Below are 110,396 nucleotides of genomic sequence, written 5' to 3'. Positions count from 1 at the left end.
CCGGGCGGGCCTGGTGGGTGCTCGTCCCACCGGTCCCGTCTCTTTTCGACCGTCCCATATGACCCGTACATCTCTCGATGCTGACATGTACTGGCAAGCGGTGTTGACACCTCTCCACAGAAAGCCGCCCACAACCGTGGTATTTGTCCTGGTTTGTACGGATTTGGTGAGGGAGAAAAGCCGCCCACACCCCCACCCCGCCGGCCCCACCCCCGGACCGAAACCCGCCACCGACCGTACCGACCCGCCCCCTCAGCGCAACAGCACCAAAGGCGCCCGGCGGCCCAGCACCGGCCTCAGCGCGGCAGCAGCGTCAGCGCGGCAGCAGAGCGTCCCGCAGCCGCCCCGCCACCCACCCCGTGTACGCCTCCCGCGCCCAGCCGCACCGCGTCACCAGCGCGTCGTAGTGAGCCGGATCGTTGAAGAACCACACCACGTCGACCGCCCGGTCGCCCTCGACCGCGAGCGGCCCCAGCGCGAGCAGCCGCTCGACCACCATGCCCGCCCCCGACCGCCGGTTGCCCACCATGGACTCCCACAGCTCGGCCACCTCCGCGGCGGCGTCCGCCGCCCGCCGCACCGTCTCGAACACCCCCGAGGCCCGCCCGCCGACCAGCGCGACCACCTCGGCGTAGGCGTCGAGCACCGCCCGCTGCGTGCCCGCCTCCAGCACGGGCCGAAACCACGGCCGCTCCGCCACCGCAACCGGCTCGTCGTCACCGGCCAGCGCCTCGTCCACCACCTGACGCAGCAACGCCGGCTTGGAACCGAACGCGGCGAAGACGGTGGGACGCGCCACACCCGCGGCGGCGGCCACGTCGGCCAGCGAGGTCGCGACATATCCCCGGGTGGCGAACAGCTCACGGGCCGCCGCGACCACCATCTGCCGCGTGCGGCGGGCGCTCTCCTCGCGCAGCGGGGACTGGTAGCGCCGTCTGGCCGGGACGGGGTTGACACCGCTCATGCTTCGGAGATACTAGCAGCATGTTGAACATACCTATGTCTATCGAATAGAAGGCGTTATGGCCATGTTCGTGCTCGCCACCCTCACCGCCGCCGCCCTGCTGCCCCTGACCCCGTCCACCGCCCCGTCCACCGCCTGGGGACCCCACCACGCACCCGGCGGCAAGGCCACCGCCACCGGCCGCCTGTCCGCCGGAGTCCTCGACACCCGCACCACCCCGCCCGTCGCCACCATCCGCGTCACCGGAACCCTGCGCGACCGCACCCGAGGACCTTCCTGCGCCCTGGCGGTCTTCCGCATCACCCACCTCGCCGGCGACGGATCGCTCCCCTTCACCCACAAGACCATCCGCACCTGCTCCTCCCGCACCGCCCACCGCTTCACCTTCACCCGCGCACGCGTGTTCCTCGTCGAGCTGAAGGTCTGCGCCGAAACCGGCCGCACCCCCTCCGACACCTGCCTGTACGCCGGCACCTGGAAATCCCTGTACGCCTCCTCCTGACCCCCGCACCCGAAGACCGGCCATGAGACACACCCCCCGACCCGCACACCCGGGGGAGCGGCGGCCCTTCCCCCGCCACCGCACGCGGTCGCCGAAACCACACCCCCCACAGACGATCAGCGGAGGGAAGGGCCGGGCGCCACCGGGACGCCCGGCCGCCCACTCACCCCGGCGGCACCTGCCCGTTCTTGGCCACCGGCACACCGAGCCGCACCGCACCCGTCAGCGTGGCCCGCTCCAGCGGCAGCGAACCCAGCACCGGGTTCAGATGCCGCAGGCTCAACGTCACCGGCGCGATCGCCGGAGCCAGCACGTCGAACATCTCCAGATCCACCCAGCGCACCACCCGCAGCACCTCCGGCGGGATCACGTCACCGCCCTTGTGCATCGGCACGCACAACTGCCGGGCCTCAAGCACCCGCACCGTCGCCGGGGGAATCTGCCCCGTCAGCACCGGGTTCAGCTGCCTGAGGTTCAGCGCCCGGTTCATCGGCGCGTTCGGCGTGATCCCGTAGCACAGCAGGTCGATGTGCCGCACCAGCCGCAGCACCTCCGGCGGCGGCGCCACCCCGTTCTTTGCCACCGGCACGCACAACTGCTGCGCCCGGCCCAGCACGACCTCGGTGCGCGGCAGGTCCTGCAGCACCGGATTGAGATGGCTGAGCACCAGCGCCTTGCCCGTCGCCGGGGTGACGACCCGGTAGCAGGCCAGGTCGACGAACCTGACGAAGTCCAGGACCTCCGGCGGCGGGATCACGTTGTTCTTGGCGACCGGCACGCACAACTGCTCGCGCACGCCCAGCGTGACCTGCTCGGGCGGCAGATCGTTGAGCACCGGGTTGAGGTGCCGCAGCGCCAGGCCCACGGCCGGCGGCTGGTACGGGTCGGTCTTGAAGCACTCAAGATCGAGGTACGACACGAAATCCTTCGGCGTGGGCGGCGCCATCGCCGCGGCGGGCGGCGCGACGACAAACGCCACGACGACAATTCCCAGAGCCATGGACAACACGCGCCGGATCAGCATCCGGGCGCGCCGGCGTCCGCGGACGGGTCGGTCCACCATTCCTCCATCGGTCGTGGATTCTTGCTGGTCACCCCTCACTTTCTGCGTGCCCGGCAGGCTTGGCAAGATTAGTGGCCGCTTTTCGCTATTTCTCGACGGACGCCGGACTATACATGCCGCCCATAACCGCCGGGGGAGTTGTCGCGGTATTTTTCGCGCATTCCTGTCGAACAATTCGGGCGGTGCGGTATTCCGGCGGGGGAGCGGGTCCGTCCCGCCGGCGCCCGCCTGCGTCGCCCCGGCGGCCGGGACTTGGGAACGAGCGCGGACCCCGGGGTCGGAGCCGCGCCGGGCGTCGTGTTTTCGCTGGGCGCGGCGATCGTCGTAGGCCGGGCGTTTTCGGGGGTCGGCGGCGGCCGGGTGTTCCGCGTTCAGAACAGGCTGATGCGATACCGGACAGAATCCACCTTCTGTCCGGTATCGCATGGTTCGTGATGGTCAGAGGCGGTTGACGAAGCGGGTGGCGGCTCGGTGGCTCATGCCGGTCTCGCCGCGCACGAGGAAGACGGCCTCCTGGAGTTGGCCCATCGCCTTGAGCTCACGGGCCTGGTCGACCAGGTCGTTGCTGGGGGCGGGGCGGTTGCGGGGGCGCTGGGTGAGGCGGACGGCCAGGACGATCAGAAAGATGATCGCGGCGGTCACGACGGCGGTGAGCGCGATGAGGCCCGGGGTGGAGATCGCCAGGCTGTGCATGCATTGATCGTAGCCTCGCCTTGACCCGAATGTCAGAGGGCGTTGACGGCTCGGCGTGTTTCGGGATGTGTTCCCGGCGGTCCGGTGGTGCGCCGGTGACTTTGCGGGGTCGGTGCGCGTGGGGTGACGAGAATCACGCTGTGGGTGATCGGCGGTGACGGGGTGCCGGGACGCCGGGTGCGGGCGGCCGGCGGCCGGGCGTTCGCCCTAGCCGGAGCCACTTTCCGTGATTGCTCGATAATGAACATTATGTCAAGTAAGTCTGATGGTGACCGTCCGTGAGCATGACGGTTCGCTTGACCTTCAGTTGATTCGCTGTCCCCCGGCTCGGCCGCGGTTTAGTGTGGGAATCTGCTATCCGCGCCGCGAGAGGAGCAGCACGTGGGGACTCAGTCGGTCTTGTGCTCGGTGTGCCAGGGGGTTCTGCCCGCCACGGGCCGTGAGTCGTACACGGCGGTGCGCGGGCGGCTGATCGTGACCAACGGTTACTGCGCCGGCGGGTGCGCCGAGCGGCTCGCCGAGGCCGAACGTGAGCGTGAGGCGGCACGGCAGGCGGCTGCGGCTCAGCGGCTGCCTCAGGTGCCGCAGGCTCCGGCGCCGGTGCGGATGGCTCCCGTCCGCCTCTGACCGGCGCGATGGGTGCTGGCCGCTCCCCCATGACCGGGCGCGCTCAGAGGTGGCCCTGCGCCGTGTGCCAGTAGTCGCGGGTGCGTACGGCGAGGCCGTCGGCGTCAAAGCGGACGAACACGCAGCCGGCCAGCGTGAGGGGTGTCCCGCTGTCGCCGAAGGCGTGCACCCGGAACTCGATCGCGGCCTGGTCGCCGTCCACGAGCGGCGGCGCGAAGGTGACCTGCTGGACGGTCCCCCCTCGAAGGACCAGCGGATGTAGTCGGCGGTGACTCCTCCGCTCCCTGAAGGGAGCGGCTTCTCGCTAAGCCGCTTCCGCAGCGTCGCGAAGGGCAAGCCCTGCCCTCAGGATGTTGGTCGCCGCGTTCACGTCGGCGTGCCCGGTGTGCCCGCACGCCGTACAGGCGAACGCGGCCTGGGTGAGACGGTTCTCCTTCGCGCAGTGCCCGCAGCGCGAGCACGTGCGGGAGGTGTTGCGGGGATCGACTGCGATCAGCTCTCGACCGGCGCTTTCAGCCTTGTGCGCGAGGATCGTCAGGAACACCCCCCAACCCGCGTCAAGAATCGAACGGTTGAGCCCGGACTTGGCGGCGACGTTACGGCCGGGGGCGTCGATCGTGCCGGACGCCGAACGGGTCATGTGGATGATCCGCAGGTCCTCGTGCACGATCACGTCATAGCCGCCGACCAGCGCCAAGGCGGCCTTGTGCGCGCCGTCCACCCGCTGCCGCCGCACCTTGGCGTGCAACGCCGCCACCCGGGCCACCGCCTTACGGCGACGCCTGGACCCACGCTTCTTGCGGGCGAGATCGCGCTGGGCCGACGCCAGACGGCCGGCGCAGGCGGCCAGGTGCCGCCGGTTGTCGATATGGTGACCGTCGCTGGTCGTGACCAGCGAGGCGACACCCAGGTCGATCCCCGCGACCACACCCGTGGCGGGCAGCGGCCGCGCGGGCACCTCGTCACACGACAGCACCACGAACCAGCGCGAGCCCTCGCGCTTCACGGCGATCGTCTTCACGCGGCCCTTGACCCGGCGGTGCTGATGCACCCGCACATGGCCGATGCCGAGCAGGTAAACCCGTGTCACCGGTTCATGTGGCTGGGAGTCCCAGGTCGCGCCGTTCTTGGTTGCGGGCCACTCGACCGTGTCGAACCAGCCCCGGCCCTTGAACCGCGGGTAGCCGGGCTTCGCCCCCTTCTTGATCCGGCGGAAGAACGCGGCGAACGCCTTGTCCAGACGGCGAAGAGTCTGCTGCTGCGAGCCCGCCGACCAGCGGCCCTGCCCATCCAGATCGTCGGCGCGGATGTGCTTCAACTCAGCCGACTGATCTCCGTACCGGACCGTGACACCGGCCTTGGCGTAGGCGGTGCGCCGGTGCTCCAGAGCGGCGTTGTACAGCTGCCGGTGATCCTCCAGGCAAGCGGCGAGCGCGGCCGCCTGGCGAGCCGTGGGGCGCAGCAGGAACCGGAACGACCGGCGCACACCCATCTCCCACGCTCGGTAACGGCACGACCACGGTATCGGCAGGCACCGACAAAACCCGGAAAGGACGTCTGCGATGCGCAGACCTCGCAGGTCAGAGCACGCTCGGACCTTGGCGGCCCTCCCGCTCCCGATTCCCCCGACGACTGAAGCCACATCATTATGGTGGCCTCCCCTCCCCCGCCGGCTGCCGGCGCGAACGGCCTGCCGATCGGGTGGGGGCTTGCGGGCCCAGGCCCCGGGGGCCGGTGGTCAGGGGGTGGGTGGGTAGGGGTGGGTGGCGGTGACGGCGTCGATCGGGATGGGGCCGTAGACGTGCGGGAAGCCGTCTTCGAGGCGTACGTCGAGGGTGGTGGGGTCGATCTCGAGGACGAGCAGGGGCTGGGTGAGGTGGCTGTAGTAGGCGGCGTGGACGGCGCGTAGCTGGTCGTGGTCGCGGCTGCAGTGGATGAAGCCCTCTTGTTCGAGGGTGCGGCCGAGCGTGGAGACGCGGTAGTGGCCGCTGGTGCGGGCGGCGGTCCAGTCGGTGGCCAGGGCGAGGTGCAGGATGGTCATGGTGTCCACTCGGTTTCGAGCATGGCGTAGATGACCTCGTCGGTCCATTCGCCTTTGACGTGTTCGTTGTGGACGAGGTGGGCTTCGCGGCGCATGCCGAGTTTTTCCAGGACGCGGGCGGAGGCGGTGTTGCGGCCGTCGATGCGGCCGACGATGCGGTGCAGGCCGAGTCCGTCGAAGCCGAGGTGCAGCAGGGCGCGGCCGGTTTCGGTGGCGTAGCCGTGGCCGTGGTGGTCGGGGTGCAGGACGTAGCCGATCTCGCCTTGGCGGTGTTGTTTGCTGGTCCACATGAGCAGGCCGTTGCCGATGACCTGGCCGTTGTGGCGCAGGGTGATGGCGAGGTCGAGGGCGTCGCCTTCGTCGTGCAGGGCGGTGCAGGTCGTCTTCTTGTGCAGGAAGGTGCGTACGGCGTCGAGGTCGCGGGGTTCCCAGTAGAGGTAGCGGGCGACGTCGGGGCGTGACTCGTAGGCGTGGACGGCGGGCAGGTCGGCTGGGGTGAGGGGGCGCAGCAGCAGCCGGTCGGTGTGGATCGGGTAGTCGGGTTTCAGCACGGGGGCAGTGTAGGGATGCGGTCAGCGGGTGGTCGAGATGTTTTCGAGGGCGAGTCGGAGCAGGGTGCGGGCTTGGTCGGCGGGGCGGCGTTCGACGACGAGTTCGAGCCACAGGGCGGACAGGGTGATGTGGAGCAGGCGGAGGTGGGGGTCGGTGGTGGGCAGGTGGAGGGTTTCGGCGAGGAGGGTGAGGCAGCCGTCGCTCCAGTGGCGGGCGATGCGGCGCAGGGCGGGGTCGCGGCCGGCGTGTACGTAGAGTTCCCAGAGGCTGAGCTGGCGGGCGGGGTCGGCGGTGGTGATGAGGTCGGGCAGGCTGGTCAGGCCGTGGGTGGTGGTCCAGGTGCGCAGGGTGGCCAGTTCGGTGTCGACGAGTTGGGCGAAGGCTTCGGCGAGGAGTTGGTCGCGTGAGGTGAAGTAGTAGGTGGTGGCGGCCAGGGGCAGGCGGGCGCGGGTGGCGACGGCGCGGTGGGTGAGGGCGACGAAGCCGCCTTCGGTGAGGATGTCGACGGCGGTGGCCAGGAGGGTGGCGCGGCGCCGGCGGCCGCGTTCCTGGGTGGGCCGCGGTGGTTGGGGTGGCTGCGGTGGTTGGGGTGGCCGGGGTGGTTGGTGGGTGGTCAATGGGTGCCTTGGAGGTTGAGGACGACGACGCCGCCGATGATGAGGAGGATGCCGCCGATTTTGAGGGGGGTGAGGGTTTCGCCCATGAAGGCGGCGCCGATGAGGGCGATGGCGGCGGTGCCGGCTCCGGCCCAGACGGCGTAGGCGGTGCCCATGTCGAGGTGGAGTTTGAGTGCTTGGGCGAGGAGGGCGAAGGAGGTGATGTAGCCGGCGGCGACGGTGGCGGTCCAGCCGAGGTGGGTGAGGCCGTTACTGAGTTTGAGTGCGGTGGTGGCGAGGACTTCGGCGGTGATGGCGAGGGCGAGTAGGAGCCAGGCCATGGGTGGCCTCCTTCGAAGTGGTACGTGCGTACCAGTTTATGGGGGTGGTGGGGGTTGGGGGGAAGCGCTTGAAAGGGAGTCGAATGCGTGTTCCACTGGGTGGTGTGGGTTGGGACGCGCTTTCGCTTGTGGACGCATCCGATGATCGTCGGCTGATCGAGCGGCGGGCGGTGTGGCGCGAAGGCTTCTACGAGACGCAGGCCCGTACGGTGATCGAGCGGGTGCCGCGGGCGGCGGGGATCGCGCAGCGGTGGGCCGTCTCCCCCTATCGGGGTTGTGCTCATGCCTGTCGTGGCTGCGGGGCTCGTGCCGGGCACGCGAAGCTGGGGCTGGATCCGGGTCGTGATTTCGACACGCGGGTGGTGGTGAAGCCCAACGTGGTGGAGCGGCTGCGGGCGGAGTTGGGGCGCTGGGCGGGTGAGCCGCTGGCGGTGGGGGTGACGGGTGACTGCTACCAGGCGGCCGAGGAGGTCTACCGGTTGATGCCGGGGGTCGTCGGGGCGCTGGGTGAGGCGGGGGTGCCGTTCACCGTCTACACCAGGAGTCCGCTGGTGTTGCGGGACGCGGCGGCGCTGGCGGAGGCGGGGGCGCAGGTGGCGGTGTCGATCGCGTTCGTGGACGAGCGGATCCGGCGGGCGGTGGAGCCGGGTGCGGTGGGTGCGCAGGCGCGGCTGGAGCTGGTGTCGGCGCTGGTGGAGGCTGGGGTGGCGTGCCGGGTGCTGATGTCGCCGGTGCTGCCGTTGCTCACTGACGCGGCCGACCAGCTCGCGGCGACGGTGCGGCGGATCGCGGCGACGGGTGCCGCGGGGGTGGAGCCGGTGGTGCTGCGGTTGCCGGCGGCGACGCGGTCCTGGTATCTGGCGTGGCTGGGTGAGGCGCATCCGCAGCTGGTGGGCCGGTATGAGGAGCTGTACGACGGGGTGGGGTTGCCGTCGGCTGATTACGAGGCGCGCATCACGGGGCAGATCGAGCAGTTGTGCCGGCTGTACGGGTTGCGGTGCGGGGCGCCGGAGCCGGTGGTGGTGGCGGGGCGGCCGCGTTTCCCGCAGCTTTCGCTGGTCTGATCGGGGCCGGCCGGGCCGCAAGGTGCGGTGGTTTTCGTGTTGCCGCAGGTGGGAAGGCCCGGTGCTGTGCGGGGGCGCGCTGTGGGAGGGGCGGGGGCATGGGGTTCGAGGAGTTGAAGAAGCGGCAGAGCGCGGTGTGGGGCGCGGGTCCGTACGAGCGGCTGCCGGAGCATTACCGGCCGTTGCTCGACCATGTGGCGCGGGTGGCGGCGGTGCGTGCCGGGGAGCGGGTGCTGGACGTGGGCACGGGCACGGGTGCGTTGGCGGTGCGGTTGGCGCGGGCGGGTGCCGAGGTGACGGGGGTGGATCTGGCTCCGGCGCTGGTGGAGACGGCGCGGCGGCTGGCGGGTGCGGAGGGGTTGCCGGTCCGGTACGAGGTGGGTGACGCGGAGGCGTTGCCGTACGGGGATGCGGCGTTCGACGTGGTGGTGTCGAGTGTCGGGTCGATCTTCGCGCCGGATCATGGGGCGGTGGCGCGTGAGCTGGCGCGGGTGTGCCGTCCCGGTGGGCGGCTGGTGTTGGGTCATTGGAGTGCGGAGCGGGGGGTGGTGGACATGTTCGGGGTGATGGCGCCGTTCATGCCGGCGCCGCCTCCGGGTGCGGAGTCTCCGTTTCGGTGGGGTGATCGGGCGTACGTGGAGGAGCTGCTCGGGGAGGCGTTCGCGTTGCGGTTCGAGGAGGGGGACGCGCCGCAGGTGTCGGGGTCGGGTGAGGAGGTGTGGGAGCTGTTCTCCACGGTGTACGGGCCGACGCGGGTGCTGGCGGAGTCGTTGGGGCCGGAGCGGCGGGAGGAGTTGCGGCGGGCGTTCGTGGTTTTCTTCGAGGGTTTTCGAGGGGCGGGTGGGGTGCGGCAGCCTCGTCCGTATCTGGTGGTGGCCGGGTCGAGGCGGGCGGGTGTGGTGGCCTAGCCTGGGCGGGTGATGATCCGTCAGGGTGGTGTGGGTGATGTGGGTGCTGTGCTGTCGATGTTCGACGGTGCGGTGGAGTTTCTGGTGAGTCGTGGGCGTGAGGGGCAGTGGGGCAGCCGGCCGTTCACGGGTGACGCGCGGCGGACCGAGCAGGTGCGGGGGTGGGCCGAGGGCGGCGGGATGCGCGTCGCGGAGGTCGAGGGTGAGCCGGCGGGGTGTGTGGTGGTGGGGCCGGCGCACGCGTATGTGACGCCGGCGGTGGAGCCTGAGCTGTATGTGCAGGCGTTGGTGATCGACCGGCGGTTCGCGGGGCGTGGGGTGGGGCGGGCGCTGCTGGACTGGGCGGCCGGTGAGGCGGTGCGGCGCGGGGTGGGGTTGTTGCGGGTGGACTGCTATGCCGGTGGTGATGGCCGGCTGGTGGGTTACTACGAGCAGTGCGGGTTCACGCGGGTGGCGCCGTTCTCGGTCGGTGAGTGGCCGGGGATGGTGTTGGAGCGGCGCCTTTAGGGGGGTTCGTCCTGGCGGGCTCAGGGCCGCGAGGGCGGGGCGTTCGGAGGGGCCGGGTCAGGGCTCCTTGATGGCGCTGCCCTTCTTCCACTGGGTGAAGGACATCTGCCAGTAGCCCCAGCCGTTGTTCCATTCGAGGGCGCGGTCGGTGCCGGTGATGTCGACGATGTCGCCGCGCTGCATGGTGTCGTGGAACCATTTGGCCTGGTCGGGGCGGGCGTTGATGCAGCCGTGGCTGACGTTGCGGACGCCTTGGGCCCAGACGTTGTCCTTGGCGTGGACGTATTCGCCGGAGTTGGAGATGCGTACGGCGTGGTCGATCATCACGTCGTAGTAGCCGGGGTCGCCTTTCTTGCGGCCTGGGGAGATCATGCGGACGGGGTTGGCGCGCTCCATGGTGAGGTGGACGCCGGAGGTGGTGGTGTATTCGCGGGTGGTGGCCATGCCGGCGCTGATGCGCATGGTCTTGACGCGTTTGCCGTCGCGGTAGACCCACATCATCTTCTTGTTGACGTCGACCTTGCTGATGACCTTGGCGCCGATGGTGAGGGTGGTGTCGTAGTCCTCGACGCCGTAGGTGTCCTGGCCGGCTTTGACGCCGTCGAGGTCGGCGGTGAGGGTGACTTTCTGGTGGGCGGGCCAGTATTTGGCGGTGCGGTAGATGACGACGGTGTCGTTGATCCAGCGCCAGGCGCCTGGGACGGGCTTTTCGGCTTCGACGTGGAGGGCGCGTTCGACGGAGGCCTTGTCGGTGACGGGCTGGTTGAAGGTGACGATGAGGGGGGCGCCGACGCCGATCTTCTCGCCCTTGCGGTTGGGGGTGACGTCGGCGACCTTGAGTTCGCGTTCGGGCTTGAGGGTGGTGAACTGGCCGGCGGTGGTGGTGGTGCCGGAGGTGGCGGTGACCTTGTAGGCGGTGGCCGGTTCGAGGTTGCCCTTGCTGGTCCAGCGGGTCTTGTCGGCGTTGTAGGTGCCGGTGACCTTGTCGTCGCCGCCTTCGACGGTGACGTCGTCGAGGGTTCCGCCGGCTGCGGTGACGACGATCTTCTTGTCGGGGGTGACTTTCTTGCTGCCTTCGGCGGGGGTGATGGTGATGGTGGGCGCCTGGGGGGTGGCGGAGGTGGTGGCGTCGGGCGCGGCGGGGTCGGCGGTGACGGTGTTGCCGCCTGAGCATGCGGCCGTCAGGGCGGCTGCGGTCAGCAGCGCGATGCCGGCTGTGGGCTTGCTCCAGCGTGGCGCGATGTTCAAGACGGTCCTCTCCCCCAGGGCAGCAAAGTGCTCCCCAAAAACCTTAATGCTCGTACATGTATGACGCGGAACGATATGGGAGAGTTCGGTCACGTTTCCATCACTTGTTGCGGTCAGTCGCAGGTCAAGCGAGGTCAAGGGGTGGTAAAGGGGGCCTGGTGGACGGCCGGTGGGCGGGCTGGTGGGCGGCCGGTCAGCGGGTGGTGAGGCGGTGGGTGAGGCCGGTGTGCCGGCGGCCGGCGCCTTTGGTGCGGATGGCCTGGGCGAGCGCGCGGCGGGAGCCGACGATGACGACGAGGCGCTTGGCGCGGGTGATGGCGGTGTAGAGGAGGTTGCGCTGGAGCATCATCCAGGCGCTGGTGGCCAGGGGGATGACGACGGCGGGGTATTCGCTGCCCTGGGAGCGGTGGATGGAGACGGCGTAGGCGTGGGCGAGTTCGTCGAGTTCGTCGAAGGCGTAGTCGACGTGTTCGTCCTCGTCGGTCAGGACGGTGAGCTTGTGCTCGTCGGGGCGGATGTCGGCGACGATGCCGACGGTGCCGTTGAAGACGCCGGCGGCGCCCTTGTCGTAGTTGTTGCGTAGCTGGGTGACCTTGTCGCCGACGCGGAAGACGCGGCCGCCGTAGCGGCGTTCGGGCATGTTGTCGCGGGCGGGGGTGAGGGCTTCCTGCAGGGCGGTGTTGAGGGCGGCGGCGCCGGCGGCGCCGCGGTGCATGGGGGCCAGGACCTGGATGTCGCGGCGGGCGTCGAGGCCGAACTTGCGGGGGATGCGGCGGGCGACGACGTCGACGGTGAGGCGGGCGATGTCGTCGGGTTCGTCGCAGGGGAAAAGGAAGAAGTCCTTCATGCCTTCCAGGACGGGGTGGCGGCCGGTGTTGACGCGGTGGGCGTTGACGACGACGCCGGATTCCTGGGCCTGGCGGAAGATCTGGGTGAGGCGGACGCGGGGGATGTCGTCGGCGGCGAGCAGGTCTTTGAGGACCTCGCCGGCGCCGACGGACGGGAGTTGGTCGACGTCGCCGACGAAGAGCAGGTGGGCGCCGGGTGCGACGGCTTTGACGAGTTTGTTGGCCAGGAGCAGGTCGAGCATGGAGGCTTCGTCGACGACGACGAGGTCGGCGTCGAGGGGGTTGTCGCGGTCGAAGGTGGCCTCGCCGCCCGGGCGTAGCTGCAGCAGGCGGTGGACGGTGGTGGCTTCGTGGCCGGTGAGTTCGGCCAGGCGTTTGGCGGCGCGGCCGGTGGGTGCGGCGAGGATGACGCGGGCACGTTTGGCGCGGGCGAGGGTGACGATGGAGCGGACGGTGAAGCTTTTGCCGCAGCCGGGGCCGCCGGTGAGGACGGCGACCTTGTGGGTGAGGGCGAGGCGGACGGCTTGGCGTTGTTCGGGGGCGAGGTCGGCGCCGGTCCGCTCGCGCAGCCAGGTTTCGGCGCGTTCCCAGTCGACGTCGGTGAAGGTCTTGAGCCGGTCGTGGCCGCCTCGCAGCAGGGTGAGCAGGCCGCCGGCGAGGGACTGTTCGGCGCGGTGGAAGGGCGGCAGGTAGACGGCGGGGACGAGGTTGTCGCCGGCGGGGATGTCCTCGCGGATGACGCCTTCGTCGGCGGTGAGGTCGTCGAGGCAGGTGGTGATGAGGTCGGCGGGCACGTCGAGGATCTTGACGGCGTCGGCGACGAGGTTGGGGGCGGGCAGGTAGCAGTGGCCGTCGTCGGCGGCCTGGGACAGGGTGTAGCGCAGGCCGGCTTTGACGCGTTCGGGGCTGTCGTGCGGGATGCCGACGGCCTGGGCGATGGTGTCGGCGGTCTTGAAGCCGATCCCCCACACGTCGTCGGCGAGTTTGTAGGGGGTGGTGCGGACGACGGTGATGGAGGCTTCGCCGTACTGCTTGAAGATGCGTACGGCGATGGAGGTGGACACGCCGACGCCCTGCAGGAAGATCATCACCTCTTTGATGATTTTCTGTTCGTCCCAGGCGGCGGCGATCATCTTGGTGCGTTTGGGGCCGAGTCCGGGCACCTCGACGAGCCGTTCGGGGGTCTGCTCGATGACGTCGAGGGTGTCGGTGCCGAAGTGGTCGACGATGCGTTCGGCCATCTTGGGGCCGATGCCCTTGATGAGGCCGGAGCCGAGGTAGCGGCGGATGCCCTGCACGGTGGCGGGCAGCACGGTGGTGTAGGACCACACCTCGAACTGGCGGCCGTAGCGGGGGTGGGAGGTCCAGCGTCCGGTCAGCCGCAGGGACTCCCCCACCTGGGCGCCGAGCAGCGGGCCGACGACGGTGAGCAGGTCGCTTCCGGAGCGTTCGGTCGCCACGCGGGCAATCGTGTAGCCGGTCTCCTCGTTGGCGTAGGTGATGCGCTCAAGTACGGCATCCAGCGCCACGCCGGGGGGATGGTCCGCGCCAGCCTTCACCGCAACCTCTCCGTCCGCCTTTCCCGGGCCAGAGTAGAGCACGGGCCGGGGACTGTGGCGCGGGAGACGATCACCGCCGGTCGGCGGCGGGGTGGCCGCTAGGCTGGGCGGCCATGGACACAGGGTGGGTGGGCGCGGAGACGGGGCGGGCGCTGCTGCGCCGGCTGGCGGTCGACCAGGCGCAGGGGCGGGTTCCGTCGATCGTGGCCGCGGTCGTGCGTGACGGGCGGGTCGCCTGGTTCGGGGCGCGGGGCCGGGTCGAGGGTGAGCCGCCGACCCTGCGTACCCAGTACCGGCTGGGGTCGATCACCAAGTCGCTGGTGGCGACGGTGGTGATGCGGCTGCGGGACGAGGGCCGGCTGGAGCTGTCCGACCCGGTCGGCAGGCATCTGCCGGAGGCGGCTGGTGGGATGGGTGAGGTGAGCGTGGCCCAGTTGCTGTCGCACACCGGCGGGCTGACCGCGGAGCCGCCGACCGGCTGGTGGGAGCGCACGCCCGGCATCGCGGTGCCGGAGCTGATGGCGCGGCTGGACGGTGGTCATGTCAAGCATCGGCCGGGCCGCCGCTACCACTACAGCAATGTGGGGTTCGCGCTGCTGGGTGAGCTGGTGGCGCGGTTGCGGGGGGTGCCGTGGTTGCGGGCGGTGCGGGAGGAGGTGCTGGAGCCGCTCGGGATGCGGTCGACGACCGAGCGGCCGCGCGCGCCGCATGCCCGCGGTTACGCCGTGCATCCGTACGCCGATGTGCTGCTGGCGGAGCCGGAGCACGACGCGGCGGCGATGGCGCCGGCCGGGCAGTTGTGGTCGAGTGCGGCGGATCTGGCGCGGTGGGCGGCGTTCTGCGGGGGTGAGACGGGGGGTGTGCTGGCGCCGGAGACGGTCGCGGAGATGCGGGAGCCGGCGACGGTGGACGACGGTGACGCCTGGACCGGCGGGTACGGGCTGGGGCTGCAGGTGATGCGGCACGCGGGTCGGCGGCTGGCCGGGCACACCGGGTCGATGCCGGGGTTCTTGGCGACGGTGTGGGCCGATCCGGACGACGGGGTGGGGGTGCTGTATCTGGCCAATGCCACGTCGGGGGTGAGCCGGTCGCTGCTGGTGGACCTGCTGGACATTCTGGAGCGGTACGAGCCGCGGTTGCCGCGGGAGTGGGCGCCGTCGGCGGTCGATCCGCGGCTGCTGGCGTTGACGGGGTTGTGGCATTGGGGGCCGACCCCGTACCTGTTGCGGGTGTTGCCGGGTGGGTGGTTGTCGCTGGCGCCGGTGGGCGGGGGTGGCCGGGCGTCGAGGTTCGTGCCGCGTGCGGACGGGACGTGGGTGGGGCTCGACGGGTATTACGCGGGTGAGACGCTGCGGCCGGCGGGTGATCATCTGGATGTCAACACGTTCGTTTTCACGCGGGCTCCGTACGACGCGGACGCGCCCGTGCCGGGGGGTGTGGCGGGCTGGCGGACGGGGGACGTGGGTTGAGCGTCGCGAGGTGAGGGGCGGGGCTGCTGGGTCGCGTGTCATGACAGGTCGGCCGCCAGGCGGGCGGCGGGGCCGTCGGGCAGGGTGGCGTGCAGGAGTTCGACCCGGTGGACGAGCCGGGGGTGCGACAGGGGCACGCCGCGGCCGACGGAGGCGGGCAGCAGGGTCAGGCCGTGTCCGGCGGCGACGAGGTTGAGGACGGTGTGGACGTCGTCGCCGGTGTAGTCGAGGGCGACGGGGAAACCGTCGCCGGCCAGGTGGCGCAGCCGTCGCACGGGGCACAGCGTGGTCTGCAGCCAGCGGGCGTCGACGAGGTCGGCCAGTCGCAGGCCGGGCCGGCCGGCCAGCGGGTGGTCGGGGGGCAGGGCGACGACGAGGTCCTCCTGGCAGAGGCCGGTGGTGGTGAGGGGGGCGGCGTCGTGCGGCGGCAGCGGGTCGTTGGGGGCGGCGATGCCGTCGGCCAGGCCGATCGTGGCCTCCCCCACGGCGACCTGCCGCATGACCTCGTCGCGGGCGCAGGTGCGGATCGTGATCTGCAGGCGGGGTTGGGCGGCGCGGGCGCGGGCCAGCCGGTGGGCGAGGCGGGGGTTGAGCGCCAGGGGTGTGGCGGCGAGGGTGAGCCGGTGGGCGGGCATGGCGGCGGTGCGCAGCACGTCGGCGCGTGCGGCGCGCAGGCGTAGCAGCAGGGGTTCGGCGTGGTCGAGCAGGCGGGCGCCGGCTTCGGTGGGGGTGACCGGGCGGCGGTGCAGCAGGGGCAGGCCGAGGTCGCTTTCCAGGGCGGCGATCTGCTGGGAGACGGCTGACTGGGTGTAGCCGAGTCGCTGGGCCGCGGTGGAGAAGGAGCCGGTGCGGGCGACGGTGACGAAGGTGCGCAGCAGGTGAGGGTCCATCAGTGATGCTTATAGCAGGTGCAGGATTCATCGTTGGCGCTGCGGTGGGGGTGGGGGTGACGATGGGGGCATGAGAATCGCTCTGGTCGCTGACCGCTCCCCCGGTGTCCGCTCGCATGTCCGTGTTCCGCTGCTGGTGGAGGCGTTGCGGGAGCGTGAGGGTGTCGCGTTGGACGCGTACTGGATCCCCACGGCCGACGCCGCGGGCGACGCGGGTGGGTTGGAGCGGTTCGACGGGATCTGGATGTTGCCGGGCAGCCCGTACCGCAGTGAGGAGGGGGCGGTGGCGGCGGCGCGTACGGCGCGGGAGCACGGCATCCCGTTCCTGGGGACGTGTGGCGGGTTCCAGCACATGTTGCTGGAGTTCGCGCGGCACGTGTGCGGTCTGGAGGTGGCGCACGCGGAGAACGAGCCGGGGGCGCGGGAGTTCCTTTTGACGCCGCTCGCGTGCTCGCTGGCCGGGCATGAGGAGGTGGTGCGGTTGTCGGCGGGTTCGCTGATCGAGCGGATCATGGGGGTGCGGTCGAGTGTGGAGGCCTACAACTGTTCCTACGGGCTGAACCCGGGTTACCGGCGGCTGCTGGAGGAGCGCGGCCTGGTGTTCTCCGGGCACGCCGACGACGGGGCGGTGCGGGTGGCGGAGCTGCCGTCGCATCCGTTCTTCCTGGCCACGTTGTTCCAGCCGGAGTTGTCCGGTGACGGCAGGCGGGCGCATCCGGTGATCGCGGCGTTCGCCGCGGCGGTGGCGGCGCGTGCCGGGTCAGGGGGCGGGCGGGTCGCCGGGTGGCAGGGCCGTGGTGCACCGTGCGGCGACGTGTCGTAGCTGGTCGAGGAGCTCGGGTGGGCCGTCGACGGTGAAGTCGAGGCCGAGCGCGGCCAGGTAGACGGCCAGCAGCAGCGGTGTGCTCGCGCCGATGTGCAGCAGGCAGGTGGCGGGGGTGAGGGGTTCGGCGCGGGCGACCGGGGGGATGCGTCCGGCGACGACGTCGGCGGGCGCCTGCACCGTGGCGGTGGTGCGGCACGGTCCCAGGACCGAGGCGACGCCTTTGGTGACGTAGGAGATGACGTCGCCGTCGGGCAGCGGCCGGGGGGTGAACGGGGGTCCGGGAGGGGTGCGGGGGGTGAGCCGGTCCACGCGGAAGCTGCGCCAGCCGTCGCGGTCGACGTCCCAGGCGACGAGGTACCAGCGGCGTCCGGTGCAGACCAGGCGGTGCGGTTCGGTGTCGCGGACGGTGGTGGTGCCGTTGTGGTCGCGGTAGGTGAAGCGCAGGCGCCGCCGCTCGCGGCAGGCGCCGGCCAGGGTGGCCAGCACGTCGGCCTCGACGGCGGGTCCGCCGCCGGGTGCCGGCACCGTGTAGGCGGCCAGCGCCGCGAGGCGGGGTCGTAGCCGGGCGGGCAGGAGCTGGTGGAGTTTGGTCAGGGCGCGCAGGGAGGTTTCCTCGACGCCCGCCGCGGCGCTGTCGGTCAGGGTGCCGGTGCCGGTGGCGATGGTGCGCAGGGCGACGGCGACCGCGACTGCCTCGTCGTCGTCGAGGAGCAGGGGCGGCAGGCGGGCGCCGGGGCCGAGCCGGTAGCCGCCCGCGGTGCCGGTGGTGGCGGTGACGGGGTAGCCGAGGTCGCGCAGCCGTTCGATGTCGGTGCGGATGGTGCGGGTGCTGACGGCCAGGCGTCGGGCGAGTTCCGGGCCGGGCCAGTCGGTGCGTGATTGCAGCAGTGACAGCAGGCGCAGCAGCCGGGTCGCGGGGTCGCGTGTGGTTCGTGCGCTCATGGATGCATCTTCGCGCGCGTTGCGGAAGTTGGCTTTCCGCAACGGGTGTCAGGGTGAGCGGCGTACCGGACGGCCTCGACGGAAAGTCGATCGGAAAGTCGATGGCGAAGTCGATGGGAAGGAGCTGCGGCGATGGGCATGGCGGTTGTGGTGACGGGTGGTTCGCGTGGGATCGGGCGGGCGGTGGTGGAGCGGCTGGTGCGCGACGGGGCGTGCGTGGTGTTCAGCTATGCGGCCGATGAGCGGGCGGCGCGGGAGGTGGCCGCCGGTTGCGGGGGCCGGGCGACGGCCGTGCGGGCGGACGCGGCGGAGCTGGAGCAGGTGGAGCGGTTGTTCGAGGTGGCCGAGGAGGTGTTCGCCGCGGCTGGGGCGGGGCCGTTGTCGGCGTTGGTGAACAACGCCGGGGTCATCGCGCACGCGCCGGTGGAGGAGGTGACGCCGCAGGTGTACGACCGGGTGATGGCGGTCAACGCGCGGGGCGCCTATTTCACGTTGCGGGCGGCGGCGCGGCGGATGGCCGATGGGGGGCGGATCGTGAACGTCTCGACCACGGGCACGGCCTGGCCGAGCCCGGGTGAGTCGGTGTACGCGGCGAGCAAGGCGGCGCTGGAGCAGGTGACCCGGGTGGCGTCGCGGGAGCTGGGCCGGCGGGGCATCACCGTCAACTGCGTCTCCCCCGGCGCGACCGACACCGATCTGCTGCGGGCCGGTGCGCCGGCGGAGGTGCTGGAGACGGTGGCCCACATGACGGCGCTGGGCCGGGTGGGGACGCCGGCTGACATCGCGGCGGTGGTGGCGTTGCTGCTGGGGCCGGATGCCGGCTGGTTGACGGGGGTGAATGTGCGGGCCGACGGGGGTCTGGTCTGAGGGCCGCTGTGGCGGGGACGAGGGCCGTCGCGGCCGGTGCGTGGGGTGTCAGCGGCCGCGGGTCGGGTGGGGGGCCGGTTCGCGGCATGGCGGGGCGTCATGGCGTGCAGGACGGTGTGCTGGATGGTGCGGCGTGCCGGTGCGGCGTGCCGGTTTCGGTGGTCGCGGCGGCGTGGCAGGCGCCGAGACCGTCGGCGCGGGCGACGATCCGGCCGCGTTCGATGCGGACGGCGGCCTCGGTGCCGTCGCTGACGGCGGGCACCCCGGCGGCCGCCGCCAGTTCGCCGTGCGGGTCGTGCACCACTTGCAGGGGTGGCCAGGAGGCGGTGGGGATGGCCTGGCGCAGGCAGCGGCGCAGGTCCGCGAGGGCCAGCCGGGCCAGCGGCGTCAGTTCGGCCGGTGTGCCGGTGACCAGCACGGCCGTCACGTGGGTGCCGGGCGGCGCCGCGCGGACGGCCTCCTCGGCGGCGGCGAGCCGGTGCAGTCCCACGACGGCCACGACTCCGTCTCCGGTGAGCAGGGCGGGCTCGTCGCGCAGCGTGTCCTGGGCGGCTGGGGGCGCCCATGCCTGGTCGGCGGGTAGTGCGGGGGTGAACGCGGTGGGCGGGTGCCAGGCGTCGTCCAGGTCGAGGTCGGCGAGGCGGCCGCAGGCGGTGACGACGTCGAACGGTTCGGTGAAGCCCGGTGCGGCGGCGGCCAGCCGGCTGGCGCCGTGCAGCAGGGTGAGGGCCGTCTGCGCGAGTCGCACCTTGCGGGCGCCTGCGGGGCCGGTCCGCGGCGGGCGTTCCAGGGTGAGTCCGAGCAGGAGCGCGTTGAGCCGGACGAGCTGGGCGAAGGGTCGCCGGGTCAGCTCGTCGGCGATGATGACGGGCATCAGGTCTCTGCCCAGCCGGGCTTCGCCGTGGCGGTCGTCGGTGGCCAGGGGCAGCCGGGTGACCCAGGCGCGGGCGAACGCGGCGAGCGTCTCACGCGTCTCGCGGCCGGGCTCCCCCGACGCGCCGCCGGTCCCGGCGTAGGCGTTGTCGTAGGTGTCGTCGGACGTGCCGTCGAATGGGCCGTAGGGCGGACCGTCGGGTGGGGCAGGCTGGTCGGCTTCGGCGAGGTCGGCCAGGACGGTGAAGTAGAGCGCGCGCTTGCCGGGGAAGTTGGAGTAGACGGCGCCGCGGGTCAGCTCGGCACGTTCGGCGATGCCGTCGATGCGGGCCGCGTCGTAACCGTGCTCGGCGAACTCCTCGCGGGCGGCGGCCAGCACTTTGGCCCTGGTGCGTTCCTGCAGCTCCGCCCTGGTGAGCCGGGCCATCGTCCTCCCTCTGTGGCGTTTGCGGCGCCTGAAGATCCAGGATACCGTCACAATCCAGATGGTGGCATCATCTGGCCGGGGTCGTCCGAGGAGGACGGCCGGGGCCGTACCGACCGGTGAGGGGACGCATCCGAGTGGCACGGACAGGCGGCGGCAGCGATCTGCTGAGGTGCAGGTTCTGCGGCAAGGACCAGCAGCAGGTGCGCAAGCTCATCGCGGGACCGGGCCGGATCTGCATCTGCGACGAGTGCGTCGAGCTATGCAACGAGCTGATCGCCGAGGAGTTCGCCGCCGCCCGGCCCGCCCCGCGCCGGGTGCCGGTGCCGCGCGAGATCCACGCCTTCCTCGACCAGTACGTCATCGGCCAGGACGGTGCCAAGAAGGCGCTGGCGGTCGCGGTCCACAACCACTACAAGCGCATCGCGGTGCCGCGCGAGGCCGACGCGGTCGAGCTGGGCAAGTCCAACATCCTGCTGGTCGGCCCGACCGGCTCCGGCAAGACCTACCTGGCGCGGACGCTGGCGCGGCTGCTGGACGTGCCGTTCGCGATCGCCGACGCCACCGCCCTGACCGAGGCGGGCTATGTCGGCGAGGACGTCGAGAACATCCTGCTCAAGCTCGTCCAGGCCGCCGACGGTGACATCGCCAAGGCCGAGACCGGGATCGTCTACATCGACGAGATCGACAAGATCGCTCGCAGGGGTGACAATCCGTCGGTCACCCGTGACGTCTCCGGCGAGGGCGTCCAGCAGGCGCTGTTGAAGATCGTCGAAGGCACGGTGGCGAGCGTGCCCTCGCAGGGTGGACGCAGACACCCGCAGCAGGACTTCCTGCGGATCGACACCACCGGCGTGCTGTTCATCGTCGGCGGCGCGTTCGACGGTCTGGACCGGGTCGTCGAGCAGCGCACCGCCCGCCGTGGCGCCGGGTTCGGCGCGACGCCGCAGGCCCCGAGGGAGGACCTCATGGCCGAGGTCATGCCCGCCGACCTGCTGGCGTACGGGCTGATCCCGGAGCTTGTCGGCCGCCTGCCGATCGTGACGGCGCTGCAGCCGCCGGACCGCGCGGCGCTGGTGCGCATCCTCACCGAGCCGCGCGACGCCCTGATCCGGCAGTACCAGCGGCTGCTGGAGCTCGACGGGGTCGAGCTGGAGTTCGCCGAGGACGCCGTCGGCGCGATCGCCGACCAGGCGCTGCTGCGTCGCACCGGTGCCCGCGCCGCCCGCGCGATTTTGGAGGAGGTGCTGCTCGACGTCATGTACGAGGTGCCTAGCCGGGACGACGTGGCCCGTGTCGTGATCACGCGGGGCACCGTGCTCGACAAGGTCAATCCCACCCTCGTGCCGCGCGGTCTGCCGGGTGGCGAGCCGCGTCCCCGGGAGAAGTCCGCGTGAGCCTCGCTCCGGGCCTGGTGTGCTGAGCGCCGGGGATCAGCCGGTGGGCCGGCGTGGGGGGAGGCGGGCGGTCAGTTCGTAGCCGCCCTGCGGCAGCGGTCCCGCCTGGATGTGGCCGCCGGCCCTGGCCAGGCGTTCGGCCAGGCCGCGCAGCCCGCTGCCGCCGTTGACGGGGTCGGCCGGTTCCGTCCCCTGCGATGCCCGCATGGGGGTGTCCGCCTGGTTGGCCGGTGGCGGGTGCGCGGCGGCCGGGCGGCCGTCGTCGCGGATGCGGATCGTGTCCGCGCCCACCTCGATCTCGACCCGGGTGGCGCCGCTGTGGCGGATCACGTTCGTGACGCCCTCGCGCACCACCCAGCCCAGCAGCGCCTCCTGCTCCCCCACCGGCGCCGGGCCGCTGTGGTGGACGGTGGCCTCGATGCCCGCGGCGGCCAGCGCGTCGCGGGCGCGGGCCAGTTCGCCCAGCAGGCCGGCGCGGCGGTAGCCGGTGACCGCCTCGCGCACCTCCGTCAGCGCCTGCCGGCCCACCGCCTCGATGTCGCCGGCCTGGCGTTCGGCCTGGGCGGGGTCGCGCCGGGCCAGCCGTCGTACCGCCTCGGCCTTGACGACGATCACCGAGAGGGTGTGGCCCAGCAGGTCGTGCAGGTCGCGGGCGAAGCGCAGCCGTTCCTCGGCGACGGCCGCCTCGGCCAGCCGGCGGCGGGTCTCGCGCAGCTCGCCGATCACGGCGTACAGGTGCAGCAGTGTCGCGACGACCAGGCCGGTGCTGAACGTCCCCCACGAGAAGGCCATGACCGGCTCGACGGAGGCGCCCTGCGCCCACACCGTGGCGGCCGTCAGCACGGTCAGCGCCGCCAGGACGACCCGCACGGCCCTGCCGTACAGGGCGATCCCGCAGGCCACCCCCACCAGCGGGAACAGGTAGCGCCAGCTCGCGCCGTACCGGGCCGCCATGAGTGTCACCACGGCGGCCAGCGCCGCGAGCGCGATCCAGGCGGGGCGCGGCCTGCCGCGGAAGGTCAGCACCACCACGCCGGCGTACAGCGCGCAGGCGGCGGCCAGCGCGGTCCACGACAGCCAGGCGGGTCGCAGCGTGCCGTCCGCGGTCTCGGCCACGACCCCGACGCCGAGCAGGGCGAAGGGCAGGAACCCGGCGGGGCCCGGCGGCCGGGGCGGCTTGCCGTCGAGCGGTGTCAGATGGGCGGGCAGCACGTCACCACGTTAGGCCCGCGAGGTCGGTTGCGCGCCGGGGGGACGAGCTCACTCCCCGCTCCGTGAGAAGATCACCCTCATGACCGGTCTCCCAGGCGCAGTGACGAGCGACCCCAGGGTCAAGGTCAGCGGCATCGGGCGGATCGCCGGGCTGCGGCCTCGCCGCCGGCCGGGCGACGGCGGCGAGGTGAGCGGTGCCGACGTCGACCTGGTCGACGCGCTCGACCCGCTCGGCCGTGACACGGTGGCTTCGTGGCTGCGCGACACCTCCTCCCCCGCCATGCGGCAGGTGCGCCTGCGGGTGCTGGCGTCGTTCCTGCGCTGGTTACGTGCCGCCGAGCCGGGCCTCGGCCTGCTGGCCGTCACGGGGGCGGAGGTGGGGCGTTACTGTACGGCCGCGTTGGCCGGCGGGCCGTCCGGTGGTGCGCGGGTGGCCGGTAGGCCGCTGGCGAGTGCCACGGTGGCCAGGCGGCGGGCCGTCCTGGACGCGTTCTACGCCTACGCCTGGCGGTGCGGCGCGTTGCGGGCCGGCTGTGAGGCGGGCGGGGCGGGGGGCGGCGCCGGCTCCCCCGCCAATTCCCCCGCCGGCTCCCCCGCCGGTTCCTGTGGCGGGAGCGCGGCCGGGGCTCTCACCCGCGAGGAGCGGCGGCTGTTACGGCGCGGCGTCGCCCGGCTGGCCGCGGACGGCCGTACGGCGGAGGCGGCGGCGGTCGCCCTGCTGGACGCGACGGGCGCGGCCGTGGACGCGCTGGCCGGGCTGACCCCGCAGGACCTGTGCTCGGTCGCCGACGGCGCCGGCGGTGACAACGCCGTCGTCGTGCTGCGGACCGGCCGGGACGACATCGCCGCCTTCCCTGTGCCGGCGCCGGCGCGGCCGCTGCTGCGGACGCTGTGCGCGGGCCGGGCCGCCACGGAAGTGATGCTGCGTCGCGACGACGGCGAGCCCGTGGACCTGGCGTGGGTCGGTGCCGCGCTCGTGCGGGCCGCGCTGGCGGGTGGCATGCCTGAGGAGCGGGCGAGCCTGCTGCACCCGCGGATGCTGCGGGCGGCCAGGGTGGGCGACGGTGGCAGGGTGGGCGACGGTGGGCCGCGTGCGTGACGGCTCGGGTGAGGCGGGCGGGCCGAGGTGAGGAGCAGGCCCAGGTGAGGAGCAGGCCCAGGTGAGGAGCAGGCCCAGGTGAGGAGCAGGCCCAGGTGAGGAGCAGGCCGAGCGGGGCGGTGGTGTGGCTGTGGCCGGGCCGCGCCCTGTACGCCGGACCGTCCCTGCGGCTGGGGCCGCATTCGGGGGCGGTGGCGTGCCTGGCCGTGGGCGTGGACGCGGCCTTCACCGTTGACGCGCCGGCCGGTGGCCGGCTGCGGGCGCGCACGGTGCTCGTCGCCCCCCGGGTGCGCCACCAGCTCACGGCGTCCGGCGAGCGCATGGTGTTCCTGTATCTCGACGCCGGCTCGGCGGACGATCGGGGGTGCCGCGCCCGCTTCACGGCCGGTGCCGGTGCCGGCGGGGAGCGGTTCCTGGCCGGGCACCGGCACGAGGACGACCTGGTCGCGGCGGGGGCGGAGCTGTCCTCGCGCACGGCGGTCCCGCAGGTTGCCGCCTGGGTCTCCAAGGCCACCGGCCGCGCCGGGACGGGGTACGGCGACCCGCGCGTCACGGCCGCGACCCGGCGGCTCCTGGACGCCGACCGGCCGTTGCCCGCCGCGCTGGTGGGAGCGGAGCTGGGATTGTCGGAGTCTCGTTTCCTGCGGCTGTTCAGGGACGGCACCGGCACGTCGTATCGGCGCTTCAGGCTGTGGGCGCAGATGCATCGGGCCGCGCGGGCGCTGGCGGACGGCCACACCCTCACGCGGGCGGCGGCCGACGGCTTCTTCGCCAGCCCGTCCCATCTGAGCACGGCGTTTCGCGCCATGTTCGGTCTCACGCCGAGCGCTCTGCTGTCTCAGGATCTGACGATCCGGTGCCTGGACCCGTCACCTGAGGACGTCACCTGAGGACGGCCAGCAGCGCGCCCGCTGCGGCGACCTCCACGCAGAAGTAGCACCAGACGGGGTAGAACGCCGCCGGCCGTTCGACCGCCCGCCCCACCAGCCGCCCGCAGGCCATGCCCAGCAGGGACACGGCGACGGTGACCAGCACCCCCGTGCGCAGCCCGCCCGCGTCGGCCAGCGCCACCAGCAACAGGCCGCCGACGGCCACGCCGAAGCCGCCGTACACCGCCCGTATCTCGCTGCGCGCCTCGGCGGAGTCGGCGGCCATCCGGAACGGCCTGATCAGCGCGGCGGGCGCGACCAGTCCGAACACGCCCATGGCGAGAAAGAAGCCCGCCACCACGACGATCACCACACCCTGCACGACATCCTGCACGACGACACCTCCGCATTCGACGCCCCGATCATCGGGGCAGTCCAGCCTGCTCCCGACACCCCAGGCGGCGCTTCCACGAACCTGCCGCCACCGGCCGAGCGCGCCGGTGCCGGTGCCGGTGCAGGTGCCGGACAGGGCCCGCTCGGCCGTGGCGGCCCTCGCGCTAGGCGGCGAGGCGGGCGAGGCGGCGCAGCGACAGGCGGGCCAGCGCGCCGGCGACGGGGCGGGCCAGCGGCCAAAGAGCCCGCCCGAGCGGCCCGAACGGCAGGTCCAGCCGTTCGGCCCAGACGATGCGGGTGCCGCCCTGGCAGGGTTCGACGCGGAAGGCGCCCTCGCCGCGCACGACCCGGCCGGTGTGGCGGACGCGCACCAGCCGGGGCGGCTCCCACCGGGTGATCGTCATGGTGTCCAGGAAGCCGAACGGCCCGATCCCGGTGAACGCCTCGACCTGGTGGGGGCCGGTGCTGCGGGCGCTGGTCAGGACCATCCACTCCCGGTGTCGTGGCCAGTCGGTGAGCAGGGTGAAGACCCGCTCCGGCGGCGCGGCCACCTGTACGGCGGCTCCCATGTAGGCGTGGCTCACCCGTCGATCACCCTGACCTCGTGGACGGCGGACCGGCCCGGCTCGGCGAAGGCGAGCAGGGCGAGCGCCTCGGCGTGGACCTCCTCCTTCTGCCCGGCCGTCAGCGGTGCGAACGCCTCGACGGTCACCACGTGCTTGTCGCGCCGCCACACGCCGTGGACGAAGCCGTCGACGAGCACGGTGCCGAGGACCTGGCCGTTGACGGTGATGACGCGGCGGCGGTGCTCGTCGGAGATGACGCGGGTGCGGTCGGCGTGGCTGAGCAGCAGGTTGTCGAACGGCGCCACCAGCCGTACGGGGGCCGGCTCGTCGGCGTCGGGCCGGGGGGCCTCGGGCAGGTCGAGCAGTTCTCTGCCGTTGTCGTCGCGCAGGCGTACCAGCCGTGGGCGCAGCGGTTCGACGATCTCGCGCAGCCCTGTCAGCCCGGACCAGGCCTGCAGGTCGGCCACGGTGGCCGGCCCGAACGCGGCCAGGTAGCGCAGCACCATCCGTTGCGGGGAGGGGTCGGGGTGCGGTTCGCGGCCGAGCCACGTCTCGATGGTCGCATAGGCGGTCTGCCCGGCCTTGCCCCACACGGCCCGTGGCGGGACCTGCACCAGCGGCACGAGGCAGCGCATCAGATGGGCCGCGACGTGGGCGCCGACGTCGGGGAAGCGCTCGGCCAGCGCGGCGCCCAACTTGGCGGCGGTGAGCGGGCCGGCCTGTTCCAGCGCCTCGCGGCCGGCCTTGACGATCTCCTCGGGGCCGGTCTGCCGCAGGCGCGGTCCGTGCGTGGCAGCGACGAGCTTGGTGAGCAGCGGCTGCAGCAGGGGCCGCAGCGTCAGGCCGTCGTCGGCGCTGACCAGGTGGACGGTGCCGCGCATGAGCACGAGCCGGACCACGTCGCGCTCCACCAGCAGCCGGGCGAGTTCGTCGGGCCGGAACCCTTGCAGGCGTGACCACAGCCCGAAGTACGGCGGGAACGGCGCCTGCGCCTGCAGTCCCACGAGGTGCTCCACGGCCTGCAGAGCGGGCATGGCGTGCCGTCGCAGCAGCAGTTGGCGGGCGAGCGTGGCGCGGTTGAGTTCCCGGCGGCTGATCACGCCCACACCCTAGTGGACGGCCGTGCCGCCGCCCCACGGCCCGTTGGTGCGTTGTGGCGGAAGATCAGGGTAGTTCACAATGGCCCGATGGACATTGTTTCCTCGTTGCCCGCTTTCGTGGTGGCCGTCGTGTTGATCTCCGCCTCGCCGGGCCCGGCGATGGCGTTGATCCTGCGCCGGGCCGCGTTGCGCGGTCTGTCCGGCGCGGTGCCCACGGTGTTGGGGCTGGAGGCGGGCCTTTATGTGTGGGCGTTGTTCGCCGCCGCGGGGTTGGCGGCGCTGGTGGCCGCTTCCGAGGTGGCCTTCCTGGTGCTGCGTGTCGTCGGGGCGGGTTTCCTGCTCTACCTGGGGGTGCAGGCGTGGCGGTCGGCCCGGCGCGGCGCGCGGGAGGTGCAGGCCGTGGCGGAGCTCGCCCCGGAGTCGGCGCGTGGGTGGTGGAAGGCGTTCGGTGAGGGGGTGGTGGTGATGCTGGCCAACCCGAAGGCCGCCGCCTTCATGATCGCGTTCTATCCGCAGTTCGTCCCGGCCGACCGGCCGTTGTTCGCCACCACGGCGCTGCTGGCCCTGGTGCAGGTTGGCATCGAGATCGTGCTGTATCTGGCGCTCGCGGCCGCGGTGGGGCGGGCCGGGGCGTGGTTTCGCCGGCCGACGGTCCGGCGCCGGCTGGACGCGGTCAGCGGCACCGTGCTCATCGCCCTCGGCCTGCGCGTGGCCGTCGAGAGCCGCTGAGCCGGCCGGGAGCTGCTGAGCCGGCCGGGAGCTGCTGAGCCGGCGTGTGCGCCGGCCCGGGAGCCGCGGACGGCCCGGGCCGGGCGCCCGGGTCGGGGGCCCGGGTCGGGGGCCCGGGTCGGGGGCCCGGGTCGGGGGCCGCCGGGGGGCCGGCTCTCAGGACTGCAGGTAGCGCAGGACGGCCAGCACGCGGCGGCTGTATCCGGCCGTGTGCGACAGCTCCAGCTTGTCGAACAGCGCGTTGACGTGTTTTTCCACGGCGCTCTGGGACACGTGCAGTTCCTGCGCGATCGAGGCGTTGGTCAGGCCCTGCGCCATGCGCTCCAGCACCTGCCGCTCGCGCGGCGTCAGCCGGGCGAGCGGGTCGGCGTGCGAGGTGCGGGCGAGGAGCTGGCGGACGACTTCGGGGTCGAACGCCGCTCCCCCGGCGCCCACCCGGTCGAGGGCGTCCAGGAAGTCGCCCACCTGCGCCACCCGGTCCTTGAGCAGGTAGCCGACTCCTTCCACGTCGCCGCTCATCAGCTCGGTGGCGTACTTCTTCTCCACGTACTGCGACAGCACCAGCACCCGCACGGCGGGCCAGCGGCGTCTGACCTCCAGCGCGGCGCGCAGCCCCTCGTCGGTGTGGGTGGGCGGCATCCGCACGTCCACCACCACGATGTCGGGGACGTTCGCGGCCACGGCCGTCAGCAGGGCGGCGGCGTCGCTCACGGCGGCGGGCACCTCGTGGCCCTCCTCCAGCAGCAGCCGTACCAGGCCCTCGCGCAGCAGCGTCGAGTCCTCGGCCAGGATCACCCGCACGGCAGCTCCGCCACGATCGTCGTCGGCCCGCCGGTCGGGCTGTCCACCTTGAACCTGCCGTCCAGCGCGGCCACCCGGCGCGCCAGCCCCGACAGGCCGCCGCCGGCGGGGTCCGCGCCGCCGGAGCCGTCGTCGCGTACTGTCACGACGACCATGGTGCCGCACCGGCGCACGTCGACCGTGATCAGGGTGGCGCCGGAGTGTTTGGCGGCGTTGGTCACCGCCTCGCACACCACGAAGTACGCGGCGGTCTCCACCGGCATCGGCGGCCGTTCGGGCAGGTCGCAGGTGACCCGCACCGGCACGGAGGAGCGTTCGGCCACGCCGGACAGGGCCTCGCCCAGCCCGAGGGTGTCCAGGCCGCTCGGGTAGACGCGCCAGGCGACCTCCCGTAGTTCGCTCAGTGCGCGCTGGGCCTCCTGGTGGGCCTGGTCGAGCAGTTCGGGGCGGCCTCGCCGTGAACGGCCGATGAGCATGGACAGGGCGACCAGGCGTTGCTGGAGGCCGTCGTGCAGGTCGCGTTCGATCCGGCGGCGCTCGGAGTCGATCGCCGCGACGATCCCGGCCCGGCTCTCGGCCAGCTCGGCGATGCGGCGGTGCAGCGCCTCGGTGGGGTCGGGTGCCAGCAGCCGGCGCGCCAGCCGCCGCTCCAGGGCGTACACGCCGGCCAGGCCCGACAGGTCCAGGAAGAGCAGGACGACGCCGACGACGGCGGTGGACAGGGCCAGCGGCAGGGAGCTTCGCATGCCGTCGTAGGGCTGCCCGTTCGCCCAGGCGAGGGCGAGGTCGATGCCGATGTAGGCGCCGTAGCCGAGCAGCGCGAGGATGAGCCCGCCGAGCACGCCGGCGGGCAGCCGGGCGGCGAGGTAGCGCAGCGCCCGCCCGCCGTCCGGCTGCTCGTCCGGCCCGGCGTCCGGCTGGTCGTCGTGCGCCGGGCCGAGGGTCAGGCGCAGCGCGGCCGGGTCGAGGCGGAGCCGGCGGGCCTCCAGCCTCGCCAGCCGTGTGGCGCCCGCCGAGACGTTCGGGTTGCCGAGGAACGGCAGTGCCAGGAGCAGGAAAGCCGCCTCCAGCAGGGCGGTGAGCGTGCCGAGTGTCACCGCCGCGACGATCCGGGCGCCGTCAGCGACGTGAGGCATGCCGTCCCTTGCGCCGCTCGGCCAGCCGTACGCCGATGAAGACGACGACCGCCAGCGCCACGAGGCCGAGCACCACCTTGGAGCCGATGCCGACGTAGCCCTCGACCAGCTCCCACTGCTCGCCCAGCGCGTAGCCGGCCAGGACGAAGGCGGTGTTCCAGATCGCGCTGCCCGCCGTGGTCAGGGCGAGGAAGGTGAGCAGGGGCATGCGTTCCACGCCGGCCGGGACGGAGATGAGGCTGCGGAAGATGGGGATCATCCGTCCGAAGAACACGGTCATGCGGCCGTGCTTGAGGAACCATGCTTCCGTCTTTTCGATGTCGGACGGCTTGACCAGCGGCATCTTGGCGGCGATGGCCAGCACCCGGTCCCGGCCGAGCAGCGCGCCGACCCAGTAGAGGGCGAGCGCGCCCAGCACGGAGCCCAGCGTGGTGAACACCAGTACGTCGACCAGTCCCATGTCGCCCCTGCTGGCGGTGAAGCCGGCGAGCGGCAGCACCACTTCGCTGGGCAACGGCGGGAAGAGGTTCTCCAGGGCGATCGCGATGCCCGCGCCGGGCGCCCCGAGGCGCTCCATGAGCCAAACCATCCATTCAGTCATGCGACAAGGCTAGGGGCGATCGGGGGTGCGGGTAATGCGGAAGGCAACCAGGTGTTGTTGGGGTAAACCGCACTGCCTATGTACCGTACACTGTACGGTCGTGAGCTCCTCAACGGAACTGGTACGACAGGCGGTCGTCTTCGAGCCCTCGGACCCGCCCCGAGCGGGCCAGATGGCCTTTCTCGACCTCGACGGCGACGCCCCGTCCGGTGAGATCCCGTCCGGCGACGCCAGGGCGGGCGACGCCACGGTTTGCGTGGTGCGGCCGCTCGGCGGCGGGCTGCGCGTCCACCGGGTGGGGGCCACCCGCGTGCCCGTCGGCGAGGCCGTGGCGAGCCTGGTGCGGGCTCGCCGCGACGAGCAGGCGCACCCGGCGGCCCGCTTCTGGGGAGCGGTGGCGCTGGTGGCGCTGCAGCTCGTCACCCGGGGCCGCGTCGTGCCCGGCGTGACGGCGCAGGGGAACGACTCCTGGCGGGCGGGCCCGTTCGACGCCGCCGACCTGCTGCGCATCAGGGAGCTGGCCGAGGCGATGCCGGCGACCGCGCGGGCCGTTCCGCTGGACGGCGCGCAGGCGGACGGGCCGCTGCTGGCCGACGCCGAGGGGCTGGTGCGGGCGTTCCTCGACGCGGTGGCCGACGCGATGCCGCGCTCGCCCGGCGCGGTGCGTGCCACCGGCACGACCGCGTTCGCGGCCGTCCGCCCCGTCAAGGTGCCGCACCTGCGGGGCTGGGCCGACGAGGTGGCCGCCGGTCTGGACTCGGGGGTGCGGCTGTCGCTGCGGCTGGAGGCCGACGACCCGGCCGAGGCGGAGTTCCGGGCGGTCGTGCAGGTGCACAGCCTGGCCGATCCGTCGCTCGTGGCCGACGCCGCGGAGCTGTGGGACGGCGGCGACCACGGGTTCGGGCCGCGGGCGCGGATCGACGCCACCATGGCCGTGCGGCGGGCGGCCCGCGCCTGGCCGGCGCTGGAGCGGCTGCTCGACAGCGAGGTGCCCGACGAGCTGACGCTGTCCGACGGCGAGGTGGAGCAGCTCCTGGCCGGCGGCGCCGAGCGGCTGGCCGCCGCCGGGGTGGAGGTGCACTGGCCGCGGTCGATGGTGCGCGGCCTGAGTGCCCGCGCGGTCGTCGGGGAGCGGGACGCCGCGCCGTCCGACCTGCCGTCCTTCTTCGGCGGCCACCACCTGACGAGCTTCGACTGGCAGCTCGCCCTCGGCGGCGAGCGGCTGACCGCCGCGGAGATGGACCGGCTGGCCGAGGCGCACCGCCCGGTCGTGCGGCTGCGCGACCAGTGGGTGCTCGTCGACCCCGAGCTGGCGCGCCGGGCGCGCCGGCGCGACCTGACGCCGCTGACCGGGCTGCAGGCGCTCGGCGCCGCGCTCACCGGCGCCGTGGAGGTCGACGGCGAGCAGGTGCCGGTGGAGCCGAGCGCCTGGCTGGCCGAGCTGCGTGAGCGGCTCACCGAGCCGGAGGACGTCCCGGCGCCCGCGGAGCTGGCCGCGACGCTGCGCGACTACCAGTTGCAGGGGCTGCGCTGGCTGGCCAGGATGACCTCGCTCGGGCTGGGCGCCTGCCTGGCCGACGACATGGGCCTGGGTAAGACGATCACGCTGATCGCGCTGCACCTGCACCGGCGCGGGGCGGGCGGCGGGCCGACCCTGGTGGTGTGCCCGGCGTCGCTGCTGGGCAACTGGGAGCGGGAGATCACCCGGTTCGCGCCCGGCGTCGCGGTGCGCCGCTACCACGGCAGCGCGCGCGCCCTCGCCGAGGAGGGGTTCGTGCTGACGACGTACGGCACCATGCGGCTGGACGCGGCCCGGCTGGCGGAGCACACGTGGGGTCTGGTGGTGGCCGACGAGGCCCAGCACGTCAAGAACCCCACCTCCGGCACCGCCAAGGCGCTGCGGGAGATCCCGGCGGCCGCCCGCGTCGCGCTGACCGGCACCCCGGTCGAGAACAACCTGTCGGAGCTGTGGGCCGTCCTCGACTGGACCACGCCGGGGCTGCTCGGCTCGCTGGGCAGGTTCCGGACACGGTGGGCCAAACCGGTTGAGTCGGGTGATGGTGAGGCGGCCGAGCGGCTGGCCCGGCTGGTGGGGCCGTTCCTGCTGCGCCGCCGCAAGTCCGATCCGGGCATCGCGCCCGAGCTGCCGCCGAAGACCGAGACCGACCGGCCGGTGCCGCTCACCGCCGAGCAGGCGGGCCTGTACGAGGCCGCGGTCCGCGAGATCATGGCGCAGATCGAGGGTGCGCGCGGGATGGCCAGGCGGGGTCTGGTGGTCAAGCTGCTGACCGGGCTCAAGCAGATCTGCAACCATCCGGCGCAGTACCTGCACGAGGCGCAGCCGCGGCTGACCGGCCGTTCGGGCAAGCTGGAGCTGCTGGACGAGCTGGTCGACACGATCGTCGCCGAGGACGGCGCGGTGCTGGTCTTCACCCAGTACGTCGCCATGGCGCGGCTGCTGGAGCGGCACCTGACCGGCCGGGGCGTGGCCACGCAGTTGCTGCACGGCGGCACGCCGGTGGCCCGCCGGGAGGAGATGGTGCGGCGTTTCCAGGACGGCGGCGCCCCGGTGTTCCTGCTGTCGCTGAAGGCGGCCGGCACGGGGCTCAACCTCACCCGGGCCGACCACGTGATCCACTACGACCGCTGGTGGAACCCGGCGGTCGAGGACCAGGCGACCGACCGTGCCTACCGCATCGGGCAGACCAGGCCGGTGCAGGTGCACCGGCTGATCGCCGAGGGCACCATCGAGGACCGTATCGCCGGGATGCTGGCCGCCAAGCGGTCCCTGGCCGAGTCCGTGCTGGCCGCCGGCGAGGCGGCCCTGACCGAACTGACCGACGCCGAGCTGGCCGCCCTGGTGGAGCTGCGATGAGATCCGACGTGAGTGCCGCGCGGGGGTTTCCCGCCTTCTCCCGGCAGGGGGCCGGTGCCCGGTTCGCGACCTCCTGGTGGGGGCGGGCCTGGATCAAGGCCATGGAGGACACCTCCCTGGACCATGGGCTGTTGAAGAAGGGTCGTGCCTACGCCAAGACGGGCCAGGTGGGCCCGATCACGGTCAGTCCGGGCCGGCTCGCCGCCGTCACCGAGGAGCCCGGCTACGACGCCGAGTACCACACGGTGGTCCGGGTCGAGCAGCTCGGCGAGGCCGAGTGGGAACGCTTCCTCGACCAGGTGGCCGCCAAGGCGGGGCACATCGCCGCGCTGCTGGACGGCGAGATGCCGCACGACCTGGTGGAGGCGGCAGAGCAGGCGGGCGTGCCGTTGCTGCCGACGGTCGGCGATCTGGAGCCGGACTGTTCCTGTCCCGACTGGGGCCATCCGTGCAAGCACGCGGCCGCCTTGTGCTACCAGGCGTCGTGGCTGCTCGACGGCGATCCGTTCGTGCTGCTGCTGTTGCGTGGGCGCGGCCGGCAGGAGCTGGTCGAGGCGTTGCAGAGCCGCTCGGTGCCGGATCCGGTGCGGGCCACGGTGCGGGCCACGGTGCGGGCCACGGCGGCGGGCGTGCCCGCCGCCGTGGCGTTCGCGCTGGGCGTGCCGCCGCTGCCGGACCCGCCGCCGGTGGAGGTGGCCTTCACCCCGCTGGAGCTCGATCCGGCGCCGGGCGTGGGGGTGGCGGCGCTGCGGGTGCTGGCCGCCTCGGCGGCCTCGCGGGCGCGTGAGCTGCTGGTGTCGGGCCGGCAGGCCGAGCTGACCGAGTTCCAGGACCGCGTCCGGCTGGCCGCCGAGCACGATCTGGATGTGGGGCTGGAGGCGGCGGTACGGGCCTGGCGGTACGGCGGCGTGAGCGGGCTGGAGGTGCTGGAGTCGCCCTGGACCCCGCCCGGGCAGGAGCTGGCCCGCTCGCGGGCGCTGCTGGAGGCGGGCTGGGAGGGCGAGGCTCCTCCGGCGGTGCAGGCGTGGCGCAACCGTTGGACGGTGGGCGAGCTCCAGCTCCGTTACGGCAGGGACGGCCGCTGGTACCCGTTCGAGCTGCGTGACGGGCAGTGGTGGCCGGCGGGGCCGCCCGAGCGTGATCCGTCGGTGCTGCTGGTGTGAGGTTGCGCGGCCCGCCACTCCGGTGATTACATGATTACATGATCGATGAACCGGGGCCCACACTGTACGAGTGGGCGGGCGGCGCGCAGGCGCTGGAGCGGCTGACCGAGGTGTTCTACGCCCAGGTGGTCAAGGACGAGCTGATCGGGCCGCTGTTCGCGCACATGGACCCGGGGCATCCCCGCTACGTCGCCATGTGGCTGGGCGAGGTGTTCGGCGGCCCCGACCGCTACACCAAGGAGCGCGGCGGCTACCCGCACATGCTGCGCCAGCATCTCGGCAGGGGCATCACCGAGCCGCAACGGCGCCGGTGGGTGAGCCTGCTCATGGACGCCGCCGACGAGGCGGGGCTGCCCGACGACCCGGAGTTCCGGGCCGCGTTCGCCGGCTACATCGAGTGGGGCACCCGGCTCGCGGTGCACAACTCGGGGCCCGGCGCCACCCCGGTGACCGACGCGCCGGTGCCGCGCTGGGGATGGGGCGTCGCCCCGCCGTACCAGCCCTGACGGCCGCCGCGGCGGCCGTCAGGGGATGCGCCTTGTTCCCGGCGGGGCCGCCGGCCCTGCCGCACGGGGTGCTTTTGCCCCGCCAGGACCGGCTCCGATAGGGTGGCCGTCCCAGGTGGACACGACTGAGGAGGTGAGCCCCATTACCGCCATGTCAGGCCGGGTGCTCTCCCCTCGTGGTCGTGCCGTCGCCACGGCGTAGGTGACCGGGAGAGCGCCCCTGGGCACCCGAAAGGCGCTCCATGCCATCCCCGCTGTCGTCCCCGACGCCGCCGCACTCCCTCGACCCCGCCCCCATCGTGACGCGACTGCGCGCCGCCGGCTGCGTGTTCGCCGAGGACGAGGCGCGGCTGCTCCTGTCCACCGCCCACGACGCCGGCGACCTCGACGCCATGGTCGAACGACGCGTCGCCGGCCTGCCGCTCGAACACGTCCTCGGCTGGGCCGAGTTCCGCGGCATGCGCATCGCCGTGGACACGGGCGTCTTCGTGCCGCGCCGCCGCAGCGAGTTCCTCGCCGACCAGGCCACCGCTCTCGCCCGATCCGCTCTCGCCCGGACCGCCCGCGGGCCCGGCGCGGGTGACGGCGGGCCCGTCGTCGTGGTGGACCTGTGCTGCGGCTCCGGCGCGCTGGCCGCGGCACTGGCCGCGGCACTGGCACCCACGCCGCCCCCCGGACCGGCTTCAGGACCGCTTCCGGCGCCGGCAACAGGACTGGCTACAAGACCGGTTTCAAGGTCGATTTCAGGGCCGGTTTCAAGGACGGGCTCGAGGCCGGATCGGGTCGCCGGTCCATTCGAGCTGCACGCCGTCGACATCGACCCGGCCGCGGTGCGCTGCGCCCGCCGCAACCTCGCCGCCGCCGGCGGCCACGTCCACGAGGGCGACCTGTACCAGCCGCTGCCCACGAACCTGCTGGGCCGCGTCGACGTCCTGATCGCCAGCCCGCCGTACGTGCCCACCGAGGCGATCGCCCTGCTGCCGCCGGAGGCCCGCGAACACGAGCCGCTGGTGGCGCTCGACGGGGGCGCCGACGGGCTCGACATCGTCCGCCGAGTCGTCGAGCAGGCACCCCGCTGGCTCGCCCCGGGCGGTCACCTGCTGGTCGAGACCGGCGAACAGCAGGCGCGGCCGGCCGCCGAGGCGATGGCCCGCGCCGGACTCACTCCTCGGATCGCCACCTACCGCACCCTGCACGCCACCGCCGTCATCGGCACCCGCCCCACCCCACCCGACGCCCCACCCGAATGTCCGTCCGAGTTTCCGGCCGGCTGACGTTCGGGTGCCGTCGGGGTCGGCTATGTCGAGGCGGCGCGCAGCGTCGCGGCAACGGCCGCCGCGTGGTCGGGGTCGGCCATGACCTGACCGCCGTGGACCAGGGGGAAGTGGGTGTTGTAGGCGGCCGTCCTGGCGTCGGGTGACAGGGCGTGGCGTACTGATCTCCCCGCCTGCCAGCGCGGCCGGACTGCCTCCCGCTCCGCTTCGCCCGGGCGGTGATGCCACCTGCAGCTCGGGCATGCCGGCATGCCGGTCGCGGTATCGATGAAGAAGATGGAGCGGCTGACGTCCTGGGAGCGGTGCGGATCCGCAGACGGGCCGGCCATCCACTCGCCGGTGGCCCCGTCGATCGGATGGCCGGTCAGCTCCGCCTCGTAGCCGCGGATGAGTTCAGCGAGCGGGGAGTCGTGCCCGACCGGCCTTGTCTCGCCCCGCTCGGCCGAAGCCAGTGCGGCGGCGAGCACCGGGTGGTCGGCCACGCCGGCCAGCTCACACTGGCGTCGGGCTTCGGCGACCGCGGCCCGCCGCTGAAGGTCAGGGGAGGCATGGTCGATGGCCTCGGCGAGCTCCCGGTCGAAGGCCCGCAGGGCGTGCCGGGCGAGCGGGTCACCTTCCGGGGGATCGTCGGGAACCGCGTCGGTGATGACCCCGCCCAGCAGCGGCCCGTCCAGCAGCGCGGGGGTGAAAAGCACTCCGGAGATACGACTGGCCAGCGCGAGGGCCGCAGGAACGGAGCCGGACAGGTACTGGAACTCCTCATCCGGTTCGGGTTCCAGGCCTAGCTCGCGCATGTCCTCAATCAGCGCGTCGGGGTGGCTGCCCCAGCGCTCCTGGGGCGTCTGCGGGCGAAAAGCCGTCCGAATCCGGCCGTCTGCAGCGTGTGCGAAGTCATGCGAAGCCGCGTAGTTGTGGCGCATGACGGAGACGGCCTCACCGCCGTCGCGGGTCAGCTCGCGCAGGGTCTCGGGCCGGGTCCCCTCCCAGCCGCTGTACTCGAAGGCGATCGTCCAGTCGCCGGCCCGGGTCACCAGCACCATGTCGCAGCAGCCGTCGGTCTCCTCGATGCGCTCCATGACCTCCTCGTCGTCCACCGGATGGATGTTGTCGTCGGACACGCCGAACCGCCGGAGCGTCTCGCGCTCGTCCAGGCCGCGGACGAGGGTGACGGTGTAGATCTCCTCCGGCCAGTCGCCCTCCCACGCGTAGTCCCCGGGCATGATCTTGCGCATCAGTAGCCCCAGTTCTTCCCATTCATGATCACGGGTGAGTATGGCAGGCGGATCCGACATCCCCGACGGCAGAAAGGATCGGCTCGTCGCGCCTCCGGCCCAGCAGGATGCAACTGCACTGACGGCCGGCTGCAGCGGGACAGGCGGCGATTACATGCAGGTGGTGGCCGGTGAAAGGTGGGTGAGCTTCCCCGGGTTGACGATGCCGTAGACGTGACGCGCCCTGTTGGTGACGGCGTCCAGGTCCAATACCAGCACCGCGAGCAGCTCATCCTCAGCCGTCAGCAGCGCGGTGGGCTGGCTGCCGGGGAGCCAGCGGGCGCACAGGTGGCCATAGCGGGGGCCGAGCTTCGCGAGTAGGCGTGCCACCTTGGCCGCCCCACTCACTGGGCGTAGGGCGGCCCGCACCGCGCCGCCGCCGTCGGTCCATAGGGTGACGTCGGGGGCAAGGACATCCATCAGGTCGCCGAGGTGGCCGCCGAGCGTGGCGGCAAGAAAGCGCTCGGCGGCCCGGCGCGCAAGGTCGGGGTCTGCGGGGAAGCGCGGCCGCCGCGCCTGGACGTGCTCGCGGGCGCGGTGGATCAGCTGGCGGGCCGCTGCGGGGGATCGCTCCAGGACGCGGGCGATCTCGGCGTGCTCGTAGCCGAATCCCTCGCGGAGCACGAAGGCCGCCCGTTCCAGAGGAGAGAGGGTTTCCAGCACCACCAGCAGGCCGAAGGTCAGTTCTTCTGCCCGGGAGGCAGCCTCGGCGGGGTCGGCTGCGGTGAGCAGGGGCTCGGGTAGCCAGGGCCCTACGTAGTCCTCCCGGGCCGCGCGCAGGCGGCGCGAGCGTGCCAGCGCTTGCCGTACGGCGATGCGCACCAGGTACGCCTTGGGATGCTCGATCTGGTCGGTCTCCACGGAGGCCCAGGCCAGCCAGGATTCCTGCACCACGTCCTCGGCGTCGTGCACGCTGCCGAGGATTTCGTAGGCGAGCGTGAACAGCAGGTTCCTGTGCTGGTTGAAGGTGGTGTCCGCAGCGGCCATCTGTCTCCTTGAATGCCATGTCCTGCCCATGTAAGGCGATCCGCGGCCCAGATGTGACATGTGCCCTGGATCACATGGCGTCCATGTCACGCCTCCAGGCGCGTCACGCCTCTCATGAGCAGCGAGGAAAGGAACCATGACAGATGTCCAAGGATGGACTGGTCAAGGCCGTGGTGGTGCTGGCGGCGTTGACCATGCTGAGCACCGGATGCTGGGCCCGGCTGGATCCAGCAAGCTTCGCCCGTTTCGCCAACTGGCCCAATCACGTGCACTTCCTGCACGACGCCGGCGTGTTCCAGATCGGGATCGGGTTGATGATGCTGTGCGCCCTGCGCTGGCGCGACGTCCTGGCCGTGGTCTTGGCCGGTTTCGTGTTCACCAACACCTTCCACGCCGTCAACCACGCTCTCGACCTGCCGCTGGGCGGCAACGCCTCCGACCCTTGGACGTTGCTGGCGGTCTCCGCAGTGGCGCTGGCGGCCTGGATCGTACGGATTCAGCAGCTGCGCGGCCGGGCGGAGGCAGGGTCATGAGGGTCCTGCTGGCCGGCGCGACCGGCGCACTCGGCTCCGTCCTGATCCCTATGCTGCTGGCCGAGGGACATCACGTGCTCGGCCTGACCAGGTCCGCCGCCGGCGCGGCCCGGCTGGCCGCACTGGGCGTACAGCCAGTGCAAGCCGACATCATGAACGTCGACAAGTTGCTGGCCGCCCTGGAGGGCCGGCGAGCCGACGCGGTGATCCACCAGGCGACCGCCATCACCGGTGTGCCGTTCCTGCACCGACACCTGTACGCCACCGACGCGCTGCGCGAGCGCGGCACCGCCCACCTGCTGCGCGCCGCGGCCGAACTCGGTGCCCGCCGCTTCCTCACCCAATCGTTCTTCCTCGGGTACGGCTACCGCGACCACGGCGAGCAGTTGCTGGACGAGGACCACCCCTTCGCCGTCCGCACCGGCCATCGAGGCTTCGACCGGCACATGATCTCCCTGCGCAGCAACGAGGACCAGGCCCTCGCCACCCCGGGCATCGACGGAGTCGCCCTGCGTTATGGCATGTTCTACGGTCCGGAGCCCGCCACCCGGCGGCTGATCCACCTCGCCCGGCGACGCCGGCTGCCCGCCCCGAGCCCCAGCGGTGCCGTCTCGCTCATCCACCTCCACGACGCCGCCTCGGCCACCGTCGCCGCACTGCACCGGGGGCGCCCCGGCCAGCCGTACAACATCGTGGATGACCAGCCGGTCACCTTCGAGGCCTACTTCCGCGCCGTCGCACAAGCCGCGGGGGCGCCTCCTCCCCGGCGGGTGCCCAGCCGCCTCCTCGCCGCGCTGCCGTACCTGCGCGCCCTGATGGTCACCACCCGCATCCGCCTGTCCAACCGGCGCGCCACCGACGAGCTGGGCTGGACGCCCCGTTACCCCTCCTGCCGCGACGGACTGGCCGCGCTGGCCGCAAGGACGGCCAGTGACCACTGAGCCCAGCAGAGGTGGACCCGTTCAAACTCCAGGCCGCCCAGCAGGACCACGTGGGAGTCCACAGACGGGACGGCCGAACGGACGAACCGGATCGGCCGCGCAGCGGCTCATGGCGGCAGAACCGCGACATGACCAGAGCTCGGAAGTCTGGTGGCCCAAGGGCGATCCTTCTCCCCCGTACGGGGGAAGGAAGCGCAGGCGTTCCACACCGTGGGGGGATCCCGCCCGGTCGACGCCCCGCAAGACTCGAGCCCATCAAGATCGGCACACCAGGGGAGGCGGGTTCAGGTGACACAAGGTTCTGGTGAGTTTCCCGCCGAGATGGGTGTGCCCGCGCGATGGAGCGCGGTGCGCAAACTCGCGGGCTATGCCGCGGCACTCAGCATGTCGCTCTACCTGGCGGTCAAACTCATCTGGGTCACCGCGGCGCTGCTCGGACATGGTCCGGACAACTACGGCACCACCGACTGGGTGCTGCTGAACGTCGTTACCGTGGTGATGGCGATGACCGGAATCGCGCTGGGGCTGGCGCTGGCCCAGCGATGGGGCCGTCGGCTGCCGGCCATGCCGGTGATCTTCTTTTCCTGGGTGGGTGCGGGCTTCCTGGTCCCGATGCTTCCCTACTCGGTGATCAAAGGTCTCCTCGGCGCACTCGGGGTCGATCTGGGTGGCGGTGCGGACTCCGCCTCGGCTCCGCGAGGGGAGACGGTCTTCCTCACCATCGGCTTCGCCGGCATGGCCGTGGGGCTGGCCGTGGCCTTGCCGATCTATCTGAGGGAGAGATGGCCGAGGGCCTTCCTCGGCCGCGTCGGGGACGGCCCTGCCCGCTCATGGACCCTGGTCACGATGGCGATGGTGGTGGCCTCCGGGCTGGGACTGGCCTGGTTCTACTGGGCGCTGGGCGGGACGCTGGGCCTCGACCCGGCGCATCGCGACCACGGGGATCTCAACGGGCGACTTCTGAACGCGAGTTCGGGACTGTGGGTCCTGCTCGGAGCCTGGAGCATCTGGGCGCTCACGCGCTGCCGGCTGCCCGGCTTCGGCGGTGGATCCCGATGACGCTGGCCTTCGGGGCTTCAGGCTCGCTGTTCGCGTGGAGCGGTTGGAAGCTGCCGCTGGTGATCCTGCGGCCCGGAGGTTTCGTGACCGCCGAATACACGATGGTCGCAGTCCTTCAGCACGCCTTGGGCATCACCGTGGGCCTGATCTTCATGGCCGCCGTCCTGCGTGTCGCCCGGAGGGAAGACACAGCGCCGGTGAGGAGTACCGCAGGTCTCGGATAACACCCTGCCCAGGACGGGGAGTCGGCGTGCCGGCCATCGAGATCGAACTCCTCCAATCCGCCACTGAGTGACCGATCACCACGCCACCGAGCCGCACGCTCAGGACAGGCCAGGGCCCGCGCGCCCCGCGGGCCCTTCGGCATCCGGGGGTCTTGGCATCACTGACCGGCGGGAAGTACAGGTCCAAGTGGTCGTTGCTCCCCCGGCAACGCTCGTTCAGGGCTTATGACAAGTTTCTTATCAGCACCCATGAAGGGGGCTTGGAGCGTGGCTCATCTGGGGCTTACCGGCACGCTGGACTGGTCGCGATGCGCAATCGACTCGGTCAGCGTGCGCGCCATGAAAGGCGGGGAGCTGACAGATCCGAATTCTGTCGATTGCGGCAAGAAGGGATCGAAGATCCATCTCATCACCGATCGGATAGGAGTGCCGGTTTCTGTCGCGATCAGCGCCGCCAACACCCACGACAGCCTGGCGTTGAAGCCGCTGGTCCGGTAGATCCCGCCGATCCGTTCCCGCTGCGGGCCACGATGGCGGTGACCTGGCAAGCTCGACGGGGACAAGGATCCTGCGGCTACGTCCCCGAAGCGATCGACAACCCACCTCCTCCAACTGACGACGCAGCGACGCTCACCGCTGTGTGCAGGGACTCCGGACATCGGTGCAGACGACTTCGGAAACTGGCACCGACCCCGACCAGCCGCCCGGTCTCGGGAGCCCGGTCGAAGGGCCGCGTTATGGGTAAGATCGTCCGGATGCCGAGCTTCCCGCCCCCCGCCTTACCCCGGCGCCCGCGGCCGGACACCCCTGCGGACGCCTCACCTGACACCCCCGCCGACGCCCGGGCGTCCGGCTCCCGGGCGTCCGGCTCCCGGGAAACGGAAGCCCGGGGATCTGGTGCCCGGCTCGGCTGGCTGGACGCGCTGCGCGGCATCGGGGCGCTCGCCGTGGTCGCCGAACACCTGCCGTGGGTGCTCCCCCCGCTGCGGCCCTACTGGTTCAGCCTCGGCTTCTACGGCGTGATGGTGTTCTTCCTGGTCAGCGGCTACATCGTTCCCGCGTCGCTGGAACGGCGGGGCGAACTGCGCGGCTTCTGGATCAGCCGGGTGTTCCGGCTCTACCCTCTCTACCTGGTCGTGGCCGCGCTGGTCGTCGCCCTGGCGTGGTGGGTGCCGCTGCGGGAGGAGGTGCCGCGCGACGGCTCCTCGGTCGCGGCGCATCTGACGATGCTGCTCGACGTGGTAGGGGTGGGCGGCGTCGCCGACACCATGTGGACACTGTCCTACGAGATGGTGTTCTACCTGCTGGTGACGGCGCTGTTCACGGCGGGGCTGCACCGGCGCAGCGGGGCGGTGGCCGTGCTGTTCGGCGTGGCGTCCGTGGTGGCGGCAGTGGTGCCGGGGGTGGTGCCGGTGCCCGGGCCGTGGCTGGCTTACGGGTCGGCCGTGGTGTTCGCCGCCGGGCTGGCCGCGGTCGTCTCGGGCCGGGCGCGTACGGTGGCCGCGTACGCGCTGGGGCTGATGGCGGCGGCGCTGCCGGTGCTGGGCGGCCGGATCCCCTGGCTGGGCCTGACGATCCTGGCGGTGATGTTCGCCGGCACGGCCGTCCAGCGGTGGGAACGCGGCACGGGCCCGCTCTGGCCGGTGGCGCTCACCGGTGCGCTGGTGGCGCTGGCTCCGGTGTGGGCGGCACCCGTCGGGTGGTGGGCCGAGCCCGGCGTGTGGGCCACCACGGTGGGCGCGGCGGCTGCGACGTTCGCGGTGGCGCGGGCGTTGCGCGGGCGGCGGGTCCCGAAGGCGCTGGCCTGGCTCGGGTTGATCAGCTACTCGCTCTACCTGGTGCACCATCCGCTGTTCGGCTACCTGCACGAGGCGGTGGGCGACCTCGGCGACCGGCCGTACGCGGTGCGGCTCGCCGTCGCGGTGACCGCCGTTGCCGCCGCCGTACTGGTGAGCGCGGCGACGTACCGGTGGGTGGAACGGCCGGCACGGGCGCTCGGCCGCCGCCTGGCCACCCCGCCGGGTGGCGCGCGGACCGGGAAACCGCCTGGGTGAAGCGCGGCCGAGCGTGACTCCTCCGCTCCCTGAAGGGAGCGGCTTCTCGCTAAGCCGCTTGCGCGGCCTGGCGAAGGGCAAGCCCTGCCCTCAGGATGTTGGTCGCCGCGTTCACGTCGGCGTGCGCGGTGTGCCCGCACGCCGTACAGGCGAACGCGGCCTGGGTGAGACGGTTGTCCTTCGCCACGTGCCCGCAGCGCGAGCACGTGCGGGAGGTGTTGCGGGGATCGACTGCGATCAACTCTCGACCGGCGCTTTCAGCCTTGTGCGCGAGGATCGTCAGGAACACCCCCCAACCCGCGTCCAGGATGCTTCGGTTGAGCCCGGCCTTGGCGGCGACGTTACGGCCGGGCGCGTCGATCGTGCCGGACGCCGAGCGCGTCATGTGGGTGATCCGCAGGTCCTCGTGCACGATCACGTCATAGCCGCGGACCAGCGCCAAGGCGGCCTTGTGCGCGCCGTCGATCCGCTGGCGGCGGACCTTGGCGTGCAGCGCCGCCACCCGGGCCACGGCCTTACGGCGGCGCTTGGACCCGCGCTTGTGGCGGGCGAGAGCTCGCTGGGCCGATGCCAGACGGCCGGCGCAGGCGGCCAGGTGCCGCTGATTGTCGATGTGATGGCCGTCGCTGGTCGTGACCAGCGAGGCGAGGCCCAGGTCGATCCCGGCGACCACGCCCGTGGCGGGCAGCGGCTGCGCGGGCACGTCGTCGCACGACAGCACCACGTACCAGCGGCGCCCTTCACGCTTGACGCTGATCGTCTTCACCCGGCCCTTCACGGCCCGGTGCCGGTGCACCCGGACGTGGCCGACGCCCTGAAGGCGCACGAACGTGGCGGCCGGATGCTCGGGTTGGGAGTCCCACCGGCAGCCGTCGCCGTCCTTCGGCCATTCCACCGTGTCGAACCAGCCCCGCCCCTTGAAACGCGGGAACCCCGGCGCGCGCCCGGCTTTGACCCGGTCGAAGAACGCCCGGAACGCCCTGTCCAGCCGGCGCAGCGTGGCCTGCTGGGAGGAGAACGACCACCGGCCCTGACCATCTGGATCGTCGGCGCGGATGTGCTTCAACTCCGCCGACTGGTCTCCGTAGCGGACACTCACCCCGGCCTTGGCGTAGGCGGTGCGCCGGTGCTCCAGAGCGGCGTTGTACAGGATTCGGTGATCCTCCAGGCAAGCGGCGAGCGCGGCGGCCTGCCTGCTCGTGGGGCGCAGCAGGAACTTGAACGACCTGCGCACACCCACCTCCCACGCTCGGTAACGACGCGACCACGGTACCGGCAGGCACCGACAAAACCCGGAAGGAGACCCGTGACGCGCAGACCCGGCAGGTCACGGCACGCTCGGGCCTTGACGGCCCTCCCGCTCCCGATTCCCCCGACGGCTAAAGCAGCCGGTCCCCTCGGGAGGCTCTGATGGCGTCGCCGAGCAGCGTGATGGTCGTGGCCGGCCAGGGCCGGATCGGCTCGGCGCTGCGGATCGGCAGCAGGGACACCGTCTCCGGGTCGGTCATGTCGATCAGGCGGAGCAGGTCGGGATGCCAGTCGCCGATCATCCGGGTGACCAGTGCGCGGATCCGGGCGCCCGGCAGGGAGGCCGCGTCGTCGGGGAAGTGGCGGGTCTCGGTGCCGAACGCCCACAGGATGTAGCTGCTGGTGTTGTCGTGCATCGCGCCGTCCAGCTTGCTGGCTCCGATGTGGGCAGGACGACCGGTTTGCCGAAGTCGTGCGGCGCGCAGAACATGGAGTGGCCCCTGGCCGGGACGACGTTGGTCAGGCCCTCGTACAGGTGGGCCGGGATCAGCCGCTTCGTTGCGTCGGTGAGGGGGAACTTGCCGGCGACGCGGGTGATGCCGGTGTCGATCCGTCTGGCCTGGGGGAGGTACTGCCGGCGCACCCGCGAACCGCTGCCGTCGGCGGCGACCAGGACGTCGGCCGTGGTGGTGGACCCGTCGGCGAAGTGCAGGGTGATCCGGCCGTCCGCCGTGCGCTCGTAGCGCTCGAACGTCCTGCCGAAGCGCACCGCCTCGCCCAGGCCGGTGAGCATGATCTGGCGGAGCGTGATCCGGCTGACGGAATGGTGGTCGCGCCAGTGGCGTCCCGTTCCCTGGCCTGCAGTTTGATCAACGGCTTGAGTTGCTCGGTCACGAACGCGAAGTCGAGCCCGCCTCTGCCGGTGGTGGCCAGGAAGGCGTCCCACAGCTCGGGTGTCAGGCAGTCGCGCAGGGACTGGGCGCCGAGCGGGTTGATGTGCAGGCGGTAGCCCTGCAGGCGGTTGGTCGCCGTGCGGTCACGTTCGTGCACGGTGACGTTGACGCCGGCTTTGCGCAGGCCCTGGGCCAGGCAGAGCCCGCCGACGCCGGCACCGATGATCGCTACCTGGAAGGTCATGACTCCCCGTCTCCGGCTGTCACCCGGTGCGGGTGACGGCCTCGACCCCGTGGGCAGGTCCGTGCCGAACGTAACCCGGCGCGGCGTCCCGGGCAACGGCGATGCGGGCGGCCGGAGGGCCGCCCTGCGCCGCCGGGGCGGTGGGGGCGGTGGGGGCGGTGGGGGTCGGGGGCGGCGGCGAGGTCACGTCTGCTGCGGGTCTGCGGGGACGTAGAACGCGATCGTGTTCGCGGCCATGGTCGCGGCCTGCTCGGGCGGCGCACCGGCCGTCTCGTGGGCGACGCGCCACGCCTCGCCGCTGGCGGTCATGAAGCGGCGCGCCTCCTCGCTCCGCTCCCAGGCGCGGGGGTCGCCGACGGGATCGCCGGTCAGGTACAGGCCGAGGCCGAGCACGGTGAGGTCCCAGCCGACGCCGACGGCGCCCGGCCCGTACTGAGACCAGAACTCCGGCGGCACCTCGGCGGTGTGCCGCAGCCGGAAGTCGGTGGACTCGTCCGTGCCGGGGGTCAGCCGCACCTCGACCTCCGACCTGCCGGGGCTGTCGCCCATCACCCAGGTGAGGCGGAGCAGGCGGGGCGGCTCGCAGTGCAGGATCTCGCCGCCCGCGTTGCCTTCGAGCTGGTAGTGGCCGCCCGGGCGCAGGTCACCGGTGATCGGCAGGAACCAGCGGCTGATCCGTTCGGGGTCGGTGCAGGCGTCCCACACGTCCTCCACGGCCGCGTCGTAGGTGCGGGTGATGGTGACCGTCTTGGTGGTGCCGTCGTCGCCGACCTGCCGGCCTGCCCGTTTGATGGCGTCGATGACATCGATCATGGGTGCTCGTTTCTCTCGGGTGATCCGGCGGGCGGTGACGCCGCGCGGCGCTTCCGTCTGCCGCGGGCCAGTTCGGTGGCCAGCGCGTCCAGGCGTTGTTCCCAGAACCCGCGGAAGTGGTCGAGCCAGGCGTCGATCTCGCGCAGCGGGGTGGGGTCCACGACGTACAGCCGGCGGGTCCCCTCTGCCCGGACGGTGGCGAAGCCGTTGTCGCGCAGCACTTTCAGGTGCTGGGACACCGCGGGCTGGGAGATGCCGAATTCGCTGCGGATGACGGCGGTCACCTCGCCGGAGCTGAGCTCGCCGTCGGCCAGCAGCTCCAGGATCCGGCGTCGTACCGGGTCGCCCAGGACGTCGAACGCGTGCACGGCCACCAGTGTTTCATTTCTCACTTATATAAGTCAACGTGGATTTTTTGTGCCGGAGCCGCCGGGCCGCGCAGGCGGCGCCCGCCGCGGCCGTGACGCCGCCCGCCAGCGCGGGCACCCAGTCGCCGAGCCGGACGTACGGCGTGGCCTCCCGCGACAGCGGCACCTCGGCCACGAACACGCCCCGCAGGTCGTGCGGCATCCAGGCCAGCCGCCTGCCGCGCGCGTCGAATGCCGCCGAGGTGCCGTCGAGCTCGACCAGTACCGCCGGGCGGCCCGACTCGACCGCCCGCAGCGCCTCGAAGCTCGCCTGCTGGGCGTGCGCCCAGCTGCCGTGGAAGGTGGTCAGCGAGCCTTGCACGATCGTGACGTCCACGTCCAGCCGGGCCAGTTCGCGCCGCAGGTCGGGGAAGGTCGACTCGTAGGAGATGAGCGGTCCGACGCGGCGGCCGGCCACCTCGAACACGGCGGGCCCGCCGCCGGTGACCCGGTCGCGTTCGGCTGCCTCGGTGGCGCCGGCGATCCAGCCGAGCAGCGGCCGCAACGGGATGTACTCGCCGAACGGGGCCAGTCGCCGCTTGACGTAGACGCCGGCCACGCCGCGCGGCGTGTAGTGGCAGGCCGTCTTCGCGATCCGGCCGGCCGGGTCGGCGGCGTCCACGTTGACCAGCAGGTCGCTGCCCGCCTCGGCGGCGGCGGCGCGCAGCCTGCGGTCCGCGTCCGGTCGCCGGGCCGGGTCGAGCCCGACGCTGCTCTGGCCCCAGACGATGACGTCGTGGTCGCGTCCGGCCAGTTCGCGGGTCAGCCGCAGGTGCTCGGCGAGGCGTCGTTCGGGGCCGGGGACGATGCCCGGTTGAACGCCGGCCACCCGCATGGCGCCTGTCACGGCCGGCTCGGGCCGCAGCAGCCCGTACCCGGCGGTGAGGGCCACCAGGACCAGCGCCGCTCCCCCGCCGGCCAGCCGGGTGCGCCGCGCGGCGCCGGGCAGGACGGCGGCGGCCAGCCCGGTGTTGACGGCGACCAGGACGAGACTCAGCAGCCACACCCCGCCGAGCGCGGCCAGTTGCACGGCGGTGGGGGCCCGCCACTGGGTGGCGCCGAGCAGTCCCCACGCTCCGCCCAGGTGCTGCCAGGAGCGCAGCGCCTCGGTCACCACCCACGCCGAGGGCAGCACGACCAGCGCCATCAGCACGCGCGCGGGCGTGGCGTGGCGCAGCAGCCCGTGGGCGGCCAGCCCGAACGGCACCCACACCCAGCCGACCACCACGACCGCCAGCGGCGCGAAGACCCCCAGGAAGGGCAGCACCCAGTGGTGCAGCGTGGTGAAGAAGCCGGCGCAGGCGCACCAGCTCAGCCAGGCCGCCTGCCGGTAGGAGCCCGCCCGCGCCAGCAGCACGAGCAGCGGGGCGAGGCCCGCCCAGGCCCACCACCAGGCGCCGGCCACCGGGAAGGCCGACGCCAGGCCGGCTCCGATCGCCGCGGCGAGCAGACGCGTGCGCCACACGGGTCTCCGCTACCCCGCCGGGCGGCGGCCAAGCCGGGGGTCGGTGCTCAGCCGAGCCGGGCCCGCAGGCCGTCGAGGAGGCGCTGCAGGCCGTAGTCGAAGTCCTCGTCGCGGCGCCGGACGTGGTCCCGCGCCGGGTCCTTGACCGCGGTGGCGTAGAAGGCGCGCAGGTGGGGGTGGTCGCGCACGGCCTGCTCGGCGGCCGGCATCAGGGTCCGCAGCAGCTCGCCCTCGTCCTGGCCGCTCTGGGCGACCAGGTTGAGCCAGGCGGCCTCGCTGGTGGCCATGCCCATGACGTACGCGACGAGCGTCTTCATGGCCCGGTCGGCCTCGGTGACGTCGAAACCGGCCGCGCCGAGGACGCCCAGCAGCCGGTCGGACATCCGCATCATGTGGGGACCGAGGTAGGCCAGCCCGACCTGGCCCACCACGGAGGCGAACCACGGGTGGCGCAGCACCATGGCGCGCAGGCTGCCGGCCGTCGCGGCCAGCGCGTCCCGCCAGCCGTCCGGGCCGGCCGCCTCGGGCACCTCCAGCTCGCCGAACACCTCGTCCACGGCCAGCTCGATCAGCTCGTCCTTGCTGGCCACGTGCCGGTAGAGGGAGGTGGCTCCGGCGCCCAGGCGGGTGCCCAGGCTGCGCATGCTGAGCGCGTCGATGCCCTCGGCGTCGAGCAGGCCGACGGCCTCGGTGACGATGCGTTCGCGGCTCAGGGCGGGCTGCTCGCGTCCTTTGCGCGGACGCACCCAGACGGACGGGACGGCGGGCTGCTTGTCCGGCATGGCTTCTCCTTCGGTACGCGTAGCACGTTCACCGTAGCGCACACTGTACGCATTTGGGAACGGCCGTAAGATGGCATGGCGGACGCGGGGACCGGCGGCCGGCGCGGGCCGGGACGGGCGCGGCGCGCCTCAGCCCGCCGCCTGCCTGACCAGCGCGCCGATCCGCGCCTCCACCTCGGGCGTCACCTCGGTCAGGGCGAAGGCGACCGGCCACATCACACCTTCGTCCAGGCTCGCCTGGTCGCTGAAGCCGAGCGTCGCGTGGCGGGTCTTGAACTTCTCCGCGGGCTGGAAGTGGCAGACGATCTTTCCGTCCCGCGCGTAGGCGGGCATCCCGTACCAGAGCCTGGGCGCGAGAGCGGGCGCGGCGGCGGTGATGACGGCGTGGACGCGCTCGGCCATGACACGGTCCGAGTCCCGCATCTCGGAGATCTTCGCGAGCACGTCCCGCGCCGCTTCCGCCGCCTTGTCCGCCTGTGCGGAGCGGCGCGCCGCCTTCCGCAGTTCTTTGGCGTGGTCCTTCATCGCGGCCCGCTCCTCGGCCGTGAATCCCTCGTACGTGCTGCCGTCGGTGGTGCTCATGGTGCGTCTCTCCCTTGTGGATTCTGGTTCGGTTCGGTTCGGAACGGCGGCAGCCGCGCGTCAGGCGGACGCGGCCTCCCAGACGAAGCCGTCGAGGTCGGTGAACGGCCGGGCGTCGCCGCCGATCACGAGGCGGTGCGAGCCGGTGCCCTCCTGGGCGACGCCGGTGTCCTTGGCCAGGGCGCGGCGCGGGTAGAGCGCCAGCGTGACGGCCGACGACGGGGTGTCGAACTCGACGTACTTGCCGCCGAAGCTCTTGGCCACGGCCAGGCCGTGCTCGACGTAGAACCGCTTGCTCGCCTTGACGTCCGCCACGCCGAGCAGGAGTGCGACCTGGTCGATGAGCCGGGCGGCGGGGGCGGTGTCCTTCTTCTTCGACGTCGCGATCTTGCAGATGGTCCCGTCCGGGGCGCGTACGACGCCGCCGTAGCCCCAGAACCCCTTCGTGGCCGGCTTCAGCGTCGTGGCGCCGGCGTCGACGGCGGCGCCGATGAGGGCGTCGACGTTGCCCGGCTGCGCGGCCACGAGGGACAGCGCGAACCCGCGAAAGCCCGTCGTCGGCGCGTCCGAGGCGCGTACGTTCAGGTAGGGGCCCAGGCCGAAGGCTGTGTAGAAGGCGTCGGCGGCGGCGGTGTCGGGCACTTCGAGGGTGACGGATGCGAGGCGGGTCATGGCAGGTCCTTGATGGTGTCGGGGGTTCGTGGTCGGGTCGGCGGCAGTCGCGCCGCGCGGGGGTGCGGGTTCGGTGCTCACCGGTCCTGCAGGAGCCCGAGGACGTTGCCGTCGGGGTCGAGGACGGTGGCCACCCGGCGGCCGCCACCGACCTCGTGGGCGGCCTCCTTGACGGTGGCCCCGGCGGCGGTCAGCGCGGTCAGCTTCGCCTCGAGGTCGGGCACGTGCCAGTACGCCACGGGCGAGGTCATGCCCTGCGGTCCGCCGCCCGGCACCAGTCCGATGTGCTGGCCCCCGGCCTCGAACCCGACGTAGTACGGCGAGTCGGTCTGCGGCGGGACGCCGAGCAGGGCCGCGTACACCGCCTTGGCCTTCGCCAGGTCGGACACGGGGTGGAGCACGGTCCTGATCGCCGGGGTGTCGGGGCCGGTCATGGTCGCTCCTTGGGGTCGTGGGCCGCGTCGGCCCGCCGTCTGCGTAGTCACAGCTTTCCGTCCGGGCCGGGTCGCCCACATCCGTGCTGACCACGGAACCGGCCACGGATCGACGGCACGGACGGCCGTGCAGGACCCGGGCCGGTGTGAAGCTGCCGGTCAGGTCTTGAGCGCGCCGAGAGCGGGTGGCGCCAGGACCACGGCGATCTGGTTGACGCCCATGGCCGAGCCGAGGACGAATCCTGTCCTGCCTGGTGGCGCGCCCCGCACAGCTGCGATCGCTCCAGGAGGCCAGACAGACACGGCCGGCAACGCCCGCTCCTGGACCGCTACCAGAACCAGGGCCGCCGAAGCCGCCTCAACAGCCGTCACCTCGTGGAGATACAGCACCGTCGGGACACCTACGCCGCCGTGCACCGAGACCAGGCTCATCCCGGACAGGACGATTGCAGGGCGGATGCCCATCGCTCCGATGCCCTGCACGAAGAACCCCGCCTCCCGGGCCGCACGGCAGGTGCAGTGGGACGGGCACCCGTAAGAGGGGGTCAGCAGAGGATGATTGTGACGGCCTGTCGGCTGATCGAGGAGTTCACGGCGAACGCAAGAACACCACGATGTTCGCCCTCGGCCCGGTCAGGCGCCGCCAGCCGAGCCGTTCATATAGCCTGATCGCGTCAGCCGCTTGCGGGGCGGTCAGCAGCCAGCAGGAGTCGGTGCGGCCGCACAAGAGGTCGAGGATTCGTCCCGCGAGGCCCTGTCCGCGCGCGTGTGGGCTCACCGCCAGTTCGTCCACCTCCAGCGCTCCGACCAGCCGCGTTTCCACCGCGTCACCGAGTTCGGCACGGACGAGGTCGTAGGCGCGACCCGTGGGGAAGGGCTTTGGGTGCGCCATGCCGTACCGAAACCAGCGGGTTCGCGGATGTCGCTGGCCAGTACCGCCGCGAACCCGGGGCGTTGGGCGTCCGCGGTCAGGCGTTCGGCGAAGGCGTCGGCGGCGCGCTCGTCCTCGTGCCATGGCGGGCCGCCGAACGCGGCCCGGTAAATCTTCACCAGGTGAGGGGTGCGGGCCAGGATCTCCTGACCGGTGAGACGTTCGAGGTTCACGCGGGCGCCCGCGCCTTTCCGATGCTCGGGGTGCATGTCAGTGTTCCTTGATCGGACGGATGGTGCTGCGCAGGCGGGTGATGGGCACGAGCATGAGCAGGCCGATCGCGCCCAGAACGCCGAAGGCGAGAGTGAAGTCGCCGGTGGCGTCGCGCAGCGCGCCCACCAGAAGGGGGGCCAGGGCGGCGCAGCCGTAGCCGACGAAGAACGCCATCGCGCTGATCCGCCCCGCCTCGCCGGGGTCGCGGCCGGCCAGCACGGGCAGGGTCAGTACGAGCGTGAACAGCCCGCCGTGCCCCACGCCTAGCGCCGCGATCCACACCCACGTAGCGGTGCCCGGCGCGTACGCCAGCCCCAGGAAGCCGGCAGCGGTCAGCGTCATCGTGAGCGCCAGTCCCGCCCACGTGCCGCGGCGTTCTCCCAGCAGCGCCGGTACGGCCAGCATCGCCACGACCTGGATGGAGATCATCACGGTCAGCATCACCCCGGCGGTCGCCGCGTCGCGACCGGCGTCATCGTGCAACAGCGGCGTCACCCAGGCCAGTTCGCAGTAGTACAGGGCGGAGTTGACGGCCGACAGCATGGTGATGTGCCAGGCAACGCCGCTGCGCCAGGGCATCTGCTCGGTCGCGGGCCCGGTGGGGGCCGTGACGTCGTCCAGGTTCAGGGAGCCCTTGGCGGCAGACCACAGCGCGATGCCCGCCAGTGCGAGCACCGCCCAGGACGCCAGTGCTCCCGGCCAGGAGCCGAGGGCGTCGGCCAACGGCGCGCTCACTCCGGCCGCCACCGCGCCGCCCAGGCCGAGTCCGGCGGTGTAGAGGCCGGTGACGAGCCCGGCGCGGGCGGCGAAGCGCGTCTTGACCACGGCGGGCAGCAGGGTTTGGGCGATGGCGATCCCTGCTCCGACAGTTGCCGCGCTGCTCAGTTGGAGCCAGGTGGACTCGCCGAGCAGGCGCGCCGTCGTAGCCAGGGCGATGATCACGAGCCCGGCGAGCACGCCGGACTGCAGGCCGTACCGGCGGCCCGCGTACGCGGCCAGCGGCGCGCACGCTCCCATGGCCAGCGTCGGGATGGCGGTCAGCAGCGACACGCCGGTCGCCGACAGATCCAGGTCGGCGCGGATGTGGTCGACAAGCGGCGAGACAGCCGCGATGGCCGGCCGCAGGTTCGTCGCCGCGACGAATAATGCCAGAGCGGCGATCCCCAGGGAGGTGCGGCTGGATTGCAGTGCTGTGCGCGTCATGGGCACTCCAACGATTTATCTCGGATATTTTCTATCCGAGTTCATATCACAACTCGGACACCTCTTGTCCGGGATGGGTAGGGTTGGGGCATGAAGATGTCGAGCGGGGTGGAGTGGGCGTTGCACAGCTGCGTCACGCTCAGCCAGAGCCACGAACCGGTGCCGGCGGCACGACTGGCGGAACTGCACGGCACCCCGCCGGCGTACACGGCCAAGCACCTGCAGGCACTGTCGCGGGCCGGAATCGTCCACTCCACCATGGGCCAGGTCGGCGGCTACACCCTCACCAGGCCCGCCTCGGAGATCAGCGCTCTGGAGGTGGTGCAGGCAATCGACGGAGACGAGCCCGCCTATCGATGCGCCGAGATACGGCAGCGCGGACCTCTCGGCATCCCCGCCGAACGGTGCTCACGGCCATGCGCGATCGCCCGAGCCATGACCGCCGCCCAAGACGCCTGGTCACGCGCACTCGCCCAGCTCTCCATCGCCGACCTGGCCGCCGACATCGACGCCGACAGCAACGGCACCGCCATGCCCGACATCCGCCGCTGGCTGACCACGGCAAGGGTGCGGTGAAGGTGCGCCAACCGTGACGCGGTCCGTCGGCACCGTGCAGGCCGAGCGGCCGGTTGACGCGCCGAATCGGCACGGTGGTCACCGCTGATGGGCACACGGAAAGATGCGTCAAAATGGGACAATGCTGGCAGGAGTGGAGATCTCACCTCGTGAAGCCGAGGTGCTGGAACTGGTCGGGGCCCATCTCAGCAACGCCGAGATCGCGGCCCAACTGTGCATCTCGGTGCGTACCGTGGAAAGTCACGTCTCCTCGCTGCTGCGCAAGCTGGAGCTGCCGGATCGGCGGGCGCTCGCCCGGCGGGCGCCCGAGCCGGCCGGCGCCGGTCCGTCCCACCCGGCACCGGTCCTGCCGACCTCGTTGACGTCGTTCGTCGGCCGGGTGAGCGAGCGGGCCGAGCTGACCGAGATGATCAAGACGCACCGCCAGGTGACCGCGATGGGGCCCGGCGGGGTGGGCAAGACCCGGCTCGCGCTGGCGGCGGCGGCGGAAGCGGCCGCCGCGTACGCCGACGGGGTGTGGTTCGTCGACCTCGTCCCGGTCACCGACGCGGGTGTGGTCGCGACCGCGGTCGCCGGGGCGCTCGGCCTCGGTGAGCAGCCCGGCCGCGACATGACCGAGTCCGTGCTCGCCGCGCTGGCCGACCGTCAGGCGCTGGTGGTGCTGGACAACTGCGAGCAGGTGGTGGACGGGGTGGCGCTGTTCGTCGAACGGCTGCTGGCGAGGTGCCCTCGCGTGACGGTGCTGGCGACCAGCAGGGCCAGGCTGATGGTGCCGTTCGAACGGGTGTACCCGGTCCCGCCGCTGTCGTTGGCCGTCGACGGCGAGTCGGACGCGATCGCGCTGTTCATGGAGCGGGCGGCGGCGGTCGGCCGGCCACTGGATTCCGCGCTGCGCGACCAGATCGCCGCCATCTGCGAGCGGCTGGACGGGATGGCCCTGGCGATCGAGCTGGCCGCCGCCCGGTGTCCCACGCTCGGGCTGGACGGCATCACCGCCGCCCTGTCCCACCCGCTGCGGATGCTCACCGGCGGCTCCCGCGCCGATGAACGGCACCGCTCGGTGCGGGGGGTGCTGGACTGGAGCCACGCTCTGCTGGAACCGGCCGACCAGGCGCTGCTGAGCCGGGTGTCGGTGTTCGTGGCGCCGTTCACCACCGCCGCGGCGGCGGAGGTGGCCGGCGGCGAGGAAGGCGTGGTCGCCGACGGCCTGGCCCGGCTGGCCGAACAGAGCCTGCTGGTGGTGACGGCGTCGCCGGGCAGGACCGAGTACCGGGCCCTGGAGACCATCCGCCAGTACGGCATGGAGCGGCTGTCGCAGTCCGGCGAGCTGATCGGCACCCGATCCCGCCACGTTCGCTGGTGCCTGGCCGAGGCCGCCGGGCTGGCGGTGGCGCGGGCGGACTGGCGGGCCCGGTTCGACGCGGTGGCCGACGACCTGCGCGCCGCCCTCGCGTGGGCGGCCGACCGGCCCGAGCAGCGCGGGCACGCCTACGATCTGGCCCGGCACCTGGCGGAGCTCACCTTCACCCGCAACCTGATCGGCGAGTCCCAGGGGCGCTATGAGCAGGCCGCGGCGCTCGCCGACGACGCCGGCGCCGGCGCGTCGATGCTCCGGCACGCCGCGGCCGTGGCGGGCTGCCGGATGCACGGCGACGACATGTACCGCCTGCACCGCGCGGCCGCGGACGCCGCCCGCCGGTCCGGCGACACCAGCGGCGCCGCCCGTGACCTGGCGAGCGCCGCCGCCGACGCCTACCGGTTCTCCGGCAGGTTCGTCCGGGAGCTGCCGCGGCAGGAGGCGGTCGCGCTCATCACCGAGGCGCGGGAGCTGGCCGGCGACGATCCCGCCGCCCAGGCCGCGGTGGCGCTTGCCGAGGCCGCGCGGGCGCTCGCCGAGATGGGCGCCGCCCAGGGCCGGGACCACCACGCGGTCCCGGCGACGATCACACGCGCCGAACGAGCGGTCGAACTCGCTCGGCGCACGGGTGACCCGCTCGCCGAGTCCGCGGCGCTCGACACGCTCACCTGCGCCCGGAGCTGGGCCGGTGACACGTTCGCCGCCGCCGACACGGCCCGGCGCCGGGTCATGCTGCTGTCGTCGGCGCCGGCGACCCCGGCCGCCACCCACGAGGTGATCGAGGCGCTCGGCGAGGCCACCGAGGCCTGCATCGGCACCGGCGACCTGTCGGGGGCTCGCCGCTGGGCCCGGCAGCTCGCGGATCATCCCCTGCTGGCGGAAGTCGGCCACCGCGCCACAGGCTGGCTCCTGGTGGCCGGGGCGTTGACGGGCGACGTCGCCGAACTGCTCACCGACAGCGTCCGCTTCCTGGACGCCTGGCAGCGCGCCGGCGGCCCCGCCAGGTCCGTCCTCGGCCCGCCGGCGGCCGCGGTGGCGGCCGTCCATGGCATGCGCGACGACCAGGATTCCCGGCGTGCCTGGAGCACGGTGCTGGACCGGCTCGACCCCTCACCGGGCAGGACCCACGGCTACGGGGCGGTCTTCGACGCGCTGCTCCTGCTCCATCGTGGGCAGGCGCCCGAGGCGCGGGAGCGGCTGGCGGCCGAGCCCGGCGAGGTGTGGAAGTGGGTCACCTGGATCTGGCTCCACTGGTATGTGGCGCTGCGCGCCGAGGCCGCCGTCCTCGCCGGAGGCCCCGACGCCCGCGACCGGCTGGCCGAGGCCCGGACCATCGTGGCCGGCAACCCCGTCGCCGGCGCCGTCGTGGACCGGGCCGAAGCGCTCCTCGACGGCGACCGGGAGGCGCTGCTCGCCACGGCGGAGGCGTTCGACGCCGCCGGCTGCCGCTACCAGTCAGCGCGGACCATGGTGCTCGCCGGGGGCGAGGCCGGCCAGCGCGGCGCGGCCGCGCTCGCCGGCCTCGGCCTCGCCCCGACGCCCCCGCCCCGATAGTTCCCGCCCCGATAGTTCCTGCCCCGACGGCGCCCGTCCGGGAGAGGGTAGGGCGAAGATCAGCGCCGCGTCGCGCGTCCGGGCGGTCATGCGTCACAGCAACGCGACGAGGTCGTCCCAGCGGGAGACGAGCAGTCCGAGGACGGCGCCGAACACGCCGACGACCACGCCGAGAACCGGGTCGAGGGAGCCACCGGCCAGTGATCCCGCCAGCCCGAGCAGCGCGGCGCCGACGAGCAGGACGTTGCGGACGATGTGCGACGCGCCGATCGGCGTCCGGGAGGCGCCGAAGCAGCGGCAGGCGACGGCGTCGCCCCTGCGGACGACCATGGTGACGGCGATGGTGAGGCAGCCGAGCAGCCCGGCGGCGAGCACGAACGACGCCGACCCCGCCCAGCGGAGCGGAATCGCGGCCAGCACGACGACGCCGCCCTCGGCGGCCGCCGTCGCCGTGGCCGCCACCGGCGCCCTCGCATCGCCGACCACCGCCATCGCCCGGACCGACGCCACGAACTCGCCCCAGGCCCGACGGCCGGAGATCTTGCTCGCCAGTGCGAGGGTGAACATCGTGATCAGCAGCAGCCTGCCTGCCACGTCGACGTACTGCATGATCGCAACCTAGCCAGCGGGAGCGGATCCGGCAAAGCCGGGGCAGCTTCGCCGGCCATCGGCCTGCCGCGCTCCGCGGGGTTCGTTACGCTCGAAGATCCATAACAGGAGGGGATCGTCGTGCTCATCCGGTTGCTCGGGCCGGTCGAGGTGGAGCGTCCGGGCCTGACCCGGCCCGTGCAGCCGCCGCAGGTGGCGCTCGCGCTCGCCGCGCTCGCCTGGGAGGCCGGCCGGGTGGTGTCCGTCGAGACGCTCCTGTCCCGGATCTGGGGCGAGGAGGTGCCGGCCGGCGCGCGGCGCACCCTGTACACGATCGTCACGCGCATCCGCCGCGACGTGCTGGCGGGTGACGGCGCCGTCGTCCGCCGGCCCGGCGGCTACCTGCTCGACGTGGACGAGTCCGCGGTGGACGTGACGCGGTTCAGGAGCCTGGCCGGCCGGGCAACGGCGGAGCCGGACCCGGCCGCGCTGCTGGACGACGCTCTGGCGTTGTGGCGCGGCGACGCGCTGACCGGGCTGCCCGGCGCGTGGGCCGAGCGTGCCCGCCACCGGCTGCGCGACGAACGCAAGGAGACCGTGCTGCGGTGGGCGCGGACGATGACCGGCCGTGACGCCGCGGCCGTGGTGGCGGTGCTGTCGCCGCTGGCCGACGAGCACCCGCTCGACGAACTCCTGGCGGCCGCGCTGGCCGAGGCGCTGCACGCCTCGGGGCGGACCGCTGAGGCGCTGGCCCACTTCGCACGGGTACGCCGGACGCTCGCCGACGAGCTGGGGGTGGAGCCGGGCGCGGCGTTGCGGCGCGTCCACCGGAGCCTGCTGCGGTCCGGCGACGCGCCCGAGACCGGTCACGTGGTCCCGGCCCAGTTGCCGGTCGGGCTGAGCGGCTTCGTCGGCCGGGCGGCGGAGCTGCGGCAGCTCACCGCGAGCGTGGCCGTCGAACGGCCGGTGACCGCGGCGGTCTGCGCGATCTCGGGACCGCCCGGGGTGGGCAAGTCGTCACTCGCCCTGCGCTGGGCTCACCTCAATCGCGACCGCTTCCCCGACGGGCAGCTCTACGCCGATCTCGGCACGGTCGATCCGGCCGACGCCGCCATGGTCCTGCCCCGGTTCCTCGGGGCGCTCGGGGTCCCCGAAGCCCGGGTGCCGTCGGACGTCGAGGCCCGGATCGGCCTCTACCGCAGCATGCTGGCCTCCCGGCGAGTGCTCGTGGTGCTCGACGACGCCCACGGCGCCGACCAGGTACGACCGCTGCTGGCCACCGCGCCGGGGTGCCTGACGCTCATCACCAGCCGTTCGGAGCTGTCCGGTCTCGCGGTCACGGCGGGCGCCGCATTGGTACGTCTGGACGTCCTGCCGGAGGAGGACGCCCACCGCCTCCTGGCGGCGCGGCTGGGGCCGGAGCGGCCGGCGGCGGAGCCCGAAGCCGCCGCGCTGATCGTCCGCCGGTGCGGCCGGCTGCCGCTGGCCCTGGCGATCGTCGCGGCCCAGCTGGCGCGGCGCACGGACCTGCCGTTGGCGGAGGTCGCCGCCGATCTCGCGCGCGGCGGCGCGGATCTGGAACCGTTCGCCCACAGCGACCCGGCGATCGACCTGCGCGCGGTGTTCGGGCGCTCCTGCCGCGACCTGCCCGAGCTCGCGCTGCGGCTCTTCCGGCGTCTCGGGCACCACCCGGAGCCGCGCCTGCCGCTCGCGGCGGCGGCGAGCCTGGCCGCCCTGCCGGTGGAACGCACCCGGGAGCTCGCCGCGCACCTCGAACGCGCCAACCTGGTCGACCTCCGCGCGCGCGGGCGCCTGCATCTGCATGACCTGCTGCACGCGTACGCCTCGGAGCAGGGTCGCGCCGCCGACGGCGGCGCGGCGCGGCGGGCGGCGTCACGGCGGCTGCTCGACTACTACCTGCACACGGCCCGCGCCGCGAGCGAGGTCTGCTACCCGCACCGCGAGAAGCTGAGCCTGCACGCGCCGGCGCGGGGCGCCGCGGTGGAGCGGTTCGCCGGGCAGGCTGAGGCGCTGCGCTGGTTCGCCGAGGAGTCGGCGGCGCTGCCGGCGTTGCTGGCGGAGGCGACCGCGGCCGGGCTGGACCGGCACGTGTGGCAGCTGGCGTGGGCGTTCTCGGAGTTCATGCAGCGCCGCGGCCCGTGGGAGCAGATCCTGCGCGTCCAGCCGGTGGCGTTGGAGGCGGCCCGGCGGCTCGGTGACCCGCTGGCGGAGGCCCGCTGCCACAACTGCATCGCGCGCGCGCATGTCAGGCTCGGCCGGGACCTGGAGGCGGTCGAGCACTTCCAGCGGGCGATCGAGCTGCACCGCCACCTCGACGAGCCGTTCCTGCACGCGCACCTCCACCTCGGCCTGTCGATCCCGCTGCACCGGCTGCGGCCCGGCGAGGTGCTGGACCACATGCTGCGCGCGCGGGAGCTGTTCCGGCAGGCCGGCGACGTCATCGGCGAGGCGCGGGCGCTGAACAACGCGGGCTGGCTGCGCGCCCAGCACGGCGAGTACGACCAGGCGCTGGCCGACTGCCGCCGCGCCCAGCGCATCCTGGCCGAGCACGGGTACGCGCAGGGCGAGGGACACGCCTGGGACAGCATCGGCTGCGTGCTGGAGGCCAGAGGCGACGTGGCGCAGGCGGCGGCCTGCTACGAGCGGGCGGTGGAGCTGCTGCGCGGCTGCGACGACCTGCATCCGGCCGCCGAGACGCTGGTGCGGCTCGGCGAGATGCACGACAGAGCGGGTGACATCGGGGCCGCGCTCGGCGCCTGGAGACGGGCGGCCGAGTGTTACGAGGCCCTCGGCGACGCCCAGGCCGACAAGGTCCGCGCCCGCATCACGGCCTACGACCAGCACACGTGACCAGCACACGTGACCAGCACACGTGACCAGCACACGTGACCAGCACAGGCAGGCCGTTCAGAAATCGTTGAGAAATCGCTCAGCCCCCGCGTGCAGGCTGCCACGAGCGGCGGGGACGGCGGCGCGGAGCCGCCGTCCCGCCGCTCCGGCGGGCGAGGGCCCGCCGGTATCGCTCACATGGAGGTTCGATGCGCGTCATCTCCCGAATGGCTGACCGGGTGCTCGAAATGATCGCCCCGCACACGGTGGCGCGGGCCGCCGACTGCGGCTACCAGTGCTGCAGCTTCCCGGCGTTCACCGCGAAGTACTGCTGCTACTACCCGAGCGGCCGCGTCTCCTGCGGCTCGTGCCAGCGGAACGTCTACTGCTCGTAATCGCTCGCACGCAGCGACGATGACCGGTGCCCGGCGGTGCTCGGCCACCCTGCCCTGCCCGGCCGGGCACACGCATGTGACTTTTCGACACGGAGGTGTCTTGTGTCCATCCTGATCGCCATCGCGGTCCTTGTCGGCATCCTGTGTCTGGCGTGCCTGCTGCTGACCCTCGCCGTGGTGCGGCGGCTGCGCGAGCACACGAAGCTGATCGACGCGCTGTACGAGGCCGTCGACCTGGGCGGGCTGGGCGGAGCCGCTTCGGGAGGAGTGCCCGTCGGCGAGCTCGTCGGCGACTTCGCCGCGACCACGGTGGACGGCGGCCGCGTGCGCCGCGACGTGCTGCCGGAGGGGACGGTCGTGGCGTTCCTGTCGCCCGACTGCGCGGGCTGTCACGAGCAGCTTCCCGAGCTGGCCTCCTGGGCGGCGGGCCAGGACCGCTCACGGGTGCTGGCGGTGGTGGACGGCCGCTCGGGTGACCCCGCGCCGCTGGTCTCGACGCTGTCGCCCGTCGCGCAGGTGATCGTGGAGGACGCGCCCGCGCAGGTCGCCGACGCGTTCAAGATCCAGTCGTTCCCGACGTTCTGCCAGGTGGGCGCGGGCGGCAGAGTGCTCGCGACGGTCCGCCGCGTCTCTCGGCTGCCGGCCGGGTCCGCGGCGTGAACGGCCGCCGGCCGGGGACGGCGCCGACGTCCCGGGAGCTGGCGGGATGCGCGGCACGCGCCGCCGGGATGGTGTGGCGGTCGGCGCCGCTGCACGTCCTCGGGTACCTGGCGGTCACCCTCGTGGGCGCCGCCGCCCCGGTCGCGGTGGCGTGGCTGACGAAGACCGTGCTGGACAGCCTGGCCGGCCGCCGGGCCGGCGAGCTGCTCGGCCTCGCGGTGGCGATCGCCGTGGTGACCACGGCCGCCGCGGCGGCGACGCAGGCCGCGCAGTACCTGCGGGCCGAGGTGGACCGCCGCACGGCGGTGCGGGCCAAGGACGAGCTGTTCGCGGCGGTGACCCGCTTCACGGGGCTGGCCCCGTTCGAGAGTCCGGCGTTCCTCGACCGGATGCGCCTCGCCCAGCAGAGCGCCACCAACCCGGGCCGGCTGGTCGACACCGCGACGTCCGCGGCGCGCAGCGCGGTGACCGTCGCCGGTTTCGTCGGATCGCTGCTGCTGATCAGTCCCGCGTTCACCGGCCTGGTCCTGCTGTCGGCCGTGCCGGCGTTGCTCATCGAGCTGCGGCTGTCGCGGCAGCGGGTCGCGATGCTGTGGCGGATCGGGCCCGCCGAGCGCCGGGAGATGTTCTACGCGCACCTGATGTCGACCGCGGACGCCGCCAAGGAGATCCGCCTGTTCGACCTCGGCGGTTTCCTGCGGCTGCGCATGCTGGCGGAGCTGCGTACCGCCAACGCCGCGCGCCGGACGATGGACCGGCGGGAGTTCGCCGTGCAGGCGGGCCTGTCGGGCGCGTCGGTGGCCGTGGCGGGCGCGGGACTGGTGTGGACGATCGTCGCGGCCGGGCGGGGGCAGCTCAGCGTGGGCGACGTGTCGATGTTCGTGGCGGCTGTGGCCGGGGTGCAGGCCGCGCTCAGCGTCGTGGTCTCGGCGGGCGTGATGGCCTACGAACAGTTGCTGACCTTCCACCACCACGTCGCGATCGTCACCGCGGGCCCCGACCTGCCGCTTCCCCGCCGCCCTGAACCGCTCCCGCCGCTGCGGCGCGGCATCGAACTGCGCGACGTGTGGTTCCGCTACAGCGACGACCACCCGTGGGTGCTGCGCGGCGTCGACCTGTTCATCCCGCACGGCAGTACGGTCGCGCTCGTCGGCCGCAACGGCGGCGGCAAGAGCACGCTGGTGAAGCTGCTGTGCCGGTTCTACGACCCGACGCGCGGATCGATCCTGTGGGACGGCGTGGACATCCGCGACGTGGCGCCGGAGACGCTGCGCGCCCGGATCGGCGTGGCCTTCCAGGACTTCGTGGCCTACGAGCTGTCGGCGGCCGAGAACATCGCGGTGGGTGACCTGGCCGTCGCCGGGGACCAGGCGCGGGTCGAGCGAGCGGCCCGGGACGCCGGCGTCCACGACACCGTCGCGGCCCTGCCGCACGGCTATCGCACGCTATTGAGCCGCGAGTTCGCTCCGGACCAGGACGGTGAGGGGGCGGAGGGGGTGCCGCTGTCCGGAGGGCAGTGGCAGCGGGTGGCGCTCGCCAGGGCGTTCCTGCGCCGTGACCGGGACCTGATGATCCTCGACGAGCCCAGCGCCGGCCTCGACCCCGAGGCCGAGTACGAGGTGCACAGTCAGCTCGCGACGCTGCGGGCCGGGCGCACCAGCGTGGTGATCTCCCATCGCCTCGGCGCGGTGCGCGACGCCGACCGGATCGTGGTCCTGGCCGACGGCATCGTCGCCGAGCAGGGCACGCATGCCGCGCTGCTGGCCGGCGGCGGCACGTACGCGCGGTTGTTCGCCCGGCAGGCCGCCGGCTACCGCGACGAGATCCCCTCGGCGGGGGTGTCGCGGTGATCGGCGTCGTCGCGGCGATCGCCGGCGCCGTGTGCCTGCTGGCAGCCGTCCGGGTGCGCCGGCGGTACGTGGTGGTGACCGTGGACGGCGAGAGCATGCTGCCGACGTTCCGGCCGGGCGAGCGGCTGGTCGTCCGGCGGACGCCACCGCCCGAGCTGCGTGCCGGGCTGGTCGTGGTGTTCGCCGGGTCGGACCCTCCCCCGCCGGCCGGTCACCCGGGCACGCGCTGGATCATCAAGAGGGTCGCGGCGGTACCGGGTGACCCGGTACCGCGGGACACCGTGCCCGCGCTGCGGGACGAGCCGGGGGCCCGGGTTCCGCCCGGCCGGCTGGTCGTGCTGGGGGACAACCCGGACCGCTCGTACGACTCCCGCCACTGCGGCTATGTGACGACGGACGGTCTGCTCGGCGTGGTGCGGCGCAAGGTGGAGCAGCGCCCGGGCCGCGGCGGGCGGTGAGGGCGCCGGCGTCCTGCCCGCAGGAGCCGTCAGGAGGCCGCATCCGATGTGGGGGCCACCCGCTCGAGGTTGGTCCAGCCCGTCCAGCCTCGCCGCCGCAGCAGCTCGATCAGCCGGCGCGCCGACGGCACGGTGTCGAACGCCAGCGTGTCCATCAACGCGGCGAGCGGCGAGGCGAGGTCGACGTCGCCGACGTAGTCCTCGCCCCGCTCGTCGGCCATCCGCGTGAGGTAGGTGGCCAGCTTGTCGGCCAGCTCGACCAGCCGCGGGTCGTCGTCGGCGCGGTCGAGAGCCCGGCTCAGGGTGAGGTAGAAGTCGATGAGCTGCGGGTCGTCGAGCTGCTCCCGCTTGCGTGCCATCCACTCCGGGACGCGTGCGGGTGCGTGCGCGGCCAGCGGGATCCAGCCGTCGCGCTCGGCCTGGACGATCCGCTCGTCGACCCCGAGCGCCCGCAGCCGGTCGAGATACGCGACGACCTGTGAGGGCAGCGCCAGGCTGTCGCCGGAGGTGAGCCGGGCGATCGCCTCGCGGTGCCGCTGCCGTTCGCGGATTTCCGCCCGCAGCCGCCTGTCGATGTCCGCGATCGCCGCGGCGAACTCCTCCTCCCCCGCCCGCAGCAGCTCCCGCACGCGGGCCAGCGGAACCCCGGCCTCGGCGAGGGTCCGGATCCTGATCAGCTCGACCACGGCGCCGCCGTCGTACCTGCGGTAGCCGGAGTGGTCCCGCTCGGGCTCGGGCAGCAGCCCCTTGGCGTGGTAGTGCCGCACCGCGCGCACCGTCACTCCGGCGTACGACGCCAGCTCGCCGATGGTCAGCATTACTCCAGTCTCCAGGTGTCGCTCAGGAGGTCGCCTGGCCGGCCGGGCCTTGCGCACCTCGGATGATCCGCGCGATTTCGGGGGCGTGGGTGAAGACGAGCTGGTGGTCGGCGTCGAGCCAGGTGGCGGCGATGTGCGGCTGCTCGCGGACGAGCCGCTCGACGCCGGCCCGCCAGATCTGGTTGAACCGCGGCGCGGGGCCTTCGGCGCTGTCGCCGGCCATCGAGGTCGACATGATCATGCTGATGGGCCGGTCGATCTTCTTGTAGCGGTCGAGGATCTCGGACCGGACACCCTCGATCTGGAGGTTGAGGTCGAGGATCTCCTGGGCGGTGAGCAGCACCTGACGTGCGGTGCCCCGTTCGGCTTCCTGCTGTGTCGCCAGATCCTCCCACATGGCGCGGAAGGCCGGCAGGACGGCATCGGTGATGAACGGTTCGGGCACCGGGTTCGCCCCGTCGATGAGCACCAGCTCGGCGATCGTGCCGGGATGCTCGGCGGCGTAGTGCACGGCCAGGTCGGCGCCCAGCGAGTAGCCCACCAGCACGGGCGCCGCTGACAGGCCGAGGCCTCGCAGCTCCGCCAGCACGGCGGCGAGATCGCTGAGGAAGTCCTGGAAGGCGTACCGGCCGGCGGCCGAGGCCAGGCCATGGCCCCGCAGGTCGAAGGTCACGACGTCGTGGTCGCGCCGCAGCAGCTCGGTCAGCTCGCGCAGGTGGGCCTGCGTCGCGTTCAGGCCGGGGCACAGGACCAGCGGTCGTCCCCGGCCGCCTCGGGTCACCGGGATCGTGACGCCGTCGTGGTGGATCGTGAAGTGCCGCATCGTCGTGTCGCCTGCCCCGGCCCGCTGTCCGTCATCGTCGTGCTCTCCGTACGTCGTGCGCGTTTGCGTGGTCATGCCACCATGCTGGGAGCTTGACCGTGCGTCAGGGTCAAGCCGAACAGCTCGACGCCGACGCGACCTTGTGCGGAAGGGCAGCCGTAGACGATCATGGTCTCTCATGACGAAGAAGATCCTTTCCAGCGTCGCCGGTGTCGTTCTCGGGGCCGCCGCCATCGTGGGCAGCACCGCCTCCCCCGCCGCCGCGGTGGGCAGCTGCTCCAAGACCTCCAGTTCCAGCCACTCGGTCAGCGTCAGGTGCACCAGCGGACATGAGACCTACTTCCGGGTCTACGGCTACTTCTGCTCCACCTCATCCTGCTCGTACCGGCCGGGCAGCCTGGTCCCCCTGGGCCACACGAGCAAGGCGACCAGCAGCGCCTACTACAGCGGCAAGTGGTACGTGAAGGGCTGCTACGTGACCAGCGGCTGCTGAGCTCACGGACGAGCCGGCACTGACGAGCCGGCACTGACGAGCCGGCACTGACGAGGCCGCCCCGCCCCGCCCCACCGGGACGGGGTGGGGCGGGCCGGGGGCTTGGGTGGCCCTCATCGCGGCAGAACGGCGACCGGTTCGGCGGAGAGCGTGACCTCTACCGTGATGTGCGGATTTTCCGGTTGCGGGAGCTGAAGCCCACGCGTGAACTCCTCCGCATCGTCCGGCATCACCTTCGGCTGAAGTGTGACCTTGACGTGGCCGGTCTCCTCGTCGGAGTGCGTCATCATCGTGGCCACCTCAGGACGGGACCGGAGCCGGGAGACGACCGCGTTCTGGGTCCGCCGGAGCTCCGCGGCCGAGAATCCCTTGCCGCCGATCAGGGTTACCTCCATGGGCAGGGTCCTGGCCAGTTCGATCGCGCGAGGCGGGATGGGCCCCTTGAAGCCGACACGGAGCCCCGGCTGGTGGTCGACGTATCTGACGCCGGCGATCTCGTCGGGGAACTCGGCACGAAGCTTGTCGATCACCCGGCTGTTGGACGACTGTGAGCCGAAGCGGTCGATGGCCTCCTCGTAGGAGATGCCCTCTGACCTGGCGACGGTCCCGAGGTCGACCAGTTCGGCGTAGGGAATGCCGTCGATCGTCACGTCCGGGTCGGTCACCGCAGGGTCGTGACCCTCGAAGTTCGTCGGCTTGGGCGACGACGTAGCAGCCACCCTGGTCGCGTACCGCTTGACGACCTCCTCCAGAGGGCGGCCCGACGACGCCGCCTCTCGCTTGAGCCGCTCCAGGGTGGGCCGATGCGCCTGGGGCTGATCCGCCCTCCGCAACACGATCGTCTCGGCCCCGGCCACAGGCGATATCGAACCAGGACCAGCCTGGCCGCAGGCGCACAACGACGCGAGCACCGCGATGACGGTCAACCGCGATCTCTTCATATCTGATGGACGCGCCACCGGCCCGGAGGGTTCATCCAGGCACCCCACCCGGTGGGGGCGGTCAGGACGCGCCTCCACCGCGCCCTTGGGCGAGATCGTCCCGCTCAGGGGAGGGCGCCGGCGGGGGCCCGGAGGAGCGCATCGGGCGTGCCATCACCCCGGTGGTGGGGCCGGGTCGATGACCACCCGATCGCGCCGGGTGGCCAGGGCCGGCGCCGCGGCGACGAGGTAGGGCCAGCCGACCAGCCCCAGGACGGTGGAGCAGTCGTGCGGTGCGGAGGTCACGAGCTGGGCGACCGGCTCGAAGAGCGCGGGGACGAGCAGCACGACCGCGAGGACCGACCCCGTCACGCGGCCCCCGAGCACCGCGCCGATCGCGGCCATGCTGATTGGGATGCCCGCGTCCGTGGCCCTGGACAGGTAATCGGCGGCCTCCGCCCAGGGGCCTGCGAGCTGCGCCGAGCAGCCGGGGAGGCTGCCGGAGCGGGTGGAGATGAGCACGGCCGACGTGGTCCCGGCGAACGGGATGAGCACGACGCCCGTCCAGCAGAGCGCCCGCAGCCGGGGCAGGGCCGCCTGCCGCTCCCCGCGGGCCGACAGAAGGGCGACGACCACGACCGCCTGGCACAGGAGCGGCATCCAGGGGGCGAGCTGCGGGCCGCAGGGGCTCGGGTGGGGGATCACGAGCGTGGACGCGTTGATCGCCAGCGACACCGCCGCGGTGATCGCGCCGAGCACCGGGAACCGTCGTGGCGCCCAGACGGCGAGCAACGCCAGCACGGCCGGCAGCGCGGGGACGGTCCACAGGGCAGCGTCCCAGATCGCCGCGCGCAGCGGGGCCGGCTCGGGCCAGGCGGCCGGAGCCCAGCCGCAGGAGACGCCGGAGTGCAGAGAGAGCAGGACGCTCGGCGCGGCGGCGGCCAGGATGGCGAGGAGGCGGAACATCGGCTACGACCGATCGAGCAGACGAGTCCGGGAGGACACCGCCAGCACCGCCGCGAGCAGGTACGGCCCGTCGACCAGCTCCAGGGCGCTGGAGCAGTTGTGCGGGGCGTCGGACAGCAGCCAGGCGGCGGGCTCGAAGAGTGCGGGCACCAGCAGCACCAGGCCGCAGAGCGGTGCGGCCCGATACGCGAAGAGCACGGCGCCGATCGCGGCGGCCGCGACCCAGCAGTAGAGGCCGTGGGCGGTGTCGAGGTGGTAGAAGGCCAGCGCCCACGTCCCCTTCGTGTCCGCGTAACAGCCGACGTCGCTGCTGGGGGTGTTCCTGGCCAGGGTCTGGACGAGCGCGAGCAGCACGACCGCGCTCCAGATGACCGCCCGTGGCCATGGCGCCCGCCGCTCCGGGCGGGTCCGTAGGAACGCGACGACGGCGACCGCCTGGCAGGCCAGCACAGCGCCGAACTGCGGGCCGAAACCACCGGTTCCGAAGACGGCTAGGGACGCCACGGTGAGCGCCAGCGCCACGGCCGCAGCGGTCGCGCCGGCCCTGGGCAGCCACCGCGGCACCCAGAGCGCCAGGAACGCCAGCAGGACCGGTAGGTAGGCGGTGGCGTAGCCGTGGGCCGTCCCGATCGCGAGCCGTAGTGGGTCCGGCTGTGGCCGCTCGTAGCCGAACCCGCCGTAGCTGTGGATCATCAGGAGGGATAGGAAGGTCGGCGCGGTGGCCGCCAGGATGGCCAGGTGACGGGTCATCGGCAGCCTCTCGCGCGAGGTCGATCAGAAGTTGATCAGCGGAGAGCGTACCGGATCGTGACGACAGGATGATCTCGACGTGCACGGCCGGAAGTGGCGAGGTGGGTGCGCGACGACCAGGGGTCGAGGCTGCGGGCGACGTCAGTGGCTGCCGGACAGTTCGCCGGACAGGTTGCCGTGCATGCGGGCGCTGGGCTGGTTGAGGCCGATGATGCGCACGGTTTTCCCGCGGGCGGCGTACTTGGCTTCGACGGCGTCCAGGGCGGCGACGGAGGAGGCGTCCCAGATGTGGGCGTCGGTCAGGTCGATGACCACGTCGTCGGGGTCGTCGGCGTAGTTGAACTGGGAGACCAGGTCGTTGCTGGAGGCGAAGAAGAGTTCGCCGGTGACGGCGTAGACGACCTGGCCGCCCTCGGGATCGAGGCAGGCGGTCACGTTGGCCAGATGTGCCACCCGGCGGGCGAAGATGACCAGGCCGGTCAGCGAGCCGACGACCACGCCGATGGCGAGGTTGTGGGTGGCGACCACGACGGCGACCGTGACGACCATGACGCCGATCTCACCGGCGGGCATGCGCCTGAGCGTGGCCGGGGCGATGGAGTGCCAGTCGAAGGTGCCGAAGGAGACCAGGATCATGACGGCGACCAGGGCGGCCATCGGGATCTGGGAGACCATCGGGCCGAAGACGATGCACAGCACCATGAGCATGACGCCGGCGGTGAAGGTGGACAGCCGGGTGCGGGCGCCGTTCTTGACGTTGATCATGGTTTGGCCGATCATGGCGCAGCCGCCCATGCCGCCGAAGAAGCCGGTGACGATGTTGGCGATGCCCTGGCCGATGGACTCGCGGGTCTTGGAGGAGCGGGTGTCGGTGATGTCGTCCACCAGCTTGGCCGTCATCAGCGACTCCATGAGCCCGACGAGGGCGAAACCGAGCGCGTACGGGGCGATGAGGGTGAGGGTGCCGAGTGTGAAGGGCACGTCGGGCAGGCCGGGGACGGGCAGCGCGGAGGGCAGCGTACCGCGGTCGCCGACGGTGGGCACGGCCAGGTGGGCGCCGATGGTCAGCGCGGTGAGCGCGGCGATGGAGATCAGCGGGGCCGGGACCACCTTGGTCAGCCGGGGCAGGAACACCATCAGCGCGAGCGCGACGGCGACCAGCGGGTAGACGATCCACGGCACGTCGACCAGCTCGGGCACCTGGGCCATGAAGATGAGGATGGCCAGGGCGTTGACGAAGCCGACCATGACGCTGCGCGGCACGAAGCGCATCAGCTTGGCCACGCCGAGCGCGCCGAGCACGATCTGGATGAGGCCGCCGAGGATGACGGTGGCGATCAGGTAGCCCAGGCCGTGTTCGCGAGCCAGCGGCGCGACGACGAGGGCGATGGCGCCGGTGGCGGCGGAGATCATGGCGGGGCGGCCGCCGGCTATGGCGATGACCACGGCCATGGTGAAGGAGGCGAACAACCCGACGCTGGGATCGACCCCGGCGATGATCGAGAACGAGATCGCCTCGGGGATCAGAGCCAGGGCGACGACCAGACCGGACAGGATCTCGGTGCGGGCCACCGAGGGCTTCAGCCATTCCGGGCGGCCGGGCCGCAGCCGAGCGGTCAGGGTCGCGGGCGGACGGGCGGGGACGGATGAGCGAGACAACAGGTGTCCTTCACGGGTGAGACAGCCCTCGACGGGGCGGGCGGGCAGCGTGCCACCGGCCCGGGGCAGACGGCAGCACGGAAGGGAGGCGGCCGGTCAGCGGCCGTAGGGCGCGGCGGGGGCGGTCAGCGGCCGTAAGGCACGCTCGCGGGCGGCCTGGCGATCGGAGAAGGGGCCAGGCGATGACGTCAGCGGCGCTGCCGCCGGCAGGTCACGGCGGGCAGCAGGCGGTGGCGATCAAAGGCATGCGCGCGTCGGTGTTCCTTGCCTCGTGTGCGGGGGGTGGCGCCCGGCCGACGCCGCTGCATGTCGTGGGCCGGATGCGCCTCGGAGGCGGGATGTCCGGCCTGTGCCGGACGCCCCGTGGGGTCCGGCCTTTGGTAACTCTACCTTGACGTTAAGGTAGAGACGGTGGCGGGGCTCGCCTGCCCGATCCTCATCCCTACGTAGGCGGAGGGGGCGGCACATGCGGGTGCGGCAGTCCTTTCACGCCTTCGCCTTCGCCGAGGAGGCCATCGCGGCCCGGCTGCGCGTCCTGTACGCCGACTTCCACCGCCAGATGGCCGACCTCGTCGCCCGGGACCAGCAGGCAGGCCGCATCTCCGCCACCCACGACCCGCACGCCGCGGCGCTGGCCCTGGTGGCTCTGGCCGAAGGGCTCGCCGCCTACGTGCTCACCGGGGTCACCGCCGCGGCCACCGCCCGCCGGCAGGTGCTGGCGGCCATCGCGGACCTCTACGACTGAGTCCTCGGCAGCGGCTCTCCCCCGTCGGCGGTGTTCGCGTGCCGCTCAGCCTTCGTTCAGGAGCCGAGGGGGGCCGGACGCCTTCTGATGACCCACTCGGCCACGACCATGTTGATCACCCAGCCGGCGCCCAGGAGGAGAGCTCTGGCCAGTTCGCCCGGGGTGCCGGCGATCAGGTGCCAGGCCGACTGGGTCAGCGCCTGCGTGCCCGCGCCCAGGCCGATCGCGTAACCGCGGATCATCCAGGCGCGGTGCCGGGCGAGCTCTCCCCGCCGGACCGCGAGCAGGCCGAGGACCAGGGACGCCGCCATGGCCGTGCCGAACACCAGCCTGAAGGCGGCGAGCAGCGGGCCGTCATGCTCCGGGAGGGCGGAGAAGAAGGTCAGCCACAGCCCGGTGAGGGCGGCGACGAGCCCGCACGGGACCAGCAGCCGCCCGGCGACGCGGTGCCAGCCGGGCTGTCCGCGGCGTAGCCGGGGGACGAACTGGAAGGCGCCCAGAACGGTGTACGCGCTCACGCCGATGATGTGCAGCACGATCGGGACGGGGGCGGCGAGGAACCGGGCGTTGTCCGGCGTGGCCGCCGCGCCGCCGGTCAGCTCGGCCAGGCGCAGGCCGCCGGCGAGCACCGGCACGGCGCTGAGCGCGATCAGCGCGGCCACCAGCCGTCCCGCTCTCCCCCGGTGCACGCTCGTATCGGTCATGCCCCGATCGTGCCGCAGGAGGAGGCGGCGGATCATCGGCGGAACGGCCCGTTCTGTCCTGGCCGACCGTCCGCGCATCGGGCGTACTTTCGCCCGATGACTGTTGCCGCTGATCGAGCCGGGCCCGGCGGGTCAGGGCAGGGTCAGGGCAGGGTCAGGGCAGGGTCAGGGCAGGGTCAGGATGCGTGGGCCCTGGTCGGTGATGGCGACGGTGTGCTCGATGTGGGCGGCCCGGCTGCCGTCGGTGGTGTGCAGGGTCCAGCCGTCGGCGCCGGTGCGGTAGGTGTTGCGCCCGCCGCTCATGAGCATGGGTTCGATGGCGAGGACCAGGCCGTGGCGGAGGGGGAAGCCGCGGCCGGGGCGGCCGCGGTTGGGGACGTGGGGGTCTTCGTGCATGTGGCGGCCGATGCCGTGACCGCCGAAGTCGGCGGGCATGCCGCAGGCCGCTTCGCGGGCGACGGTGTCGATGGCGTGGGAGATGTCCCCGATGCGGTTGCCGACCTGGGCGGCGGCGATGCCGGCTGCGAGGGCCTGCCGGGTGGCGTCGATCAGGGCGAGGTCCTGGGGGCGTGGGGTTCCGACGGTGAAGGTGATGGCCGCGTCTGCGGCCCAGCCGTCGAGTTGGGCGCCGCAGTCGATGCTCACCAGGTCGCCGTCGCGCAGCCGGTATCCGGTGGGGATGCCGTGTGACACGGCGTCGTTGACGGAGGTGCAGATGACGGCGGGGAAGGGGGTCGGGGCGAAGGGCGGCCGGTATCCGAGGAAGGGGGATCCGGCTCCCGCCTCGGCCAGGACCGCCCGGGCCGCTTCGTCGAGTTCCCGCAGGGACACCCCGATGCCGGCCGCTTTGCGGACCGCGGCCAGGGCGCGGGCCACCACGCGGCCGGCTTCGCGCATGGCGTCCATCGCGGCATCGGTCTTGATCTCCACCATGCTGTGACTCCCGGCCCGTCGAGGTCCAATACTTATACCGGTATTAGTATCACGGACGGGGCGAGGGCCGCTGTGACGCCGAACGTGGCCGGGGTCAGCGCAGCGGGTCGAACGGGCGCAGGGCGGCCGACTGCTTGCCGGTGGTGATCTGCTCGGCCAGCAGGCGGCCGGTGGCCGGGCCGTGGGCGAGACCCCACATGCCGTGCCCGCCCGCCACGTAGATCCCCGGGGCGCTCGTCGCGCCGACCAGCGGGATCCCGTCGGGGGTGACCGGTCGCGGGCCCACCCAGACGTCGGTGCGCTCCTCCCAGCGCACCCCCTCCAGCAGAGGGCGCGCGGAGGCGATGATCGCCTCCAGGCGCGCCGGGACGCGCGGGGCGTCGGGGTCACGGAACTCCATGGTGCCCGCCACCCGCAGCCCTCCCTGGTACGGCGTGCAGGCCACCCGCACGTCCGGCAGGTAGATCGGGCCGGGCACGGGACGGTCCACCGGCACGGTGAAGGAGTAGCCGCGGCCGGCCCGTACCGGGACGCGCACCCCCCACCGGCGGGCAAGCCGCGGCAGCCACGCGCCGGTGGCCAGCACCACCGCGTCGGCCGACAGTGGCGTGCCGTTGCGGGAGACCACCACGACCTTGCGGTCGTCGGTGCGCACGTCGGCGACCTCCAGCGCGTAGACGGTGGCGCCGCGGGCCATCACGGCCTCGCCCAGCGCGCGCACGAAGGCGCCCGGGTCCACGTAGCGCTGCCCGTCGATCCGCACGCCCGCCTGGAGCCGGTCGGAGGCGAGCGGCAGGCACTCGGCCAGCCGGTCGCCCTCCAGGGCGACGTGGTCGACGTGCTGCCCGGCCCCGGCCAGCCGCCGCAGCTCGCGCAGCAGCCCTTCCGCCTGCCGGCGGGTGCGGAAGGCCGCGGTGATCGGCGCCGGCACGGTGGGCGCCTGCACCCCGTTGCCGGTGAGCACGTCGTACGCCTCGATGCTCTCCTCGTTCAGCGGCAGGTTGTCCCGTACGGCGCGCGTCCACGACGACCACCGGCAGTTGGCGGCGAACCGGAGCAGGAAGGACCACAGGCCCGGATCGACGGTGGCGGGGATGTGCAGCGGCGCGGCCGGGTTCAGCAGCGACCGCAGGCCGTAGCGCAGCACCGACGGCTCGTTGAGGGGGATGGCCAGGCCCGGCGCGATCCACCCGGCGTTGCCCCACGAGGCGCCCGCCGCCACGCCGCCGCGGTCGACCACGTCGACCTGTACGCCGCGTTCCTGCAGGAACCACGCGGTCGACAGGCCCACGATGCCCGCGCCCACCACGATCACCGATCGCGGCCAGTTGCCGATGCGCTCGGCGCTCATTGCCCAACCTCCACCCGGGACGGAATTCGCTGCCGAGGCCAGCATGGCTCCCCCGCCCGCCCGGAGCGTTGTACGCCGCCTACAATCGGGTGGCTGCCGTTGTGGACCTGCTACAACGGCTCGGCGGCCAGCATGATGATCATTGCCAGGCGTTTGCCGGCGTCGTCCAGGTCCAGCGGCGTGATCTCGCTCATCCTGCGCAGCCGGTTGCGGACGGTGTTCGGGTGGACGCCCAGCCGTTCGGCGGCCACGCCGAGGTCGCCCTGCGCCTCCAGCCAGGCCCGCAGCGTGGCCACGTAGTGGGTGGCGTGGGCGGTGTCGTGCCCGCGCAGCGCGCTCACCGGCCCCCGGGCCGGGGTCCGGCCGGTCCGCGCCGCGGCGCGCAACCGCTGCAGCAGGATGTCGTCCCAGGACTCGTCGTAGGTCGGCGGCGCGACCCGCGGCCCGACCGTCTCGTGCAGCGCGAGGCACTCGTCGGCCTCCTGCCGGCTGGCCGGCAGCTCCGCCGCGTGCGCGGCGGCGCCGATCCCGGCCGCGATCCGCACCTGCGACGGGAGCGCGGCACGCAGGCCGGCGACCCACTCGCGGGCCGCGTCGGACCCCTCCCCCGGCAGGACGGTGTAGAGCGTGTCGCCCAGCAGCGTGCTGCGTCCCGGCCGGGACCAGCCGAAGCCGGTGGTCGCCTGCTCGAAGGCCAGCAGCAGCGCGGCGTGCAGTTCGGTGGCGTGCGCGCGCACCGCGATGGCCCGCATCGTCGTCTGCGGCAGCCCGAGCCGGCTCACCACGGTCGCGGCGTCGGCGCTGCCCTCCAGCAGCCGGATCACCAGGTCGGACTCCACCTGCCGTTCCAGGTCCGCGCTGGCCCGGGAACGCAGCAGGTGCAGCGCCACCGTGCGCGCGCCGTCCGCCAGTGCGCGGTGGCGCGCCCCGGTCAGGGGGCTGCCGCAGGTCACCCAGACCGACCCGAGCAGCTCGCGGCCCGCGCGGACCGCCACCGCCATCCGGCCGGTCAGGCCGTGCCGCGGGTCGGGCTCGACGAACACCGGTTCGTCCGCCGCCGCCAGCCGGGCGAACACCCCGCGCGCCTGGAACAGCTCGCGCAGCCGGTCAGGGACCTGCCGGGCCAGGATCGTCTCCAGCCGGGCCGGATCACCGGCCTGCTGGGAACGCGAGTACGCCAGCACCCGCGAGAGCCGGTCCTCGATGGTCACCGCGCCGTCCACCAGGTCCGCCAGGCTGTCGGCCAGCGCGAACAGGTCCGTCGGGCCGCGCCCCGACTCGGTCTCGCGCCCCTCCAGCACCAGCCCGTAGACGATGCCGGCGAGCTGGCTCCAGGACACCTCGGGGTCGACCAGCAGCACGGCCACTCCCTCCCTGTCACCGGCCGCCGCCGCCTCCCGCTCGGCCTCCGCCCCGGCGCGCACCAGGACCGCCGTGGCCCGGGCCGACACCGCCCACCGCACCGCCTCGGTGACCGAGGCGGCCCCCACGGCCAGGAGCACGTCGCCGGAGACCCTGCTGTCGGTCTCGTCCGGCATCGCGACGCTGCGCAACTGCGTCGAACGCGTCCCGGGTCCGCTGCACAGACGCACCCCGTACCCGCCCAGCACGTTGACCAACCGGTCCAGCCTGACCACGGGCGTCCACCTCCGCTGAGAAGCCACCCGACGATAACCCGCGGCGCCCGGGTACAAGCGTGCCGAGCCTGGAGGAAGCGGGCGCGCGGTCGTCACCTGCCGGCCATTTTTGCCTTCCTCATATACGGGGGTGATGGAGGGCTGGTACGGCGGTGCCTAGATTCCGAATCCCCGTAGGAATCACGTCAGGTGGCCACCGTTGAAACACAACCGTTCGAGCCTCGCCCACCAGGCCCGCTACGCGCTGCGCAACCCCCAGAAGATCGCGCCGCACCTGCGCAGGCTGGCCCGCGACACCTGGCTGCGGCTGAGCACCCGCGACCACGTCGCCTACTACCGGGCCGTCATGAAGTCTGACACCGCGCGCAGCCCCGAGGGCGCGGTCGGCTCGCACAGCCACGAACGCTGGCTGGCGCTCGGCCGCATGCAGTTCGACTACCTGCTCGACCACGGGCTGAAGCCGGAGTTCAGGATGCTGGAGATCGGCTGCGGCAACCTGCGCGCCGGGCGCCTGTTCATCGACCATCTGCACACCGGCAACTACTACGGCATCGACATCTCGCCCGACATCCTCATCGCCGCCCAGGCGACGCTGGTCGAGCACGGCCTGCGCGACAAGCTGCCGCACCTGACGCCGGTGCGCGACCTGCGGTTCGCGTTCCTGCCGGACGAGCACTTCGACGTGGTGCACGCCCACAGCGTCTTCTCGCACTCGCCGCTGCCGGTCATCGAGGAATGTTTCGCCCACGTCGGCCGGGTGATGCGGCCGGACGGGTGGTTCGACTTCACCTTCGACCGTACCGAGGGCAAGGAGCACCACGTGCTGCGGGAGGATTTCTACTACCGCACCGAGACGCTCGTGGCGCTGGCGGACCGGTACGGCCTGGACGCGAGGTTCATGGACGACTGGGAGAAGCTCCCGCACAAGCAGTCGAAGATCCGCGTCACCCGGAGATCCTGAGTCCCGCCGGGCGCGGCAGGCTCCGATGTGGCCGGCGCTCAGGTGGCCGGCAGGGCGGTGGCCAGCAGGACGATGCCGACGGAGCCGACGAGCGAGGCCACGGCCAGCGCCCGCGCGGCGCCCGCCCGCCCCGCGCCGCTCGCCCAGCCGTGCAGGCCGGCCGCCAGCATGACCGCGCAGAACAGCAGCAGCTTCGCGGCCAGCACCCGCCCGTAGCCCGGCTGCAGCAGCGAGGCCCACGTGACGCCCTTGTGCACGGCGATGGCCACGCCGGTGCCGAGCTGCACGGGCAGGAACACAGCCGCGGTGAACAGCCCGAACCGCCGCCCGACCGCGCGCAGCACCACGGCCCGGCGCTCGCCGTCGAGCAGCCGCCGGGCCGTCGGCAGCACGACGAGCGAGACCGTGAGCTGCCCGCCGACCCACAGGGCGGCGCCGAGGACGTGCAGGAAGCGGACGACCGACCACCACGTCACGGCGCCGTCACCTCGAAGATCCCGTGCGCGCCCGCCTCGGCGCGCGGCATGGCGTGGTCGACGAACGGGTAGTGCCCGGCCTCGGGGAAGACCCACTCGGTGAACCCGCCCTGCGCGGGCGCCAGGTCCAGCACCTGGGCGCCGCCCGGCCGGCCCGCACGCAGCAGGTAGGCGCCCTCCTTGTAGACGGTGTCGAACCGGACGCCCACCACGTGGAAGGCCGTGCCGGTGCCGGGACCGGCGGCCACCACCCAGGCGCGGACGCGCTCGCCCGCCCGGGCGGCGATGGGGGCGTGGTCGTAGCCGGCGGCGGTGCCGTTGAACATCCAGCCGTCGGGGCGGCTCTCCCGGATCCTGGCGGCCTGGGCCGCGTCGCCCGGCCGGCCCAGGTACAGCTCGCCCTGCACGAGCACGAACTCCCGGTCGACCGGTTCGAGGTCCGGCGGGTCGATGATGACCGCGCCGTACATGCCGTGGGCGATGTGGTGGCTCATCGGCATGGTGGAGCAGTGGTAGAGCCACGCCCCGGCCCGGTCGGCGCGGAAGCGGTAGGTCAGCCGCCGCCCCGGGTCGATGGTGCGCATGGGCCCGTCAGGCGCGAGCGCCCCGGCGTGGAAGTCGATGCCGTGCCCGATCGTGCCGTCGTTGACGAACGTCACGACGAACACGTCGCCCACCTTGCCGCGCAGTGTCGGCCCCGGCAGGGTGCCGCCGAACGTCCACACCGTGCGGCGGACGCCGGGGGCGACCTCCTGCTCGGTCTCCTTCACCCGGATCTCCACCTCGTGCGTCCCGCCGCCGGGAGCGGGTGGCAGGACGGGATCGTACGGCTTCCAGCCGGGCGACATGGGCGCCCCGAGGTCGGGACCCGCGCCGGCGTGTGCGGTGTGCCCGGCCTCGCCCGCCCCGGCGGCGCTGGCGGCGGAGGTGGGGCTGATGCGCATGGTCATGCCCGCCGCCCGGTGGCCCGCGACCGTGCACCAGCCGTCCACCGGCCCGGCCAGCGGGGCGAGGGTGAGCACGGCCGTGGCGCCGGGGGCGAGCATGGGGGTGCGTTCGCCGGTGGACAGCCGCAGGTCGTGCCGCTGCGCGTCGGCGTTGGTCACGCGCAGCGTCAGCACGGTGCCGGGTGCGGCGGTGAGGGTCGCCGGCCGTACCCGCATGCCCGACAGCGTCACCTCGACGGTCCGCGCGCCGCCCGGCGCGACGTCGAGCGCGGCCGGTGCGCCACCGCCGGACATCGCCACCGCGACGGCGGCGGCGGTCAGCAGGCAGCCGGCGACCAGCCCGGCGTGCGCGGGCGACACCCGGCCGCGCCGTCGCAGGAGGGCGGCTGCGGCCAGCGCGACGAACGCGGCGCCCGGCGTGAGCACGAGGGTCCATCCCGCCAGGCCGAACGGCTCGGGCAGCGGCAGGGCGAGCAGCGCCACCCCGAGGTTCGCCGCCGCCAGCCGGTACGGCCAGCCGCGTTCCAGCAGCGCCGCGTTCTCCTTGAACCGGGCCGGCCCGCCCCCGAGGACCGCCGGCAGCAGGTGCATGAGCGAGCCGAGCAGCGCCTGCGCGACGAACCCCGCCAGCAGCAGCGGCAGCACCGGCTCCAGGGCGACCGCCACGCCGTCGGGCCCGTGCACCGCGACCAGCACGAGGTCCGCGACGAGCGCGACCACCAGCCAGCAGCCGCCCGCCGCCAGCGTCCAGGCCGCCCCGGTGTGCGGCCTGCGCCGCCGCAGGGTTTCCACCAGCGGCGTCAGCGCCACCGCCACGCCCGCCGCGTACACCGCCAGCCCGGCCACCGCCACCCAGCGCAGGCCGAGCAGCAGCCCGGCCACCGTCACCGTCAGGCCGGCGACCGTCGGCCACAGCGCCGCCCGCGAACAGCGTCGGGTCACCTCGGACAGGCGCGTCCGCAGCACGGTCGGCCACAGCGTGAACAACGTGCCGAGCACCGCGAACGTCACCCAGCCGAACAGGTTGACCTCGACGTGGGCGGCATACAGCCGGGCATGCGCCACACCCTGCGCCACCCGCGCCACACCCTGCGCCGCGCCGTGCCCGCCCTGTCCGGTGTACCCACCCTGCCCGGTGTGCGCGGCGAGCAGCCCGCCGAGGGCGCCACCGGCCGCGAGCGCTCCGGCGGCGGCCAGGTACCAGCTGATGACGTGCCCGAACCGGCCCGGCAGCGCCCGTCTGACCATCCGGGCCAGCACCGCGGCGTGCCAGCCGGCCACGCCCACGACCACCGCCGCCCCGGCCGCCGCGACGGGCCACGGGCCCACGGTGACGCCGGCCAGCACGGCCACGGTGGCGGCGTTCAGCGCGGCCAGCCGGGCGAGGCTCGCCCGCCGGCCGGGGCCGCGGGCGCGCAGCAGCGCGGTGGCGAAGTGCTCGCTCCAGATGAGGATGGCGGTGCTGACCGCGCCCAGCAGGAAGAGGTGGACGACCAGCCAGCGGGGCGCGGGCAGTTCCCCCTGCGCGAGCGCGGCCACGACGGTCAGGCCGAGCCAGACCACCACGATCACGTTCGCCCGAAGATGCCACGACGCGCGCGACCCGGCCGGCCTGTCGGCGCTCTCCTTGTCGGCTCTGACGATGACCTCGACGGGTGGCATGCCGGCTTCCTCCTTCTGCGAGCCGGGAGCACGCGACCCCGGGTCGTGCCGCGTCCGCCCGTGGTCGGCCGGACCATGAGCACGCTACGCCGGGCCGCCCGGCGGGTGAGGGGGCGTAAGGTCCCTGAACGGCGGGACCAAGGTCCCACGTGCCGTCAGGTGCGGCGGGAATCGGCACCGGGCGGCCCGTAGGGCGGTCGGCCGGCGCCAGGCCTCGTGGCCGACGACGGCGGGCGCCGGGTCAACGTCCGTGGTCGTCGAGGTGCTGCTCGTGGCCGCGGGTGATGGTCCAGGGAATTGCTCGATCGCCGGCTTGGCCGGGGTCGAGTGCCAGTTGCGCGCAGCGGCGGCCCTGTTCTCGCAGGGGGTTGGTGACGGAGGTGATGCCGAGCCGCCGACCGGCCGGCGAGGCGTCCCAGCCGAGGTAGGCGGCCTCCGGGTGGGTGTCGAGCAGGGCCTGGCGGGCTCCCAGGGCGAGTTCGTCGCTCATGGCGACGACGAGCGCGTCGGCGCCGAGGTGGGGGGCGAGCCCTCGCGCCGCCTCGGCGCCGTCTCGCTGGGTGTTGCGGGCCACGACGGCGACGGGTGTCGTCGTCCAGGAGAGCCCGGCCTGTTGGACGGCGGCGCGGTAGCCGCGCAGGCGGGCGTCGGTGACGGGGAACGGCGCGCGTGGCGGCAGATCCGCGCCGGTCGTCACCCTCGGCTCGCGGCGGCGATCGAGCGGGAACGAGATCACTACGGGCGTCCGTCCTTCGCGCAGTCCCTGGGCGGCGATCGCGAGGGCGGCCCGGTAGTCGTCCTGGGTGACGCACGCGATCCCCTGCCGTCGTGGGCCGCCCTGGATGGCCGCGGGGCGGGGGTCGTCCGCGACCGCCGCCAGCACCGGGTCGTCCTCCGCGGTGGTCCACAGCACGAACCCGTCGACCGCCGCGGACAGCACGCGATCGGCGTCCGCCGCGTCGCCCCGCGTGGGCAGGAAGGTCAGGCCCTGGCCTTCCTCGACACAGATCTCCGCGACCCCGGCCAGGAACTGTGCCGCCTGCGGATCGTCGAAGGCGTAGGTCAGGTGCTCGCTGAAGACCACTCCGAGCTGCTGCGTCCGGCCTGATTTCAGCGCGCGGCCCACGGCGTCGGGGCGATATCCCAGTTCGCCGGCCGCGCGGTGCACGCGTTCGCGGGTGGCGGCCGCGACCCGGGCAGGGCGGGTGAAGGCGTAGGAGGCGGTCATGGGCGACACCCCCGCGCGGGCCGCCACGTCTTTCAGCGTCACTCTTCTCCGGCTGGTCGGCACGAGGCCATTCTATTTGTGTAGCGTTACACATATGTTGACCGCGATCGCGCCCTCCCCTCGGTTGTTCCGTACGGCGCCGTTCCTCGGCTTCGCCGGATTCGGCGCCTTCTGGGGGGTGTGGGGTGCCACCCTGCCTCTGCTGCGAGCCCAAGCCGGGGTGAGCGACGCGGAGTTCGGTCTCGCGCTGCTCTTCGTGGCCGCCGGAGCGCTGCCCGCCATGCTGGTGGCCGGGCGGCTCGTAGACGCGCTCGGCCTGCGGGTCGCCGGAGTGCTGCTCGCCCTGCTGGGCGTCATGGGCCTGGTGGTCTGTCTCGCGTCGGTGGGCTTCGCCGCGATGTGCGTCGGCATCCTCCTGGTGGGAGCCGGCTCGGGAGCGACCGATGTGGCGATCAACACGCTGGCGGCGGCGGTGGAGAAACGGACGGGACGTCCCGTCGTGGCCCGTTCGCACGCGGCGTTCTCCGTCACGGTCGCGGTCTCCAGCCTGGGCGCCGGCGCGCTTGCCGGACGGGCGGACAGCCTGCTGGTGAACTTCGCCGCGGGGGCCGTGGCCACCGTGTCTCTCGGCCTGGCCGTCGTCGCCGCCACGCGCTCCGCTCCAGACCAGGACGCACCCGGGAGCCTTGTCGTGCCCGGGAGGCGGGACGCGCCGAGGCGCGCCGACCGCCTGTCGGGGCGGGTCGCCCTGCTCATGATCGGCGCGGTCGGCGCGCTGGCGTTCGCATCGGAGAACGCCTACCAGTCCTGGGGCGCCGTCCTGCTGACCGACGAGTTCGCGGCCTCGCCGCCGCTGGCCGCCGCCGCACCGGCGGCGTTCGCCGCCACGGCCGCGCTGGCCCGGTTCGCCACCGCAGCGATCACCCTGCGCCGCCCGATCGCCATGCTGGCCGGTGGAGGTGTGATCGCCACGGGCGGAGGCCTCCTGACGGCGTCGGCGACGACGCTGCCGCTCGCGCTGGTGGGCGTCGTCGCCGCCGCCGCGGGCACCTCGGTCCTCTTCCCCACCCTGCTGTCGTGGGGGCTTCGGCCGGTCCCCGACGCGTCACGCGGACGGGCCACCTCCGCCATCTCCACGGTCGCCTATCTCGGTTTCCTCGCCGGCCCGGCATACTTCGGCCTGCTCGCCGACGCCACCGGCGTGCAGGGGGCGTTCATCGGGATCGCCGCGCTGACCGCCGTGCTGCTGGCGACGATCCCGGTACTGCCGGCGGCCGCAGCCGGGGCGCCAGGCGAAGCCGACGATCGCTGAGCAGCTTGACCGACCGACAGGCTGGCGGTGGGCCCGCCACGACTGTCGTACGGCCGTGACTGTCGTACGGCCGTGGACTGTCGTACGGCCGTCAAAGACGCAGCCCGAGGGGCGCCGCCCCCACGAGGCCGCCGTCGATGACGAGGTCCTGACCGGTGATGTACGACGCGTCGTCCGAAGCCAGGAAGGCGACGGCGGCGGCGACGTCGTCCGGGTGGCCGAGCGAGCCGAGCGGCACCTCCGCCGTGATGCGGGACTCCGCGTCAGGGTCGACGGCCGACCGGTACATCTCGGTCTCGATGTAGCCGGGGCTGACGGAGTTGACGCGGATGCCACGCGGCGCCAGGCCGGTGCCGAGCGTGCGGGCGAGATTGTGCACGGCGGCCTTGCCGGCGGCGTAGACCGAGGCCGCCGGGAGGCCGCGGTGCAGGGTCCAGGAGGCGTTGATGACGACGGCGCCTCCGTCGCCCATCAGAGGCAGCGCCTTCTGGATCGTGAAGAAGACCCCCCTGAAGTTGATGCCGATGGTGTGGTCGAAGTCCTCAGGGGTGAACTCCGGCCTGAAGTCCGCGATCCCGGCATTGGCGAACACCGAGTCGAGGGCGCCGCGCCAGGTCTCGACGCGCCGCACGAGGGCGTCGAGGTCGGCGTCGACGCTGACGTCCGCGCGAACGGGCAGGACCCGCTCGGAGCCCAGGCGTTCCATCGCGCCGTCGAGACGGGCCTGGTCGCGGCCGGTGATGACGACGTACGCGCCCTCGTCGAGGAACCTGCGCGCGGCCGCGAACCCGATGCCGCTGGTGCCGCCGGTGATCAGGACTGTCTTGTTCGTGAATCGCTCCATGCCGACGATCCTCGAACGGCGCGAGCCTACGCGGCAGTGTCGGCCGAACCTGGGTCTGACACCACCACCAAACGCTCCAGCAGGGCCTCCGTTCCCGTCCCGGGGGCCGGGATGTGCAACGACAGGCGGTGGCCGGGCAGTTCGGGCAGCGGCAGGGTGGTGGCCTCGAAGGTCAGCCTCCCCAGGCCGGGAATCTCAAGGGTCTTGGTGCCGTGAGTGGGGCCGCCCACGGGCAGCTCCGCCCAGATCTCGGCGAAGGCGGGGCTCGCGGCGCACATGTCCGCGGCCAGGCGGCCGAACTCGGGGTCGTCCGGGTAGCGGGCGGCGTCCGCCCGGAACTGGCCGATCATCGCGCGGGCCGCGTCGTGCCAGTCCACGACCGCCGCACGGTAGCGGGCGTTGGTGAAGAAGCTGACCAGGCAGTTGTGGTCGTACTCGTTGCACTGGAACACGATCTCCGCCGCGCGGTTGATCGCGAGGGCGTTCCAGTGCCGGTCGATGACGTACGCGGGCCGCGGCAGCCAGCCCTCCAGCAGCCGCCGCACGGCGTCGGGAACCCGTCCTTCGGACGGTGCCGCCGTCGGGGGGTTGAGGCCGGCGAGGAGGTGCAGGTGCTCGCGCTCAGCGGGCTCCAGGCGCAGCACCCTGGCGACGGCGTCCAGGACGTCGGCGGAGACGTTGATGTCGCGTCCCTGCTCGAGCCAGGTATACCAGGACACTCCTACGCCGGCGAGCACCGCCACCTCCTCGCGCCGCAGCCCGAGCGTCCGGCGGCCCTCGCCTGCCGGCATGCCCACCTCGGCGGGCGTAACCCGGGCCCGCCGCGACCGGAGGAACGCGCGCATCTCGGAGCTGCGCCGCTGCCGCGCATCTGCGGAGAGTCGGGAGAAGCCCATCAGGCCATGCTAGGTCGCGCCGACCGGACCTCGTCCGTCCGGTGCCCCGGCTAGCATGAGCCGCTGAAGATCACCAATGGGGAGGACCAGGATGGACTTCGGCCTGCTGTGCGTGCACGCCCATCCGGACGACGAGGCCGTCTGGACGGGCGGAACGCTGGCCAGGTACGCCGACGAGGGCGCCAGGACCGCGGTGGTGACCTGCACCTGGGCGCAGGGAACCGACCGCGCCGCCGAGCTGGAGCGCTCGCTCGGCATCCTCGACGCCGGCGAGCCCCGGCTGCTCGGGTACGCCGACGCGCGCAAGGCCGAGTCGGCGCCCGGCGCCCCGCGTTTCGTGGACGTCCCGCTCGACGAGGCGGTGGGCCGGCTGGTCGAGCACATCCGGGCGTTCCGGCCGGACGTCGTGCTCACCTACGACGGCTACGGCTCCTACGGCCATCCCGACCACGTCCACGCCCACCGGGTGACCCTCGCCGCGGTCGAGGCGGCCGGGTACGACCAGCTCTATCCCGGCACCGGTGAACCCTGGCGGCCCCGCGCCGTCTACCTGTCGACGATCCCGCGCTCGGTCGTGGTCGCGCACTGGCAGGCGGTCTTCGGCTCGCCGCCCGCGCCGGACCAGACGCTGCCCGGCGTGCCCGACGAGCAGGTGACCACGCACCTGGACGTCGGCAGGTGGGCCGAGCGCAAGTGGGCGGCCATGCTCGCGCACGAGTCGGAGGTCGAGCGGGGCGCGTCGATGACGCTGCTGACCGCCCTGCCCGAGCAGGCCCGCGCCCAGCTGCTGGCGAACGAGTGGTACCGCCGCGTCGCCTGCACCGGCGCCCCCGCGACCACGCTCGATACCATGTGATCGTCCGCGTCCCCACGAGGAGGTCGATCATGACGTTTCCGCCGCCCGGCATGGTTCTCGGCGACGTCCCGGCACGCACCTCCTCGCGGGAGGGCATGACCGGCTGACACCCGCCGCGACGAGGTGCTTCTCATGACCATCACTGGTTCGACCATGAGGAGCCCGAGTGCTCGAGATTCACTGGACCGAGGACGGTGAGGCGCGCTCCGCGCGCTGGCGTTCCGCCGCCGGAGCGCCGCCGCCCGCCCGGGTCGTGGTCGCCGACGACCGCGTCACGGCCGACACCGCCTACCGGCTGGCCCGCGACGGCACGGCGCTGCTGTGGCGCGGCGACTTCCACAACGCCCGCCTGCTGCTCCGCGCCATGGCCCGGCGTGAGGCGCGCGGGCAAAGGGCCGCCGTGCGGGCGTTCCCGTCCGGCGACGCCGCCGCGCCCCACGCCTCGCCGTCCCCCGTCTTCCTGGCCGAAGCCTTCCACCGGCACAGGCAGGCCCGCTCGCGCAGGGCGCGCGTCCTCGGCGCCCTGCTGGTGCCGCTGCTGGCCAACCACGCCGTGCCGTTGCGGCGCGCCCCCGATCTGCGCCTGGCGTGCGCCGAGGCGTACGGCCCGGCCACCGGGCCGTCGGTGACCTCGCTCCGCGAGCTGCTCGGCATCGCCGGGGCGCACGAGTGACTCCTCCGCTCCCTGAAGGGTGTGGCTTCTCGCTAAGCCGCTTGCGTGGCCTGGCGATGGGCAAGCCCTGCCCTGAGGATGTTGGTCGCCGCGTTCACGTCGGCGTGCGCCCGGTGGCCGCACGCCGTGCAGGCGAACGCGGCTTGGGTGCGGCGGTTGTCCTTCGCCACGTGCCCGCAGCGTGCGCAGGTGCGGGAGGTGTTGCGGGGATCGACTGCGATCAGTTCTCGACCGGCGCTTTCAGCCTTGTGCGCGAGGATCGTCAGGAACACCCCCCAACCCGCGTCGAGAATCGAACGGTTGAGCCCGGACTTGGCGGCGACGTTGCGGCCGGGCGCCTCGATCGTGCCGGACGCCGAACGGGTCATGTTCGCGATCCGCAGGTCCTCGTGCACGATCACGTCGTAGCCACGGACCAGGGCGAGCGCGGTCTTGTGCGCGCCGTCGATCCGCTGGCGGCGGACCTTGGCGTGCAGCGCCGCCACCCGGGCCACGGCCTTACGGCGGCGCTTGGACCCGCGTTTCTTGCGGGCCAGTTCTCGCTGGGCCGATGCGAGACGGTCGGCGGAGGCGGCCAGGTGCCGCTGGTTGTCGATGTGATGGCCGTCGCTGGTCGTGACCAGCGAGGCGACACCCAGGTCGATCCCGGCGACCGCACCCGTGGCGGGCAGGGGCTGCGCGGGCACGTCGTCGCACGACAGCACCACGTACCAGCGCGAGCCCTCGTGCTTGACGCTGATCGTCTTGACCCGGCCCTTCACGGCCCGGTGCTGGTGCACCCGGACGTGGCCGACGCCTTGAAGGCGCACGAACGTCGCGGCCGGATGCTCGGGTTGGGAGTCCCACCGGCAGCCGTCGCCGTCCTTGGGCCATTCCACCGTGTCGAACCAGCCCCGCCCCTTGAAACGCGGGAACCCCGGCGTACGCCCGGCCTTGACCCGGTCGAAGAACGCCCGGAACGCCCTGTCCAGCCGGCGCAGCGTGGCCTGCTGGGAGGAGAACGACCACCGGCCCTGACCCTCTGGATCGTCGGCGCGGATGTGCTTCAACTCAGCCGACTGATCGCCGTACCGGACCGCGACACCCGCCTTGGCGTAGGCGGTGCGCCGGTGCTCCAGAGCGGCGTTGTACAGCTGCCGGTGATCCTCCAGGCAAGCGGCGAGCGCGGCGGCCTGCCTGCTGGTGGGGCGCAGCAGGAACTTGAACGACCTGCGCACACCCACCTCCCACGCTCAGTAACGACGCGACCACGGTACCGGCAGGCACCGACAAAACCCGGAAGGAGACCCGTGATGCGCAGACCCGGCAGGTCACGGCACGCTCGGGCCTTGACGGCCCTCCCGCTCCCGATTCCCCCGACGGCTAAAGCCGCCGGTCCCCTCGAGAGGCTCTGATGGCGCAGGAAGGGGATGGCGGTGCCCGCGCTGGGCGCCCGCGTCCACCCGCACTACGGCGTCTTCTCCCCCGTCCGTGGCGAGTACGTCGACCTGGTCGCCAAGGCGCCGCTGCCCGCCCGGTCGAGGGCGTTCGACATCGGCACGGGCACGGGCGTGCTGGCCGCCGTCCTCGCCCGCCGGGGCGTCGAGCGGCTGGTGGCGACCGACCGGGACCCGCGCGCGGTGGCCTGCGCCCGCGACAACATCGAACGGCTCGGTCTGGCCGGCCGGGTGGACGTGCTGCCGGCGGACCTGTTCCCGGCCGGGCGCGCGCCGCTCGTCGTGTGCAACCCGCCGTGGATCCCGGCGACGCCCGTCTCTCCCGTGGACCACGCCGTCTACGATCCCGGCTGCCGGATGCTGCGCGGGTTCCTGTACGGGCTGGCCGGCCATCTGGAGCCGGGCGGCGAGGGCTGGCTGATCCTGTCGGACCTGGGTGAACGCCTGGGGCTGCGCACCCGTGAGCGGCTGCTGGCCGACATCGGGGCGGCGGGGCTGCGGGTGGTCGGCCGCCTCGACACCCGGCCGCGGCACCCGCGCGCCACCGACCCGCGTGACCCGCTGCACGCGGCCCGGGCCGCGGAGGTCACCTCCCTGTGGCGGCTCCGCCAGGCCACGGGCGTCACGCAGCCGCCTGCAGGATGAGCGCGCGCCGTCCCTCATGCTCCCGGGCTACCTCGTGGCGAACCCTCTGGTGATCAGCCACACGGCAAGGACCAGGCTCTGCAGGGCCAGTGGCGCGTTCATGGTCAGATAGAGCGGCGCGACGACCTCGGCCAGGCCGAACAGCACCAGGAAACTCGCCGACATGGCGGACACGACCCCGGCGAGTCCCCAGCAGGACAGCAGGCGCGGGACGAGTCGCGACCGGTGCAGGATGCCGAAGAACAGGAGGTCTCCGAGACCCAGCGCGAGGATCAGGGCCACGTGGTTGACCAGGTCGCGCGCCGTCCGCAGCAGTTCGCCCATGGCCTCCAGATGCGGTGCGCCCGCAGCGCCGGCTCGGGCGAACTCCTCACCCAGCACAAGAAGCAAGGGTAAGGAGATCACGCCGACGAAATGGAACGCGGCTGCCACGAACCTGAATCCCAGGAAGCCCAGACTGAGTGCTTCGCTCTCCCTCCGCAGGGTCGGATGAAGGCACAGCGCGAACCCGACACAGGCGGGGATCATGATGAACTGGGAGGCCGCGCCGAGGATGATCTGACCCTCGTGTGCGGGAAGCAGGTCGAGATAGTGCGGGTCCTCCAGAACCGGGACGACGCTCAGCAGGCCGGCGAGCATGCCCACGATCACCAGGACGCCCGCCATGGCGGTCGCCCGCCTGTTCGCCTTCATCGCACCGCTCGGTCGCGCGTCGGCGCGTCCCGGCGACTCTTTCTTACGCATGTAAGGACGGTATCCTTACAAGTGTAAGGCCGCAAGATGGCGGACGGCCCTCAGGTCTGCTTGGCCGGCATGACGACCACCTCCGGCAGGGAGACGTGGGCCGGGCGGCCGACGACGAAGGCGATGACCTCCGCCACGCCGGGCCCGCCTGCGTCCCGAGGACGCCGGGCTGCCGACGTACGGCGAGCGCCGCCGCGTCGCGGGCCTGCGGCGCGAGGAGGTGGCGCTGCTCGCCGGAGTGAGCGTGCCCTACTACGTGCGGCTGGAACAGGGGCGGGCGGCCAACGTCTCCGACGAGATCCTCGACGCGATCGCCCGCGCGCTGGGGCTGGACGAGACCGAGCACACCCACCTGCGCAACCTCGCCCGCCCCCGGCCGGTGACGCGCGGGACCCCGCGCGTGCGGCCCACCATCCAGCGGATGCTCGACACGGCCGGCACGCCCGCGTTCGTCCTGGGCCGCCGCTGCGAGCTGCTCGCCACCAACCGGCTGGCGGCCGTGCTGTTCTTCGGCGGCACGGGCACCGGGCCGGCCCTGCCCGCCGCACCGCTCAACTGCGCGCGTCTGGTCTTCCTCGACCCGTCGTTCCGCGCCCTCTATCGCAACTGGGCGGACAAGGCCCGCGAGACGGTCGCCTTCCTGCGGCTCGACGCCGGCCGCCACCCCGGCGACCGGCGGCTGGCCACTTTGATCGGTGAGCTCTCCATGCGCAGTCCCGACTTCCGCCGCATGTGGGCCGGGCACGACGTCAGCGAACGCTCGACCGGCAAGGTCCACCTCGACCATCCGCTGGCGGGCGAGATGCTGCTCGACTACGAGTCGCTCCGGGTCGGCGACGACCCCGACCAGGTCCTCGTCACCTACCTGGCGGAGCCCGGCTCGGCCGGCGAGCAGGCCCTCGCCTTCCTCGCGAGCTGGGCCGCCGGCCCGGTCCCGCTGCACGAGGAACAGCGCAGCCGCGAGTCCTGACCTCCGGCACGCCCTCAATCCGAGGCGAGGTCGCCACGGCGCCCGTACCGGCCCTGCGGTGACGGCGGGACGCGCCATCGGTTGCCGTTTGATAAAGTGAACGAATGGTTCACCAAAGTGATGCACAGGTGTCGCTCTACCTGGAGGACACCTACCTGACCGACATCGCCGCCCACGTGGCCGCCGCCGGACGGGACGAGGAGGTTGGCGCGTGGGTCGCGCTGCGGCAGAACATCTTCCATCCGCAAGGCGGCGGCCAGCCCGCCGACCGAGGCCGGCTGGACGGCCACGAGGTCGTGCCGGTTCGCCATGCCGCGACCGGTCTGGTGGTGTTGCGGGCCGGCGACAGCGGCGGCCAGGGGCTCGACGGCCTGCGCGAAGGGGCGGCCGTGCGGGCGCGCCTCGACGCCGAGCTGCGCCTGCTGCACGCCGCGCTGCACACCGCCGGCCACCTCGTCGAGGCGGCGGGCCGCGCCGAGGGCTGGACGCTGGCGGGCAACAACCACTTCCCCGGTCAGGCCCGCGTCGAGCTCACCCCTTCCGAGGGCGGCACGCAGCCGGCCGACGACGAGGACCGCGACAAGGCGCTGGACCGGTTGCGTGCGTTCGTGGCCGCGGCCGTCGCCGACGACCTGCCGGTCACCGCCGACCACGACGCCGCGGGCCGCCGCATCGTCCGGCTGGGCGACCTGCACGCCGCTCCGTGCGGCGGCACGCACGTACGCAGCCTCGCCGACCTGGCCGAGGTGACGATCTCGGGCCTGAAGCCGAAGAAGGGCCGCGTCCGCGTCTCCTACACCGCCTCCCACAGGCCGCTTTCGTGACCGCTCCCGGCCGGGACCGGCGGCCGGCCAGCAGCGCGGCCGCCGCGGCGGGCGCCCAGATCCAGCGGCGCCGCCTGCAGCGCGGGATGAGCCAGGCCGAGCTGGCCCGCCGCACCGGCCTGAGCAAGGCGACGCTGTCCCAGTTGGAGGCCGGCCTGGGCAACCCCACGGTGGACACCCTTGACGCCATCGCCGTGGCGCTGGCCGTCCCCCTCACCGACCTGCTCACCCGCCAGGCCGACCCGGTCACCGTGCACCTTCCCTCGACCGCCGCCGGCCAGGAAGGGCCCACCCGCGAGCTGCTCCGTCGTATCAGCGGCGGCCACAGCCTGGAGATCTGGCGGCTGCGGCTGCCGGCCGGCACCGCCGTCGACGGCGTGCCCCACGCGCCCGGCACGACCGAGCATCTCCTGCTCGCCTCCGGCCGGCTGCTCGCCGGACCCACCGGTGACCTGCGCGAGCTGGGGCCCGGCGACATGCTGGCGTTCGCCGGAGACGCTCCGCACCGCTACCACGCCGAGGGTGCGCCCGCCGACGTCACCGTCGTCATCGCCTCCCCCACCGCCGGCTGACGGCGGCGGGCGGACCATTGGCCGGGCCCCGTCGGGCGGACACCGGCCAGGGCCCATCGGCCGGCGCGGGCGCGCCTGGCCGAGATGTCGTCATCCGGCGGGATCGGCGGCGGGCGCCTGGCCGCCGGTCGGCTTCCGCCAGCCGCGTCCGATCAGGCGGACCAGCGCCGGGTCCACGATCAGGTGCCTGAACGGCCTGATCACGGCCATGTAGGCCGCCCCGAACAGCCCGTTCGGTTTGACCAGGACGGCCATCTGGCCGCGGTACCCGCCCGCCGCGTCCGGCACCCAGCCGATGTGCATCACCGTGTGCACGGTCCGGTTGGCCATCTCCGCCGCCCACTCGTCGCGCGTCTGGTAGATCACGGTGAACGGAACCGCGCGGGGATCCGGTCCGCGTGGGGCCTCGCGGAGGTCGGCCGGCAACCGGTCGCGCAAGGTCCGCACCCGCGCGCCGACCGCCGAGCCGGGGCCGTCCCAGCCGAGCAGTCTCCCGATCTTCCAGCGCAGCGCGAAGAGCACGCGGGTCGCGCCGGAGAACCGCCCCTCACCGGAGGTGAGCTGCCGCACCAGCAGTGGCAGCTCGTCCGGGCCACCCGGGGTCGGCAGCGCCCACACGTCCTCCACCCGGAAGTCGTGGGCGATGGCATGGATCCGCCATGGACGAGACGTGTGGGCGGTGTTGGGGACTTTCATCCGACGCCTCCTGTGCCAGTCAGCATAGAGTATGATTGCTAGCACAGTAGGAGGTGGCGTGACAACACGACGAGAGCAGACGAGCCAGGAAAGCCGGGAGCTGATCCTCACCGCGGCGGCGGAGCTCTTCGCCGAGAAGGGATACCGGCAGACCACGTTCGCCGACGTGGCGGCGCGGTCCGGGATCAGCAGGGGTTCCATCCCCTGGCACTTCGGGGGCAAGGAGGGCCTGCTGCTGGCCGTGCTCGAACGCTCGGTCGACCTGATCCGCCTCGGTCTCGCCGAGAAGCCGGTGGGGTCCCAGGGCCCGGAGGGGGCCGAGGCGGCGAAGGCCGGGTTCGGCCGCCTGATGGAGAGCGTCGGCACCCTGCTGGCACTGCCCACCACCAGGCTCTTCGTGACGCTGCTGGTCGAGGCGCTGGAGCCCGACTCCCCCATCCACGGTCGCTACCTCCAGATCCACGACACGCTGCGCGAGCACTGCGTGAGATGGCTGGAGCGGTTGCCGCTGCCGCCCGAGCCACCCGCCGGCGCGCTGGCCGTCACGATGGTCGGCGCCGTCATCGGCATCCACCAGCAGTGGCTCCTCGCGCCGGACCGGGTCGACCTCGACGAGGCGCTCGCCGCGTTGGGGGCGCTGATGTCGGGCCTTGAGCAGCGACCGAACGGCCGGGGGCATTGACGGGCCGGCGGGCGCGGTCCGGCACCGCCCATTCGGCGCAACTGAAGAAGCATCCCACCTCACGGCGGCTGGCCACGCTGCTGGCCACGCTGCTGGCCACCGCGCAGCGGCTGGAGACCAAGACCATCGACGACACGCTGGAGCTGCAGCGCGATCGTCCGATCACCGGCCACGCACGGGTACCCGCTCCGGTGACGGGGGACCGGTTGAGCTGAAGGCCTGCCCTCAGCCACGCTGATGCGGTTCTCGCGGTCCAACTTCCGCAAGATCCGCATCAGCAAGGCATTCCGGCGGGTTATCCGACCGCGTAGGCGCGGTGGATGGTCTGGCTGACGCTGTTGCCCGTGGTATCGCTCGACGTGGCGCGCAAGGACACGAAACCGGCCGTGCGCGGGTTGGTCAGCCGCGCCGTCCAGCCCGAGCCGTGGGCCCTGACCCCGACGTCGCGCCAGGTCGCCCCGTCATCAACGGACATCTGCAGGTGAAGGGACTTCACTGCTGCAGGGGGAGCGCCGGGGTTGAGTTCGATCCAGATCGGCAGACTGGTGGACGATCCGGGCCTGGCGCGGTTGTACTCGTCCAGCCCCTTGGGCGCGTAGCGGATCGCCGTCAGGGGCAGCGCTTCCCGCTTGGCGGTGCTCGCCGAACGGAACGTCCACGTCGATTCCACCTTCGTGGACAGCGTCGAGTGCGGGACCTGCCGGCCGGCCGTCGTGCTGAGTGTGTATGTGGCGGGGTCCGCGGGCAGGTCGGCGGTCAACCGGCAGGAATCGGCCTCCCACAGCCCGCACCTGGTGTAGTCGATCCTGGAGATGACCTGATCGCCCTGGGCGAGGCTGACGGTGCCGGTGGCCGCGCCGTCCATGCCGACCCGGCCGGGCGCGCCGTCGGAGAACAGCCGGGCGCCGTCGAACGTCAGAGTGTTCCCCTCCCGCCACGCGCCCGAGGTGGCGAAGGACGGGCCGCTCACCGCGACGCCCCAGGCCCGCCGATCACCGCCGGTGACCACGGAATCGCCGACGCGCAGACCGCTGGACCACTGGCGTCCTCGCGTCCGGTACTCCGTCAGCTTGCCCGGCAGCGGCACATCGTTCGTGGGGGTCAGGAACCCGTCAGAGACGCCTTCGATGGCGGTCGCCACGAAGTAGGTGCCCTTCGCGACTGTTCCCGCGCCGCGGAAGGTCGTGGTCACCTTGTCGAGGTCCTTCATCCTGGCCGAGTGGGTGGGATCCGCGGGGATGCCGCCGTGGCGTTCGTCCACCAGGTCGTAGCGGGCGGCAGAGCCGTCCTTGTCGTGGAAATGCATCCTGGTGACGTACCTGAGGCCGGGCTGCTCGGAGGCGAGCACGAAGTACACGGCGCTGGGATCGGGCCTGCCGCCGAGCCAGCCGAGGTGCCACGAACCGTTGATCACCCACATCTCGGTCCATCCGCTGATGACAGCCGTGGGCTGGTCCAGGGTGAACCTGATCGGTTTGGCCTGGCGTGTGTCCAGGACGATCTCCGCGCCCTGTTGGCCGACGTTCACCGGCAGGTGCGTGGTCGTGATGCGCGGGTCTTCGTAGATGTCGACGTACAGGCTCCACTTGCCGGCGGCGAGCCGATAGGTGTCCGGCGCGCCGGTAAGGACCATCCGCAGGCTCTCGCCCTTGCCGTTGTAGAACTCCCCGATCGCGTCGACGGGCCGGCCGTCGGTGCCGAGCGCGCTGATCTTCACGTCGTAGGCTTCTGGCTCCACGTACGCGGTGGCGACGGTACGGATGAGAAGGTCACCCGATCGGGCCGTGACGGTGCCCGGGTGATCACCGGGCTGCTTGCCGGTCCCGTCGATCGTCACGGTGACCGATGCCGTGCCCTTGGCGGGCACCTCGACCCGCTGTGCCGAGGTGCGCAGCACGTCGCCGTCCACGGTGAGGTCCAGCGTGAGCGGGGAGCCACCGGCATTGGTGTAGGTGATCTCCTTGGTCACCTGCCGCTCGCCGGATCCGCCCCAGCGGAAGATCGTGCCGATGTTCGCGGGACTGGCGAACACCTGCTGCCCGACCGCCCGGACCACGTCCACGCGCCCGGCTCCCTGGTCGAAGTGTGTGGCGCCGGCCTGCGGCGCGGAGCTGCCGATGAGCGCGGCTTTGAGCTGCTGGCCGTTCCAGTCCGGGTGCCGCTGGGCGAGGATCGCCGCCGCGCCCGCGACGTGCGGCGCCGCCATCGAGGTGCCGCTGTGGGCGATGTACGGGCCGTCCGCCGTGCCCTGCGCGGCAGCGGCCATGATGTCCAGGCCGGGAGCGGTCACGTCCGGCTTGATCGCGTGATCGCCCAGCCTCGGGCCACGGCTGGAGAAGTCGGCCATCCGATCGGACCTGTCGACCGCGCCGACCGTGAGTGCCGCCTCGGCGCTGCCCGGGCTGTTGACCGAGCCGGGCACTCCGTCGTTGCCCGCCGCGATGACGAACAGCGCTCCCGTACGCGCCGACAGGGTGTTGACGGCGTGCTCCAGCGGGTCGATGCCGGGTGTGTCCAGGCCACCGATGCTCACGTTGATGATCTTCGCTTTGACCTCCGTGACGGCCCATTCCATGCCCGCCAAGATGGCCGATTCGCCGGCGTACTCCCCGCCGACCTTGCCCAGCGCGATCTTCGCGCCCGGCGCGACACCCCGATACTTCTCGCCGGCTCCGGCCACGATGGAGGCGACATGGGTGCCGTGCCCGACGCCGTCGGTGATGTCGGGTTCGTCGGAGAAGTTCTTCGCCTGCGTGACCACGTCCTTGAGGGCGGGGTGGGTGGCGTCGTAACCGGAGTCGAGCACGGCGACCGTGACACCGGCTCCGGTCAGCCCCTGTTGCCACGCCTGCGGAGCCCCGATCTGCTGGACACTCCGGTCCAGGGTGAGGGGCCGCTTGCCGTCCAGCCAGATCTTCGACTTACCTGCGGCCAGTGAACGGGTGTCGCCGACCAGGCTCTGCCAGGTCCGGCCCGCCGTCGCCTTGGGGACGCTCGTGCTGGCCAGCCCCAGCCGGGCCAGTTCCTCGGTCTTTCGCGCTCCGCTGAGCGCCTGCACCGCCTTCCCCTCGGCGGACTGGACGATCAGCGGAATCTCCGCCTTGTCGGCGTCGCCGTACCCCCAGCTGAGCAGCTGCGTGACGTCGAACAAGCGCTCGTCCAGCAGGCCTTTGGCCAGCAGTCGTTTGGCGTCCTGCGGAATGACGTGAAGGCGGCCCTGACGGCGCTGAACGTCGAAGCGATCTGTTCTGCCCGGCCCGGGCTCGATCCGGTGACCCTTCGCCGTGACGGTCACCCGGTCACCGGTCAGCAGCGTCACCGTGCCCGACACCCCGGCCGAGGGAGTCACCGGGGCGGCCGCCTGCGCGGCGCTCGCGGCGCCGCCTGCGATGACGGATGCCGCCAGGGTGACGGCGCATGTCGCGTGGGTTAAGTTCATCTGCCCTCTCGTTGTAGATACTCGTCACCCATGACTCGGTACTCATGGCGAGGGGTGACGCTCGCGGGCCGCGAGCGTCACCGCGGGAGCGTCAGACGAGCTTGCGGTAGATCCGGGTGGAGATCGCCTGGGCCGCGTTCGACCGGCCGAACTCCTGGTAGACCCGCGAGGTGATGTCCAGGGCCTTGGGAGCGTAGGCGGGGTAGAAGTCCTTACCGCACTCCAGATCCTTCAGCGCCGCCTTGATCTCCTTGGCCAGGTGCGGCTTGGCCTGCTCGGGCTTGAGGTTCGGCCGGAAGACGGCGTTCTCGCTGCCCTTGGGCAGCTCGCCCTTCCACGCCTTCTTGGCGACGTCCGAAGCCTGCCGGACGACCTTGGTGTGGCTCAGGACGTCGAGCTCGGTCGGCCGGGTCTGGCTGACGCCCAGGCACGCAGCGAACTGCTTGCCCAGCGTGACGAGTTGCTTGTCCCGGTCGAGGACGCGCAGCGACGTGTCGACCGCGGCGTGGAGCTGGTCGTCGTAGTCCTCCTGGGAGGTGACGGTCTTGCCCAGGACCTTCTTGACCGCCCGGGAGAAGCAGGTCTGGTCGGCGGCGCGCCACTTCTTCAGCTCGCCGTCCGAAAGCGACATCAGCGTCTTGTTGTTCGGGTTGTCGTGCTGGACGGGGTTGACGGCCGGGTCCTTCGGATAGACGTTCGGCGACCAGACCCCGAAGCCGTACTTGGCGCGGTAGGTCCGCAGCGCCTTCAGGTCACCGGCGAGCCGCTCCTTCTCCCCGGCCTGCCAGGTGCGGTGGGGCTCGGGCGCGGCCACGTAGTCCAGGCCCTGCTCGGTCATGCAGGCGACACGCTCGGCCTCCAGCCGCGTCTGCTTGTCGTAGGCGGCGGCCTCGCCCGACGGGGGCGCGGTCAGGCCGCCGAACGAGCCGGCGAGCAGGGTCGCGGCGACTGCCTTGGCGATGAACATGGACGTTCTCCTTCTTCCTTCAAGGGCATGCCTGATCGAGTTTTCGGGCATGCGAAACAGAACTCACGGCCCGGACGGGCCGGATCAGCGGGAAAGTCTCAGCGGGGGATCTTCATGCGGGACGCCTTCGGCGACACCTCGGGCAGGCCGGCGGCGAGATCGACGGCGAGCACGGCGGTGCCGGTCGCCGCGCCCTTCTTCTCGATGAACTCGCCGCCGGCGCGTACCTTCACCGTGCGGTCCCTGGTGTTCACGGTGCGCTCGCCCAGGTAGTGGTAGGTGTCCCGGTCGAAGATCAGCTCGGAGCGGGTGCCGTCGCCCTCGTGCATGGCCACGGCCAGGCCAGGCCGGGGCGGCCGGCGGCGTCCACGGCGTCGCCGATGAGCACGATGCCGTCCAGTCCGGCCGCCACCTGATACAGCGCGGCGCCCAGGCTGGGCCGTACCACGGACTCGAGCGCCAGGCTCTGCAGGGAACGCCAGATGCGCAGCGGCTCCTCGCCCACCTCAGCGACGATCTTCGTGCGGACCTGCGCCGGGTCGGTCGGCCAGGCGGCCAGCCGCGCGTAGGCCGGCTGGCCGGGACAGGTTCCCGGCTCGGACACGATGTCCTCGACGCCGCGGTCCCAGTACTCGCGCGGCGCCGGTCCCGTGGCCGACAGCTTCTGCGTGCGGCTCAGCCACGGCTTGCCCGCGTCGGCGGCCTCCCACCGCTCCTCGCTGACCAGCACCTTGGTGGAGAGCGTGCGGCCCGACTTGTCCTTGATGTACAGGCTGTTCTGGGACAGCATCTTGGTGTGGACGTACTGGCCGCGCACCGGCACCGTGTCCGGCCGGCCGGCGGCGGCTTGGGCGGCCAGGGAGAGCAGCGCCTTGGCGTCGGCGGGAGGAGCGGCGAACGGGTGGTGGCCGGAGGTGCCCGAGTCGGAACCGCCCAGGCCCACCTGGGCGACGATGATGCCACCGGTGAGCACCACCGACATGGCGCCGACCAGGACGACCCGCCGAACCGGTAGCGCGGCGAGCCACCTGCGGCGGTGCCGGGCCACGACGTTCGTGGCGATCCCGAACAACCACGACCGTACGGTGCCCCGCCGCGGATCGAAGCCCGCCCTGCCGTTGAACGCGAGCAGGAAGGCGTCCGAGACCAGGTCCTCGGCGTGCTCACTGCCGAGCCGGGCGGCCAGGTACCGGTGGATCTCGGTGAAGTACCGGTCGTACAGGAGAGCGAACACCTCGGGATCGTCCAGCGACTGCTCGACCACGGTGACGTCCTCCAGCACGTCCTTGGCGTCAGGTGGGGCAGTCATGGCATCCTTCCGAAGGCAACGGTCGCCCAGTGTTCGCCGCTCCGCGGGTTTTCTTCACACCAATTTTCCGGCGGCTCTCTATTCGGCGTGCTCGGCTGCGGCTTTCGGGAGTGCAAGCATCACGAGTGCCGGCGCGCCGGATTCCGTTCCACATCTCTCTGACCCCCGCCTCAGTGGCGCGGGCGCAGACCGTCGAGGGCGGTCTCGACGATGCCGACCGGAGCTTTACGGATGCGCACCCCGGACACCGCCTCTTCCCGCACCTGGTTCATCACGGGAGCCAGCCGCGGCCTGGGCCGTGCGTTCCGCCCTCGCCGCGCTGGAACGCGGCGATCAGGTGGTCGCCGCCGCCCGCACCATCACGCCGCAGACCTTCGACGACCGGTACGCGGACCGCGGCACTTCGGCGGGCTCGACATCGTGGTGAACAATGCCGGGACCATGTCATCGGGCATGGTTCTTCCCGCGCGAGGGCACCCGCAGCAGCGCGATCTCCGCCTGCCTGCCCTTCGGATCGCGGTAGTCGAGCGGCACCTTGAGCCGCGCGCACTCGGTCTTGACGGCCGGCGCGCCCGGGGGCATCTGTGGTTCGCAGGGCTTGAACGCGTCCACGCGCCAGAGGGTCCACACGCCAGGTGGTCCACACGATGGCGTCGATCGAGCGGGGCGCGCGCGAGTCCCACAGCTCACGCGCTGGTCCAACGGTTCACTCAGGCATACGATCGCGTCGTCGGATCGTGCGCAGTGCGAGGGCGCCGACGGTGAGCAGGGCGAGTGCGACGATGAGCCAGCCGGTGCCGAGTCCTGTCAGCCAACCGGCGATGGTGGCCTGTACGGCGGTCGCGGTGTCCACGATCGGGTCGTCGACGGTTCCGCCGGCGAAGACGCGCAGCTCGTACCAGCCGTAGTAGACGACGTACAGGCCGGCGAGGGTGAGCAGGGCGCCGCTGGCTCTGGACACGTACGGCAGCAGGCGCCGCAACCTGGCGACCACAGCGGCGCGGGCGAACGCCACCACCAGCGACAGCACGGCGATGACCATGCCCATGCCGAGCGCATAGGCCGCGAAGGCGACCACACCGCCGAACAGCCCGCCACCGGACAGGGCGGCTGACGTGACCGCGAGGAACGGCCCGACCGTGCAGGACAGGGAGGCCACCGCGTACGACAGCCCGTACCCGTACAGGGACAGCGGCGAGCTGGTGGGGCGGCCGGTGGCCGGCCCCGGCAGGCGCAGCAGCAGCTCCCTACCGGACAGCAACCACAGGCCCAGCCCGACCAGGACCACTCCGATGACCAGGCTCGCCCACGGCAGGTAGCCGCCCACCGACACCGCCAGCGCGGTCACCGCGAGCCCGAACAGGCCGAAGACCGTGACGAATCCGGCGGTCATGGCTGCCGAGAGCATCAGCGCCCGTGCGACGGAGCCGCGGCGGGTGGCCTCCTCATCGTTGATCAGCAGGGTGAGGTAGGCGGGCAACATGGCGAAGCCGCACGGGTTGAACGCGGCCACGGTCCCGGCGGTGAGCGCCAGGGCGAGCGGGAGGTCGGCTGAGCTCACGCGGGCCCTCCCCCGCCGTGGGGGCCGGGCGTCGCTGCCCCGACGAAGGGTCCGGGCATCGCCGTCACCGGTCGCGCAGCGCGCGGACGAGCTCGTCCAGTTGCTCCTTGCCGAGCGGCCCGGACGCCTTGGCGGTGGTGCCGTCCGGCTTCATGAACACGAACGTGGACTGCTGGCTGACGCCCAGCTTCGTCCACACGGTCCCCTTCTCGTCCGACAGGTGCGGGAAGTTCGCTGTCCTGGTGCGCTGGACGAACCCCTTCATCGCCGCCTCGGTGTCCAGGCCGGCCACGCCGACGAAGGCGACGTCGCCGTACCGAGCGGCGGCGGCCTTGACGTGCGGTGCCTCGGACATGCACTTGGGACACCACGGCGCCCAGAACCAGAAGACCACGGGCTTGCCGGCCAGGCTCGCCCCCTGGAAGGTCGCACCGTCCAGCGTCCGGGCGGAGAAGTCCAGCGCGGCGGGCACGGAACCTGTGCTCGCCGTCTCCTGCGACGCGGTCGGCCCGGGCGTTACGGAGGTCGAGGGGGATGCCGTCGGCGCGGAGGGCATGGTGGCGGTCGCAGCGGCAGACATGGTGCCACTCGCCGCCTCACCCTGCCCTGGCCCACCACACCCGGCCGCCAGCAGGGCAAGTGCCGCCGCGGCGGCCGCCGTTCGTACGGGGAACATGCCCTCCACCCTAGAAGTGTTGCTCCACGTCACTTCTTACGACCCGATGACGGGAACCGGGTGACGCCCTTCGGGAGACAGCACGGTGAAATACCTACTCACGAAGGAGAGGCGTTGAGCGCTGAGACGGTCGAGACCGATGACGGAGAACTGATCCGTCGTTCGGCGCACGACCCGGAGCAGTTCGCGTTGCTGTTTGACCGCTACGCCCGGCAGATCCATCTGTACGCGGCTCGGCGGCTCGGCACGCAGGCCGCCGACGACATCGTGGCCGAGACGTTCCTGGCGGCCTTCCGCAGGCGCGGGACGTATGACACATCGTTCGCCCTGGCCAGGCCATGGTTGTACGGGATCGCCACCACGTTGATCGCCAGACATCGGCGGCAGGAGGAGCGGCTGCTGCGGGCGCTGAGCCGCACCGGGGTGGACCCTTTGCCGGAGGCACTGGACGACACCGTGTCGCGCCGGGTGGCGGCGCAGGGCAGGGAGCGTGAGCTGGCGGGGGCGCTGGCGTCGCTGCCCCGTGGGCATCGGGACGTGCTGCTGCTGGTGGCGTGGGAGGACATGTCGTACGAGGAAGTGGCGCGGGCGCTGGACATCTCTGTGGGGACTGTGCGGTCACGGCTGCACCGGGCGCGGAAGAAGGCCAGGAACGTGCTAGGGGATGAGGAGCTGTAGTGAACGAGCTGAAGGAGTTTCGCCGGAACACCCCGGCGATGACGGACAACGCCGCGACTGCTGCCAAGGCGCGGCTGATGACGGCGATCCACGAACCGGAGGCCGCACGCAGGTCGGCCGCGTCCGGCACGAGAAGGTTCGGCTGGCGGATCGTGGTGGCGGCGGCTCTGGCCCTGGTCGTCGGCGGGACCGTCGTGGCGCTGAGGGACGAGCCGGGCATGGCGCCGGTGGCCAGCGTGGCCGAGCTGGGCGAGCGCGCCGCCCGTGCGGCCGAGAACGACCCCACGCCCGCCCCGGGCCCCGGACAGTGGCTCTACACCAAGGAACTGCAGCTGACCGGGGTCGAAGGGGACGTCGACCGAGACCGGCGTGACACCTGGGAACGGTGGACGAGCGTGGACGGCAAGCGGTCGGCCTGGTACCAGGGCGGCAAGCTGATGTTCCAGGGCAGCGCGATTTTCAACCCGGCTGAGCTGGCCGAACCGCCTGTCACCCCGCCGGGGGTGATCGCCAAGATCAAGGCGGCCATCCTCGACGAGGACCGCCGGGGGTCGCAGGAGCTGAACGGCCACGTCCCGCCGGAGATGCTTTTCATGGAGATCAACCAGCTCATCTCCGAGCAGTGGCTCGCCCCCGAGGTGCGGGCCGCGCTCTACCGCGCGCTGCCCACGATCAAGGGCGTCACGGTGACCCAGGATGTGCCCGTCGCCGACGCACGGCGAGGCGTCGCGTTCAGCATCACCGAGGCCGAGGCACGGAGCTATCTCGTCCTCGACCCGCAGACCTTCCGGTATTTGGGCACCAACTCGACGCGGCTGAAGGATCGGACCTACGAGTGGGCCGATGGCAGTAAGGAGACCTTCAAGGCGGGCACGGTGGGCCTGACGGCGCAGCTGGAAGCCAAGATCGTAGACCAGCCCGGCCAACGCTCCTGATCGCAGCAGAATCGGGCCCGACGACGATGACCAGGGCGGCCGCCAGGCGCGCGGCGTGGGCGGTGGGCCAGTGCCGAGCGCCGGTGGTGGCGCGTCGACGCAGTCCGTGCCACACTCCACTGTTATAGAACTCATGACAGAGTTATAGAACGATTGGAGCATGGCATGCGTGACGTGCCGCTGTGGCGTGAGCCAGTCCCGCCGGACGGGACGATGGGAGAGCCCCGAGCGCGGGGCAGATTCGGCGCGTACGGCGGGCAGTACGCGCCGGAGTCCCTGGTGGAGGCGTGCCGCGAGGTGGACGAGGCGTTCCGCGAGGCCTGGGCGGATCCGGGGTTTCGCGACGCCCTGGCGCGGCTGCTCGCCGAGCACGCCGGGCGGCCGACCCCGCTCACACCGGCCCGCCGGCTGTCGCAGGCGCTGGGCGTCCGGCTGTACCTCAAGCGCGAGGACCTCACCCACACCGGATCCCACAAGATCAACAACGTGCTGGGCCAGGCCCTGCTGGCCACCCGGATGGGACGGCGCAGGCTGATCGCCGAGACGGGAGCGGGCCAGCACGGCGTGGCCACCGCGACCGCCGCCGCGCTGCTCGGGCTGGAGGCCACGGTGTTCATGGGCGAACGCGACATCGAACGGCAGGCGCTGAACGTCTTCCGGATGCGCATGCTGGGCGCCGAGGTGGTCCCGGTGACCACCGGCAGCCGTACCCTCAAGGACGCGACCAGCGAGGCCATGCGGCACTGGGTGGGCGCGACCGGCGACTCCCACTACTGCATCGGCTCGGTCGTCGGGCCGGACCCGTACCCATGGATGGTCAGGGAGTTCCAGCGGGTCATCGGTGACGAGGCCCGCCGGCAGTGCGCCGCCGAGCTGCGGACCGGCGTCCCGGACCACGTGGTCGCCTGCGTCGGCGGCGGCTCCAACGCGGCCGGCACGTTCGCTGGGTTCGCCGACACCCCGGCGCGCCTGGTCGGCGTCGAGGCGGAGGGCGGCGCCGGGGCGGCCCGCGGCCGGCTCGGCGTCCTGCACGGCTGCCGCTCGCTGTTCCTGCAGGACGACGACGGGCAGATCACCCAGGCGCACTCCATCGCCGCCGGGCTCGACTACCCGGGAGTCGGCCCGGAGCACGCCCACCTGCGCGACCTGGGCCGGGCCCGCTACGTCACGGTGACCGACGACGAGGCGGTCGGCGCGGCGGTACGGCTGGCGCGCACCGAAGGCATCGTCCCGGCGCTCGAATCGGCGCACGCCCTCGCCTGGGTGATCCGCGCGGCGGACGGCGGCGACCTGCCCGCGGGTTCGACGGTGCTGATGACGTTGTCCGGCCGGGGCGACAAGGACGTCTCGACCCTGAAGGAGCTGCTGTGACGAACCCCACCCTGGCCGCCGGCGCGGTCGAACGCCGCCTGCGGGCCCGCCGGGACACCGGCCGCGGCCTGCTCATGCCGTACGTCACCGGGGGAATCACGCCCGGGTGGACGGACTACCTGGGGGCGTTCGCCGCCGCCGGGGCCGACGTGATCGAGGTCGGCCTGCCCTTCTCCGACCCCACGCTGGACGGCGTCACCATCCAGCAGGCCGGCGGCACGGCCCTGGCCCGAGGGGCGAACACCCGCCGGATTCTCGCCGACCTGTCCCGCACACCGGACCTGGGCGTGCCACTGGTCGTCAGCACCTACTACAACCTGGTGCTGCACGACGGCCCCGAGGCGTTCTGCGCCGCGCTGCGGCGCGCCGGCGTCGACGGCCTGATCGTGCCCGACCTGCCGGTGCACGAGGCGGACGAGCTGACGGACGTGGCCGCCGCCGCCGGGATCGAGCTGGCCCTGCTGGCGTCGCCGGCGACGTCGGGGCCGCGGCTGGCGGAGATCGCGCGGCGCAGCCGCGGATTCGTCTACGCGGTGTCGGTGATGGGGACCACCGGTGAGCGGGCCGCCCTCGGCGGTTCGGCGGCCGAGCTCACCGAACGGATCAGGCGCGTCAGTGACCGGCCGGTCTTGCTAGGATTTGGCATTTCCACCCCGGACCAGGCACGCGAAGCCTGCCGGCACGCCGACGGCGTGGTGGTCGGCGCCGCGGTCATGCGGCGGGTGCTCGACGGGGCCGGGCCGGACGACGTGCGGGCCTTCCTCGCGACCCTGCGGCAAGCCCTCGACCAGGAGTGTGACCGACCACGATGACCCTCGACGCCGGGCACGAGGCGAGATACCGCGCCATCGCCGCCGACCTCGCCGCGAAGATCCGGTCGGGGCACTACGCCCCCGGTGCGGCCCTGCCGCCGCAACGGGAGCTGAGCGCCTCCTACGGGGTGACGCTCATGACGCTGCGTCAGGCGTTGCGGCAGCTCAGCGACGAGAAGCTGATCGTGCAGCAGCCCGGCAGAGGCACGTTCGTCGCCCCGCCCCACCTGGCGTACCAGCTCGACTCGCTCCGCAGCCTGGTCGACGACCTGCTCCGACAGGGCCACGACGTGCGCACCGCGGTGGCCGGGCGGGCGGTGCGCCGGGCGCCCGCCCGGATCGCCGCGGAACTGCTGCTGCGGCCGGGCGACACCGCCCTGCGGCTGGAACGGGTCCGCGAGTTCGCCGGACGTCCCGCCGTGCACCAGGTGTCCTGGGTCCGCCGGCCGGTGGCCGACCGGCTCCGCGACCGCGATTTCACCGCCGTCTCCCTCTACACGGCCCTCGCCGACGCGGGGGTGACGGTAGCCCGGGCGTCCGAGGTGATCCGGCCGGGTCTGCTCGACCCCGCCGCCGCCCGCCACCTCCACGAGCCGCAGGGCAGCCCGGTGCTGGTCAGCACCCGGATCACCTACACGCTCGACGCCACGCCCGTGGTGTCCGACCACGCCACCATCCTCGGCAGCATGATGGAGATCCGCACCGAACGCGCCGCCACCGGCCTGTCTCTCACCTGGGGCGCCACGAGCTGAGGACCTGTGCGCGGTCTGTCTCACCCCCGCGACAGGCGGGTCCCTGCGGCGCTCCTGGCAACAAGAGGGGCGACATGTCAGGAAATTGCGGCTATAGGGTGCCGTCGTGGACAATCTTGAAAGCCTCGTCATCGCCCGGCGGCTGCGTGTCCCCATTGGCGACGCCCCCGCCGGTGCGCACCCGGGTTGGGGCGAGGCAGCCGCCCGCCAGCTCGACGCCGCGCTGCTGAGCGTCGGTTTCAAGTGCTCGGCCGCCCTGCTCGACCGCCTGGCGAAGCTGCGGGGCGAGACCGTGGTCGATCTCGGCGTGCGGATCCTGGCCGCCGTCCGCCACCTGGTCGGCGATCACGTGCAGCACAACGCGTACTTCATCGACTTCCCCCGCAACGTGCCCGACACGATGGAGTTCTGGGTCGGCCTGCTGCAGGAGGCGCTGCTCGACCCGGTCGCCGCCACGAGCATCCGACCGGCGACGCTCAACCTGCTCGCCCTGCCCGGATACGGCCGGTACCAGCACACCTACGCCGACCTGCTGGCCGCGCACGCCGAGCTGATCCCGCTGGCCGGCGACCGGGTGACCGTGCTGGACCTGGGCGGCAGCCTGGAGTCGGAGGCACGCGAGCTCTACCTCTCCCTGGCGGGCTCGGAGACGCCGCCGGCGGCCGAGGACCTGCGGGCGCTGCGCACGCTGGCCGCCTGCTGCGCCGACGAGCCACCACGCATCCCGATGCGGGAGATCCGCGCGGTCATCAACGAAGTGCGCCTGGCCGCAGGCCGGCCGCTGCTCGCGGACACGGTGACCGACGTGCTCCGGCTCGCCTGCGGCGCCTCCGGCGGTGACGTCACGCTGACCACCTCCACCAGGTTCCGCTCGTTCCGGCGTCCTGAGCGCCGCGCCCTGCTGCAGGCCCTGGACCGGGTCGCATCGCCGGCCCGGCTCGGCGAGGTGCCGCGTCACCGGGAGCAGTGGAAGCGGCTCGGTGAGCGGCTGCACCCCCACGAGTATCCGCAGTTCCCGCGGGCCGCGCACGTCTTCGAGGTCGCGCGAGGAGAACGCCCGGCGCGCAGCTTCGACAGCCGGGTCGAGGCGGCCCTGTCGGCCGGCCGCACCAGCGACGCGGTGGAACTCCTGGAGAGGGCGCCCGGCGCGCTGCTGCGCCGGCTCGATCACCTGCTGCGGGCCGGCACCGACCCCAGCGGCGTGCTCGACGCGGCCGAGAGGGCGGCGACGGTCGCGTCCGGCCGAGTCCTGCTGTCCTTGCGGGAACACCTGCAGAACCGGCTGGCCCCCGCCGCCGGACGCGTTTTCGTCAACCGCCGCGGCCGGGCCTGGACGGCCGACGACGCCCGCTCGCGACTGGAGGACGACGTCGTGGCCCGGGCGGTGGCCATCCTGGACGAGGAGATCACTCGGCGGCTGCCCGACCCCGGTGAGCTGATCATCGACCCCGAGGTGCTCGACGTCGCCCTGCCGCTGTCCGGCAAGGCCGTCGCGCCCGGCCTCGGCATGCTGCCGCGCGGCTCGCTGTCGCGGGTGGACGGGGAGTCGCTGCGCTTCTTCGTCCACTGGCGCCAGGCGGCGCGGCGCACCGACTACGACCTGTCGGCCCTGATGCTGGACGCCTCCTACGGCGACCCCGAGCACATCTCGTGGACGAACCACAGCAACGACTTCGCCCAGTACTCCGGCGACCTCGTCGACGCCGCCGACGGCGCCAGCGAGTTCATCAACATCAGCCTCGCCCGGACGACCCGGCCGATCATCATCCCCCAGGTCCACATCTACGCCGGCGAGGCGTTCGACGAAGCGGCGGAGGCGTTCTTCGGGTACATGATCAGGGAGGACGGGCAGGAAGGCATGCCCTTCGAGCCGCGCACCGTGCGGATGAAGTCCGACCTGCGCGGCGCGGGCCGGGTCGCCCTGCCGCTCGTCTTCCTGCGCGGCGACGACGGCGACTGGCGGGTGAAGTGGCTGCACCTCCACCTGAAGGGCCACCCCGAGTTCAACCAGGTGGAAGGCAGTCGCCTCCGGGCCTCCCTCCTGGTGCGCTCGATCGTCGAACGCGACCACCTGCGGATCCGGTACCTGGCCGACCTGCTGCGGGGCAAAGGCTCGGCGAACGACCACACCACCTACATCGGCTGGCAGGCGCCGGCCGATCTGCCCAAGGGGGCGCGGGTGTACACGCCGGCGACGCTGCATGAGCTGATCCCCGCCTGATACAGTGAAGATCGCGAGGCCATGGGAGGGCTTCCTTCTCCTCTTCTTTGAAAAAGAATCTCTAGTCCTCCCGCTTTCCTCGCACTCCGTTCGTGAGGCCGTCCGGCGGCCTCCTTCTCCTGGTTCATCCCACGGGGAGGCCCCGGTGCGGACCCGCCGGCGATCGCTGCCCACCCCGCTGCCACGGAGGACGGCTCATGCGTTGGCTGGACGTGCGCCGACACAGCCTGACCAAGAAGGGCACGACGCGCGGCCGGGGATCTCATCTCTCGGCTGACGGCGTCGCCCTGGCCCGTCTCGTCGGTTCAGGAATCGGCCCCTACGAGCGCGTCGTCACCAGTTCGTCCCCACGCGCGGTCGAGACCGCCGTAGCCATGGGCTTCGCCGTCGACGACACCGTGGAGATGCCGTCCGGCTACGTGGCCGACGAGATCCCTCGGCATGCGCAGTGGGACTGGACCGAGCCGTACCAGCAGATCGCGGACATCATCCGGAAGGGCCGTGCCGCGGCGGCCGTGGCCGAGACCCACCTTGCGATCTGGGCCGACACGGTGGCTGGTGTCGCCGAGGGCGGGTCGGCGCTGTTGATCGGCCACGGAGGGGCGATCGAACTGGCGTTGGTGGCGTCTTTGCCGGACGCCGCGCACCAGACGTGGGGAACGCCGTTGGCGCACTGCGATGGCGCCCGCCTCGGCTTCACCGACGCTCACTTCGTCAGCGTGGTGTTCTCCCGAGCCTCGCAGACCTTTCCCGGCTGAACTCGAAGACGCCTCCCCGGCCGCTCTCAGTGGCGGTGGTGGTTGTCGGGTTGCGCGGGGTCGCCGGGGTGCTCCAGTCCTGGCACCAGCCGCAGCCGGTGGGCGCGGGCATGGTCGAGCCACCGCACGAACGCCAGCCGGCGCGCCGATTCCAGCAGACCGGCCGAGGGGCGGAGCGGGTCCGGCTGCGGGTCCGGCTCCGGCTCGTGGCGGGCGACGAGGGTGGCGGTCCAGGGGCCGGCCGTCACGGTCTGGCCCGCCACGGCGGAGCGCAGCGCCTGCGCCAGGTCCGCGGGCAGCGACTCCGGCTCGGCGTCGAACTCGCCGTCCGGCGTGCGCAGCCGCCAGACCGGCCCGGCCGGCGGCCGCGCCGTGGACCGCCGGTAGGCGGCCGCCTGCGCCGGCGCGACGGTGACGTCGGCGGTGACTGCCTGGTACACGGCGCGGACGGCCGCGCTGCCCTCGTACGCCGCCGCGGCGATGGAGCCCAGCTCGACGGCGGCCCGCTGGTCGAGCCGGACCGGCGGGGCGGCGCCGGGGTCGAGCCCGCGCGTGGCGGCCTCGGCGGCGCACAGTTCCTCGGTCAGCACGACCTGGGCCACCCAGCGCGTGAGCTGCCGGTCCTCGGCGGTGCCCGGAGCGGGGAGCGCCGAGGACCGCGGCCCGGCCCGCAGGGCGCCGAGCCGCCGGTCCAGCTCGGCGCGCGGGAGAGGGATGCCGTCGAGCCAGCCGAGCACCGGACCCACGCCGGGCGCGACGGGGTCCCCGGTGACGGGCGCATATCCCGCGACCGCGTGCCCGTGCCCGGCGACCGGGTGCCCGTGCCCGTGACCGCCCGTCACGGGGCCGGCACCAGCTCGACGGTCGGGGCGTACTGGCAGCGGCCGTACCACATGACCTTGACCAGAGCCCAGGAGGAGCCGGGGTCGGCGTCGCGCGGCGCGGTCACCTCGAACTCGGCGGTGGCGGTCGCCCCCGCCGCGACGGCGAACCCGCGGACCGGGTCGGCGACGAGGTCCCAGGTGCCCCAGGGCGAGACGAGCTGCAGCTCGCCGCGGATCTCGCCGCGGGTGCGGTTGGCCAGCGTGAGCCCCAGCACGGCCCGGCCGCCGGGGGCGACGCGCACCGACGGCGCGGTCACGTCCACCGACAGGCCGGTGTCGCGGCCGGGATTGTCCTTGCTGCCCTGCGCGGCCACCCAGTCCTCCGGGACGTCGCCGGGCACGGGCAGCACGCCGGGCAGGTCGCCGACCGCGATCGTGACCACGTCCTCCACGGTCTGGCCGGCATGCTCGATCCGGGCGGCGGCGAAGTACATCCCCGGCTCCACGCCCTGCGGCGGGATGACCGTCACCGGGAACCGCAGGTGCCCGCCCGCCGCCAGCCGGTACGGCCGCCGCGTCAGGCTCGCCGTCCAGCCCTCGGGCGCGAGGATCTCCACGGCCCCCTCCACGTCGGCGTCGAGCAACTGCGAGGACAGCACCACCGACATCTCGGCCGGCTCCCCCTCGGTCCGCACGAGCCCGGGTGAGACCGCGACGCTGACCGGCAGGTATCCCATCGGGGCCGGACCCCGGTTGTGCAGCCAGTACCGCGCGTACACCGGCTGCGCCGCCTCGGCCACCGGCCCCAGCGCCGCCCCGCCGTACGGCGGCACGCCCGCATCGGCGACGGCGTGGGACGGCAGGCCGGGTGCGGCGATCACCGTGGCGACCTCGGCTCCGGTCAGCGCGATGGCGCCGGGGACGGGCGCGCCCCGGCGTTCGAGCAGGTCGGCACGGTGGATCTCGGTGCAGGCGAGCGCGCCGGAGACGGTGGCGTCGCGGCCGTGGCCGGTGGACTCCATCAGCCGGACGGTCACGCCGGACGCCGGGTCGACGGCGGCGGACGAGCCGCGCGCGGCCGGGTTGCCGGCCGGCTTGACAGTGCCGACCAGAACTTCGCGGGCGGGCTCGACCCGCAGGTACGACCGGGCCGGCGGCAGCGGGCCCGGGTGCGGCTCGGCGACCACGGCGTACAGCGGGTGGTTGAACTCCTGCCCCTGGGCGGGCAGCGTCAGCGTGCGCCAGTCGCCCTCGCCGGAGACCAGCGCGTAGCGGAACTCGTGCGTCCCGTGCATGAGCTGGAAGCCCGCGCCGTCGGGCAGCGTACGGCGGGGCGGGTCGATCCACACGCCGGACGGCCAGCCGGTGCACGAGCGCATCAGCGACAGGTGCAGCGTCCCGGCCGGGTCGACGGCGAAGCCGGGGAGGCCGTAGCTGAGCAGCGCGACGGTGTGGTCGGTGAGCAGCTCGGACTCCGGCACCTGCCCCGGGCAGGCGGCGCTCACGCGGGCGTCGGCGAGGTCGGCGGTCAGCGCCGCGGGGTCGGTGGTGACCAGGGCGGGCAGGGCGCGCAGGTCGCGCAGGTCGGCGTTGGGCCGCCAGACCTCGCGCAGCGGCCGCGCGGCCGGCACCCAGACGCGCCCGTCCCGTTCGAGGGCCTCGGCGTAGCCGGTCCCGGCGCTCTCCAGCAGCTCGCGCACCGCGTCGTTCTCCTCCGGCCCGCCGATCATGATCCGGAAGTCGGGGAGGTTGGAGTCCACGTCGAGCCAGCCGTACCGGGACCAGTCGGCGCTCGCCGTGGTCGCGGTGACCCCGGCCCGGACCAGCGCGACCAGCAGGTCGCGGACGTCCGCGGCGTCGTCCAGCGCGGGCACGACCACCTCGGCGACGCCGAGCGCCCGGTCGCCCAGGGCGCGGCCGCCGGGCCCGGTGAGGGTGACGCGGGCGGTGGAGCCCAGGCCGAACCAGGTGTTGGCGGGGTTGTCGAGGGTCCACGGCGCCTCGGCGGCGTCCACGTCGGGCAGGGCGAACCCGCGCCCGATCACGGCTCCGGCCACCTCGCTCACCGGGAGCGCGCCGGGCAGGTCGGCGGGGAAGCTCAACCGCAGCAGCCGGTCGGCCCCGCCGTAGTCGACGACGCGGGTGGCGAGGTCCACCCGGTCCACGCCGTCCCAAAGTGTGACGGTCTGCTCGTAGTCGATGCCGTCCACCGTCCCGGCGATCACCAGGCGCTCGCCGAGCGGGCAGGTCTCGCGGCGCACCCGGGCCGCGCCCCGCGCCGAGCCGACGACCGGGCCCTTGGGCACCAGGTGCCAGGGGCCCTCGCCGAAGTCGGGGTGGGCCGGATACTCCTCGTAGACGCGCAGCTCGTTGCCGACCTCGCCGGCCCGGACCAGCTCGCGCCCCGCCTTCTTGTCGAACACCTCCGACAGGCCGCCGCCCCGCTCGGGGTCGGCGGTGACGCGGTAGCGGGAGTTCTCGATCGTGGTGCCGTCGGCCGGGATCCACGCGGGCCCGGCGGCGGGTGCGCCGGGCAGCAGCCGCCAGGTGCGCCAGCCGGTCGCGGGCACGTCCTCGGCCAGGAACCGCAGGGTCCCCCGGTCCACGACGCACGGAACCTGCGCGCCGGCGTCGTCGAGCACCCGTCCGCCGTCGATCCCGGCGGGCAGCCGTACGGCCACGGGCGCCGACCGGTCGAAGGACAGGGTGTTGGCGACGACGACGGCGACGCCCTGCCCGGTGGTGTCCACGCGGGCGACGAGCGAGCCGAGCGAGGCGTCCCGTACGGCGGCCGCCAGGTCGCAGGCCTCGCGCCAGCCGGACAGCAGGTCCAGGTAGACCTGGTCGGATTCGCTCCCGGTGATCGCGTCGTGGTGCGCGCCGTACGCGAGCTGCCGCCAGACCTTGTCCAGGGCGGCCTCGGGGTAGGTCCCGAGCCCTTCGAGCGCGGCGAGGGTGGCGAGTTTCTCCGCGTCCACGGCGGCCACCTCGCCCGCCCGCTGCGCCTGCTTGGTGTCGATGTAGGAGACGTCCTTGCCCGTGTAGATCGGGTTCATGTCCCGGGTCTGCGGGCTCGGCCGCCGCCCGGTGGCCGCCAGCTC

At 72.9% G+C, this 110,396-nt stretch carries 112 protein-coding genes and 3 pseudogenes (1 of these 115 only partly in view); 50 read left to right on the top strand and 65 right to left on the bottom strand.

The features are described from left to right. Positions 1-313: 313 nt before the first annotated feature. Positions 314-964, bottom strand: a complete 651-nt coding sequence (locus ACGF0J_RS09345) for a TetR/AcrR family transcriptional regulator (RefSeq protein WP_393143697.1) — start codon at positions 962-964, stop codon at positions 314-316. 58 nt (positions 965-1,022) lie between these two features. On the opposite strand from ACGF0J_RS09345, the gene ACGF0J_RS09340 reads away from it, so the two are divergent. Further along, positions 1,023-1,466 (top strand): hypothetical protein, encoded by a 444-nt coding sequence (locus ACGF0J_RS09340; protein WP_393143695.1) that lies wholly within the window; start codon positions 1,023-1,025, stop codon positions 1,464-1,466. 163 nt (positions 1,467-1,629) lie between these two features. Here ACGF0J_RS09340 and ACGF0J_RS09335 read toward each other — a convergent pair whose 3' ends face one another. Together ACGF0J_RS09335 and ACGF0J_RS09330 are read right to left on the bottom strand one after the other, a co-directional pair. Then, positions 1,630-2,445 carry a hypothetical protein gene (locus ACGF0J_RS09335; RefSeq protein WP_393143693.1) on the bottom strand — a complete coding sequence of 272 codons (816 nt, stop codon included), beginning with the start codon at positions 2,443-2,445 and terminating at the stop codon, positions 1,630-1,632. A gap of 522 nt (positions 2,446-2,967) precedes the next feature. Next, positions 2,968-3,222 (bottom strand): hypothetical protein, encoded by a 255-nt coding sequence (locus ACGF0J_RS09330; RefSeq protein WP_393143691.1) that lies wholly within the window; start codon positions 3,220-3,222, stop codon positions 2,968-2,970. 381 nt (positions 3,223-3,603) lie between these two features. Between ACGF0J_RS09330 and ACGF0J_RS09325 the strand changes: the two genes are divergently transcribed. Further along, on the top strand, positions 3,604-3,849 hold the full coding sequence (locus ACGF0J_RS09325; protein ID WP_393143689.1) for a hypothetical protein: 246 nt from the start codon (positions 3,604-3,606) through the stop codon (positions 3,847-3,849). Between the two features lie 43 nt (positions 3,850-3,892). Here the strand turns inward: ACGF0J_RS09325 and ACGF0J_RS09320 are convergent, their stop codons facing one another. The 6 genes from ACGF0J_RS09320 to ACGF0J_RS09295 all read right to left on the bottom strand — a co-directional run bounded on the left by ACGF0J_RS09320 (position 3,893) and on the right by ACGF0J_RS09295 (position 7,379). After that, positions 3,893-4,051, bottom strand: coding sequence for a hypothetical protein (locus ACGF0J_RS09320; RefSeq protein WP_393143687.1), 159 nt, complete (start codon positions 4,049-4,051; stop codon positions 3,893-3,895). Positions 4,052-4,153: 102 nt separating this feature from the next. Further along, positions 4,154-5,341: an RNA-guided endonuclease InsQ/TnpB family protein gene (locus tag ACGF0J_RS09315; RefSeq protein ID WP_393143685.1), complete on the bottom strand. Its 1,188-nt coding sequence runs from the start codon at positions 5,339-5,341 to the stop codon at positions 4,154-4,156. A 246-nt stretch (positions 5,342-5,587) separates the two neighbouring features. After that, positions 5,588-5,890 (bottom strand): DUF952 domain-containing protein, encoded by a 303-nt coding sequence (locus ACGF0J_RS09310; protein ID WP_393143683.1) that lies wholly within the window; start codon positions 5,888-5,890, stop codon positions 5,588-5,590. Beyond that, positions 5,887-6,441, bottom strand: coding sequence for a GNAT family N-acetyltransferase (locus ACGF0J_RS09305; RefSeq protein WP_393143681.1), 555 nt, complete (start codon positions 6,439-6,441; stop codon positions 5,887-5,889). The genes ACGF0J_RS09310 and ACGF0J_RS09305 overlap by 4 nt, the downstream gene beginning before the upstream one ends. Positions 6,442-6,462: 21 nt before the next feature. Continuing rightward, complete coding sequence (locus tag ACGF0J_RS09300) at positions 6,463-7,059, bottom strand: TetR/AcrR family transcriptional regulator (RefSeq protein WP_393143679.1); 597 nt, start codon at positions 7,057-7,059, stop codon at positions 6,463-6,465. After that, positions 7,056-7,379: a DMT family transporter gene (locus ACGF0J_RS09295; RefSeq protein WP_393143677.1), complete on the bottom strand. Its 324-nt coding sequence runs from the start codon at positions 7,377-7,379 to the stop codon at positions 7,056-7,058. Before ACGF0J_RS09295 ends, ACGF0J_RS09300 begins: the two co-directional genes overlap by 4 nt. A 128-nt stretch (positions 7,380-7,507) precedes the next feature. Between ACGF0J_RS09295 and ACGF0J_RS09290 the strand changes: the two genes are divergently transcribed. The 3 genes from ACGF0J_RS09290 to ACGF0J_RS09280 all read left to right on the top strand — a co-directional run bounded on the left by ACGF0J_RS09290 (position 7,508) and on the right by ACGF0J_RS09280 (position 9,858). Next, positions 7,508-8,443: a radical SAM protein gene (locus ACGF0J_RS09290; RefSeq protein ID WP_393143675.1), complete on the top strand. Its 936-nt coding sequence runs from the start codon at positions 7,508-7,510 to the stop codon at positions 8,441-8,443. 98 nt (positions 8,444-8,541) lie between these two features. After that, on the top strand, positions 8,542-9,351 hold the full coding sequence (locus tag ACGF0J_RS09285; protein ID WP_393143673.1) for a class I SAM-dependent methyltransferase: 810 nt from the start codon (positions 8,542-8,544) through the stop codon (positions 9,349-9,351). Positions 9,352-9,363: 12 nt separating this feature from the next. Next, positions 9,364-9,858, top strand: coding sequence for a GNAT family N-acetyltransferase (locus ACGF0J_RS09280; protein WP_393143920.1), 495 nt, complete (start codon positions 9,364-9,366; stop codon positions 9,856-9,858). A 57-nt stretch (positions 9,859-9,915) separates the two neighbouring features. Here the strand turns inward: ACGF0J_RS09280 and ACGF0J_RS09275 are convergent, their stop codons facing one another. Further along, on the bottom strand, positions 9,916-11,106 hold the full coding sequence (locus ACGF0J_RS09275) for an Ig-like domain-containing protein (protein WP_393143671.1): 1,191 nt from the start codon (positions 11,104-11,106) through the stop codon (positions 9,916-9,918). Positions 11,107-11,299: 193 nt separating this feature from the next. Beyond that, positions 11,300-13,513, bottom strand: a complete 2,214-nt coding sequence (locus ACGF0J_RS09270) for an ATP-dependent RecD-like DNA helicase (protein ID WP_393143669.1) — start codon at positions 13,511-13,513, stop codon at positions 11,300-11,302. Positions 13,514-13,626: 113 nt separating this feature from the next. Between ACGF0J_RS09270 and ACGF0J_RS09265 the strand changes: the two genes are divergently transcribed. After that, positions 13,627-14,982 (top strand): serine hydrolase domain-containing protein, encoded by a 1,356-nt coding sequence (locus tag ACGF0J_RS09265; RefSeq protein ID WP_393143667.1) that lies wholly within the window; start codon positions 13,627-13,629, stop codon positions 14,980-14,982. Positions 14,983-15,020: 38 nt separating this feature from the next. On the opposite strand, the gene ACGF0J_RS09260 is transcribed toward ACGF0J_RS09265, so the two are convergent. Further along, on the bottom strand, positions 15,021-15,872 hold the full coding sequence (locus ACGF0J_RS09260) for a LysR family transcriptional regulator (RefSeq protein WP_393143665.1): 852 nt from the start codon (positions 15,870-15,872) through the stop codon (positions 15,021-15,023). Positions 15,873-15,942: 70 nt separating this feature from the next. Between ACGF0J_RS09260 and ACGF0J_RS09255 the strand changes: the two genes are divergently transcribed. Beyond that, entirely contained in the window at positions 15,943-16,695 is a 753-nt protein-coding gene (locus tag ACGF0J_RS09255) for a hypothetical protein (protein ID WP_393143663.1), read from the top strand. On the opposite strand, the gene ACGF0J_RS09250 is transcribed toward ACGF0J_RS09255, so the two are convergent. Then, positions 16,633-17,640, bottom strand: a complete 1,008-nt coding sequence (locus ACGF0J_RS09250; protein ID WP_393143661.1) for a helix-turn-helix transcriptional regulator — start codon at positions 17,638-17,640, stop codon at positions 16,633-16,635. The two genes, ACGF0J_RS09255 and ACGF0J_RS09250, sit on opposite strands and share 63 nt — an antisense overlap. 132 nt (positions 17,641-17,772) lie before the next feature. Here ACGF0J_RS09250 and ACGF0J_RS09245 point away from each other — a divergent pair, with 132 nt between their 5' ends. Then, a complete protein-coding gene (locus ACGF0J_RS09245; protein ID WP_393143659.1) occupies positions 17,773-18,507 on the top strand; it encodes an SDR family oxidoreductase in 735 nt (244 codons plus the stop codon). 97 nt (positions 18,508-18,604) lie between these two features. On the opposite strand, the gene ACGF0J_RS09240 is transcribed toward ACGF0J_RS09245, so the two are convergent. After that, positions 18,605-19,807, bottom strand: coding sequence for a TetR/AcrR family transcriptional regulator (locus ACGF0J_RS09240; protein WP_393143657.1), 1,203 nt, complete (start codon positions 19,805-19,807; stop codon positions 18,605-18,607). Positions 19,808-19,941: 134 nt separating this feature from the next. Between ACGF0J_RS09240 and clpX the strand changes: the two genes are divergently transcribed. Then, positions 19,942-21,201 carry an ATP-dependent Clp protease ATP-binding subunit ClpX gene (gene clpX / locus ACGF0J_RS09235; RefSeq protein WP_393143655.1) on the top strand — a complete coding sequence of 420 codons (1,260 nt, stop codon included), beginning with the start codon at positions 19,942-19,944 and terminating at the stop codon, positions 21,199-21,201. 36 nt (positions 21,202-21,237) lie between these two features. On the opposite strand, the gene ACGF0J_RS09230 is transcribed toward clpX, so the two are convergent. Next, a complete protein-coding gene (locus tag ACGF0J_RS09230) occupies positions 21,238-22,413 on the bottom strand; it encodes a sensor histidine kinase (RefSeq protein WP_393143653.1) in 1,176 nt (391 codons plus the stop codon). A gap of 79 nt (positions 22,414-22,492) precedes the next feature. Between ACGF0J_RS09230 and ACGF0J_RS09225 the strand changes: the two genes are divergently transcribed. Together ACGF0J_RS09225 and ACGF0J_RS09220 are read left to right on the top strand one after the other, a co-directional pair. Continuing rightward, positions 22,493-23,512, top strand: a complete 1,020-nt coding sequence (locus tag ACGF0J_RS09225; RefSeq protein WP_393143651.1) for a hypothetical protein — start codon at positions 22,493-22,495, stop codon at positions 23,510-23,512. Between the two features lie 95 nt (positions 23,513-23,607). Next, the gene (locus ACGF0J_RS09220; protein WP_393143649.1) at positions 23,608-24,402 is read left to right on the top strand and encodes a helix-turn-helix transcriptional regulator; all 795 of its coding nucleotides are present in this window, start codon (positions 23,608-23,610) and stop codon (positions 24,400-24,402) included. Here ACGF0J_RS09220 and ACGF0J_RS09215 read toward each other — a convergent pair. The 3 genes from ACGF0J_RS09215 to ACGF0J_RS09205 form a co-directional block, all read right to left on the bottom strand. Continuing rightward, positions 24,395-24,775, bottom strand: a complete 381-nt coding sequence (locus tag ACGF0J_RS09215; RefSeq protein WP_393143647.1) for a DUF4345 domain-containing protein — start codon at positions 24,773-24,775, stop codon at positions 24,395-24,397. The genes ACGF0J_RS09220 and ACGF0J_RS09215 overlap by 8 nt on opposite strands. Before the next feature lie 163 nt (positions 24,776-24,938). Further along, the gene (locus ACGF0J_RS09210; protein ID WP_393143645.1) at positions 24,939-25,358 is read right to left on the bottom strand and encodes an SRPBCC family protein; all 420 of its coding nucleotides are present in this window, start codon (positions 25,356-25,358) and stop codon (positions 24,939-24,941) included. Continuing rightward, positions 25,355-26,440: a winged helix DNA-binding domain-containing protein gene (locus tag ACGF0J_RS09205; protein ID WP_393143643.1), complete on the bottom strand. Its 1,086-nt coding sequence runs from the start codon at positions 26,438-26,440 to the stop codon at positions 25,355-25,357. The genes ACGF0J_RS09210 and ACGF0J_RS09205 overlap by 4 nt, the downstream gene beginning before the upstream one ends. 87 nt (positions 26,441-26,527) lie before the next feature. On the opposite strand from ACGF0J_RS09205, the gene ACGF0J_RS09200 reads away from it, so the two are divergent. After that, the gene (locus ACGF0J_RS09200; RefSeq protein ID WP_393143641.1) at positions 26,528-27,169 is read left to right on the top strand and encodes a LysE family translocator; all 642 of its coding nucleotides are present in this window, start codon (positions 26,528-26,530) and stop codon (positions 27,167-27,169) included. A 156-nt stretch (positions 27,170-27,325) separates the two neighbouring features. Here ACGF0J_RS09200 and ACGF0J_RS09195 read toward each other — a convergent pair whose 3' ends face one another. The 3 genes from ACGF0J_RS09195 to ACGF0J_RS09185 are packed head-to-tail and all read right to left on the bottom strand — an operon-like array spanning position 27,326 to position 29,707. Beyond that, entirely contained in the window at positions 27,326-27,970 is a 645-nt protein-coding gene (locus ACGF0J_RS09195; RefSeq protein ID WP_393143639.1) for a LuxR C-terminal-related transcriptional regulator, read from the bottom strand. Then, the gene (locus ACGF0J_RS09190) at positions 27,961-29,106 is read right to left on the bottom strand and encodes a sensor histidine kinase (RefSeq protein ID WP_393143637.1); all 1,146 of its coding nucleotides are present in this window, start codon (positions 29,104-29,106) and stop codon (positions 27,961-27,963) included. Before ACGF0J_RS09190 ends, ACGF0J_RS09195 begins: the two co-directional genes overlap by 10 nt. Continuing rightward, complete coding sequence (locus tag ACGF0J_RS09185) at positions 29,090-29,707, bottom strand: DedA family protein (RefSeq protein ID WP_393143635.1); 618 nt, start codon at positions 29,705-29,707, stop codon at positions 29,090-29,092. Before ACGF0J_RS09185 ends, ACGF0J_RS09190 begins: the two co-directional genes overlap by 17 nt. Before the next feature lie 100 nt (positions 29,708-29,807). Here ACGF0J_RS09185 and ACGF0J_RS09180 point away from each other — a divergent pair, with 100 nt between their 5' ends. From ACGF0J_RS09180 to ACGF0J_RS09165, 4 genes are all read left to right on the top strand, one after another. Further along, positions 29,808-32,582 carry a DEAD/DEAH box helicase gene (locus tag ACGF0J_RS09180; RefSeq protein WP_393143633.1) on the top strand — a complete coding sequence of 925 codons (2,775 nt, stop codon included), beginning with the start codon at positions 29,808-29,810 and terminating at the stop codon, positions 32,580-32,582. Next, positions 32,579-33,745, top strand: a complete 1,167-nt coding sequence (locus tag ACGF0J_RS09175; RefSeq protein WP_393143631.1) for an SWIM zinc finger family protein — start codon at positions 32,579-32,581, stop codon at positions 33,743-33,745. Before ACGF0J_RS09180 ends, ACGF0J_RS09175 begins: the two co-directional genes overlap by 4 nt. Positions 33,746-33,783: 38 nt before the next feature. Then, positions 33,784-34,251 (top strand): group II truncated hemoglobin, encoded by a 468-nt coding sequence (locus tag ACGF0J_RS09170; protein ID WP_393143629.1) that lies wholly within the window; start codon positions 33,784-33,786, stop codon positions 34,249-34,251. 242 nt (positions 34,252-34,493) lie between these two features. Further along, positions 34,494-35,525 carry a HemK family protein methyltransferase gene (locus tag ACGF0J_RS09165; protein ID WP_393143627.1) on the top strand — a complete coding sequence of 344 codons (1,032 nt, stop codon included), beginning with the start codon at positions 34,494-34,496 and terminating at the stop codon, positions 35,523-35,525. Between the two features lie 23 nt (positions 35,526-35,548). Here the strand turns inward: ACGF0J_RS09165 and ACGF0J_RS09160 are convergent, their stop codons facing one another. Further along, a complete protein-coding gene (locus ACGF0J_RS09160; protein WP_393143625.1) occupies positions 35,549-36,757 on the bottom strand; it encodes a DUF6461 domain-containing protein in 1,209 nt (402 codons plus the stop codon). A 150-nt stretch (positions 36,758-36,907) separates the two neighbouring features. Then, entirely contained in the window at positions 36,908-37,783 is an 876-nt protein-coding gene (gene sigJ / locus ACGF0J_RS09155; RefSeq protein ID WP_393143623.1) for an RNA polymerase sigma factor SigJ, read from the bottom strand. 143 nt (positions 37,784-37,926) lie between these two features. Here sigJ and ACGF0J_RS09150 point away from each other — a divergent pair, with 143 nt between their 5' ends. From ACGF0J_RS09150 to ACGF0J_RS09125, 6 genes and pseudogenes are all read left to right on the top strand, one after another. Continuing rightward, the gene (locus ACGF0J_RS09150; protein ID WP_393143621.1) at positions 37,927-38,316 is read left to right on the top strand and encodes a hypothetical protein; all 390 of its coding nucleotides are present in this window, start codon (positions 37,927-37,929) and stop codon (positions 38,314-38,316) included. Next, positions 38,313-39,257, top strand: coding sequence for an NAD-dependent epimerase/dehydratase family protein (locus tag ACGF0J_RS09145; RefSeq protein WP_393143619.1), 945 nt, complete (start codon positions 38,313-38,315; stop codon positions 39,255-39,257). The genes ACGF0J_RS09150 and ACGF0J_RS09145 overlap by 4 nt, the downstream gene beginning before the upstream one ends. A gap of 348 nt (positions 39,258-39,605) precedes the next feature. Further along, the gene (locus ACGF0J_RS09140) at positions 39,606-40,316 is read left to right on the top strand and encodes a hypothetical protein (protein WP_393143617.1); all 711 of its coding nucleotides are present in this window, start codon (positions 39,606-39,608) and stop codon (positions 40,314-40,316) included. Beyond that, positions 40,313-40,540, top strand: a complete 228-nt coding sequence (locus ACGF0J_RS09135; RefSeq protein WP_393143615.1) for a hypothetical protein — start codon at positions 40,313-40,315, stop codon at positions 40,538-40,540. Before ACGF0J_RS09140 ends, ACGF0J_RS09135 begins: the two co-directional genes overlap by 4 nt. A gap of 279 nt (positions 40,541-40,819) precedes the next feature. Further along, positions 40,820-41,077 (top strand): annotated as a pseudogene (locus ACGF0J_RS09130) (transposase); the annotation flags it as partial. A gap of 200 nt (positions 41,078-41,277) precedes the next feature. Continuing rightward, positions 41,278-42,594 (top strand): acyltransferase family protein, encoded by a 1,317-nt coding sequence (locus ACGF0J_RS09125; RefSeq protein ID WP_393143613.1) that lies wholly within the window; start codon positions 41,278-41,280, stop codon positions 42,592-42,594. 49 nt (positions 42,595-42,643) lie between these two features. Here ACGF0J_RS09125 and ACGF0J_RS09120 read toward each other — a convergent pair whose 3' ends face one another. Continuing rightward, complete coding sequence (locus tag ACGF0J_RS09120; protein WP_393143611.1) at positions 42,644-43,828, bottom strand: RNA-guided endonuclease InsQ/TnpB family protein; 1,185 nt, start codon at positions 43,826-43,828, stop codon at positions 42,644-42,646. A 145-nt stretch (positions 43,829-43,973) separates the two neighbouring features. Then, positions 43,974-44,258 carry a hypothetical protein gene (locus ACGF0J_RS09115; protein ID WP_393143609.1) on the bottom strand — a complete coding sequence of 95 codons (285 nt, stop codon included), beginning with the start codon at positions 44,256-44,258 and terminating at the stop codon, positions 43,974-43,976. 186 nt (positions 44,259-44,444) lie between these two features. Here ACGF0J_RS09115 and ACGF0J_RS09110 point away from each other — a divergent pair, with 186 nt between their 5' ends. Beyond that, positions 44,445-44,585, top strand: a complete 141-nt coding sequence (locus ACGF0J_RS09110) for a hypothetical protein (protein WP_393143924.1) — start codon at positions 44,445-44,447, stop codon at positions 44,583-44,585. 268 nt (positions 44,586-44,853) lie between these two features. Here ACGF0J_RS09110 and ACGF0J_RS09105 read toward each other — a convergent pair. The 12 genes and pseudogenes from ACGF0J_RS09105 to ACGF0J_RS09050 form a co-directional block, all read right to left on the bottom strand. Further along, a pseudogene (locus ACGF0J_RS09105) lies at positions 44,854-44,979 on the bottom strand (FAD-dependent oxidoreductase); the annotation flags it as partial. A gap of 183 nt (positions 44,980-45,162) precedes the next feature. Then, entirely contained in the window at positions 45,163-45,792 is a 630-nt protein-coding gene (locus tag ACGF0J_RS09100; protein WP_393143606.1) for an SRPBCC family protein, read from the bottom strand. Then, complete coding sequence (locus ACGF0J_RS09095; protein WP_393143918.1) at positions 45,789-46,160, bottom strand: ArsR/SmtB family transcription factor; 372 nt, start codon at positions 46,158-46,160, stop codon at positions 45,789-45,791. Before ACGF0J_RS09095 ends, ACGF0J_RS09100 begins: the two co-directional genes overlap by 4 nt. Before the next feature lie 13 nt (positions 46,161-46,173). Next, positions 46,174-47,664 carry an apolipoprotein N-acyltransferase gene (gene lnt, locus ACGF0J_RS09090; RefSeq protein WP_393143603.1) on the bottom strand — a complete coding sequence of 497 codons (1,491 nt, stop codon included), beginning with the start codon at positions 47,662-47,664 and terminating at the stop codon, positions 46,174-46,176. A 47-nt stretch (positions 47,665-47,711) separates the two neighbouring features. Further along, positions 47,712-48,446, bottom strand: coding sequence for a TetR/AcrR family transcriptional regulator C-terminal domain-containing protein (locus ACGF0J_RS09085; RefSeq protein ID WP_393143601.1), 735 nt, complete (start codon positions 48,444-48,446; stop codon positions 47,712-47,714). A 129-nt stretch (positions 48,447-48,575) separates the two neighbouring features. After that, positions 48,576-49,028, bottom strand: coding sequence for an iron chaperone (locus tag ACGF0J_RS09080; RefSeq protein WP_393143597.1), 453 nt, complete (start codon positions 49,026-49,028; stop codon positions 48,576-48,578). Positions 49,029-49,088: 60 nt separating this feature from the next. After that, a complete protein-coding gene (locus ACGF0J_RS09075) occupies positions 49,089-49,700 on the bottom strand; it encodes a glyoxalase (protein WP_393143595.1) in 612 nt (203 codons plus the stop codon). Positions 49,701-49,777: 77 nt separating this feature from the next. Next, entirely contained in the window at positions 49,778-50,134 is a 357-nt protein-coding gene (locus ACGF0J_RS09070; protein WP_393143593.1) for a VOC family protein, read from the bottom strand. Between the two features lie 159 nt (positions 50,135-50,293). Then, complete coding sequence (locus ACGF0J_RS09065) at positions 50,294-50,617, bottom strand: hypothetical protein (protein WP_393143590.1); 324 nt, start codon at positions 50,615-50,617, stop codon at positions 50,294-50,296. Positions 50,618-50,723: 106 nt separating this feature from the next. Beyond that, complete coding sequence (locus ACGF0J_RS09060; RefSeq protein ID WP_393143588.1) at positions 50,724-50,927, bottom strand: GNAT family N-acetyltransferase; 204 nt, start codon at positions 50,925-50,927, stop codon at positions 50,724-50,726. Continuing rightward, positions 50,909-51,274, bottom strand: a complete 366-nt coding sequence (locus ACGF0J_RS09055) for a hypothetical protein (protein WP_393143586.1) — start codon at positions 51,272-51,274, stop codon at positions 50,909-50,911. Before ACGF0J_RS09055 ends, ACGF0J_RS09060 begins: the two co-directional genes overlap by 19 nt. 1 nt (position 51,275) lies before the next feature. Next, positions 51,276-52,481: a CynX/NimT family MFS transporter gene (locus ACGF0J_RS09050; RefSeq protein WP_393143584.1), complete on the bottom strand. Its 1,206-nt coding sequence runs from the start codon at positions 52,479-52,481 to the stop codon at positions 51,276-51,278. 90 nt (positions 52,482-52,571) lie between these two features. Between ACGF0J_RS09050 and ACGF0J_RS09045 the strand changes: the two genes are divergently transcribed. Both ACGF0J_RS09045 and ACGF0J_RS09040 read left to right on the top strand, forming a co-directional pair. Beyond that, positions 52,572-53,057: an RrF2 family transcriptional regulator gene (locus ACGF0J_RS09045; RefSeq protein WP_393143580.1), complete on the top strand. Its 486-nt coding sequence runs from the start codon at positions 52,572-52,574 to the stop codon at positions 53,055-53,057. Between the two features lie 121 nt (positions 53,058-53,178). Further along, positions 53,179-55,968: an ATP-binding protein gene (locus ACGF0J_RS09040; protein ID WP_393143578.1), complete on the top strand. Its 2,790-nt coding sequence runs from the start codon at positions 53,179-53,181 to the stop codon at positions 55,966-55,968. A gap of 93 nt (positions 55,969-56,061) precedes the next feature. Here the strand turns inward: ACGF0J_RS09040 and ACGF0J_RS09035 are convergent, their stop codons facing one another. After that, positions 56,062-56,577 (bottom strand): MauE/DoxX family redox-associated membrane protein, encoded by a 516-nt coding sequence (locus ACGF0J_RS09035; RefSeq protein WP_393143576.1) that lies wholly within the window; start codon positions 56,575-56,577, stop codon positions 56,062-56,064. 120 nt (positions 56,578-56,697) lie between these two features. Here ACGF0J_RS09035 and ACGF0J_RS09030 point away from each other — a divergent pair, with 120 nt between their 5' ends. From ACGF0J_RS09030 to ACGF0J_RS09010, 5 genes are all read left to right on the top strand, one after another. Next, a complete protein-coding gene (locus ACGF0J_RS09030) occupies positions 56,698-59,427 on the top strand; it encodes a BTAD domain-containing putative transcriptional regulator (RefSeq protein ID WP_393143574.1) in 2,730 nt (909 codons plus the stop codon). Positions 59,428-59,615: 188 nt separating this feature from the next. Continuing rightward, positions 59,616-59,801 carry a hypothetical protein gene (locus ACGF0J_RS09025; RefSeq protein WP_393143572.1) on the top strand — a complete coding sequence of 62 codons (186 nt, stop codon included), beginning with the start codon at positions 59,616-59,618 and terminating at the stop codon, positions 59,799-59,801. 102 nt (positions 59,802-59,903) lie between these two features. Further along, complete coding sequence (locus tag ACGF0J_RS09020) at positions 59,904-60,461, top strand: hypothetical protein (protein WP_393143570.1); 558 nt, start codon at positions 59,904-59,906, stop codon at positions 60,459-60,461. Beyond that, positions 60,458-62,311: an ABC transporter ATP-binding protein gene (locus ACGF0J_RS09015; protein ID WP_393143567.1), complete on the top strand. Its 1,854-nt coding sequence runs from the start codon at positions 60,458-60,460 to the stop codon at positions 62,309-62,311. Before ACGF0J_RS09020 ends, ACGF0J_RS09015 begins: the two co-directional genes overlap by 4 nt. Further along, positions 62,308-62,769, top strand: coding sequence for a S26 family signal peptidase (locus tag ACGF0J_RS09010; protein WP_393143564.1), 462 nt, complete (start codon positions 62,308-62,310; stop codon positions 62,767-62,769). The genes ACGF0J_RS09015 and ACGF0J_RS09010 overlap by 4 nt, the downstream gene beginning before the upstream one ends. A 29-nt stretch (positions 62,770-62,798) precedes the next feature. Here the strand turns inward: ACGF0J_RS09010 and ACGF0J_RS09005 are convergent, their stop codons facing one another. Both ACGF0J_RS09005 and ACGF0J_RS09000 read right to left on the bottom strand, forming a co-directional pair. Continuing rightward, on the bottom strand, positions 62,799-63,587 hold the full coding sequence (locus tag ACGF0J_RS09005) for a MerR family transcriptional regulator (RefSeq protein ID WP_393143562.1): 789 nt from the start codon (positions 63,585-63,587) through the stop codon (positions 62,799-62,801). 22 nt (positions 63,588-63,609) lie between these two features. Beyond that, a complete protein-coding gene (locus tag ACGF0J_RS09000) occupies positions 63,610-64,485 on the bottom strand; it encodes an alpha/beta fold hydrolase (RefSeq protein WP_393143560.1) in 876 nt (291 codons plus the stop codon). Between the two features lie 103 nt (positions 64,486-64,588). On the opposite strand from ACGF0J_RS09000, the gene ACGF0J_RS08995 reads away from it, so the two are divergent. Next, positions 64,589-64,903, top strand: a complete 315-nt coding sequence (locus ACGF0J_RS08995; RefSeq protein ID WP_393143558.1) for a hypothetical protein — start codon at positions 64,589-64,591, stop codon at positions 64,901-64,903. 113 nt (positions 64,904-65,016) lie between these two features. On the opposite strand, the gene ACGF0J_RS08990 is transcribed toward ACGF0J_RS08995, so the two are convergent. The 4 genes from ACGF0J_RS08990 to ACGF0J_RS08975 all read right to left on the bottom strand — a co-directional run bounded on the left by ACGF0J_RS08990 (position 65,017) and on the right by ACGF0J_RS08975 (position 69,198). Next, positions 65,017-65,760 (bottom strand): hypothetical protein, encoded by a 744-nt coding sequence (locus ACGF0J_RS08990; protein ID WP_393143556.1) that lies wholly within the window; start codon positions 65,758-65,760, stop codon positions 65,017-65,019. A 237-nt stretch (positions 65,761-65,997) separates the two neighbouring features. Then, positions 65,998-66,789 carry a hypothetical protein gene (locus ACGF0J_RS08985; protein WP_393143554.1) on the bottom strand — a complete coding sequence of 264 codons (792 nt, stop codon included), beginning with the start codon at positions 66,787-66,789 and terminating at the stop codon, positions 65,998-66,000. A 3-nt stretch (positions 66,790-66,792) separates the two neighbouring features. Further along, positions 66,793-67,539: a hypothetical protein gene (locus ACGF0J_RS08980; protein WP_393143551.1), complete on the bottom strand. Its 747-nt coding sequence runs from the start codon at positions 67,537-67,539 to the stop codon at positions 66,793-66,795. A gap of 141 nt (positions 67,540-67,680) precedes the next feature. Continuing rightward, entirely contained in the window at positions 67,681-69,198 is a 1,518-nt protein-coding gene (locus ACGF0J_RS08975) for a SulP family inorganic anion transporter (protein WP_393143548.1), read from the bottom strand. A gap of 457 nt (positions 69,199-69,655) precedes the next feature. Here ACGF0J_RS08975 and ACGF0J_RS08970 point away from each other — a divergent pair. Then, positions 69,656-69,943 (top strand): annotated as a pseudogene (locus ACGF0J_RS08970) (TetR family transcriptional regulator C-terminal domain-containing protein); the annotation flags it as partial. A 56-nt stretch (positions 69,944-69,999) separates the two neighbouring features. Here ACGF0J_RS08970 and ACGF0J_RS08965 read toward each other — a convergent pair. From ACGF0J_RS08965 to ACGF0J_RS08950, 4 genes are all read right to left on the bottom strand, one after another. Beyond that, a complete protein-coding gene (locus ACGF0J_RS08965) occupies positions 70,000-70,647 on the bottom strand; it encodes a DUF2306 domain-containing protein (protein ID WP_393143546.1) in 648 nt (215 codons plus the stop codon). A gap of 165 nt (positions 70,648-70,812) precedes the next feature. Further along, complete coding sequence (gene map / locus ACGF0J_RS08960; RefSeq protein WP_393143544.1) at positions 70,813-71,580, bottom strand: type I methionyl aminopeptidase; 768 nt, start codon at positions 71,578-71,580, stop codon at positions 70,813-70,815. Between the two features lie 94 nt (positions 71,581-71,674). After that, positions 71,675-72,931, bottom strand: a complete 1,257-nt coding sequence (locus ACGF0J_RS08955) for an NAD(P)/FAD-dependent oxidoreductase (protein ID WP_393143542.1) — start codon at positions 72,929-72,931, stop codon at positions 71,675-71,677. Positions 72,932-73,041: 110 nt separating this feature from the next. Next, the gene (locus ACGF0J_RS08950) at positions 73,042-74,568 is read right to left on the bottom strand and encodes a PucR family transcriptional regulator (RefSeq protein ID WP_393143539.1); all 1,527 of its coding nucleotides are present in this window, start codon (positions 74,566-74,568) and stop codon (positions 73,042-73,044) included. Positions 74,569-74,767: 199 nt separating this feature from the next. Between ACGF0J_RS08950 and ACGF0J_RS08945 the strand changes: the two genes are divergently transcribed. Beyond that, positions 74,768-75,529, top strand: coding sequence for a class I SAM-dependent methyltransferase (locus tag ACGF0J_RS08945; RefSeq protein WP_393143537.1), 762 nt, complete (start codon positions 74,768-74,770; stop codon positions 75,527-75,529). A 38-nt stretch (positions 75,530-75,567) separates the two neighbouring features. On the opposite strand, the gene ACGF0J_RS08940 is transcribed toward ACGF0J_RS08945, so the two are convergent. The 3 genes from ACGF0J_RS08940 to ACGF0J_RS08930 all read right to left on the bottom strand — a co-directional run bounded on the left by ACGF0J_RS08940 (position 75,568) and on the right by ACGF0J_RS08930 (position 79,905). Next, on the bottom strand, positions 75,568-76,005 hold the full coding sequence (locus tag ACGF0J_RS08940) for a hypothetical protein (RefSeq protein ID WP_393143535.1): 438 nt from the start codon (positions 76,003-76,005) through the stop codon (positions 75,568-75,570). After that, the gene (locus ACGF0J_RS08935) at positions 76,002-78,614 is read right to left on the bottom strand and encodes a multicopper oxidase domain-containing protein (RefSeq protein WP_393143533.1); all 2,613 of its coding nucleotides are present in this window, start codon (positions 78,612-78,614) and stop codon (positions 76,002-76,004) included. The genes ACGF0J_RS08940 and ACGF0J_RS08935 overlap by 4 nt, the downstream gene beginning before the upstream one ends. A 241-nt stretch (positions 78,615-78,855) precedes the next feature. Continuing rightward, positions 78,856-79,905: a LacI family DNA-binding transcriptional regulator gene (locus ACGF0J_RS08930; protein WP_393143531.1), complete on the bottom strand. Its 1,050-nt coding sequence runs from the start codon at positions 79,903-79,905 to the stop codon at positions 78,856-78,858. 31 nt (positions 79,906-79,936) lie between these two features. On the opposite strand from ACGF0J_RS08930, the gene ACGF0J_RS08925 reads away from it, so the two are divergent. Next, entirely contained in the window at positions 79,937-81,154 is a 1,218-nt protein-coding gene (locus ACGF0J_RS08925; protein ID WP_393143529.1) for an MFS transporter, read from the top strand. A gap of 91 nt (positions 81,155-81,245) precedes the next feature. Here ACGF0J_RS08925 and ACGF0J_RS08920 read toward each other — a convergent pair whose 3' ends face one another. Together ACGF0J_RS08920 and ACGF0J_RS08915 are read right to left on the bottom strand one after the other, a co-directional pair. Next, positions 81,246-81,998: an SDR family NAD(P)-dependent oxidoreductase gene (locus ACGF0J_RS08920; protein ID WP_393143527.1), complete on the bottom strand. Its 753-nt coding sequence runs from the start codon at positions 81,996-81,998 to the stop codon at positions 81,246-81,248. 26 nt (positions 81,999-82,024) lie between these two features. After that, positions 82,025-82,894 carry a helix-turn-helix transcriptional regulator gene (locus tag ACGF0J_RS08915; protein WP_393143525.1) on the bottom strand — a complete coding sequence of 290 codons (870 nt, stop codon included), beginning with the start codon at positions 82,892-82,894 and terminating at the stop codon, positions 82,025-82,027. Positions 82,895-82,985: 91 nt separating this feature from the next. Between ACGF0J_RS08915 and ACGF0J_RS08910 the strand changes: the two genes are divergently transcribed. Both ACGF0J_RS08910 and ACGF0J_RS08905 read left to right on the top strand, forming a co-directional pair. After that, a complete protein-coding gene (locus ACGF0J_RS08910) occupies positions 82,986-83,750 on the top strand; it encodes a PIG-L family deacetylase (protein ID WP_393143523.1) in 765 nt (254 codons plus the stop codon). A 166-nt stretch (positions 83,751-83,916) separates the two neighbouring features. Next, positions 83,917-84,423 (top strand): hypothetical protein, encoded by a 507-nt coding sequence (locus ACGF0J_RS08905; protein WP_393143521.1) that lies wholly within the window; start codon positions 83,917-83,919, stop codon positions 84,421-84,423. A 32-nt stretch (positions 84,424-84,455) separates the two neighbouring features. On the opposite strand, the gene ACGF0J_RS08900 is transcribed toward ACGF0J_RS08905, so the two are convergent. Beyond that, on the bottom strand, positions 84,456-85,640 hold the full coding sequence (locus tag ACGF0J_RS08900; protein ID WP_393143519.1) for an RNA-guided endonuclease InsQ/TnpB family protein: 1,185 nt from the start codon (positions 85,638-85,640) through the stop codon (positions 84,456-84,458). 192 nt (positions 85,641-85,832) lie between these two features. Between ACGF0J_RS08900 and ACGF0J_RS08895 the strand changes: the two genes are divergently transcribed. Continuing rightward, positions 85,833-86,504, top strand: coding sequence for a methyltransferase (locus ACGF0J_RS08895; RefSeq protein WP_393143517.1), 672 nt, complete (start codon positions 85,833-85,835; stop codon positions 86,502-86,504). 27 nt (positions 86,505-86,531) lie between these two features. Here the strand turns inward: ACGF0J_RS08895 and ACGF0J_RS08890 are convergent, their stop codons facing one another. Continuing rightward, a complete protein-coding gene (locus ACGF0J_RS08890; protein WP_393143514.1) occupies positions 86,532-87,248 on the bottom strand; it encodes a DUF4386 domain-containing protein in 717 nt (238 codons plus the stop codon). Between the two features lie 148 nt (positions 87,249-87,396). On the opposite strand from ACGF0J_RS08890, the gene ACGF0J_RS08885 reads away from it, so the two are divergent. The 3 genes from ACGF0J_RS08885 to ACGF0J_RS08875 all read left to right on the top strand — a co-directional run bounded on the left by ACGF0J_RS08885 (position 87,397) and on the right by ACGF0J_RS08875 (position 89,614). Next, positions 87,397-88,218 (top strand): helix-turn-helix domain-containing protein, encoded by an 822-nt coding sequence (locus ACGF0J_RS08885; RefSeq protein ID WP_393143916.1) that lies wholly within the window; start codon positions 87,397-87,399, stop codon positions 88,216-88,218. A gap of 104 nt (positions 88,219-88,322) precedes the next feature. Continuing rightward, entirely contained in the window at positions 88,323-89,042 is a 720-nt protein-coding gene (locus ACGF0J_RS08880) for a hypothetical protein (RefSeq protein WP_393143512.1), read from the top strand. Beyond that, positions 89,039-89,614, top strand: coding sequence for a helix-turn-helix domain-containing protein (locus tag ACGF0J_RS08875; RefSeq protein ID WP_393143510.1), 576 nt, complete (start codon positions 89,039-89,041; stop codon positions 89,612-89,614). The genes ACGF0J_RS08880 and ACGF0J_RS08875 overlap by 4 nt, the downstream gene beginning before the upstream one ends. A 90-nt stretch (positions 89,615-89,704) precedes the next feature. Here ACGF0J_RS08875 and ACGF0J_RS08870 read toward each other — a convergent pair whose 3' ends face one another. Beyond that, complete coding sequence (locus ACGF0J_RS08870; RefSeq protein ID WP_393143508.1) at positions 89,705-90,310, bottom strand: DUF2867 domain-containing protein; 606 nt, start codon at positions 90,308-90,310, stop codon at positions 89,705-89,707. Between the two features lie 58 nt (positions 90,311-90,368). Between ACGF0J_RS08870 and ACGF0J_RS08865 the strand changes: the two genes are divergently transcribed. Together ACGF0J_RS08865 and ACGF0J_RS08860 are read left to right on the top strand one after the other, a co-directional pair. Then, the gene (locus ACGF0J_RS08865; RefSeq protein WP_393143506.1) at positions 90,369-90,992 is read left to right on the top strand and encodes a TetR/AcrR family transcriptional regulator; all 624 of its coding nucleotides are present in this window, start codon (positions 90,369-90,371) and stop codon (positions 90,990-90,992) included. Next, positions 90,989-91,207, top strand: a complete 219-nt coding sequence (locus ACGF0J_RS08860; protein WP_393143504.1) for a hypothetical protein — start codon at positions 90,989-90,991, stop codon at positions 91,205-91,207. The genes ACGF0J_RS08865 and ACGF0J_RS08860 overlap by 4 nt, the downstream gene beginning before the upstream one ends. 80 nt (positions 91,208-91,287) lie before the next feature. On the opposite strand, the gene ACGF0J_RS08855 is transcribed toward ACGF0J_RS08860, so the two are convergent. The 4 genes from ACGF0J_RS08855 to ACGF0J_RS08840 form a co-directional block, all read right to left on the bottom strand. Further along, on the bottom strand, positions 91,288-94,431 hold the full coding sequence (locus tag ACGF0J_RS08855) for a S8 family serine peptidase (protein ID WP_393143501.1): 3,144 nt from the start codon (positions 94,429-94,431) through the stop codon (positions 91,288-91,290). 91 nt (positions 94,432-94,522) lie between these two features. Then, entirely contained in the window at positions 94,523-95,398 is an 876-nt protein-coding gene (locus ACGF0J_RS08850; RefSeq protein ID WP_393143499.1) for a hypothetical protein, read from the bottom strand. Positions 95,399-95,496: 98 nt separating this feature from the next. Next, positions 95,497-95,727 carry a hypothetical protein gene (locus ACGF0J_RS08845; protein WP_393143497.1) on the bottom strand — a complete coding sequence of 77 codons (231 nt, stop codon included), beginning with the start codon at positions 95,725-95,727 and terminating at the stop codon, positions 95,497-95,499. After that, complete coding sequence (locus ACGF0J_RS08840) at positions 95,694-96,707, bottom strand: CU044_5270 family protein (RefSeq protein ID WP_393143495.1); 1,014 nt, start codon at positions 96,705-96,707, stop codon at positions 95,694-95,696. The genes ACGF0J_RS08845 and ACGF0J_RS08840 overlap by 34 nt, the downstream gene beginning before the upstream one ends. 298 nt (positions 96,708-97,005) lie before the next feature. Here ACGF0J_RS08840 and ACGF0J_RS08835 point away from each other — a divergent pair, with 298 nt between their 5' ends. After that, entirely contained in the window at positions 97,006-97,134 is a 129-nt protein-coding gene (locus tag ACGF0J_RS08835; RefSeq protein ID WP_393143493.1) for a hypothetical protein, read from the top strand. Between the two features lie 17 nt (positions 97,135-97,151). On the opposite strand, the gene ACGF0J_RS08830 is transcribed toward ACGF0J_RS08835, so the two are convergent. From ACGF0J_RS08830 to ACGF0J_RS08820, 3 genes are all read right to left on the bottom strand, one after another. Then, positions 97,152-97,319: a hypothetical protein gene (locus ACGF0J_RS08830; RefSeq protein WP_393143491.1), complete on the bottom strand. Its 168-nt coding sequence runs from the start codon at positions 97,317-97,319 to the stop codon at positions 97,152-97,154. Positions 97,320-97,413: 94 nt separating this feature from the next. Then, positions 97,414-98,268, bottom strand: coding sequence for a cytochrome c biogenesis CcdA family protein (locus ACGF0J_RS08825; protein ID WP_393143488.1), 855 nt, complete (start codon positions 98,266-98,268; stop codon positions 97,414-97,416). 64 nt (positions 98,269-98,332) lie between these two features. After that, positions 98,333-98,740: a TlpA family protein disulfide reductase gene (locus ACGF0J_RS08820; RefSeq protein ID WP_393143486.1), complete on the bottom strand. Its 408-nt coding sequence runs from the start codon at positions 98,738-98,740 to the stop codon at positions 98,333-98,335. Positions 98,741-99,058: 318 nt separating this feature from the next. On the opposite strand from ACGF0J_RS08820, the gene ACGF0J_RS08815 reads away from it, so the two are divergent. The 7 genes from ACGF0J_RS08815 (at position 99,059) to ACGF0J_RS08785 (ending at position 106,471) form a co-directional block, all read left to right on the top strand. After that, positions 99,059-99,622 carry an RNA polymerase sigma factor gene (locus ACGF0J_RS08815; protein WP_393143484.1) on the top strand — a complete coding sequence of 188 codons (564 nt, stop codon included), beginning with the start codon at positions 99,059-99,061 and terminating at the stop codon, positions 99,620-99,622. Next, on the top strand, positions 99,622-100,557 hold the full coding sequence (locus ACGF0J_RS08810) for a CU044_5270 family protein (RefSeq protein WP_393143482.1): 936 nt from the start codon (positions 99,622-99,624) through the stop codon (positions 100,555-100,557). Before ACGF0J_RS08815 ends, ACGF0J_RS08810 begins: the two co-directional genes overlap by 1 nt. A gap of 165 nt (positions 100,558-100,722) precedes the next feature. Continuing rightward, positions 100,723-101,928, top strand: a complete 1,206-nt coding sequence (gene trpB / locus ACGF0J_RS08805; protein ID WP_393143480.1) for a tryptophan synthase subunit beta — start codon at positions 100,723-100,725, stop codon at positions 101,926-101,928. After that, positions 101,925-102,740 (top strand): tryptophan synthase subunit alpha, encoded by an 816-nt coding sequence (gene trpA / locus ACGF0J_RS08800; protein ID WP_393143478.1) that lies wholly within the window; start codon positions 101,925-101,927, stop codon positions 102,738-102,740. The genes trpB and trpA overlap by 4 nt, the downstream gene beginning before the upstream one ends. Next, a complete protein-coding gene (locus ACGF0J_RS08795; protein WP_393143476.1) occupies positions 102,737-103,492 on the top strand; it encodes a GntR family transcriptional regulator in 756 nt (251 codons plus the stop codon). Before trpA ends, ACGF0J_RS08795 begins: the two co-directional genes overlap by 4 nt. Before the next feature lie 106 nt (positions 103,493-103,598). Then, on the top strand, positions 103,599-105,713 hold the full coding sequence (locus tag ACGF0J_RS08790; protein WP_393143474.1) for a hypothetical protein: 2,115 nt from the start codon (positions 103,599-103,601) through the stop codon (positions 105,711-105,713). A 197-nt stretch (positions 105,714-105,910) separates the two neighbouring features. Next, entirely contained in the window at positions 105,911-106,471 is a 561-nt protein-coding gene (locus ACGF0J_RS08785) for a histidine phosphatase family protein (protein WP_393143472.1), read from the top strand. Between the two features lie 26 nt (positions 106,472-106,497). Here ACGF0J_RS08785 and ACGF0J_RS08780 read toward each other — a convergent pair whose 3' ends face one another. Beyond that, on the bottom strand, positions 106,498-107,313 hold the full coding sequence (locus ACGF0J_RS08780) for a hypothetical protein (protein ID WP_393143470.1): 816 nt from the start codon (positions 107,311-107,313) through the stop codon (positions 106,498-106,500). Beyond that, a protein-coding gene (locus tag ACGF0J_RS08775; protein ID WP_393143468.1) for an NEW3 domain-containing protein crosses the window boundary here: on the bottom strand, positions 107,310-110,396 show its 3' portion. 1,140 nt of this gene lie beyond the right edge of the window; 3,087 of the gene's 4,227 nt are visible here — the last part of the coding sequence; its start codon lies off the right edge, out of view; it ends in the stop codon at positions 107,310-107,312. The genes ACGF0J_RS08780 and ACGF0J_RS08775 overlap by 4 nt, the downstream gene beginning before the upstream one ends.

Origin of the sequence: Nonomuraea sp. NPDC047897 (genome assembly GCF_043204415.1) — a bacterium.
Taxonomy (GTDB): Bacteria; Actinomycetota; Actinomycetes; order Streptosporangiales; family Streptosporangiaceae; genus Nonomuraea.
This window is presented reverse-complemented; position numbering and strand designations above follow the sequence as displayed.

Bases quoted from the DNA above. Each gene is read 5' to 3' on its own strand.
- ACGF0J_RS09345 (WP_393143697.1), bottom strand. From the start codon at position 964: ATGAGCGGTGTCAACCCCGTCCCGGCCAGACGGCGCTACCAGTCCCCG.
- ACGF0J_RS09340 (WP_393143695.1), top strand. From the start codon at position 1,023: ATGGCCATGTTCGTGCTCGCCACCCTCACCGCCGCCGCCCTGCTGCCC.
- ACGF0J_RS09330 (WP_393143691.1), bottom strand. From the start codon at position 3,222: ATGCACAGCCTGGCGATCTCCACCCCGGGCCTCATCGCGCTCACCGCC.
- ACGF0J_RS09315 (WP_393143685.1), bottom strand. From the start codon at position 5,341: ATGGGTGTGCGCCGGTCGTTCCGGTTCCTGCTGCGCCCCACGGCTCGC.
- ACGF0J_RS09310 (WP_393143683.1), bottom strand. From the start codon at position 5,890: ATGACCATCCTGCACCTCGCCCTGGCCACCGACTGGACCGCCGCCCGC.
- ACGF0J_RS09295 (WP_393143677.1), bottom strand. From the start codon at position 7,379: ATGGCCTGGCTCCTACTCGCCCTCGCCATCACCGCCGAAGTCCTCGCC.
- ACGF0J_RS09285 (WP_393143673.1), top strand. From the start codon at position 8,542: ATGGGGTTCGAGGAGTTGAAGAAGCGGCAGAGCGCGGTGTGGGGCGCG.
- ACGF0J_RS09280 (WP_393143920.1), top strand. From the start codon at position 9,364: ATGATCCGTCAGGGTGGTGTGGGTGATGTGGGTGCTGTGCTGTCGATG.
- ACGF0J_RS09265 (WP_393143667.1), top strand. From the start codon at position 13,627: ATGGACACAGGGTGGGTGGGCGCGGAGACGGGGCGGGCGCTGCTGCGC.
- ACGF0J_RS09260 (WP_393143665.1), bottom strand. From the start codon at position 15,872: ATGGACCCTCACCTGCTGCGCACCTTCGTCACCGTCGCCCGCACCGGC.
- ACGF0J_RS09255 (WP_393143663.1), top strand. From the start codon at position 15,943: ATGAGAATCGCTCTGGTCGCTGACCGCTCCCCCGGTGTCCGCTCGCAT.
- ACGF0J_RS09250 (WP_393143661.1), bottom strand. From the start codon at position 17,640: ATGAGCGCACGAACCACACGCGACCCCGCGACCCGGCTGCTGCGCCTG.
- ACGF0J_RS09245 (WP_393143659.1), top strand. From the start codon at position 17,773: ATGGGCATGGCGGTTGTGGTGACGGGTGGTTCGCGTGGGATCGGGCGG.
- ACGF0J_RS09240 (WP_393143657.1), bottom strand. From the start codon at position 19,807: ATGGCCCGGCTCACCAGGGCGGAGCTGCAGGAACGCACCAGGGCCAAA.
- ACGF0J_RS09225 (WP_393143651.1), top strand. From the start codon at position 22,493: ATGACCGGTCTCCCAGGCGCAGTGACGAGCGACCCCAGGGTCAAGGTC.
- ACGF0J_RS09200 (WP_393143641.1), top strand. From the start codon at position 26,528: ATGGACATTGTTTCCTCGTTGCCCGCTTTCGTGGTGGCCGTCGTGTTG.
- ACGF0J_RS09190 (WP_393143637.1), bottom strand. From the start codon at position 29,106: ATGCCTCACGTCGCTGACGGCGCCCGGATCGTCGCGGCGGTGACACTC.
- ACGF0J_RS09185 (WP_393143635.1), bottom strand. From the start codon at position 29,707: ATGACTGAATGGATGGTTTGGCTCATGGAGCGCCTCGGGGCGCCCGGC.
- ACGF0J_RS09175 (WP_393143631.1), top strand. From the start codon at position 32,579: ATGAGATCCGACGTGAGTGCCGCGCGGGGGTTTCCCGCCTTCTCCCGG.
- ACGF0J_RS09170 (WP_393143629.1), top strand. From the start codon at position 33,784: ATGATCGATGAACCGGGGCCCACACTGTACGAGTGGGCGGGCGGCGCG.
- ACGF0J_RS09165 (WP_393143627.1), top strand. From the start codon at position 34,494: ATGCCATCCCCGCTGTCGTCCCCGACGCCGCCGCACTCCCTCGACCCC.
- ACGF0J_RS09160 (WP_393143625.1), bottom strand. From the start codon at position 36,757: ATGCGCAAGATCATGCCCGGGGACTACGCGTGGGAGGGCGACTGGCCG.
- sigJ (WP_393143623.1), bottom strand. From the start codon at position 37,783: ATGGCCGCTGCGGACACCACCTTCAACCAGCACAGGAACCTGCTGTTC.
- ACGF0J_RS09150 (WP_393143621.1), top strand. From the start codon at position 37,927: ATGTCCAAGGATGGACTGGTCAAGGCCGTGGTGGTGCTGGCGGCGTTG.
- ACGF0J_RS09145 (WP_393143619.1), top strand. From the start codon at position 38,313: ATGAGGGTCCTGCTGGCCGGCGCGACCGGCGCACTCGGCTCCGTCCTG.
- ACGF0J_RS09135 (WP_393143615.1), top strand. From the start codon at position 40,313: ATGACGCTGGCCTTCGGGGCTTCAGGCTCGCTGTTCGCGTGGAGCGGT.
- ACGF0J_RS09125 (WP_393143613.1), top strand. From the start codon at position 41,278: ATGGGTAAGATCGTCCGGATGCCGAGCTTCCCGCCCCCCGCCTTACCC.
- ACGF0J_RS09115 (WP_393143609.1), bottom strand. From the start codon at position 44,258: ATGCACGACAACACCAGCAGCTACATCCTGTGGGCGTTCGGCACCGAG.
- ACGF0J_RS09100 (WP_393143606.1), bottom strand. From the start codon at position 45,792: ATGATCGATGTCATCGACGCCATCAAACGGGCAGGCCGGCAGGTCGGC.
- ACGF0J_RS09085 (WP_393143601.1), bottom strand. From the start codon at position 48,446: ATGCCGGACAAGCAGCCCGCCGTCCCGTCCGTCTGGGTGCGTCCGCGC.
- ACGF0J_RS09080 (WP_393143597.1), bottom strand. From the start codon at position 49,028: ATGAGCACCACCGACGGCAGCACGTACGAGGGATTCACGGCCGAGGAG.
- ACGF0J_RS09075 (WP_393143595.1), bottom strand. From the start codon at position 49,700: ATGACCCGCCTCGCATCCGTCACCCTCGAAGTGCCCGACACCGCCGCC.
- ACGF0J_RS09070 (WP_393143593.1), bottom strand. From the start codon at position 50,134: ATGACCGGCCCCGACACCCCGGCGATCAGGACCGTGCTCCACCCCGTG.
- ACGF0J_RS09055 (WP_393143586.1), bottom strand. From the start codon at position 51,274: ATGCACCCCGAGCATCGGAAAGGCGCGGGCGCCCGCGTGAACCTCGAA.
- ACGF0J_RS09050 (WP_393143584.1), bottom strand. From the start codon at position 52,481: ATGACGCGCACAGCACTGCAATCCAGCCGCACCTCCCTGGGGATCGCC.
- ACGF0J_RS09045 (WP_393143580.1), top strand. From the start codon at position 52,572: ATGAAGATGTCGAGCGGGGTGGAGTGGGCGTTGCACAGCTGCGTCACG.
- ACGF0J_RS09040 (WP_393143578.1), top strand. From the start codon at position 53,179: ATGCTGGCAGGAGTGGAGATCTCACCTCGTGAAGCCGAGGTGCTGGAA.
- ACGF0J_RS09035 (WP_393143576.1), bottom strand. From the start codon at position 56,577: ATGCAGTACGTCGACGTGGCAGGCAGGCTGCTGCTGATCACGATGTTC.
- ACGF0J_RS09025 (WP_393143572.1), top strand. From the start codon at position 59,616: ATGCGCGTCATCTCCCGAATGGCTGACCGGGTGCTCGAAATGATCGCC.
- ACGF0J_RS09005 (WP_393143562.1), bottom strand. From the start codon at position 63,587: ATGCTGACCATCGGCGAGCTGGCGTCGTACGCCGGAGTGACGGTGCGC.
- ACGF0J_RS09000 (WP_393143560.1), bottom strand. From the start codon at position 64,485: ATGACCACGCAAACGCGCACGACGTACGGAGAGCACGACGATGACGGA.
- ACGF0J_RS08995 (WP_393143558.1), top strand. From the start codon at position 64,589: ATGACGAAGAAGATCCTTTCCAGCGTCGCCGGTGTCGTTCTCGGGGCC.
- ACGF0J_RS08985 (WP_393143554.1), bottom strand. From the start codon at position 66,789: ATGTTCCGCCTCCTCGCCATCCTGGCCGCCGCCGCGCCGAGCGTCCTG.
- ACGF0J_RS08980 (WP_393143551.1), bottom strand. From the start codon at position 67,539: ATGACCCGTCACCTGGCCATCCTGGCGGCCACCGCGCCGACCTTCCTA.
- ACGF0J_RS08965 (WP_393143546.1), bottom strand. From the start codon at position 70,647: ATGACCGATACGAGCGTGCACCGGGGGAGAGCGGGACGGCTGGTGGCC.
- map (WP_393143544.1), bottom strand. From the start codon at position 71,580: ATGGTGGAGATCAAGACCGATGCCGCGATGGACGCCATGCGCGAAGCC.
- ACGF0J_RS08955 (WP_393143542.1), bottom strand. From the start codon at position 72,931: ATGAGCGCCGAGCGCATCGGCAACTGGCCGCGATCGGTGATCGTGGTG.
- ACGF0J_RS08935 (WP_393143533.1), bottom strand. From the start codon at position 78,614: ATGCCACCCGTCGAGGTCATCGTCAGAGCCGACAAGGAGAGCGCCGAC.
- ACGF0J_RS08925 (WP_393143529.1), top strand. From the start codon at position 79,937: ATGTTGACCGCGATCGCGCCCTCCCCTCGGTTGTTCCGTACGGCGCCG.
- ACGF0J_RS08920 (WP_393143527.1), bottom strand. From the start codon at position 81,998: ATGGAGCGATTCACGAACAAGACAGTCCTGATCACCGGCGGCACCAGC.
- ACGF0J_RS08915 (WP_393143525.1), bottom strand. From the start codon at position 82,894: ATGGGCTTCTCCCGACTCTCCGCAGATGCGCGGCAGCGGCGCAGCTCC.
- ACGF0J_RS08910 (WP_393143523.1), top strand. From the start codon at position 82,986: ATGGACTTCGGCCTGCTGTGCGTGCACGCCCATCCGGACGACGAGGCC.
- ACGF0J_RS08895 (WP_393143517.1), top strand. From the start codon at position 85,833: ATGGCGGTGCCCGCGCTGGGCGCCCGCGTCCACCCGCACTACGGCGTC.
- ACGF0J_RS08890 (WP_393143514.1), bottom strand. From the start codon at position 87,248: ATGCGTAAGAAAGAGTCGCCGGGACGCGCCGACGCGCGACCGAGCGGT.
- ACGF0J_RS08880 (WP_393143512.1), top strand. From the start codon at position 88,323: ATGGTTCACCAAAGTGATGCACAGGTGTCGCTCTACCTGGAGGACACC.
- ACGF0J_RS08870 (WP_393143508.1), bottom strand. From the start codon at position 90,310: ATGAAAGTCCCCAACACCGCCCACACGTCTCGTCCATGGCGGATCCAT.
- ACGF0J_RS08855 (WP_393143501.1), bottom strand. From the start codon at position 94,431: ATGAACTTAACCCACGCGACATGCGCCGTCACCCTGGCGGCATCCGTC.
- ACGF0J_RS08850 (WP_393143499.1), bottom strand. From the start codon at position 95,398: ATGTTCATCGCCAAGGCAGTCGCCGCGACCCTGCTCGCCGGCTCGTTC.
- ACGF0J_RS08845 (WP_393143497.1), bottom strand. From the start codon at position 95,727: ATGCACGAGGGCGACGGCACCCGCTCCGAGCTGATCTTCGACCGGGAC.
- ACGF0J_RS08840 (WP_393143495.1), bottom strand. From the start codon at position 96,707: ATGACTGCCCCACCTGACGCCAAGGACGTGCTGGAGGACGTCACCGTG.
- trpB (WP_393143480.1), top strand. From the start codon at position 100,723: ATGCGTGACGTGCCGCTGTGGCGTGAGCCAGTCCCGCCGGACGGGACG.
- ACGF0J_RS08795 (WP_393143476.1), top strand. From the start codon at position 102,737: ATGACCCTCGACGCCGGGCACGAGGCGAGATACCGCGCCATCGCCGCC.
- ACGF0J_RS08785 (WP_393143472.1), top strand. From the start codon at position 105,911: ATGCGTTGGCTGGACGTGCGCCGACACAGCCTGACCAAGAAGGGCACG.